Here is a 115,343-nt window from a genome sequence, read left to right on the forward strand (position 1 = left end):
CGAGGGACTTATGGTGATTCTTAATACGGTTGGCGGGGATGTTGAAGCAGGATTAGCTATTTCGGAAATGATTGCATCATTGTCTAAACCAACGGTTTCAATTGTTCTCGGTGGTGGACATTCAATTGGTGTACCAATTGCCGTTTCATGCGATCACTCGTTTATTGCTGAAACAGCTACGATGACCATCCATCCAATCAGATTGACAGGACTTGTGATTGGAGTCCCACAAACATTTGAATACCTTGATAAAATGCAAGAGAGGGTCATCAACTTTGTGAAAAAGCATTCTAATATTTCCGAGGAAACCTTCAAGGAGCTAATGTTTGCAAAAGGGAATCTAACAAGAGATATTGGAACAAATGTAGTTGGTTCAGATGCTGTTGAGTCAGGTTTGATTAATGATGTTGGTGGTCTCGGTCAGGCTATGAAAAAGTTAAATGAACTAATCGACCTTAGAAAGCAGGAAAATGAGGGGATGCTACAATGATTTTATACACAATGATGCCTCAAGAACAGATTTTTCCTGAAGAACAGCAGGAACAATCCGGTCAAATGATGATGAGTTATAAAGGGATTCCTGTTCTTGCCGAACAATTAGATGCAACAAGTTATCAAATTGTACGGGTAATGAGTACAGACCCTTCCCATTATTTAGATGCCGAGTGTACTCCGGGAGCAAAAATTTCCTTTTCATAGAACGAATGTTTGACCATCATCTTAGGCCCTTATGTTATAATAGATTGTAAACCCAACGATAGCAGCCGAGATAGGCTGCTTCTTTTCTTATCTAAATCGGTGGGACGTAAGTTTTTTACACTATTAGCTGTGTTAGATCCTGTTGATTGGGGTGAAGTGCCTGGAGCGGAAATCAACAGCCGATTTTAACAGAGCTATACTATTAAATGAGAACTAGAATGTAAGGTGATCACGTGGCAAAAAAGAAAAAACGACAAACTCAAAAAAGCGACCAACTCAAAACAACTCTGAAATACGAACTTAGTGGGCTCATTCTGCTATCTGTAGCAATTATAGCGATGGCAAACCTAGGTGCTGTCGGCAAAGCGGTCGTGCTATTTTTCCGCTTCTTTATGGGCGAATGGTTCATGCTTAGCTTGATTGGCCTAATCATTTTTAGCTTTTATATCATGTGGAAGCGTCAGATACCATTTCTATTTCAAATTAAACTTTTTGGTACATATTTAATAATCGGCGCAATTCTATTATTAAGCCATGTCAAATTATTTGAGCTTCTTTCGAATGGAGGAAAGTTTGACAATCCAAGTGTAATCGGCAATACATGGGATCTTTTTATGATGGAGGTCAGAGGAGAGACAAGCACGGTTGACCTTGGGGGAGGTATGTTTGGAGCCGTTTTATTTGCCATGTTTTATTATTTATTTGATGCAGCCGGCTCTCAGCTCATCGCCTTCGTAGCAATCGTCATTGGGATCATCTTAATCACGGGGAAAACCTTTGGTGATACAGCCGGCAAAGTGATTAGCGGAATAGGGAACTTTATTAGTAAGCAATGGAAGGAATTTTTAGAGGACCTGAAAAAATGGCAAGAAGATATGGTCCGCAAGAAGGCTGAGAAGCTTGAGGCGAAGAAACTGGCACAGAAGTCCGAGGTTAAGCCTCCTATTGTTGAGAATACAAAAGAGATAGAAGAAGAATCTTTTCAAACAGAACCGCTTATTTCTAGCTTCGCAGAAAGGGCGTACCCTGAGGATCTTCCGCAGGAGGAGGCCAACCCTCACGTAGATCAACAATCGGAAAAAGTGGATCAGAAGGCCCCGACCAAGGATAGTGATAAAGGTCAAGAAGAGATAGACGAGCAAGTTGCAGCACCACCGATTACCTTTACTGAGGTAGAAAACACCTCCTATGAGCTTCCGCCATTGAAATTGCTTACACGTCCTAATAAGACAGACCAAAGTGGTGAATACGAACTGATTCATGCCAATGCGGCAAAATTAGAAAGAACTTTTCAAAGCTTTGGTGTAAAAGCAAAAGTTACTCAAGTACACTTAGGGCCCGCAGTAACGAAATATGAAGTCCACCCAGATGTTGGGGTGAAGGTAAGTCGGATCGTTAGTTTGCACGATGACCTAGCGCTCGCTCTAGCGGCAAAGGATATCCGTATTGAGGCACCGATCCCAGGGAAATCAGCGATTGGGATTGAGGTCCCAAATTCAGAAGTGGCAATGGTTTCATTACGAGAGGTATTAGAAGATAAGCGAAATAATAAGCCTGACTCCAAGTTGCAAATAGCCCTAGGGCGCGATATTACCGGGGAAGCGGTCTTGGCAGAACTGAATAAGATGCCCCATCTTCTTGTTGCAGGAGCCACTGGAAGCGGGAAAAGTGTTTGTATTAACGGGATTATTACAAGCATTCTGATGCGTGCCAAACCTCATGAAGTGAAGCTAATGATGATTGACCCTAAAATGGTCGAATTAAATGTTTATAATGGAGTACCTCATTTACTTGCTCCTGTTGTCACGAATCCAAAAAGGGCGTCTCAAGCCCTGCAAAAAGTGGTAAGTGAAATGGAGCGACGGTATGAATTGTTTTCTCACACGGGGACAAGAAATATTGAAGGTTACAATGATTATATTAAAAGGTCGAACGATGAGGAAGGTGCCAAACAGCCCTTACTCCCTTACATCGTCGTCATTGTAGACGAGTTGGCTGACTTGATGATGGTTGCCTCTTCAGATGTTGAGGACGCCATTACAAGGTTGGCACAAATGGCACGTGCGGCAGGGATTCATTTGATTATCGCTACTCAACGCCCATCCGTTGATGTCATTACTGGTGTAATTAAGGCGAATATTCCTTCCCGAATTGCCTTTGCTGTTTCCTCTGCAACTGATTCTAGAACCATCCTTGATATGGGTGGAGCGGAGAAGCTCTTAGGTAGAGGGGACATGTTGTTTCTACCAGTAGGGGCATCTAAACCGGTCCGCTTGCAAGGTGCTTTTCTCTCAGATGATGAAGTAGAGGAAGTGGTTGATTTTGTTATTGGTCAACAGAAGGCACAATACCAAGAGGAAATGATTCCAGAAGAAATACCGGAGAACACTTCGGATGTTGACGATGACCTCTATCAAGATGCTGTCGACTTAATTGTCGAAATGCAAACAGCGTCTGTTTCCATGCTTCAACGAAGATTTCGAATTGGGTATTCGCGGGCAGCCCGACTTATTGATGAGATGGAACAAAGAGGGGTTGTCGGCCCTTATGAGGGAAGCAAACCGCGTAATGTGCTTATTTCAAAAACAGAAGAAGCAAGTTCTTAATCGAATGCTATACTCTCATAATTTGTTGCTTTCGAAGATTAATTATGACTTATAACAGGTTCAGTTACTACTATCGCAACATTAAAAATGCAGTCAAAATGAGTGCCAATTTGTATATAAAATTGACACTCATTTTTTTATTGTTGTAAAGCCATTTTGGATGGAAGTAGGATAAAAATTTGTTTGGGAAATGCACCCCAAATTGTAGGAGTCCAATGGTTGTTGCCCAACAATTCTACCCTCAAATTTGATAGAAATTTAATCAGCAAAAAATTTTAAATTAAGCGGAGATTTTCCCGTTAACTGGAGAATAGAGCTCAGTTCAGGGTATTTAAGCGGAGAATTTCCCGTTAAGCAAAGGAAATTAACCATTTTCACGTTTTTTTGAGTAAATAGCGGGAATTTTTCCGTCTATTTAAGCTAATTTCAGTGCTATTTCCAAATTAAGAGGAATTTCTCCGCTTATTTATCAAACCATGCATATCTCCTTATCTGGGACTTTTAGGGTCAGCGCTCTTATGGCTTAGAACATGCAGATTATTGAAGGGCGTTAGTTCAACAGACAACCAAAATGGATAGTGTAGTTGTTTGTGTATAAAAACCGTCCATAGAGCTAAAAATACCAAATCATCCTAAAAAAGAGATTTCGCTAGCAATGATTTTACTAGTTAGCCGTGATAAATAATATAAGAAAGAAGTTTGAATAGACGGATTTTCATGAAATTCGTTATTGTCTACTTTTTTCGACAAAAATTACTTGTTTGTCTATTTATTTCTACATTAAAAGATGATATAGTAATCACGATTGGTAGAAATGTAAAACATCAGAGGTCTGATGTCTGGAGAACACGGTTGGAGGAACCCCTATGTCAATCAAGTCAGATAACCGTCACCTATACCTACAAGTGATCGACCGCCTAAAGCAAGATATTCACAATGGAGTTTATAAACAAAAAGAGAAACTTCCATCAGAATTTGATCTTGCAAAAAAACTAGGTGTAAGCAGAGCCACACTACGGGAAGCATTGCGAATTCTTGAAGAGGAAAGCGTCATTATCCGTAGGCATGGGGTTGGAACCTTTGTTCACTCAAGGCCACTGTTTACATCAGGCATCGAGCAGCTTAATAGTGTTACATACATGATTGAGCAAGTGGGGATGAAGCCTGGAACCGTATTTTTAGACACAACTGTATCAGAAGCGACCGAGGAAGATATTCGACGATTTAAATGCACTCCGGAAGATGAAATTCACTTAATCGAAAGGGTAAGAACAGCAGATGGCGAACCAGTTGTTTACTGTATCGATAAATTCCCTTCCGAAATTTTTCCAGAGTCTTTTTCGTATGAAAAGGAGTCTATTTTTCAAATGCTAGAAGAAGAGTCGGATAGGAAGATTGCTTATGCTGTGGCCGAAATTGAGCCGGTTGGCTTTCATGAAAAGATTTCGCCTATTCTCGAGTGTGAACCCGAAACGGCTTTGCTCGTCTTAAAGCAATTGCATTATGATGAAATGGATACTCCAATTTTATATTCGGTCAACTACTTCAAGGCTGATAAGTTTAGTTTTCATGTTTTAAGGAAAAGAATTTGATTTTTCTTTAGACTGAAAGCGTTAGCTTGTTGAAATCTTCCATTTCTACTAAATCCAACAAACAATCCTTAGGGGGTACTGAAGTGAAAAAGCGTAAATTTGGTTTAACGATGTCGTTCTTATTAGCTGCCGGAACAATTCTTGGCGCTTGTGGTGGTGGCGACAATGAAGCCGAAAAAGAAGGTACAACAGACACTGGCGAACAAACCGAAGAAACTTTTAAAGTTGCAATGGTTACAGATGTTGGTGGTATTGATGACAAATCCTTCAACCAATCAGCTTGGAAAGGTATCCAGGAGTTTGGTGAAGCGAACGGTCTTGAAAAAGGTCAAGACGGTTACAACTACTTACAGTCCCAATCTGATGCAGATTATACAACAAACTTAAATTCATTAGCACGTCAAGACTTTGATCTAATTTTCGGTATTGGCTTCATGATGCAAGAATCAATTAATGAGATTGCAGGCCAACAAACAGAAGCTCATTTCGGTATGGTTGATGCTGTTGTCGAAAAAGAGAACGTTGCTAGTATTCTTTTTAAAGAGCAAGAAGCTTCTTTCCTTGCAGGTGTAGCTGCTGGTCTTACAACGGAGTCTAATAAAATTGGCTTCATCGGTGGGATGCAGAGTGATGTAATTGAGCGTTTTGAAGCAGGTTTCCAAGCTGGTGTGAAAGCTGTAAACCCTGATGCTACAATTGATGTTCAATATGCTGAAGCATTTGACAAAGCAGAGATTGGACAATCGATTGCTTCAAGAATGTATTCTTCTGGTGTAGACGTAGTCTTCCATGCTGCTGGTGCAACTGGTAATGGTCTATTCAAGGAAGCTCGTGACCTTAAGGCGAAAGATCCTTCTAAGAACTACTGGGCAATCGGAGTTGACTCTGACCAGGTAGCTGAGGGTGTTGTTGAAATTGATGGAACTGAGCATAACATCATTCTTACTTCTGCATTAAAGCGTGTTGACGTAGCAGTAAATGATCTTTCCACAAAGGCAAAAGAAGGAAACTTCCCTGGTGGAGAAACAACTGTTTACGGCTTAGCTGAAGATGGTGTTGGTTTAGCTGAAATTAATGACGCAGTAACTGTAAAAGCTGATATCGAAACAAAAGTACAAGAGTATTCAGATAAAATTAAGAGTGGAGATCTTGTAGTTCCTGGTACATTAGAGGAACTTGAAACTTTCTCTGCCGAGTAATCAATTTTTGATTAGGATACCTGGCGCCTTATCTTAAGGCGCCGGACCCTATTTATAAATAGTAAAACCCTAACTGAAGGACAGAAAGGTTTCTGTTTTTCATTTAAGGTTTTATAGGTAAGGCCCCTTTTTTAAAATAATCTAAGGTCTGACCTCTTACTACCTGAGTTTTTTCACCTTATTTTGGGGAGTGAAACAAGTGGAAGAATATGTTATTGAAATGCTCAACATTCGTAAAGAGTTTTCGGGCTTCGTTGCAAACGATAACATTACTTTGCAATTGAAAAAAGGAGAGATTCATGCACTACTGGGAGAGAATGGTGCAGGAAAATCAACACTGATGAACGTCCTCTTTGGGCTATACCAACCTGAAGCTGGAGAAATTAAGGTTAAGGGCGAGTCTGTCAACATTACAGACCCGAATGTTGCGAACGACCTAGGAATCGGGATGGTCCATCAGCATTTCATGCTTGTTGATACATTTACTGTAACGGAAAATATTATTCTTGGAAAAGAAACATCCAAGGGTGGCGTAATTGATATCAAAACCGCTGAAGAAGAGGTTCGGAAAATTTCTGAGAGATACGGCTTAGCCGTTGATCCACAAGCGAAGATATCTGATATATCTGTCGGAATGCAGCAACGGGTTGAAATCTTGAAAACGCTTTATCGAGGAGCGGAAATTTTAATCTTTGATGAACCAACGGCCGTACTAACGCCTCAAGAAATCAAGGAATTAATTCAAATTTTAAAAACGCTTATTAATGAGGGAAAATCAATCATCCTAATTACTCATAAATTGAAGGAAATTATGGAAGTATGTGACCGTGTAACGGTTATTCGTAAGGGTAAGGGAATTGGTACAGTTAACGTAAGCGAAACCAATCCGACGGATCTTGCAAGCCTTATGGTCGGTCGCGAAGTTACCTTCAAAACGGAAAAGACAGAAGCAAAGCCAACTTCTGATGTTCTGCTAATCAATGATTTGGTCGTGAAGGATTCTCGAGGAGTTGAAGCTGTTCGAGGACTAAATTTAAATGTTAGAGCCGGTGAGATTGTCGGGATTGCCGGGGTTGACGGGAATGGACAATCCGAATTAATCGAAGCGATTACGGGTCTTCGCAAAGCGGATAAAGGTAGCATTAAACTTAATAATAAAGAGATTTTAAATTTGCCACCAAGGAAGATTACCGAATCTGGGCTTGCGCATATCCCTCAGGACCGTCATAAACACGGACTTGTATTGAATTATTCCGTTGGTGAAAATATGGTGTTACAAACGTACTACCAGAAGCCTTTCTCAAGGTCAGGAATCATGAATTTCAAACAAATCTTTGATAAGGCAAGGTCGCTTATTTCAGAATTCGATGTACGGACACCAAGTGAATTTACTCCTGCAAGAGCTTTATCTGGAGGGAATCAGCAAAAGGCCATTATTGGACGAGAAGTGGACAGAAACCCCGATATTTTAATTGCTGCACAACCAACGCGTGGCCTTGATGTTGGTGCCATTGAATTTATTCACCAACGCTTGATTGATCAGCGCGATAACGGGAAAGCTGTCTTGTTAATTTCGTTTGAATTGGAAGAAATCATGAACGTCAGTGATCGAATTGCTGTTATTTACGAAGGTGAAATCGTCGCAGTCGTTGACCCTAAGGAGACAACTGAGCAAGAGCTAGGATTATTAATGGCTGGCTCAAAACGTCAGGAAGCAGGTGAAGAAACAAATGTCTAGCCGGATGAGAAATATCTTAATCCCAATTATTGCGGTTTTATTGGGTGTCTTGGTTGGAACCATCATCATGATTGTCAGTGGCTATGACGCGGTTGCCGGGTTCCAAGCTCTATGGAATGGTGCTTTCGGCGACATCTATTTTACGGGTGAAGTCGTTCGTCAAGTGACTCCATATATCTTAGCGGGACTTGCAGTTGCTTTTGCTTTTAGAACTGGTTTATTTAACATTGGAGTTGAAGGTCAATTAATCGTCGGTTGGGTTGCTGCGGTTTGGGTAGGGGTATCTTTTGATTTGCCAAAGATTTTCCACTTGCCACTAGCTGTTTTAGCTGCCGCTGTTGCTGGTGCTTTATGGGCCTTTATTCCCGGATATTTAAAAGCGAAATTCCGAGTACATGAAGTAATTGTAACGATTATGCTGAACTACACGGCTTTGCATATTACGAACCATTTTATTCGTACGGTTCTTTCAGATGGCAAGGAACGTTCAGAAAATATTGCTACTACCGCTTCTTTAAGGTCACCATTTTTTGAAGGTCTGACAGAATATTCTCGTATGCATTGGGGAATTTTTATTGCCATTATTTGTGCCATCATTATGTGGTTTATTCTCGAAAAAACAACAAGAGGGTTTGAACTTCGTGCAGTAGGATTTAACGAACATGCTTCTCAGTATGCTGGGATGAATGTGAAACAAAATATTATTTTATCCATGGTCATTTCAGGTACCTTTGCAGGGCTGGCTGGTGCGATGGAAGGTTTAGGAACCTTTGGCTATACTGCGATTAAAGGTGGATTTACAGGTGTAGGATTTGACGGGATCGCGGTTGCCCTACTTGGAGCGAATACAGCTATTGGTGTAGTTCTTGCAGCGATTCTTTTTGGTAGCTTGAAGGTCGGGGCTTTAAATATGCCATTAGAAGCTGGAATTCCTAATGAGCTTGTCGACATTATTATCGCACTCATCATCTTCTTTGTAGCATCAAGTTATATTATTCGCTGGTTCATCGATCGTATTAGCAAAAAGGGGGCGAAATAAGTGGGCTTGATGGATATCTTATTAATCATCATTCCGTCGACTCTTCTGTGGGCATCTCCGCTTATTCTCACTGCATTGGGCGGAATCTTTTCGGAAAGATCCGGTGTAATCAATATTGGTCTAGAAGGTTTAATGGTTATCGGTGCCTTTTCAGCGATTGTTTTTAACCTAAGTACAGCTAGTGTGTTAGGTAACTGGACTCCTTGGGTTGCTCTACTGGTCGCTGCCTTGGCCGGTGCACTGTTCTCAGGGATTCATGCTGTTGCCTCGATTACTTTTAGAGCAGACCATACTGTCTCAGGGGTAGCAATAAACCTTTTGGCGGTGGGAGTCACTCTATTCCTTGTTAAGTTAATTTATGATAAAGGTCAAACTGATATCATTCAAAAAGGCTTCAGTAAAATTGATGTGCCAATCTTAAGCGACATTCCGTTTATTGGACCATTATTCTTTTCAAACACTTACTGGACCTCGTACTTTGCGATTGCCGTCGCAATTATTGCATGGTTCGTTGTGTTCAAAACTCCATTCGGTCTTCGCCTTCGTTCCACTGGTGAACATCCAATGGCAGCAGACACAATGGGGATTAATGTTACGAAAATGAGATACATTGGGGTTCTTCTTTCTGGGGCTCTTGGTGGACTTGGTGGAGCCGTTTATGCTCAATCGATTTCCTCTGATTTTAGTCATGCGACGATTAGTGGTCAAGGCTTTATGGCCCTTGCGGCAATGATCTTTGGTAAGTGGCATCCACTAGGTGCAATGGGAGCTGCGATTTTCTTCGGATTTGCACAAAGTTTAAGTATCATTGGAAACAGCTTGCCATTCCTTGAAAATGTACCGAATGTATACTTGCTAATTGCACCTTATATCTTAACAATCCTTGCATTAACCGGATTTATTGGACGTGCGGACGCACCAAAATCAATCGGAACACATTATATTAAAGGAAGTCGTTAAGAACAAAATAACTCTCGGGCGTATTTGTCCGAGAGTTTTTTGCATGGTACAACAGAGATTTAAAGAGATCTTTCACGTGGGCAATAGGCGTCCCGCTTGTAAATATAAAAATCAGCAAGGTATAGTAAGTATAGGTCAGTATCCAAAGGAAAAGATAGAAATATAACCTTCGTAAGTTTTACATAATAATCAGTATGGCTGAAATTAGAAGGACTGAAAACAGCAGGTAATAAAAAGGAGGAACCTCATGGGAGTGATTTCGGAAAGCACCAAGGATATGAAAGGCTATAAGCTTCATATCGTCAAGACCGATAAATTTAAAACGAATACAATTGTTTGGAAGATGAAGGCCCCATTATCAAAAGAAACGGTAACACGTCGTGCGTTATTACCACATGTATTGCAGAGCAGTACGGCAGGGTACCCAACGACGGCAAAGTTAAGGTCCTATTTGGATGAACTATATGGAGCTAATATGTTTGTAGATGTATCAAAAAAAGGGGAATATCAAGTGATTTCCATGTCTATTGAAATCGCTAATGAGAAGTTTCTGAGTGATTCCACCCCACTACTAGCAAAAGCGCTTGAATTATTGAGTGAACTGCTTCAAAATCCGCTCATGGAAAACGAAGCTTTTGACAGCTCTACCGTTGAGAAAGAGAAACGTACCTTAAAGCAACGGATTCAGTCTGTATATGATGATAAAATGCGTTATTCAAGTTTTAGATTAGTCCAAGAAATGTGCGCAAGCGAGCCATATGCTCTTCCTGTGAATGGAGAACTTGAAGAAGTGGATGCGATCACAGCAAAATCTTTATTTGATTATTACCAACGGGCATTTTCTGAGGACGAATTAGATCTCTACATCATTGGGGATGTGGTGGAGGAGGAAGTTGAATCTACCACTTCAAAATTGTTTCAGTTTGCTGAGCGCACACCGCTTGAAGCCAATACTGTGAACCGTCTAGCGGGGGAAGAAAAGGTAGTCAAAGAAAAGCAAGACGTGAAGCAGGGCAAACTCAACATTGGCTATCGGACAAATGTTAAATATGGAGATCCTGATTATAATGCTTTACAAGTTTTCAATGGAATCTTCGGTGGTTTTTCACATTCAAAGCTTTTTCTAAACGTGCGTGAAAAAAATAGTCTCGCCTATTATGTTGCAAGTAGGTTGGAAAGTCATAAAGGGTTAATGATGGTAATGTCGGGGATAGAATTTGAAAACTTTGATCTCGCGGTAACTATCATAAACGAACAAATGGCAGCGATGAAGTCCGGTGACTTTACTGATGAAGAACTCAAGCAAACAAAAGCTGTTATTCAAAACCAGCTCCTCGAAACGCTTGATACCGCTCGTGGAATGGTTGAGCTTTTATACCATAATGTGGTGTCAAAAGTTGAAGTTCCATTTGATGATTGGGTACAAGGAATGCAAGAGGTGACGAAGGATGAAATTGTCGCAGTCGCAAATAAAGTAAACCTTGATACCATTTACTTTTTAACTGGAATGGAGGCGGCGGAATAATGGAGAAAATTGCATTTGAACAACTGAAAGAAGAACTTTATTATGAAAAATTATCCAACGGGCTTGATGTCTATATTCTCCCGAAAAAGGGATTTAACAAAACGTACGCCACATTCACAACAAAGTATGGATCAATTGACAATCATTTTAAGCCACCAGGCAAAACAGAACATGTAAAAGTGCCTGATGGGATTGCTCACTTTCTAGAACATAAGTTGTTTGAAAAAGAAGATGGCGATGTGTTCCAACAGTTCAGTCGCCAAGGAGCATCAGCGAATGCCTTCACTTCTTTTACGAGAACAGCCTACCTGTTTTCAAGTACTTCGCATGTGGAGGAGAACCTGGAAACGTTAATGGATTTCGTTCAGGAGCCATACTTCACCGAATCGACGGTTGAGAAAGAAAAGGGGATAATCGGTCAAGAAATTACGATGTATGATGATAATCCCGACTGGCGGCTTTACTATGGTGTGATAGAAAATATGTTTAAAAGCCACCCGGTAAAAATAGATATTGCTGGGACGAAGGAATCGATTTCCCATATAACGAAGGATATGCTCTATGAATGCTACAATACGTTCTATCATCCAAGTAATATGTTGCTGTTTGTTGTTGGTGCCGTTGAACCAGAGCAAATCATGAAGCAAATCAAAGATAACCAAGCGAAAAGGGATTATGCTGTTCAACCAGAGATTGACCGCCAGTTTGAAGCGGAAATGGAAGAAGTGGCTGAGAAGAAGCAGGTCCTGAAAATGAATGTGCAAACGCCTAAGTGCATAGTGGGCATTAAAGCCCCACCATCAACAAGGCAAGGACAGGAAATGCTAAAATATGAGCTGTCTCAAAATATTATGCTTGATATTTTGTTCGGAAAAAGTTCTCCAGGTTATACTGAGCTGTATAGTGAAGGGTTAATCGATGATTCGTTCTCCTATGATTTTAGTCAGGAACAAGGCTTCGGTTTTGCCATGGCTGGTGGAGATACAACGGATCCGGATAAGCTTACTGAAAAAATAACGGCGATTTTATTAGAGGGCAAAACAGGCTCTAGTTTTAATGAAGAAAATCTTGGTCGGGCTAGAAAGAAAAAAATCGGTGCCTTTTTAAGAGCAATCAATTCTCCCGAGTATATCGCCAATCAATTTACACGGTATGCGTTTAATGACATGGATCTATTCGAAGTCGTACCGGTGCTTGAAAGCATCACGGTTGAAGACATCAAGGCAGCCGCAGCTAGCTTGATTGATGAGAAGCGGTTTACCGTCTGCCAAGTAGTGCCGAAATAAGAGTAGGAGCGCCGGACAACCGCCGGCGCTCATTTTTGAGGAGAAAAAGATGAAAAAATTTATATTAATTACAGGGGCAAGTGGAGCAATTGGTCAAGCAATCGCACTAAATCTGGCGGCCAAGGGGTATTCATTATATCTTCATTACAACCTTAACCAACAAGCGATGGACAAGCTGCTTAAAAGGCTTGAGCCTTTTAATGGGGAATACATTCCGATTCAGGCGGACTTAGCTGAACCAGATAGTTATCAGCGCGTGGCGTCGCAGATTTTTTCACTAGATGGGATTGTCCATAACGCAGGTCATGCTCTGTATGGTTTACTTCAGGAACTGGATGAAGGGGATGCTGCACGACTGATTCAGGTGTCGATTACCACCCCGCTTTTATTGACAAAAGCATTGCTTCCGAAATTGATTACAAAAAAAGCAGGATCGATCGTCGTGATTTCGTCTATCTGGGGTCAGACAGGTGCTGCTTATGAGGTAGCTTATTCTACAGTGAAAGGCGCTCAAATCGCGTTTGTGAAGTCTCTGAGTAAGGAGTTGGCTCCATCGGGGATACGAGTAAATGGAGTGGCACCAGGGGCTGTTGAAACACCAATGATTTCTGGGTTTTCGCCTGATGAGCTGTCCGCAGTCGAAGCTGAAATACCAATGGGGAGATTAGGAACACCCGAAGATATTGCGAATGGAGTAGAGTACTTAGTTTCTGGTCAATCCAGTTATATAACTGGCCATGTTTTATCCATTAATGGGGGTTGGCATATTTGATTAATGCACTTTTCTCAAACTTTGTTGCTTTCATGAATAAATGGAACTTTATAGCATTGATTTCTTTGGGAAATATTTAAGTTTTAGAAAAGAGCTTTGTAAACTGAATTTTAATCCCACCAGACTGCTTATTCTCCGTTAATATACAATAATCCTGATGAGCAGCTTTGGTTTTTTTGAATCCTTTGTGAACATGCATATTTTTAGGCATTCCTTCGCACAATATGCTTGAACACTTTATAAGGAGGTTCAAACTATGTCTGTATTAGATAACTGGGGACAATGGAAAGATTTCTTAGGTAGCCGTTTGGATCAAGCGCAAAATGAAGGAATGAACAACAGTGTAATCTCCGATGTTGCTTATCAAGTGGGGGATTATCTTGCAAAAAATGTTGATCCAAAGAACGAACAAGAACGCGTTCTTGCTGATCTTTGGTCAGTAGCGGATCAACAAGAGCAACATGCAATCGCCAACCTAATGGTTAAGCTTGTCCAAAACAATGGTGGTAGCAATTAAGAGGCTTTGAAAGAGAAAAGAGAGGCTAAGCCTCTCTTTTTTATATGCGCTTTTCGGAAAATTTTCGATTGTTATTGTTTTCCCCTTTTTCTTTCATCTTCTTCCAAAATCATATATTATAGAAGCTAGATAAACTTGTCAAAACTTGTCTCTAAAACATACACTAAGGTATGCACAGTATTATGAGTGGATTTGGGAGAAATATATAACTTTTGTCTGTGTTAAAGTATATTGTTGATTAAGCGGCAGGCGAAGTACCTGATGCGGAAATCAACAGCCACGTATACGCAGCCAATTATTTGGAGGGTTTTGATGGAGAAGAAAGAGTGGTATTTAGAGTACGAAATCATGATTAACCGTCCGGGTTTGCTAGGGGATATATCTTCCTTGCTTGGAATGCTCGCAATTAATATTGTGACCATTAATGGGATTGACCAGGGAAGACGGGGGCTTTTAATTTTAGCTAAAAATGATGAACAAATCGTGAGACTCGAGTCAATTTTAAATACAATGGACACTATAAGGGTAATTAAGTTACGACAACCAAAACTTCGTGATCGCATGGCTGTTCGTCATGGAAGATATATCGAGCGGGATGCAGATGACAAGAAGACCTTTCGATTTGTTCGCAATGAGCTTGGACTCTTAGTTGATTTTATGGCAGAATTATTTAAGCAGGAAGGCCATAAGCTGATTGGAATTAGAGGGATGCCAAGAGTGGGAAAAACGGAATCGGTTGTGGCTGCAAGTGTTTGTGCGAATAAACGCTGGTTGTTCGTTTCATCCACACTGCTTAAACAAACGATTCGAAATCAATTAATTGAGGATGAGTACAACGCAGATAATTTGTTTATCCTTGATGGAATTGTCTCTACTAGAAGAGCGAGCGAACGCCATTGGCAGCTTGTAGGGGAGATTATGCGTATGCCCGCTATCAAAGTGGTTGAACATCCTGATATCTTTGTTCAAAACACAGAGTACACAATAAACGACTTTGATTATATTATCGAGCTTCGTAATAGTCCGGACGAAGAAATTACTTATGAAATGGTCCAACAGAATCAATTGTTTACTGATTCTGATTTCGGAGGATTCGATTTTTAACGTATTGGAAGGTGTTATCGTGACAGAGCTAGGAGAACGCTTTAAGCAAGAGCGTGAAGCAAAAGGACTAAGTCTTGAACAACTACAGAGTATGACTAAGATTCAGAAGCGCTATCTTGTTGGGATTGAAGAAGGCAATTATTCAATGATGCCGGGTAAGTTTTACGTCAGGGCCTTTATCAAACAATATGCCGAAGCAGTTGGTCTTGATCCGGATGAAATTTTTGAGCAATATAAAAATGAAATACCTACTACATACAATGAAGATTTACCAGAACAGCTTTCCCGTGTTCAATCACGAAAAAGCATATCAGGCAGTACATCAAAAGTATTAGACATTCTTCCTAAGCTCTTGATTGGACTTGTTGTCATTGGAGTCATCGTACTTGTTTGGTACTGGCTTGTACAGAGCGCTGGAGACGAAACACAGGAAAATGTAAATGAAGGAAACAATCCAGTCAATATCGAGGAAACTCCGAATGTGATTGAGGAAGAGAATACGGAAGCCCCAGCTACAGAAGAAGAGAATCCTGAAGCAGGAAATGAAGAGACAGAACAGGAAGAGGTTGTCGAAGAACCTGATACACCTGTTCAGGAGATAACCGTTGCTGAGAATAATGGAAGCCTGACTGTATATGATTTAAACAATGCAGAAGCATTTGAAGTGAAGGTTGTTTCAACAGGCTCAACTTGGGTGAGTGTTAAGAATGGGGCAGGAAAATCTTTCTTTGAGACAACATTACAGAAGGATGCCAGTGAAACCGTTGATCTTTCGAATGAAACTGAAGCTGCTATTCGTATTGGCTTTGTGCCAGCTACAGAGATTTACATTAATGGTGAAAAGCTCGATTACGCTGTTCCTCCGAATGAGCGAACAACACAAAACATTACAATTCGTTATAATAAAAGCGAATAATAGTCATCGAAAGGTGACTATTTTTTCGCTGTTAAAAAATTGGTGGTATAATGAGGGCTGAGTCGGATCCGATTTTACAATGATGAGGTCCTAAATTATTTGTTTTTGGAGGCAAAACCAATGAATATTCCGAATAAAATCACCATTTCTCGTATTTTTCTTATACCTGTCTTTTTAGTGGTGATGCTTTATCCATTTGATTGGGGGAACATGATTCTCTTGGGGGCAGAGATGCCAGTTACCCATTTCGTAGGTGCACTCATCTTTATCTTTGCTTCAACGACAGATTGGGTCGATGGCTATTATGCACGCAAATACAACCTTGTCACGAATTTAGGGAAATTTCTAGATCCCCTTGCCGATAAGTTGCTTGTTGCGTCAGCGCTTATTGTCTTAGTGGACCTTCAGATGGCTGCTTCATGGATTGTCATTATTATTATCTTCAGGGAATTTGCTGTCACAGGTCTTAGAGCCATTCTTGCAGAGGGCGGAGAAGTTGTTGCGGCCAATATGCTTGGGAAAATTAAGACTTGGGCCCAGATTATAGCCATTTCTGCACTGCTCTTGCATAATATTATTTTTGAAATGGTGTCAATCCCCTTTGATGACCTGGCACTATGGGTGGCGATGATCTTTACCGTTTGGTCAGGCTGGGATTATTTTATTAAAAATAAAGCCGTTTTCACGAGTTCAAAATAGGCATCTGCGAGTGATGTACCTAGTTTAGTTATATCTATAAAATGGACAAGGGAAATGAAATGGCTCAGACAATAAGGGGGAAATCAATGAACGCTGAAATTATTGCGGTAGGTTCAGAATTATTGCTTGGGCAAATTAACAACACAAACGCTAGATTTTTGTCAGCGCAATTGGCTAGTGTTGGTGTGAATGTATATTTTCATACAGTGGTAGGGGATAACCCTTCAAGGCTGGAGAAAGTGCTAGAAGTGGCAGGGGAACGCTCTGACTTGATTATTTTAACAGGTGGTCTCGGACCCACAAAGGATGACCTTACAAAAGAAACGATTGCCAAACACATTGGGGTGGACCTTGCACTCGATGAGGTGGCAATGGCGTCAATCGAGGGGTATTTTAAAAGAACCAATCGTGTGATGACAGAAAACAACCGGAAGCAGGCGCTGGTTCTAAAGGGCTCGGAGGTCTTGCCCAATGACCATGGAATGGCACCGGGGATGATGTTCACGAGTGGAAAGCGACACTATATGTTGTTGCCCGGCCCACCAAGTGAAATGGAGCCAATGTTTACTAAATATGGAATACCGGCAATTACAACAAAAATGGGCGAACAAGCGAAAATTGTCTCGCGAGTTCTTCGTTTTTTTGGAATTGGAGAAGCGGCACTTGAAACAAAGCTAGAAGATCTTATTGAGAAGCAAAGCAATCCTACGATTGCACCACTTGCCTCAGAATCGGAAGTAACCGTCCGACTAACAGCTAGGGATCAATCTGAAGAACATGCAATCAAGCTAATTGATGAATTGGAAGCGAAAATTCTTGAGCGGGTCGGCGCTTACTTCTATGGCTATAATGAAACCTCGCTGATTAACGAACTGGCTATGCGATTAAAAGGTCGAGGTTTAACCATTGCTGCTGCAGAAAGCTTGACCGGTGGAATGTTTCAAGAACAGCTAACATCCGTGCCTGGAGCTAGTGCAATATTAAAGGGCGGTGTCGTGTGCTATAGCAATGAAGCAAAAATAAACATCGTAAACGTCCGTAAAGAAACCATTGAAGAGAATGGATCGGTTAGTGCGGCTTGTGCTCAGGAGTTAGCGGAGAATGCAGCTAAGCTTTTTGGGGCAGATCTAGGGATTAGCTTTACGGGGGTTGCAGGACCGGAGGAGCTCGAAGGCCACCCGGCAGGCACGGTGTTTATTGGGATTCATCAAAAAGGGAAACCAACAATCACAGAGAAGCTTCAGCTTGCAGGTACGCGGGAAATCAATCGTATTCGTGCAGTAAAGCATGGTTGCCGACTTTTGATCAATAGTTTGAAAGAATAGAAATAGAGTGTAAAAACCAAGGCCCCGCTTGAGAATAATTGAGCGAGGGCCTATTTGATTTTATAAAATTTCAGCCTTGAAAAGAACAATTCCAACTTACCTTTTTACGTCAACATAATAAAAAATACATTTAAAAATCACTTTTTTAGCGAAACTTACCAATCAAAAATATCGAATGAATGTTCGTTTTTTTGCTCGACAAACAACGAAAAAAAAGGTATAGTATGAGTAGTAATTCGAATAGAAATAAGGTTCGGACCAGAACGTTTGGTAAAGGGAGGAAATAATTAGTGAGTGATCGTAAAGCGGCCTTAGATATGGCATTAAAACAAATAGAAAAGCAATTTGGTAAAGGTTCAATAATGAAGTTAGGTGAACAAACAGACCGTAGAGTATCCACTAGTCCTAGTGGTTCGATTGCGTTGGATGTCGCCCTTGGAATTGGTGGTTATCCACGCGGACGTGTAATTGAAATTTATGGACCTGAAAGTTCTGGTAAAACAACTGTGTCTCTTCATGCAATTGCAGAAGTGCAGGCTTCAGGAGGACAAGCAGCTTTCATCGATGCGGAGCATGCGCTCGATCCAGTCTATGCTCAAAAACTGGGTGTTAACATCGATGAATTATTGCTTTCTCAGCCAGATACTGGTGAGCAAGCATTAGAAATTGCTGAAGCACTTGTACGAAGTGGCGCGGTTGATATTCTAGTTATTGACTCAGTTGCTGCTCTAGTTCCGAAGGCGGAAATTGAAGGAGAAATGGGAGATTCCCATATGGGACTTCAAGCAAGGATGATGTCGCAGGCCCTTCGTAAGCTGTCAGGAGCTATTAACAAATCCAATACAATTGCGATTTTCATCAACCAGATTCGTGAAAAGATTGGTGTTATGTTTGGAAACCCCGAGACAACTCCAGGTGGACGTGCGCTTAAATTCTATTCCAGCGTTCGTCTTGAAGTACGCCGTGCAGAATCCTTAAAGCAAGGCAATGATATTGTCGGGAACAAAACAAAAATTAAAGTAGTTAAAAACAAGGTAGCTCCTCCTTTCAAGGTAGCTGAAGTGGATATTATGTACGGAGAGGGAATCTCTAGAGAAGGAGAAATCATTGATATCGGTGCTGAACTGGATATCGTTCTTAAGAGTGGGTCTTGGTATTCCTATAATAATGAGCGAGTTGGACAGGGACGTGAGAATGCAAAACAGTTCTTGAAAGAAAACCCTGCTATTCGTCTTGAAATTCAACAAAAAATTCGTGACCACTATGGTCTAGATGGCGTAAAGCCCCTTGATAAATCCGAAGAAGATCAGGAAGAAATGGAGCTTTCTTAATTCAGGAAAAAGCAAAGCCGTCTTTGGCTTTGCTTTTTTTGTGTGAGAAATCTGTTTAAAATTGGAAAAGAAACGTGAGCTCATCGCGGACAACCCCTTGACAATAAAAATGGGAAAACATACAATTAACATGTATATTTTTACTTTTACTATTACTAGTAATAAAAACGTTTAAAAGCCTTTGTGCTGTATGTTGACTTGAGAAACAATATACATGCCGACACTTTAAAAAACGTAACAAAAAAGTTCATAGCAAGAGGAGGTGAAATGATGGAATTTTTATTACCGATCATCTCCATTTTGCTTGGCCTAATCGTCGGTGCAGTTGTTGGCTATTTTTATCGAAAATCCGTTGCAGAGGCAAAAATAGCAGGAGCAAGAAATGCGGCAGAACAGATTCTTGAGGATGCGAAGCGGGATGCGGAAGCATTAAAGAAGGAAGCCCTGCTTGAAGCAAAGGATGACATTCATAAGCTACGCACAGAAGCGGAACGTGAAGTGCGTGAGCGTAGAAATGAACTGCAAAAACAAGAAAATCGTTTACTGCAAAAGGAGGAGAATCTTGACCGGAAGGACGAATCGTTAAATAAACGGGAACTTCTTTTGGAGAAGAAAGATGACTCTCTAAACCAAAAACAACAGCATATTGAACAGATGCAAAGCAAAGTGGACGAAATGGTTCGTGTGCAACAAGCCGAGTTAGAACGAATCTCGAGCTTAACGCGTGATGAGGCAAAATCCATCATTTTAGAACGTACTGAACAGGAGCTAGCTCACGACACCGCTGTCATGATCAAAGAGAGCGAAAACAGAGCGAAGGAAGAGTCCGACAAGAAAGCGAAGGAGCTATTGTCCTTAGCGATCCAGCGTTGCGCTGCAGACCATGTTGCTGAAACAACGGTTTCCGTTGTGAATCTTCCAAATGATGAAATGAAGGGCCGTATCATTGGCCGTGAAGGACGGAATATTCGGACGTTAGAAACGCTGACAGGAATCGACTTGATCATCGATGATACACCAGAAGCGGTCATTCTATCCGGTTTCGACCCAATACGCCGTGAAACAGCACGATTAGCACTTGATAAACTTGTCCAGGATGGTCGAATCCACCCAGCAAGAATCGAGGAAATGGTAGAAAAGGCTCGTCGTGAAGTCGATGAACACATTCGTGAAGTTGGCGAACAGACGACGTTTGAAGTGGGTGTACATGGTCTTCACCCAGATTTAATTAAGATTCTTGGACGATTGAAATATCGTACGAGTTACGGCCAGAACGTCCTAAAGCATTCTATGGAGGTTGCACAACTTTCAGGACTGCTTGCTGCTGAATTAGGCGAGGACGAAACGCTTGCAAGGCGTGCAGGTCTATTGCATGACATCGGGAAAGCGATTGACCATGAAGTCGAAGGAAGCCACGTGGAAATTGGTGTTGAACTAGCGACGAAGTATAAAGAACACCCAGTCGTTATTAACAGTATTGCTTCCCACCATGGTGACACTGAACCAACTTCAGTTATTGCTGTTCTTGTGGCTGCTGCTGATGCATTGTCAGCTGCTAGACCGGGAGCGCGTAGTGAGGCACTAGAAAACTATATTCGCCGCTTAGAGAGATTAGAAGAAATTTCTGAATCCTTTGAGGGTGTTGAAAAGTCTTTTGCCATTCAAGCCGGTCGTGAAATACGAATCATGGTTAAACCAGATTTAATTGATGACCTTCAAGCTCATCGCTTAGCGCGTGACATCAGGAAAAATATCGAAGAAGAACTCGATTATCCTGGCCATATCAAGGTTACGGTCATTCGTGAAACAAGGGCTGTTGAATACGCTAAATAAAGCGGTGCTTATGCACCGCTTTTTTAATATGAGTGAACTTAGAATGAACATAGTGCCTTTTAACAAAGAATAAGAGATACAATTTCATATAGACAAAAAAATAGGTTAGGAATGAAACCAAAATGAGAATTTTATTTATCGGCGATGTCGTCGGATCCCCTGGTCGAGACATGGTGAAAGAATACCTTCCCAAGCTTAAAGAAAAGTACCGTCCGACCATCACGATTATAAATGGGGAAAATGCTGCGAGTGGCAAAGGGATTAACGAAAATATCTATCGCCAGTTTTTGGAGTGGGGTGCCCAAGCAGTGACCCTTGGAAATCATGCGTGGGACAAAAAAGAAATCTTTGATTTTATCGACAAAGCGAAATATCTGGTAAGACCAGCGAACTTTCCGGAGGGGACACCAGGTACCGGGATTGTCTATTTAAAAGTCAATCAGGATGAGGTAGCTGTTATCAACTTGCAGGGAAGAACATTCCTTGCACCGCTTGACTGCCCTTTTACTAAAGCAGATGAATTGATAGCTGAGGCACAGAAGCGTACAAACATCATTTTTGTCGATTTTCATGCTGAAGCTACTAGTGAGAAAGAGGCTATGGGTTGGTATCTAGATGGCCGTGTAACCGCTGTGGTTGGGACCCATACCCATGTCCAAACAGCAGATGAGCGAATTCTCCCTGGAGGAACTGCCTATCAATCAGATGTGGGGATGACAGGCCCGTATGATGGAATCTTAGGTATGGATAGGGAAGCGGTTCTAACACGGTTCTTAACCTCGTTACCGACCCGTTTTGAGGTAAGCACAGGAAGCAGAACCCAATTATCTGGCGTAATCATCGATCTCGATAAGAAAACAGGGAAAGCTTCCAAGATTCAACGAGTTCGAATCAATGATGACCAACCATTCTTTGGGTAAGTTCAAACTAAATTTGCAGCTGAAGCAACAATAGCAAATTTTTAAAAGCCTCCTTATTTTTTAAACAGCTCGGTTATATCCCTGGAATTTCCTGAATATAGTATCAGTGGAACAACTTACCCTGAAGTAGTGAATTAGAGGGCATTCAGGTTTTGAGGGATTAAATAAGGAGGAGCTAGGAATGGAGATATTAAAAGTTTCAGCAAAATCTAACCCTAATTCTGTAGCTGGTGCGCTTGCAGGAGTTCTGCGTGAAAGAGGAAATGCAGAAATTCAGGCAATCGGTGCGGGTGCATTGAATCAGGCCGTGAAGGCAGTAGCTATCGCAAGAGGATTTGTAGCGCCTAGCGGAGTAGATCTGATTTGCATCCCGGCATTTACCGATATCCTGATAGATGGAGAGGAACGTACCGCTATAAAACTGATTATCGAACCGAGGTAATGAGGGGGCTAGTATCACGATTGTTAGTGGTAATAGGTCAAACGCACTTATTTATTGCATCCTGTCACGAACAGAATATAATTAAAAAATCCATCTGTCAGAACGAGAGGGCAGATGGACTTTTTTTGTTTAAAACTGTTAAAATATTACATATATTATTATCTTAACATAAGAGAATGCTTATTTTGTACTTTTAGAAGAAAGAGTAAGTTCCTGTAAAATCAAGGGTTTGCAGGCTAAGTCACGAGCATTCTGATTTGATTTATTTAGAGAAAACTAAAAAATAAAAAAATATTCATATTTTGTTCAATATTTAGTCCCAAAGGGTTGCTTTTTTTTCAGCATAGGTCTAGAATTGAAAGCGTTTAGTACCCCTCCAAGTTGTTAAGTTAAAGGAAAGTAAGAGCGTTATTTCTAGTGATTTACTTGGATAAGTGCTAAAATTATTTATGGAATAGATTTACATACTTTTTAACGTAACTAAAGGGGTGTAGGAGATGATCAATCAACTTTCATGGAAAGTTGGAGGACAGCAAGGAGAAGGAATTGAAAGTACCGGGGAAATATTTGCGATAGCTCTAAACCGATTAGGTTATTATTTATATGGCTATCGTCACTTTTCTTCACGTATCAAAGGTGGCCATACGAATAACAAAATTCGAGTGAGTACGACACAGGTTCGTTCCATTTCTGATGATTTGGACATCCTAGTTGCCTTTGACCAAGAGACCATTGATGTGAACTACAAAGAACTTCACGCAAATGGTGTGATTATGGCGGATGCAAAGTTTGGACCAAAGGAACCTGAAGATACTGAAGCTGCATTGTATGCGGTTCCATTTACAGAAATTGCTACAGAACTTGGAACATCTCTGATGAAGAACATGGTTGCGATTGGTGCAACAAGTGCCGTTTTGGATTTGGAAATTCAAGTGTTTGAAGAAGTGGTTCAAGAAATTTTTGGACGTAAAGGCCAACAAGTGGTCGATAAGAATATGGAAGCCATTAAAGCTGGCTATGAATATATGAAAGAACAATTAGGTTCTAAAAATGAAACGATGCAGCTTGAAAAAGCTGATGGACAAAAGCGTTTGTTCATGATTGGAAACGATGCAATCGCTTTAGGAGCGCTTGCTGGTGGATGTCGATTTATGGCAGCATACCCAATTACTCCAGCTTCAGAAATCATGGAATACCTAATTAAGAAATTACCTGCAGTCGGTGGAACGGTTATTCAAACAGAAGATGAAATCGCTGCTGTAACAATGGCAATCGGAGCAAACTACGGTGGTGTACGTACAATCACTGCATCTGCTGGTCCTGGTTTATCTCTTAAAATGGAAGCAATCGGCTTATCAGGGATTACAGAAACTCCATTAGTTATTGTTGATACACAGCGTGGTGGCCCTTCTACAGGTCTTCCAACGAAACAGGAGCAATCAGACTTAATGGCAATGATTTACGGTACGCATGGAGAGATTCCTAAAATTGTTATGGCTCCTAGTACAGTGCAGGAAGCTTTCTATGATACAGCAGAGGCTTTCAATCTAGCAGAAGAGTACCAATGCCCTGTCATTATTTTAACGGATCTACAACTTTCTTTAGGAAAGCAAACAGTAGAACCATTAGATTATGGAAAAGTAGAAGTTCGTCGTGGAAAGCTTCAAACGGGTGAACTACCAGAGCTTGAAAATAAAGGCTATTTTAAACGTTTTGAAGTAACGGAAGATGGCGTTTCTCCTCGTGTGATTCCAGGAATGAAAAATGGAATTCACCATGTTACAGGTGTTGAGCACGAAGAAACAGGGAAACCTTCTGAGTCTGCGGCTAATCGTATTGCACAGATGGATAAGCGTTTCCGTAAGATTAGTAATCTTAAATTTAATACTCCAGTTCACAAGAACGCTCCGCATGAAGAAGCAGATTTGTTGATTATTGGTTTCAACTCAACAAGAGGGGCAATCGAGGAAGCAATGGGCCGATTAGAGCAGGACGGCGTGAAAGTAAACCATGCGCAAATCCGCTTGATTCACCCATTCCCAGTTGATGAGCTACTTCCGCTTGTGAAATCTGCAAAGAAAATTGCAGTAATTGAGAACAATGCGACAGGTCAACTAGCGAATATTCTAAAAATGAATGTCGGTCATGCCGAAAAGGTTAACAAAGTGCTGAAGTATGACGGAAATCCATTTTTGCCGCATGAAATTCATACGAAATGCAAGGAGTTGTTCTAAATGGCCACATTTAAAGACTTTCGAAACAATGTAAAACCTAACTGGTGCCCTGGTTGTGGCGATTTCTCAGTACAGGCAGCGATGCAGCGTGCAGCAGCGAACGTTGGACTTGAGCCTGAGAATTTGGCTGTTGTTTCTGGAATCGGCTGTTCTGGGCGTATCTCAGGATATATTAATTCATACGGATTCCATGGGATCCACGGTCGTTCATTACCAATTGCACAAGGTGTGAAAATGGCAAACCGTGACTTAACGGTTATTGCTTCTGGTGGGGACGGAGATGGATTTGCGATTGGGATGGGACATACCATTCACGCAATCCGCCGTAACATCGATATCACTTACATCGTAATGGATAACCAAATTTACGGCTTAACAAAGGGACAAACATCCCCTCGTTCAGCAGCAGGCTTCAAAACAAAATCAACACCATTAGGATCTATTGAGCAAGCGATTTCTCCAATGGAAATGGCATTAACAGCTGGTGCAACCTTTGTTGCTCAAAGCTTCTCAACAGACCTTAAAGATTTGACTGCTTTGATTGAAGCGGGAATTAACCATAAAGGTTTCTCTCTAATCAACGTTTTCAGTCCATGTGTTACGTATAATAAGGTAAATACGTATGATTGGTTTAAAGAAAATCTTACAAAACTTAGCGATATTGAAGGCTACGATCCATCAAATCGTGAAGATGCGATGCAAACACTAATGAAACATGATGGTCTAGTTACTGGACTTATCTATCAAAATACAGAGCGTAAATCTTATCAAGAATTGATTAATGGGTACTCAGAAACTCCACTTTCTCAAGCTGATCTTTCTCTTGACCAAGAGTATTTTGATAAACTTACAGCTGAATTTATCTAAAGCTAGAAACCCCAACATCTGTTGGGGTTTTTTAATTGCAGGGGATTGATATGGTTTCATTCTCAGTTAGTTTTTACATGGGATATTTTGTGCACTCTTCGAGGTTGTTATTTTGATATAATTAAATACAGTGGGTTTCTCTATAAAGATATCTTACTTGAACGCTAGAACTGTGATATATGATATTGTTTGTCGGTCTTTTAACCGTTATAATTACTTATTGTATGTTTATATCTTTAAAATTATTTTCACTTTAAGAAAGGAGTAAAAAAACATGAATGAAAAACAACGCCTAGAAGGCCAGCACGCTCAAAATGCTAATCCTTCGGACAAAAAATCCGATAAGGATTATAGCAAGTACTTTGAAACGGTTTTTGCGCCACCTTCTTTAAAGGATGCAAAAAAGCGTGGCAAAGAAGAAGTTAAGTACCATAATGATTTCCAAATTTCCGAGGAATTCCGCGGGATGGGAAAAGGTAGAAAGTTTTATATTCGGACCTATGGCTGCCAGATGAACGAACATGATACAGAGGTAATGGCTGGGATCTTTATGGCTTTAGGCTATGAACCAACAGATTCGGTTAATGATGCCAACGTTATCCTTCTAAATACATGTGCAATTCGTGAAAATGCTGAAAATAAGGTATTTGGTGAGCTTGGTCATTTGAAGCATTTGAAAACAGAAAAACCTGACTTGCTCTTAGGTGTATGTGGATGTATGTCCCAGGAAGAATCGGTAGTAAATAAAATCCTCAAGACTTATAACCAAGTAGATATCATTTTTGGAACTCATAATATCCACCGTCTACCAAATATTCTACAAGAAGCCTATATGTCGAAGGAAATGGTTGTTGAGGTATGGTCGAAAGAAGGGGATGTCATTGAAAACCTTCCTAAAGTCCGCCGTGGAAACATCAAAGGCTGGGTCAACATCATGTACGGCTGTGATAAATTCTGTACGTACTGTATCGTTCCGTTTACACGTGGGAAAGAACGTAGTCGCCGTCCAGATGAAATCATTCAGGAAGTACGTGAGCTAGCTGCTCAAGGATATCAAGAAATTACATTGCTTGGACAAAACGTAAATGCTTATGGAAAAGATTTCGAGGACAGTAAGTATGGCCTTGGTGACTTAATGGACGAAATTCGTCACATTGGAATTCCACGTATTCGCTTTACAACAAGTCATCCGCGGGATTTTGATGATCATTTAATTGAGGTGTTAGCTAAAGGCGGCAACTTAATGGATCATATTCATCTTCCGGTTCAATCAGGTTCGACAGATGTCCTGAAAATCATGGCACGTAAATATACGCGTGAGCAGTATCTAGAGCTCGTACGTAAAATTAAAGAAGCCATTCCTAATGTTTCGTTAACAACCGATATTATTGTCGGGTATCCAAATGAAACAGAGGAGCAGTTTGAAGAAACTTTATCATTGTATCGGGAAGTAGGCTTTGAAGCTGCTTATACATTTATCTACTCTCCACGAGAAGGTACACCAGCAGCGAAAATGCAGGATAATGTACCGATGGAGGTTAAAAAAGAGCGTCTTCAACGGTTGAATGCCCTAGTCAATGAGCAATCAGCGAAAGCAATGGAAAAGTACAAAGGTCAAACTTTAGAAGTTCTTGTTGAAGGGGAAAGCAAGAACAACCCTGATGTCCTTGCCGGCTATACGAATAAAAGTAAGCTAGTAAACTTTGTCGGACCAAAAACAGCAATCGGTAAAATTGTGAAAGTGAAGATTACAGATGCGAAGACATGGTCTTTAAATGGGGAAATGGTCGAAGAACTACAATCAGCTGAGGTGAAATAGGATGGCAAAATACAATAAAGACGATATTATCGCTCAAGCGCAACAGCTTGCGAAAATGGTGGCAGAAACAGAAGAAGTGGATTTCTTTAAGCGTGCAGAAGCACAAATTCACAGCAATGAAAAGGTCAGCATGCTGATTTCTTCTATTAAAGGCTTACAAAAGCAAGCCGTTAACTTTCAACATTACGGAAAGCCTGAGGCCCTTAAGAAAACTGAAGATAAAATTGCTAAACTTGAAGCGGAATTAGATGGAATCCCAGTAGTTCAACAGTTTAAAGAATCACAAATTGAAGTCAACGATTTATTGCAAATCATTGCCTCAACAATTTCTAACACCGTGACAGACGAAATTCTTACCTCAACGGGTGGAGACGTCTTACGCGGCCAAACAGGCGCAGAACTAGCTAAAGGCTCAAGCTGCAGCCACTAAATTCTACCAGGTGCCAGGCACCATCCATTTTATGGATGGCGCCTGGCACCTTATTTTTTTGCTTCTTTCTTTGCGCATTACGAACCTTTCGTGGTCATGGGCATATCATGTGGTATGCCTTTGATAATCCTTGGGATTTAGATAAAAAACATCTCGCACACTAGTCTACTGTCCCGCATAGGATGAATTGAAACTGATTGAGGAGGGTTCGCTCGCAATGGGAGAATACAGAGAGATTATTACAAAAGCTGTCGTAGCGAAGGGGCGCAAATTTACACAGTCCAATCATACGATTTGCCCACCACACGATCCAAGTAGTATTCTTGGCTGCTGGGTCATTAACCACAAATATAAGGCGAAAAAGTCCGGAAAAACTGTTGAAGTCAACGGATCTTATGATATCAACGTTTGGTACTCCTTTGATGATAATACAAGAACAGAAGTTGTTACTGAAAAAGTAACATATTGTGATGTTATCAAATTAAAGTACCGTGATCCGGATTGCATCGATGACCATGAGGTTCTAGTTCAGGTTCTTCAACAGCCTAACTGCATCGAAGCAGTCATTTCTCCAAATGGCAATAAAGTTATTGTCCATGTTGAAAGAGAATTTATGACTGAAGTGATTGGTGAAACAAAGGTATGCGTTGCTATCAATCCTGATGGATGCGAAGACTGTGATGATGACGAATGGGGCCTTGATGTTGATGATGAAGAATTCGAGGACTTAAATCCAGATTTCTTACTAGGAACAGAAGAGGAATAGGCTAGAACTAGGAAGTTAGTACTTCCTAGTTTTTTTTTTGTCTTTTTTAAGTAGCATTTTAGGTTAAAAGTCGCCTGTGGTAGATACATATTTGTATTTGCATACAGTTGGTTGGAGTAGTCTTTTTACCACAGATTTTTAAAAAAGGAATTTTAGCTGCTTTCGTTTTTTACAAATAGGGCAGGTATCGGTCCCTTCCCAAGCAGGAAAGTTGGACCCGCAAGTTTGACATTCATTTTTTACAACGGGCTTTTGTTGGAGTTCAGATGGCGTGACCTCTAAAGAAATTGTCATGCCTTTTTCCATACAAACATCCACACAAAGCATACAGCCAGAGCATTTCTCGCTGTTCACTTCAAGGTTCTCATCTTTTAGTGTAAAAACCCCATTAGGACATAGCTTGAAGCAAGTTTCGCAAAGGGTACAACTCGTCTCAAATCCGACTGAATAGAAGGACCAGCCTGGAAACATCCCCGCAAGGTTAAAATGATTTTGATTAAAACGCCATTTTGCCGGGGCAGCGCTTGCTAGAGCATACTTTTTACTATCGTTCGTAACCTTCGAAAAGAAATCACGCCTCGATAGTTTTTTCTCAGCGGAGGACAAAGTGAGTGATGAAGTGATCTTGAAAGACTCCTTTTCCATAAGCGTTAGTTGTATGTTCGCCTCCTCGATGATCAGGCGAGTCTTACTGGCTAACTCATCTTCGGATGGAAGGTAGATAGTGCAAATCCCTTTTTTATATAAATATAGCAGTTCATTGACAGTTGGGAGAGGACCCTCATCAAGGAGCAAAATGCCATCTAATGTTTTTCTCTTAGGGGATTCCCCCATTAAAGCTTGCACAGGACATACGGTGACACATCTTCCACAGCCAGTGCAAAGTTTATGATCAATCGTAAGGGAACCTTTAGCCCCAGTAATGGCTTGGACCTCACAGCTGTCGATGCATACGGTGCAGGTACTAAACGGACTAGTTTTGCGCACGCAAGAATCAGCCGCTTCTAGTTCGTAGCTAAGGCTCTCAAGCCAGTTGATAAAAAGCGACATCTTGTCACCCTCTTACTCTAGTTTTGCTCTAATTTTACCTTGTTTCCCTTCTGGTTAGTGGAGGTTCACAGGATATACATATAGAGTTTAGAAAAGAGTCAAATCTTTGTGAACCATTGTCCATATCTAATCGACAAGCACTCTAGTGACCAGCGCATTTTTTACCAAAACCCACCTTTAAAAATCAATGTCTTAAGCGAGTGGAAAACCGATATTATGATATAATAGATTTTTAGAATTATGTCGAAACAAGATGATTTTGGAGGACATTATGGCAGCTTATACGCCGATGATTATGCAATATTTACAGATAAAGGCAGATTACCAAGATGCCTTTTTATTTTTTCGCCTAGGCGATTTTTATGAAATGTTTTTTGACGATGCGCTTAAAGCATCACAAGAGTTAGAGATTACCTTGACGAGCCGCGAAGGTGGCGGAGAAGAACGGATTCCGATGTGTGGGGTTCCTTATCACTCCGCCCCAGGCTACATTGAACAGCTCATTCAAAAAGGCCACAAGGTGGCGATATGCGAGCAAACAGAAGATCCGAGGGCTGCTAAAGGTGTGGTCAGACGAGAGGTCGTTCAACTCATTACCCCAGGGACAGTGATGGAAGGCCGAGGGTTAAATGAGAAAGAAAATAACTTCATCGCAGCTGTATCTATGTTTGATGATGGTTCTTATGGATTTGCCTCTAGTGATCTTTCAACTGGGGAAAGTAGACTAACTATCCTTTCAGGTAGTTTTGAGGGAGTCTTAAACGAGCTCTCGTTATCAGGAGCAAAGGAAGTCGTCTTAGATTCCTCTACGCCAGAAGACCTGAAAAACAAACTGAAAGAACGGTCAGTGCTCGCGTTTTCTTATGAAAATCAGATTGAAATGAAAGAAAGCTATCAGCATCTTCTGAGTGAACTAGTGGACGATAAGGCCAAGAGCGTCGCTGCAAGATTGTTCAATTATCTTCACAGGACACAAAAACGCAGCCTTGACCATTTGCAACCTGTCCTAGCCTATGAAGTTGAGCAATTTATGAAAATTGACTATTTTTCAAAGCGAAATTTAGAGCTAACCGAAACGATTCGCTCAACCGCTAAAAAAGGCTCCCTTCTATGGTTGTTAGATGAAACTAAAACAGCGATGGGTGGTCGGATGCTGAAACAGTGGATCAATCGTCCATTGTTAAATGTCAAAGGGATTGAACGTCGACAGGCGATTGTCGATTTGTTCATGATGAACTTCTTTGAGCGCCATGAAATTAGGGAAAAGCTTAAGGAAGTCTATGACTTAGAAAGACTAGCAGGACGCGTCGCGTTCGGAAATGTCAATGCTAGGGACCTTGTTCAATTAAAAAAATCGTTATTGCAAATTCCGTTGCTAAAAGAAACACTCGTATCGATGGGCAATGAAGATGCGATTGAACTAGCAGCTAAACTTGATCCATGTGAGGAAGTCACAGATTTACTTGAAACAGCATTAGTTGAAAACCCGCCGCTGTCGATAAAAGAAGGAAATATCATACAAGATGGCTATGATAACCAGCTCGATCAGTATCGTGATGCGAGTCGAAACGGAAAGACTTGGATTGCCAGCCTTGAGCGACAAGAACGAGAAAAGACCGGAATTAAATCGTTGAAAATTGGCTACAACCGTGTGTTTGGCTATTATATCGAAGTGACGAAGGCGAACCTTCATCTTTTAAAAGAAGGGCAATATGACCGGAAGCAAACGTTATCGAATGCGGAACGATTCATCACTCCTGAACTGAAGGAGAAAGAAGATTTAATTTTACAAGCTGAGGAAAAGATTGTTGAACTAGAGTACGAAATTTTCGTTACGATAAGAGAAACCGTGAAGGAATATATTCCGCGGCTACAGACGTTAGCAAAGACAATCAGTGAACTCGATGTGCTAACAAGTTTTGCTGAGTTAAGTGAACAGCGCCGCTACGTCAAACCGGCTTTCACGGATGAACGGAGAATTGTCTTAAAGGACGGCCGTCACCCTGTCGTCGAAAAAGTGATGAATGCGCAAGAATATGTTCCAAATGACTGCTTTATGGACCGAGAGCGAGAGCTTTTGTTAATTACAGGACCAAATATGTCCGGTAAGAGTACCTATATGAGACAAGTGGCCTTAACCGCGATTATGGCGCAGATTGGTTGCTTTGTACCGGCCTCTGAAGCGGTTTTACCAGTATTCGATCAAGTGTTTACGAGAATTGGAGCGGCGGATGACTTAATTTCCGGCCAGAGTACATTTATGGTCGAAATGCTTGAAGCCAATAACGCAATTGCTAATGCAACGGAAAACAGCTTGATACTATTCGATGAAATTGGCCGCGGGACGTCTACCTATGATGGAATGGCCCTCGCCCAAGCAATCATTGAATACATCCATGACCGCATTGGTGCGAAGACTCTCTTCTCCACCCATTACCATGAGTTAACGGCACTAGACGAAAACCTGTCGATGTTGAAAAACGTCCATGTTTCAGCAGTGGAGCAAAACGGGAAAGTGGTTTTCCTTCATAAAATTAAGGAAGGCGCAGCTGATAAAAGTTATGGGATTCATGTCGCCCAGCTTGCGGATCTTCCGCCAGAATTGATTAGCCGAGCGGCAGAAATTCTTGAGACGCTTGAAATGAAGGACGAGCTAGGTGCAGCTAGGGCAACAGTGGGGAATAGCAGAGTAATTCATGAGAGTGGAGCAGACGTAAAAACGGAATCTATGCCGTCGAAGGTTGAAAGTGAAACTAGTGAACAGGAGTCTAATTCGACCGAACCAACTGATTATTCTGCCGGGCAGCTATCGTTCTTTGATGAAGCCCCTGTAAAAGCAAAAGCCGTAGCACCGAATAAAAAAGAAAAACGGGTTTTAGAGAAATTAACAGAACTCGATATTCTTGATATGACGCCATTACAAGCGATGAACGTACTTTATGAGTTGCAACGGAAGTTAAAGTAGCAATAGTGTTTAAAATGAAAATCGTGAGGTGAATCGGATGGGGAAGATCAAACAGCTTGATGATGCATTATCGAATAAAATTGCTGCAGGTGAGGTGGTCGAACGTCCTGCATCCGTTGTAAAGGAGTTAGTGGAAAATGCGATTGACGCCGGTAGCACCGTTGTCGAAATCGATATCGAAGAAGCTGGAATGGCGAAAATCAGAATCACGGACAATGGCGGTGGGATTGATGAAGAGGATGTCCTCATTGCCTTTCAACGACATGCCACAAGCAAAATTAAGGATGAAAATGATCTGTTCCGCATCCGTACCCTCGGCTTTCGCGGGGAAGCTCTGCCGAGTATTGCCTCCGTCTCTCGCCTAGAAATGAAAACATCCACAGGTGAAGCGGCCGGAACCCGGGTCGTCATTGAAGGCGGAAAAGTTCTGACAGTAGAGAAAGCCGATAGCCGCAAAGGGACAGATATCATCGTGAGCGATTTGTTTTTTAACACGCCAGCACGACTTAAATATATGAAAACCATCCACACCGAGCTGGGCAATATTACCGATGTCGTCAACCGGCTCGCGCTTTCGCATCCGGAAGTGTCAATCCGGCTGATCCATAATGAACGGAAACTCCTCTACACAACAGGAAATGGGGATGTAAGACAGGTATTGGCGGCGATTTATGGAATGAATATGGTCAAAAACATGGTGGCCATCTCTGGGGAATCACTTGATTATAAAATCAAGGGCTGGGTGACGATGCCAGAAATCACCCGGGCGTCGCGCAATTATATTTCGACGATGATCAATGGCCGCTTTATTAAAAATTATCCGTTGGCAAAAGCAATTCAGGAAGGCTATCATACCCTTCTTCCGATTGGTCGTTACCCTTTAGTTCTTTTAGATATTCAAATGGACCCGCTATTAGTTGATGTTAATGTTCATCCGTCCAAAATGGAGGTTCGTCTGAGCAAGGAGCAGGAGTTAAATCAGCTTGTGACCGAGACGATTAAAAATACCTTCAAAACAAAAGAGCTGATTCCGGCCGGTTTTACCGCACCGAAAATCGCAAAACCGAAATCAGAACAAACCTTTATGGAATTGGATCATATGCCTGAAAACAGAAACGTTGAACTGCGCGGAGAGGTAGATTCGGCCGGTTTGGAATCACTTTATAAAAGTGGAGCAGTGATGGAGTCGAGAGGTTCACATGAACAGGTAGATTCTCGTACGGAGAAGCTGCAGGCTGAGTCTGGTGGAGAGTCGGTGTCGTCTGGCCCGGCTACTTTCCAACAGGGAGTAGAGGAACAGCCTTATCACCAATTAACTCGCGATCAAGCTGAACCATCTATTCGGCAGCGAGATCAAGTTCAAAAAGGAACAGAGGAATCTTATCCGATCGTTGGGGATGAACATGCTTTTGAAGAGCAAGCTGATTTTAGTAACGGAGATCCTTTTGACACTGCCGATGAACCACAGTTGGAGCAGGAAGCACCGTCAAGGGTTCCACCGCTTTATCCAATTGGACAAATGCATGGAACGTATATTTTAGCTCAAAACGAGAATGGCTTGTACATCATTGATCAACATGCTGCACAGGAACGGATCAAATATGAGTATTTCCGCGAGAAGGTCGGGCAAGTGGCTAGTGAGCTGCAGGAGATGCTTGTGCCACTAACTTTCGAATACTCGCCAGATGAATGCATTCGAATCAATGAGTTTTTACCGGAATTGGAAAAGGTCGGCGTGTTTCTAGAGCCATTTGGTCCAAACAGTTTTATTGTCCGGGCCCACCCGCAATGGTTTCCACGTGGCGAGGAAAAGGAAACAATCGAAGAAATGATTGAGCAACTTTTGTCGATGAAAAAGGTAGACATTAAAAAGCTCCGGGAAGAGGCGGCGATTTTAATGAGCTGCAAAGGATCCATTAAAGCAAATCGCCATTTGCGAAACGACGAGATTCAAGCCTTGTTAGATGAATTGAGACGATCTTCTGACCCGTTTACATGTCCGCATGGACGACCAATCATTGTCCATTATTCAACCTATGAGATGGAAAAAATGTTTAAGCGCGTCATGTAATTGTGACAACATTTTGTTACGATAATTTTCGATTGTGTAATGGATGCGTTTGCTTTATGATTTAGTTAAGTGGTCCTTTGCTTGTTTAATCTATTGAATTTTAGGACGCACAATAAACAAAAGGGAGGGATTGCAATGTTTTCAAACATTGGTATTCCTGGCTTGATCATCATCCTAGTTCTAGCACTTATTATTTTCGGACCAAAGAAGCTTCCGGAGTTAGGTCGTGCGGTGGGACAAACTTTAGGAGAATTTAAGAAGTCCACAAAAGAATTGATGGACGACGAAAAAGAAACAATCAAGGAAATCGCTTCGGAAGATAAAAAGAAAAAATAAACTAACTTAACGATAATAGCGCACCTCTTTATGAGGTGCGCTTTTCTTGTTATCCCGAATTTTATCGGAGATGAGATAGGGATAGCGGGAAATCGAATTTTATGTCCCGCAACTAACCCATAAACTATAACAAATAAAAAAAGCGCACCTAACAAAAGGTGCGCTTTTCCCGCTATTTCGCCACGGGGTGAAGTTTGTTAATGTATTTAAGGGCTTTACCTGTTCCGACTGCAACAGATTCAAGTGGGTTTGGTGCTAGGTGGACAGGGACAGAGATTTCCTTGCTCAACCACTCCTGCATCCCACTTAATAAGGAGCCGCCCCCGGTTAATACGACCCCACGATCAACGATATCACCGCTTAGTTCTGCGGGACAGTCCTCTAGTGTTTTTCTTACTGTTTCTAAAATATGAATCAAGGATTCTTTTAAACAATCTCTAATTTCAAATGAATTTAACGTAATCGTACTTGGTAGTCCGGTGACGAGATCACGGCCGCGCACTTCCATTTCGAGTTTGTCGTGTTCAATGAGTGCGTGTCCAATTTCCATTTTGATTCTTTCAGCAGTTCTCTCACCAATCAAAATATTGTAAGCTTTGCGGACATGGTGAATGATATGTTCATCAAACCGATCGCCACCTATACGTAAAGAATGGCAGGCAACAATGCCACCGTAAGAAATAATCGCGACCTCAGAGGTTCCGCCACCAATGTCAACAACAACGTTGGCAATCGGTTCGTCCACGGGTAAACCAGCACCAATCGCCGCTGCCACAGGCTCCTCGATGATATGCACCTTTTTGGCACCAGCATTTCGAACGGCTTCATGAATCGCCCGGCGCTCGGCACTCGTTGCCCCAGAGGGGGTACAAACGACCACATTCGGCTTCCGAAGAGAAAATCCACCACTCCTCATTGCTTTTTTCATCAGCTGCACCAGCATTTCAGAAGTAATATCGAAATCAGCGATTACCCCGTCCTTTAGAGGGCGGACAGCGATAATTTTTTCAGGAGTCTTTCCAATCATCTCTTTTGCCTCTGTACCAACAGCAACCACCTTTTTGGTTGCTGTATCAATCGCAACCACAGAAGGCTCATTCAAAGCAATGCCTTTATTTTTACTATATACCAATGTATTTGCAGTACCTAAATCAATTCCAATTTCAGCTTGTACAATCATTTATGTCATCACCTTTTACTAGTTTTATGCCTATTACCTTTTAGGAGGCTCCCTATATTCCATTTTTAACATCCTGTTGATTTGAGCTAGGAGTGCCAATCAACAGCCACGTTTATCAACGCTTTTAAAATTGGACATGAATAGGACCCCATAATCTTCTATAAAAACTAACACGAATATGGGGGTAAATTGTCGATTGTTATCAAAACGTTACGTAAATGTAAAAACGATGGGAAATAATACAAATTATTCGGTAGTGTTTGGAAAAAAGATAGGGATAAGGGATTAAGAAGGGCTCAAGCGGGATATAATAATTTGATGTTCAACTGCTTTTCTAAAAACTTTGGGTTAAAATAGTAGATAGGACGCCAATTGGCTAGATGAGGGGCGTAGTTAGGGAATTTTTAGTTAAAAAGGCAGTGTGAGTTGTTTGAAACAGAAGGAAAAGTTATTAGTTTTAATTGGGCCAACTGCTGTTGGCAAAACAAAGTTAAGTATCGACCTAGCAAAACGGTTTAACGGTGAGATCATTAGCGGGGACTCAATGCAAATCTACAAAGGGATGGACATTGGTACCGCTAAAATAACGAGTCAAGAGATGGAGGGAATCCCACATCATTTAATTGACATCAAATCCCCGGAAGAACCTTTCTCGGTGGCGGAGTTTCAAGAACTTGTCCGTGAAAAAATCAGTGAAATTGCTAGTCGAGGAAAATTACCAATGATTGTCGGTGGAACGGGATTGTATATTCAATCGGTCATCTACGATTACCAGTTTTCAGATGCGCCATCAGACAGTGCATTCCGGACGATGCTTGAGAAGATTGCAGAAGAACAAGGCACCGAGGAACTCTATGAAAGATTGAAAAAAGTTGATCCAGATAGTGCGGAGAGAATCCATCCAAATAATGTGCGGCGTGTCATCCGGGCACTTGAGGTTTTTCAATGTACAGGAAAGACGATGACGGAGTACCAGCAAGACCAGCAGCCGGAGCTTTTATACGATACTTGCCTCATTGGGCTAACGATGGAGCGCGAACTGCTGTATAATAGAATTAACCAACGAGTTGACATCATGAAGGAACAGGGACTTGTTGAAGAAGTTAGGTCACTGTTTGACAGTGGTCTACGAGAGTGCCAGTCGATTCAAGCCATCGGTTATAAGGAATTGTACGATTACTTCGAGGATAAGGTCAGTTTTGATACGGCGATAGAGAATTTGAAACAAAATTCACGCCGTTATGCGAAAAGGCAACTTACCTGGTTTCGAAACAAAATGGATGTAGAATGGTTCGAAATGTCAGACGGTCAAAAAAAATTCGCGGAAATTTCCAGCTACATTGAAGGAAAGCTCCAAATTAAAGCGAATACATAATATTAGAGATAAAAAGGAGGATTTGCAATGAAACAAGTTAACATTCAAGACCAGTATTTAAACCAGCTGCGCAAGGATGGGATTAATGTCACTGTCTTCTTATTAAATGGATTCCAATTACGTGGGCAAATTAAAGGCTTTGATAACTTCACGGTCTTATTTGAAACAGAAGGAAAACAGCAGCTTGTCTACAAGCACGCGATCTCCACATTTGCACCACAAAAGAATGTTCAAATCGATCTTGATCCACAGCAATAATATGGAGTGGCGGTCCCTCAGAAATGAGAGATGAAGGATTGCCGGTTAAACATTTTGGGGTAGTTGGGATAGATTTATATGTATAAAGAAGCTCGCAGCTAATGCGGGCTTTTTTGTCGGTTTAAAAGCCTGGAAAAGGCTAAGGCTCCGCCGCGAGGCATAGTGTGGCTGTCCTTTAGCTAAAATCAGTTGCTAAGTGACCAAATAGAATAAAAAATAACTATTTTTAATAAAAGGAGGTCAAAAAAAGCCCATTTTATGAATTTTTTCGCCAACCTGAGGGGTATTTTGGTCCGAAAAGTCGGTTCAGAGGCCTCATATGGGGAGTGAATTCCCTATAAGCTGAATTATATTCCCTCATAGAGATGTTTTATTCCCTCACAGAGACGTTATATTCCTAGTACGGGAATATATATTCCTACTACAAGGAATAAATACTGGGTGGGGTATGGTTGAGTTACTTTCTTAATTTTAATGTAACAGCATACTAAGGTGATTTCCTCCGACCAGCCTGGGAAAATTCCTTTTAATGAATTTTGCTTTAACTGAATACATATAGTTATAGGAGTATTTCCCCCGGGGAATATAGCTTTTATCACAAGTAAGAGCTTCTTCACGCATACCGTCTTTTAGAATAGAGGTGAGAAAGCTTGGAACAACCGTTTCGCATGAATAACAATGGACAAATTAGCATTGTACTCAATGCGCAGAAGCGCAATGCAGCAACGAAGGAATTGCCTAAATCACCGCCAACAGAAGTGAAACCAAAGCCAACTGATCATGAAGCCTTAAAAGAAATTGAAGATGAGCTGGGGACATTGGTTGGAATGGACGAAATGAAACGCATGATAAAAGAAATCTATGCGTGGATTTATGTGAATAAAAAAAGAGAAGAAAAAGGATTGAAGGCCGGTCGTCAAGCTTTACACATGATGTTCAAAGGAAATCCTGGTACAGGAAAGACGACCGTCGCGAGATTAATTGGAAAGCTATTTTTAAAAATGAATGTACTATCTAAAGGGCATTTAATCGAAGCTGAAAGAGCCGATTTAGTTGGAGAATACATTGGTCATACGGCACAAAAAACACGTGATTTAGTCAAGAAAGCTCTTGGTGGAATTTTATTTATTGATGAAGCGTACTCTTTAGGACGTGGTGGAGAAAAGGATTTTGGGAAAGAAGCGATTGATACGCTTGTTAAACATATGGAAGACAAACAACATGAATTTATCTTGATTCTTGCGGGCTATTCACGAGAAATGGATTATTTCTTATCGTTGAATCCAGGTTTGCATTCTAGATTTCCATTAGTCGTTGATTTTCCAGATTATACAATAGATCAATTAATGGATATAGGCAGACGTATGCTAGATGAAAGAGAGTATACATTAAGTCATGAAGCGGAGCGAAAACTGAGGGAGCATCTTGCCTGGGTGAAATCAAGCCTAGGACCAACTGGATTTTCAAATGGCCGCTATATTCGTAATATCATAGAAAAATCCATTCGTGCCCAGGCGATGAGGCTGCTGCTAGACAATCAGTTCGAGCGGCATGAACTTGTCACCCTTCGGAGCAATGATCTTATTTTAAATGAGGGTTGATTGGCATTCTGATAGCACGGAGCGGAGGACGAAAAGGTGTCATTTTCGTCCTCCTTTTCTCGTTTTCTTGATTGGGAGTGAAAATCAACACTCATGATAAAAAAAAGTCACTTGAAAAAATCAATTATCCGATTATATATGGTAGAATTTGTATAAAATAGAGAAGTTTGTACGGATAGTTTGTTGCAAATCAACAAAGGGCCTTCGTCCAGGCAAATGAATAGCAAAATAATGGGAGTATGGTTATGGAGAAAAAAATTGCAATTTTAACAGATATTCATGGCAATAACGCCGCTTTAACAGCAGTGTTAGATGAAATTGATCATGACCTGCAAGTGGAACATATTTATTGTTTAGGGGATTTAGTGGGGATTGGGCATGAAACGAATGAAGTCCTAGAGACATTGTTTTCACGGGAGGATGTGTCATTTGTGCTAGGGAACCATGATGAGGCGATCTTAGACATACTTGCGGGGAAAGAGCCGGAGAGTAAGGGACCGGAAAGAGATCATCATAAATGGATTGCTTCTCGTTTAAATGAGCAGTTAACCGCTCCCCTTCATCAGATTCCTAAACAATTAGAAAGCAATTATAATGGGAAAAAGTTTCTGTTTACGCATTACCATTTGAACGAGGAAAATGAGTTTATGACGGTGGACTATGAACCAACAGCGAAGAAACTGGATGAACATTACAGCAAAACAAACGCTGACGTTGTCTGTTTTGGTCACCATCACGTCGTTCACCATTTTCATTCAAGACAGCGCTTGTATTTTAACCCCGGCGCACTTGGTTGCCAATACAAACCGATTGCCCCCTATGCGATGTTAACGGTTGGGGAATTGGGGAACATCAATATCGATTTGAAAGAAGTTCCGTACAATAACAAAGATTACATGCTAGCCTATTCAAGGCTGCCAATCCCAGCGAAAGACTTTGTTCTGAAAAACTTCTATGGAAATCAACATCTGAATTACCTCTAAAAAATGGATGGTGCCAGGCACCATCCATTTATTTAACATATAGTTATTTTCCTTTTAGTTCATTTCAACTTTGCGGATAGGGAGGCGCCAACCATGAGTATAGGAGTATACGCGGAGGCCGGTGATTACGGCAAACAATGCGTAAAGCTCGATTGGTGACTGGACCCAGTTTATTCCGATTAGTAGCCCTGCTAGGATGGCCCATATCGCGTAAACTTCGGACTTTAATACGAGCGGTTTACGGCCAGCCAATAGATCACGGATCATTCCACCACCACTCCCTGTTAGAACGGCAGCGATAATGACAGCGGCTAATGGATGGTTCATCCCCGTTGCATAAAGTGCTCCTTGGATAGCAAACGCAGATAGACCGATGGCATCCGTGAAATTCCCCCACTTTTGCCAATGTTTTAATAGTTTGCTTGGAAAAAGCAAGATGATGGTAATCGACAAAAGGGCAATTGTGAACAGGAGGCCTTGCTCCCACAAAGCTGAAATCGGAACTCCAATTAACAGGTTCCGGATTGCTCCTCCTCCAAAGGCTGTGACAATTCCCAACATATAAACACCGAAAATATCATACTCTTCTTCCATCGCGACAATGGCGCCACTGATGGCAAAGGCAATTGTACCAATCATGCTGAGAACTTCCCAAGTCATCGCCGATCTCTCCCTTACAAGTCATTTCTAATAAGTTATGTTCCGAACTTTTCCTGCGTTATCTAGGTTCCCTCTCAAGCTTTGTTGCTTTCGAGCCAAATGGAACTTATAGCTATATATGTATCGTTGAAATATAGTTTTAGTTTTATAAAGAAAAGCCTGCAAACCTAATTTAATTGCAACAAATAGCTATTCTACGTTAAAATCTGCTGTTGGATTTTAACACCAATCTTTACGAAAACAGTCTATTTAAAAGAACCATAATGATTTTACCATCTTCAACTTGTTTTTTTAACCAAAATATCTCATAAAAATCAAGAATAAGGTAAAAATTATGGTTCATTGACCTTTTTTGGTATGATGAGATTAAATACATATGAAGAAAGGTGGAATTCGCTTGGAACAGAAAATGGATTCCTCTGAAAAAGCCATTCTCGTTGGCTGTCAGACCCCAGCTTCTGACGACCTCCGATTTCAATATTCAATGGATGAACTGGCTTCTTTAACTGAAACAGCTCAGGGAACGGTCGTTATTTCGGTTGTGCAAAAACGGGACCGCATTCATCCTTCAACCTATATTGGCAAAGGGAAAGTGGAAGAGCTGAAAGCTTTGGTTGCCGAATTAGAAGCGGAGTTAATCATCTTCAACGATGAGCTTTCACCAAGTCAGATACGGAATCTCTCAAGAGATCTTGAAGTTCGGATTATCGACCGAACGCAACTTATCCTTGATATCTTTGCCCGTAGAGCACGCTCCAAGGAAGGGAAGTTGCAAGTGGAACTGGCTCAGCTGCAATACTTGCTCCCTCGATTAATGGGGCAGGGAACAGCGATGTCGCGGTTAGGTGCCGGGATTGGGACAAGAGGTCCAGGGGAAACGAAACTTGAGTCAGACCGACGCCATATTCGCCGGAGAATTGACGATATCAAGGGCCAGCTGGAAGTTATCGTTCAGCATCGTGATCGTTATCGGGAGCGCCGGAAGAAAAATAAGGCTTTCCAAATTGCACTCGTCGGTTATACGAATGCTGGGAAATCCACGCTTTTTAATCGGTTAACTGAAGCGGACTCCTATGAAGAAAATCAACTGTTTGCAACGCTAGATCCGATGACGAGGAAAGTCATTTTGCCAAGCGGATTTACCGTCCTGATGACGGATACGGTTGGATTTATTCAAGACTTACCGACCACCTTGGTTGCAGCATTCCGCTCGACCCTAGAGGAAGTTCGCGAAGCCGACTTACTTTTACATGTCGTCGATATGTCAAATGAGGATTATTTTTCTCATGAGCAAACCGTCACGAAATTGTTAGCAGACTTAGAAGTGAACCAAATTCCGCAAATAACGGTTTATAATAAAAGAGATATCAAACATCCTGATTTCGTACCAGTAGCGAAAACGGAGACCGCTTTTATCAGTGCTCATAATGATGAGGACCGGGATCAACTAAAGCTAAAAATAGAAGAAACGGTCATCGGGATGATGGAAGCATTCCATGTACTTGTTCCTTCTGGTGAAGGGAAGCTACTTTCTCAGTTGAAAAATGAGACCATCTTACGAGAGCTTACTTTTGATGAAGATAAGCAGGGGTATGTTTGTAAAGGTTATGCGTTAAAGGACCATCATGTAACAGGTCAACTTAATAAATATTCAGTGAGATAGGGGAAACAAAGGTATGTTTACGCAATTTACATCTGGGGAAAAGCTTGAAAATCTTGTTCAACAAGTAGAAGAGCAAATTTCAGCGATACATAAAAAAATCGACCAGCGGATTGATGCCAATCAGTTCCGTGTTTTGCAGAGTTTTCAAAAGCACCGTGTCAGTGATTCTCATTTCATGCCATCTACTGGGTACGGTTATGATGACATAGGTCGCGATACATTAGAAAAAATTTACGCGGATGTGTTCGGTGGCGAAGCAGGTTTAGTTAGACCGCAAATTATCTCGGGCACGCATGCAATCTCTATTGCCCTTTTTGGCATTTTGCGACCTGGAGATGAGCTTTTATATATGACAGGGAAGCCTTACGACACCCTCGAAGAGATCGTCGGAATCCGTGGCAGTGGGAATGGGTCACTAAAAGAATACGGCATTTCCTATGATTCTGTTTCATTAACGGAAGCGGGACAAATCGATTGGCAGGCGGTTGAAAAAGCGATTAAGCCAAACACAAAAATGATTGGCATTCAGCGGTCAAAAGGCTATGCAACCCGACCATCCTTTACAGTTGCCGAAATAGGCGAAATGGTTCGGTTTGTCAAAGAAATCAAATCGGATGTAGTCGTCTTCGTTGATAATTGTTATGGTGAGTTTGTGGAAGAGCAGGAACCATGCCATGTCGGTGCCGATTTAATGGCTGGGTCGCTTATAAAAAATCCTGGTGGCGGAATCGCGAAAACAGGTGGTTATCTTGTTGGGAAAGCGGAGTACGTCGAGTCATGTTCCTACCGGATGACTTCACCAGGAATTGGTGCGGAAGCGGGTGCGTCCCTTTATGCGCTCCAGGAAATGTACCAAGGCTTTTTCATGGCACCGCATATTGTTGCCCAAGCATTAAAGGGGGCTGTTTTTACAGCAGCGATGCTTGAAAGATGCGGCATGAATTCGCAGCCAAGTTGGGATGCAGACAGAACCGATTTAATTCAATCTATTCAGTTTGATGATCGTGAGAAAATGGTGGCTTTCTGTCAAGCGATTCAATTTGCTTCTCCAATTAATTCACATGTCACTCCGTACCCGAGCTATATGCCAGGGTATGAAGATGACGTTATCATGGCAGCTGGAACGTTTATTCAAGGCGCAAGTATCGAATTAACGGCCGATGGCCCGACGCGCCCGCCATATGTTGCCTATGTGCAAGGTGGATTAACCTATTCCCACGTTAAAATGGCCGTATGTCTCGCCTTGGATCGGCTAGTGGAAAAAGGATTAGTGAACCTAGCATAGGAATGTAGAAATTATAAAAGTATGGGGCTGGTTATCAAGTGTATAACCAGTCTTAATATAGGTAAAGATAAAGGCAAAATCATTTATCTAAAAATTAATTCAAAAACTATGTTAGATTATCTTACATATAGTTGACATGTTAACTTACATTACATATAATAAAACTATCAATAGGAGAAAGGAGAGAAATCGATGGGCGGAAGCCAGATTCGCCGCAATATGCCACTGTTTTCAATCGGGATCGTCATGCAGTTGACAGATCTTACTGCTAGACAAATCCGATACTATGAAGAACATGGCTTGATTTCTCCAGCAAGAACAGAAGGCAATAAACGTCTTTTTTCCTTAAACGATATTGACAAACTGCTTGAAGTCAAGGATTTAATTGACCAAGGTGTCAATCTTGCTGGCATTAAACAAATCTTCAATGTAAAACAACAACAAGATGATGTACTAACAGATGAAGACAACCAAGAAGCTGAAAAAGTGAGAAAAGACCTTTCCGATGCTGAGCTTCGGAAGCTTCTCCGCAAAGAATTACTCAGAGCTGGAAGGTTTAATCGGGGCCATGGCAACCCGCCAAGACTCCAGTAAAATTATGAAAATATGAAAATAGTAGGAGGAAGATAAGAATGGCAAAGTTTACTAGGGAAGATATCGCTCGTTTATCTCAAGAACAAAATGTAAAGTTCATCCGCTTACAGTTTACTGATATTTTAGGAACAATCAAAAACGTGGAGATTCCAATCAGCCAGCTTGAAAAAGCACTAGATAATAAAATGATGTTTGATGGATCTTCAATTGAAGGTTTCGTTCGTATTGAAGAATCAGATATGTACTTAATTCCAGATTTAGATACTTGGGTTGTCTTCCCTTGGACAGCTGAAAAAGGAAAAGTTGCACGACTTATCTGTGATATTCAGAACCCAGACGGAACGCCATTCCTAGGTGATCCACGTGCAAACCTTAAGCGTGTCTTAAAGGAAATGGAAGAACTAGGCTTCACTGATTTCAACTTAGGGCCTGAGCCAGAATTCTTCTTATTCAAGTTAGATGAAAAAGGCGAGCCAACGCTTGAATTAAACGATAATGGTGGATACTTTGACCTTGCACCAACCGATTTAGGTGAAAACTGCCGTCGTGATATCGTTCTTGAGCTTGAAGAGATGGGCTTTGAAATCGAAGCTTCTCACCACGAGGTAGCGCCAGGACAGCACGAAATCGACTTTAAATATGCTGATGCGATTACAGCTTGTGACAACATCCAAACGTTCAAGTTAGTTGTCAAAACCATCGCACGTAAGCATGGTCTTCATGCAACATTCATGCCGAAACCATTGTTCGGTGTAAACGGTTCTGGAATGCACATGAACCTATCATTGTTTAAGAATGGCGAAAATGCATTCTATGATACAACAGGAGACCTTGAATTGAGTGAAACAGCAAGACAGTTTATTGCAGGTACAATTAAAAATGCTACAGCTTTCACAGCTGTAACAAACCCAACAGTAAACTCTTATAAGCGTCTAGTTCCTGGTTATGAAGCTCCTTGTTATGTTGCATGGTCTGCTCAAAACCGTTCACCATTGATTCGTATCCCAGCATCCCGTGGATTGAGCACGCGTGTTGAGGTACGTAGCGTAGACCCAGCTGCGAACCCATATCTAGCAATGGCTGTTCTTCTACAAGCTGGACTTGACGGTATCAAGAACAAACTGACTCCTCCAGCTCCAGTTGACCGCAACATCTACGTGATGGATAAAGAAGAGCGCGAAGAAGTAGGAATTGTTGATCTTCCTGCAACTCTTGCAGCGGCTCTTGATCAGTTAAAATCTAGCGAAGTCATCCGTGCAGCCCTAGGTGAGCACATCCTTGAGCACTTCGTTGAAGCAAAAGAGATTGAATGGGATATGTTCCGTACGCAAGTGCACCCATGGGAGCGCGAGCAGTACTTGACGATGTATTAAAATAAAATGAAAAAAGCCCTGACACTTTGGTGTTGGGGCTTTTTTGTGCTAGGTCCGGTTCTACACAATTCGGAGATTAACGAGTGGTGTTAATTCGCTGAGTGTTTGTCTATGTGTTCGTGGGAGGAATGGGAAGGAAGCTACCGGTAACATAGGGGGCTTCTATGAGCCCGTGGGAGGTGCAGGAAGGAGGTTACCGGTAACATAGGGGGCTTCTATGAGCCCGTGGGAGGTGCAGGAAGGAGGTTACCGGTAACATAGAGGGCTTCTACGTGCCCGAGAAAGCCACGAAAACCTTGGAAACGGTAACATAAACAACTCTATAGGAGTGAGATGAATATCGACTATACTTCCAAAACATTAAAGAGCTTGTCCCAATCTAGGGACAAGCTCTTTAATGCATATGACGGTAAACGCCAACCACTTTTCCAAGAATGGAAACATTCCGAAGAATAATAGGATCCATCGTAGGGTTCTCAGGTTGTAGGCGAATAAAGTCTTTTTCTTTAAAGAATCGCTTCACAGTTGCTTCATCTTCCTCGGTCATCGCAACGACAATTTCCCCGTTGTTGGCTGTTTGCTGCTGTTTCACGATTACATAATCGCCATCGAGGATACCTGCATCAATCATACTATCTCCCATGACTTCAAGCATAAATACTTGTTCATCGGAAGGGACCAAAGTGTCTGGAAGTGGGAAGTATTCCTCAACATTTTCAATCGCAGTTATTGGTTGACCGGCAGTGACTTTTCCAACAACCGGAACATTTATGACACTATATTTAGGCGTTGGCATATCTGGTTCATTTTCAAGTATTTCAATCGCCCGTGGTTTGGTTGGATCGCGGCGAATCAGCCCTTTGCTTTCTAAGCGAGCTAAATGTCCATGGACAGTCGAGCTGGAAGCAAGTCCAACAGCTTCGCCAATTTCACGAACAGAAGGTGGATAGCCTTTTTTCTTCACTTCATCCTTGATGAAGGCAAGGATGTCTTGTTGCCTTTTTGATAGTTTTGTCATAATCACGCACCTCGTCTTTTTTATCTATTTTGATTATAACACGTATGTTCGTATGGTACAAACATAAGTTCGAACATGTTGTTGACAAGAAACAAATGTTCGCATTATAATAAAATCAATCAAACAAACGAACATATATTCTGATTGAGGTGTACAAAATGAAAAAGATTTGGCAAAATAACTCTTATACCATTTTACTAATCGCAACAAGTTTAATAGTCTCATTGGTGTTCGCAAGTGGACTTAAATCAGGGAATGAAGATTACATAACAATAACAGTTCAATCTGGGGAATCGCTCTGGAAAATTGCAGACGATTTTTCTAATAATCATAATTTAACGAACCATGAATTTGTTGTTTGGGTTGAAAAAGAGAACGGTATTACAGGCGGGAAAATATATGCGGGGGATGAATTGATCATTCCCATCCGTACGCAGCATAATGATGATACACCACAGTATGCAAGTATAGATTGAAATAGGGTGAAAAAATGAAAGCAGTCATATACTGCAGAGTAAGTACAAAGAAAGATACACAAGAATCTTCCCTAGTTAGACAGGAGGAAGAACTCCTGTCACTTGCGAGGAATCAAGGGATGGAAGTCATAAAGGTCATTCGCGAACAGGCAAGTGGCTATGACCTTGAAAGAGACGGAATCCTAGAGTTGTTGGCGACAATCAAAGAAGAAAAGAGTAAAGCAGTTTTGATCCAAGATGAAACACGGTTGGGAAGAGGGAATGCCAAAATTGCTCTCCTTCATTGTATTGTTAAGGAAGGAGCAACTTTATATAGTATTTCGCATAATGGCGAACTTCAACTGTCCGAATCAGACTCTATGGTTCTTCAAATTGTTTCGATGGTAGAAGAGTATCAAAGGAAATTACACAATATTAAAATAAAACGTGGGATGAACCGGGCGATTAAACAAGGATATCGGCCGGAACGAAATTTGAAAAACCAAGGTGAGAACTCTGGACGTGAGCGTAAGGATGCACCAATTACAGAAATCGTTAAACTTAGGGAAAATGGGTTAACCTTTGCGGAAATTGCAGCTACCTTACGGGGATTTGGCTACCAGGTATCAAAGGCGACGGTGCATCGACGATACCAAGAACACATGGAAGCACAAGAAATGCTTGAAGAGGAATAAACTTTTAAGCAAATTTGCCTTTACAAGTGTAGCGAAACGAAACCTTAAAAACAGAACCCAATAGAAATAAAAATAAGAAATCATCAACCCTGAATACTACCAAATCCAGTACTCCATTCTTGTAATAATTTACGTTTTCCCTTAAAATAGCTTCTATGTTAATTTTTTTATAAAGGAGCTTTTTAATGCTTTCTAAAGATAAACTCGCTAGAATTAATGAGTTGGCCAAAAAGGCAAAAACCTCACGTCTATCAGAAGAAGAGGCAAAGGAACAGTCAGCGCTTCGGGCTGAGTATCTGCAAACCTTCCGGTCATCCATGTTAAATACTTTAAAAGGTGTGACCATTGTGGACCCACTTGGCAATGACGTGACACCAAAGAAATTGAAGAACGAAAGAGATAAGAATAATCTCCATTAAAAGCAACCAAAGCCGAGGATACTCATTTCCTCGGCTTTGATTTTTTATTTAATCTATCTCCATTTTGTAAAAAAAGCATTGTAACCCCTTTTAAAGTACATATATAATATAATTTTCGGCAAAATAATGAAAGGTTCGGCAACTTTTTTGAGTTTTTTCGTTACATTTGTTGAATAAAAAAAGGTCTCACTATAATATTAAGGTTGTATGTAGTTTAACTTAGAAAGGATGTATCTAATGTTCGATAAAATTGATACTCTATCCATCGACTCGATCCGTACGTTATCGATTGATGCAATTGAAAAAGCAAATTCTGGGCACCCAGGAATGCCAATGGGTGCTGCACCTATGGCATACACACTTTGGACGCGCTACATGAATCATAATCCAAAAAATCCTGATTGGATGAATCGTGATCGTTTTGTTTTATCAGCAGGACATGGATCAATGTTATTGTATAGCTTGCTTCACTTATCCGGTTATGGTCTTTCCATGGACGAAATTAAGAATTTCCGTCAATGGGGTAGCAAAACTCCAGGACATCCTGAATATGGCCACACGGTCGGGGTAGAAGCAACAACAGGTCCACTAGGACAAGGTGTTGCAATGGCAGTTGGTATGGCAATGGCAGAGCGTCACTTAGCTGCTGTTTATAACAAAGACCAATATGAAATTGTGAATCATTTTACATATAGCATCTGTGGAGATGGCGATTTAATGGAGGGTGTATCTGCTGAAGCAGCTTCACTTGCAGCCCACTTAAAACTTGGTCGTTTAGTTGTTATGTATGATTCTAATGATATTTCCCTTGATGGTGATCTAGATAAATCATTCTCTGAGAGCGTTGAAGATCGTTTCAAAGCATACGGCTGGCAGTATGTACGTGTTGAAGATGGGAACAATCTAGAAGAAATTGCCAAGGCACTTGAAGAAGCGAAGGGTGACCTAGACCGTCCAACACTTATTGAAGTAAAAACAGTAATTGGTTATGGTTCTCCAAATCTATCTGGCAAATCAGATGTTCACGGTGCTCCATTAGGCGCAGATGAGCTTAAGTTAACAAAAGAAGCTTATAAGTGGACGTTCGAAGAAGATTTTCATGTGCCGGACGAAGTGTATCAAAACTTTGAAAAGCAGATTGTTGAAAAAGGGCAATCCACTGAGCAGGAATGGAATGCACTATACAGCAAGTACAAGGCTGAATACCCTGAACTAGCTGCACAACTTGAAGCGGCTATTAAAGGAGAACTTCCTGAAGGATGGGAAAAGGCACTTCCTGTATATGAGGAAGGTAAGAGTCTTGCAAGCCGTGCATCTTCTGGTGAGGCATTAAACGCGGTAGCGCAAGTGGTACCATCTTTCATTGGTGGTTCAGCTGACCTAGCTGGTTCTAACAAGACGATGGTGAAAGGTTCTGGAGACTTCTTCCCAGGTTCTTATGAAGGCCGCAACATCTGGTTCGGTGTCCGCGAATTTGCAATGGGCGCAGCGATGAACGGGATGGCACTTCATGGAGGATTAAAAGTATTCGGTGGTACATTCTTTGTATTCTCTGATTACCTTCGTCCAGCGATTCGTCTTGCAGCGCTTATGGGACTACCTGTCACATATGTGTTTACACATGATAGTATTGCAGTTGGAGAAGATGGCCCGACACATGAGCCAGTTGAACAACTTGCAGCATTGCGTGCAATGCCAAACTTGGGTGTTATTCGTCCAGCTGATGGCAACGAAACAGCTGCAGCTTGGAGAGTGGCTGTTGAATCAACGAATAAGCCAACGGCATTAGTGTTAACTCGCCAAAATCTACCGACAATTAAAGATACTGATAAAAATGCGTACGAGGGCGTTTCGCGTGGGGCGTATATCATTTCACCAGCGGATAATCCTGACGCTCTATTGCTTGCATCAGGTTCAGAAGTTGGCCTTGCGGTGAAAGCTCAAGAAGCACTTGCAGCTGAGGGAATTCAAGTTTCCGTAATCAGTATGCCTTCATGGGATCGTTTCGAGCAACAATCTAAAGAATATAAAGAATCCGTTATTTCAAAATCAGTGAAGAAGCGTCTTGGTATTGAAATGGGAACATCACTAGGCTGGCACCGCTATGTGGGCGATGAAGGGGAAGTCCTCGCAATCGACACATTTGGAGCTTCAGCACCTGGTGAAAAAATCATGCAGGAATATGGCTTCTCTGTTGAAAACGTTGTATCACGTGTGAAAGCACTTCTACAACAATAAACAAAAGCTTATCAATAAGAAAGGAACGGGCCACTGGCTCCGTTCCTTTTTTAGATTTTGTTGATTTTACCACCAATAAGGGTGCGAAGGTGTTGAAACGGAATTCAACATGGTCCTTTACCTAAAAATGCCTCCAAACAGGAGGCTTTAAGGAAAGTTATTTTACTAAAAGAAATTAATTCGAAGTGGGTTTCCCCTTAATCAAGGAATTGCGGTCGTCGGCTTGTGGGGGTTCTTCCATCCAACCGTGCTTAATCATTAGATTTGCTGCATCTTCTGCGAATAAACCAACTTCCGGAATCAATGAAGCATACCTTGCGGCAATATCTCTTCTTGGGCTGGCTGCCATCGCCATTCCATAATTACCAATACCAGCAGCGATCATCGCAGTGACATTAAATAAAATTAATTTATCTGAGAAGACCTTTGTCGTTGAATCGGTTAAGGCTGGATCCCACCCCATCGGAGCAGGAAGGTCTTCTCTTAGTAAATATTCACTAAATATCTCTACATGCTTATGGGCCATGCGTTTTCCTCTCAATAGTAATTGTTTTACATCATCATGTTCTGCAATTTGTGCTAATCCGGTAATCAAGGTTTTACCGATTATATTTGATTGGATATTCAGAAATAAATGCGTTATTTCAGCAGAACTTAGAGACCGTTGATTACCCCAGAACCCAGCTAAGAAGGATTGTTTTTTTACAAAGTCGACCTTGTCAGGAGTGGAGATATAAGGTGGTTTAATGTAGATTCCTTGCTTTAGCATTAAATCTCGGGTTTTATCCTGCAATTTGACTCCTTTATCTAAAACTCGTTTATGAAATTCGATGACATCTGGGCGAGTGGCTAAGCCAAGTGCCGCACTACTTGCAGCCATTGCAAGAATGGACAAATACCGTAAATAGTATAATACAAACGAATCGGAAAATAATTTTGGAGCTCTAGGATTCACATCCTCGTCGGTAAAACCAATCGGAACGGGAAAATGCTCCTTTTTAAAAATGGTTTCCATGATATCTAGGTTTTCTTTGGCTACTTGTAAGGTGTATTCAATGAGCGGACGTACCTCATCATCATCCGTTTTTTCAAGAAAATATTGGTTTACACATATGCCTAAAGTATCATTGATGTATTGGGTCCATAAACACGTCATTTCGGCTGAAGTCAGTCGAATCTTTGATTTATCTTCCATTCAAAAACCTCATTTCCTAAAGCAGTTTTCACTGATTTTAAGTTATGTTTATGATTCCCTATAGTTCTATGGACATGTAAGATTCTATTGTTTGTCTTGCTTTTTTCAATGCATCGTCGCTAGAAATGTTGAAAATAGGACGATCTTATTAAGAATCTTGTGGATTTGACAAAATTAGTGCGTTTTCTCAACACCTTTAGACAACGACAGACGCTCGAATTTTCTATAATGAAATAAAGCTTGTCTATAGAGGAGGACATCCAATGAGGGCCTATCAACTTTATTTAATCAAAGATGAAATTGCTAGCCATTACGTGGGAAAAGAGCGAATGTTTTATCAATTGTTTAAGGATTACAACTCCGCAGAGGGTGAGTTAAAATCGATCATTTCTAAACAAATTGAATATTTGACAAAACCTTTACCTGTCCTTCGGATTCATCAATTATTGTATCAGCAGCTTTCAAAGCATACAGGTTTCCGTGCGGAACAAGGCTCATACCATCTTCGTTCGAATAAGCTGCCTAGCACGGCGACATTAAAGATTGTCAATGAACGGACCCTTTTAGTTGAATCGGACGGAAGTTTAGAAGCGGAAACGGTCTTTTTTGAAGTTTTACGTAAAAGTGAAACCTCTTTCTTGGCTGTCGATATCGATAGTACTCGTTACGGCTGGCTCAAACCTATCAAGGAAAGAAAATTTGTCTAAAGGGGAGAAAAATCCTCCCGTATATTGTATAATTACGATTGGTCGAGTACACTGTATGGTAGACAACATGAAGGAGGAAGAAAGAATATGTGGATGTACGTTCTAGTAGGTATACTAGCTCTTGCTGCTGGTGTAGCACTAGGATTTTTCATTGCTCGTAAGTATATGATGGACTACTTGAAGAAAAATCCGCCAATCAACGAACAAATGCTAAAAGTCATGATGATGCAGATGGGACAAAAACCATCTCAGAAGAAAATTAATCAAATGATGTCAGCTATGAATAAACAGCAAGGCAAGTAATAGAGGACGAGCACTCGTTTTGAGCTGCTTTGGGTTACTTTTTGATAAAAGAATTAATTTCCTTTATTACCGATGTAAAAACCACTTTTCTTTGGAAAACACTAAAGAAAAGTGGTTTTTCACGTTTTTAGGAGAGTTATGGGACAATTGGAAATTTTTAAGTAATCCGCACGAATAAAGTGTACATATTAAAACCATAGGCAAGAACAAACAACTAAGAAAAAGGAGTTTTTCACATGAAAAAAGGTATTTTTCTTTTATTATTTATATCTCTAATCTTATCTGCTTGTGGAACAGCAGAAACTACTGAGGAGCAAGCGACCCCTGAAGGGAACCAAGCCTCACAACCTGAGGAGACCAAGGAAGAAGAGACTCAAAGAACGATAACGGAAGAGGATGAAAAGTTCACTCAGTTACTACTTGAGAGAGATTATGAAACGTTAATTAGAGAAACGATTTCTTTTGATACGGACTCACAAAAGGACTTTTATAATCTAGCTTCCGCCCTAAAGAAAAAGGATGAAATCGAAACAAAGTCTTATGTGGATGAAACCACAAATGAGATGAACTATAGCGATGCCATAAGCGATTATAAAGTCATCTCCCGTTATATAAACAAGGCAGAGTACATTCCAGAAGAGATGAAGGCTGAGTTTGATGAGTTAAAAACTGTAGCAGAAGAGCAAGTCGCTCATTACCAAGCTGAAATGGACAAGCAAAGCCAAGCACAGTAAGTGGTTGTCAGTGAAAAGACCAGCAGTACTCGACGTACCAGTGAATCATCATACATGATAAGATAGGAATAAACCTTTAAGTTTTGGAGTTTTCTAAAGGATGTTGTTTTTCAGAGACCGGTTGATTGGAGCGTAAGGCGCTTGACTCCTGCGGGAGCAGCGGGACAGGTGAGACCCCTTAGGAGCGCAAGCGACGAGGAGGCTCACCGCACGCCCCGCTGTTCGCTGAGCGCCTGGAGCGGAAATCAACCTCTCCTTGTTCAATAGCAACAAAGTTTTGAAAAACATCCATAGGTTTTAATTAAAAGCACCCCAACCCGGGTGCTTTTTCTTGTGGAAGGATTTAATAAAGTTTGTTGATTTTATATAACGTTGACAGGAATGAAACAACATGGCCAGTAAGTAAAAGGAGAATCAACAAAAGATTCAAACACTTAAAATTATTGTAGAAACATTAATCTTTTCTATTTTGTGAACATTTGTTAAAATGAGGAAGCACTGAAGAGACTCGCGGTTGGAGGATATAAAAATGAGAACATTTCTAGATTTAATGTGGTTCTTTAAAGCGGAAAAGAAGGCTTACTTAATTGGAATCAGTATGCTTCTTTTTGTTGCTTTTTTACAGCTCGTTCCGCCTCGGGTGATCGGAATGGTAGTGGATGAGATTGAAACGGGAACCCTGACAAGGGAGGGGCTAATTCAATGGGTCCTCATTCTGGTTGCTGCTGGAGTAGGAATGTATGTGCTTCGCTACTTTTGGAGGATTATGATTTTTGGTTCATCCGTGAAGTTAGCGCGGCTATTAAGAAACCGATTATATGAACATTTTACCAAAATGTCCCCCAATTTTTATCAAAAGCGGCGGACAGGAGATTTAATGGCCCATGCTACCAATGACCTACAAGCCATTCAACAAACCGCAGGCGTAGGGGTCTTGACACTGGTAGATTCCCTCGCTACGGGTGGATTTGTCATCATTGCAATGGCAACGACAATCAGTTGGAAATTAACCTTAATTTGCCTTTTGCCGATGCCGTTAATGGCTATTCTTACCGGTTGGTATGGAAAGATGCTTCATGCACGATTTCATAAGGCTCAGGAAGCATTTTCGACTTTAAATGACAAGTCACAGGAAAGTATCACAGGAATAAAAGTCATTAAAACATTTGGGCAGGAAAAGGAAGATATTGAGGATTTCCGCAAGCAATCTCAGGATGTCGTAAAGAAAAATATATCCGTTGCTAAAATTGATTCATTATTTGACCCGACGATATCGTTAATCGTTGGAATTTCCTTCTTTTTGTCCATTGTATTTGGGTCAAGGTTTGTCATAAATGGGGAGATGACGATAGGTAGCCTTGTTTCGTTTACGACTTACCTAGGATTACTCATTTGGCCGATGCTTGCTTTTGGACATTTGTTTAACGTTGTTGAACGCGGACGTGCTTCACTTGACCGTGTTAATGCGCTACTGGCTGAAAAGGTTGAAATTAAAGACGAGGAAGGAGCCGTTCGTATCGTTCCTCAAGGGGATATCGTCTACAATCTTAAGAACTATGCTTTTCCTGGTGAACAAGAGCCTCAGCTTAAAAATATTCATTTCACCTTACCAAAAGGTTCGACATTGGGGATTGTTGGAAAAACAGGTGCAGGGAAGACATCTCTTCTAAAATTATTAATCCGGGAGTTTGAAGGATACGAAGGCACCGTTTCCATTGGTGGAAGATTACTTAAGGATTATCAGCTTGATAAATTGAGAGAGGCTGTCGGATACGTTCCTCAAGATCATTTCCTATTTTCAGCCACTGTTGCTGAGAACATCGCTTTTGCCAACCCAGAAGCCTCACGTGAACAAGTATATGAGGCTGCTAGAATCGCCCGTATTCACGAGGATATTCTCGACTTTACGGATGGCTATGAAACAGTGGTCGGGGAGCGGGGGGTTTCCTTATCGGGAGGTCAGAAACAGCGGATTTCAATTGCCCGGGCAATTCTTTTGAATCCAGAAATTCTAATCCTCGATGATTCGCTTTCAGCGGTCGATGCGAAGACAGAAGAAGAAATTTTAGAGGCATTAAAGGGAAATAGGGAAGGGAAAACAACGCTTATTACCGCCCACCGTCTTAGTGCCATTGAGCATGCAGATTTAATTCTTGTATTAGAGGATGGCGAAATTGTTGAGCGTGGCACTCATGAGCAGTTAATGGAACATGAGGGCTGGTACAAGGATATGTATTTGCGTCAACAGCTAGAAGAACTTGTTGAGTTAGGGGGGTAGAAGATGGAAGAGAAGATGACAGCGTTGAATTCAAAAGAACAACGGACAGTTTTAAAAAGGTTATTGGCTTATACAAAACCCCACATCAAACCAATCTTGCTAGCGTTTGCATTGCTATTACTCACGACGATTGGGGATGTACTCGGTCCAATCTTAATTAAGATTTTCATTGATGATTATTTAACAGTGGGACACTTTCCATATGAACCCTTGCTCATGCTAGGGATTGCCTATATGGGGATACAAGTGCTGAACGTATTCGTTACTTATTTTCAACTTTATAAATTTCAAGAAGTGGCGCTTAAAATCATTCAGCAGCTCCGCGTGGATGTGTTTTCGAAGGTTCAGTCGCTCGGTTTGAGGTATTTTGACCGAACCCCTGCAGGGTCGATTGTTTCGCGGGTTACAAATGATACCGAAGCGATAAAGGATATGTTCGTGTTTGTGATTGCCACGTTCATTCAGAGCGGGTTTTTGCTTGTAGGGATTCTAACTGCAATGTTCATTCTTAACGTAAAATTGGCCTTATTCTGTTTAATCGTGCTCCCAATTATTTTTATGATCATGGTCATCTACCGCAGACTAAGTTCGAAGTTTTATTTAGATATGCGGGAGCGTCTTAGCCAGTTGAATGCGAAGCTAAGTGAATCGCTACAAGGGATGTCGATTATCCAAGTATTCCGACAGGAAAAGCGTCTTAGAAAGGAATTTGGCGACATCAATGAGAAGCACTATAATGCTGGGATGCGGAATATTAAAGCGGATGGGCTCTTACTACGACCGGCGATTGACCTTGTATATGTTCTCGCTCTCATCATTGTATTAAGTTATTTTGGAATAAGTTCATTTGAAAATCCAATTGAAATTGGTGTGCTCTACGCATTTATTAATTATCTTGATCGTTTCTTTGAACCGGTAAACCAAATTATGCAACGTTTGTCGATGTACCAACAGGCGATTGTTGCCGCATCTAGGGTGTTTAGGCTATTGGATGACAAAGAAATGGCCCCAGAGCAGCCAAATGGGAATGACAACAAGGTAGATGAAGGGAAAATTGAAGTTCGAAACTTGAGCTTTTCTTATGATGGCCAACGGGATGTACTGAAAAATATTGAGTTTACCGCTTTGCCAGGGCAGACAGTCGCTCTAGTTGGTCATACGGGTAGCGGGAAAAGCTCGATTATTAACTTGCTAATGCGCTTTTATGAGTTCAATCGGGGGGAAATCTTGATTGATGGGGTTTCAATAAAGGACTATCCAATGAATGTGCTTCGTGACCGGATGGGTCTCGTTCTGCAGGATCCGTTTCTCTTTTATGGAAGTGTAAAGGATAATATTCGCTTACATAATGAGGGAATAACAGATGAAGAGATTGAAGAAGCGGCGAAGTTTGTTCAGGCGGATAGCTTCATTTCGAAGTTAGAGGATGGCTATGATCATCAGGTCGTGGAGCGAGGCGCAACGTTTTCAAGTGGTCAGCGGCAGTTAATTGCCTTTGCCCGGACGATTGCAACGAACCCTAAGATCCTGATTTTAGACGAAGCGACCGCGAATATAGATACAGAGACAGAGGAAGCGATCCAGACGGCACTTGCCAAGATGCGGGAAGGTCGAACAACCATTGCCATTGCCCATCGACTTTCTACCATCCAGGATGCCAATCTTATTCTGGTCTTGCACCAAGGGGAAATCGTTGAGAGAGGAACACACCAGGAGCTCCTCGCGCTAAAAGGACTTTACCATAAGATGTATCTTTTACAAAATGGTTCGGTTGAACGCTTAGAAGATGTTGTTAGCTAGAAACCTATTAAAAATAGCAAAAAAAAATCAGCTGTTTGCCTCTGGGCTTTCAGCTGTTTTTAATAGGTCTTGCTAGGTTGTGTGTATTGTTGCTGATAGGTATTAATCAAATGATCAAGTTCTTGGCTGTAGCGGATGGCAACCGAGGAGGTAAGGCCATTGGTGGTAGCAACTTCGATGAGTTCGGAGCGTTTCTTTTCAATAAGTCGGACGAGTTCGTTTTTAGACATGAGCGTTCCTTTCTCGGAATAATAGTTTCCTTAATTCTGTAAATCTATTGAAAAATATAGGAGAATTTTTAAGGCACGAAACTTAGTATAATAGAAAATGAATGATAATTCAAAAGGAATTTTTGACGAAATTTGACTGATTCTGGGGTTTTCTGGGTTATATACTCATTTTATCAATATTAATAAATTGTTCACAGGTTAATTCATATCTTTTATGAAGGGGATTTGATAAAATTAGTGAGAATTGAGTTAAACAGGAGATGTTTATGAATGACTGATGTTAACGTTCTGCTTGCATTCGGAGCTGGCTTTTTAAGCTTTATTTCACCATGCTGTCTCCCGCTTTATCCAGCATTTCTATCCTATATCACAGGAATGTCTGTGGGAGAGATTAAAAGTGAAAATGCGATGCTACAAAAGCGGAGTATGCTTCACACACTGTTTTTCCTAGTTGGTTTTTCGATTATTTTTATCGCTCTAGGATTTGCCACTAGTTTTGTGGGCCAAATCTTTAGTCAGTACAATGATGTCATTCGACAGGTTGGCGCGATTTTTATTGTGATTTTTGGTTTGATGGTCATCGGGCTCTTCCAACCAAAATGGTTGATGGCTGACCGCAAATTTGAATTTAAGAACCGTCCTGCTGGTTATATCGGAACCGTTCTAATTGGGATGGCGTTTGCTGCCGGGTGGACTCCTTGTACAGGGCCAATCCTTGCTTCGGTTATATTGCTAGCAGGCTCGAACCCAGGGTCTGGAATGCTTTATATGATTGCCTATATCCTTGGTTTTGCGATTCCATTCTTTATCCTCAGCTTCTTTGTTGGGAAAATGCAATGGATTAGAAAGAACAATGTGAAAATCATGAAAGTCGGCGGATATATCATGATTGTCATGGGGATTGTTCTTTACTTTGATTGGATGACAAGAATTATTGCCTTCCTTTCACCACTGTTTGGTGGCTTTACTGGATTATAATAAGGTTGGTTTTTCGATTTGAACTTTGAGAGGAAAACTTGTTCATTCCTCCTCTCTTAAAAATTACGAGGGATTACTGTATAATGATAGTGTAAACCTATTTTAAAGGATGAATCGTATGGACTATGTTTTGCTCTCAACGATTGCGGCAATTGGGATGGGATCCCTTGCTATGTTTGTTCGGATGAAAGCCGCCAAAAGACCAGCTACAGCGAGGAAAATCATCTTGCCACCCATCTTTATGAGCACTGGGGCGTTGATGTTTATTTTCCCTATGTTTCGTGTAGGGCCTCTTCAAATTATTGAGGCACTAGCAGTGGGGATGCTGTTTTCGATCTTACTGATAAGAACTTCAAAATTTGAGATTCGTGAGCAAGATATCTACTTAAAACGCTCAAAAGCTTTTATCTATATTTTAGTTGGCCTACTTATTGCCCGGTTAATTGCTAAGATGATTTTAAGCAACTCAATTGATGTCGGGGAACTTGGCGGTATGTTCTGGATTCTCGCTTTCGGCATGATCGTTCCATGGCGAATTGCGATGTATGTGGAGTTTAAAAAACTTTACCGTCAGTTGCATGGGGCGGGGAAGCCAACGACCGTGTAATCGTTTATTTGATGTCTAGCAGTATAAAATGACCTGTGGATGGATTTCACGGGTTATTTTTTATTTTAGGGCGGGGCTTTGTTGCTATAAGGGTGATGAAGATGATACCCAGCCAAAAAGGAGTGGGAAACCATCTTCATAGGGCTAACCGTAAAACTTCTTTTAAGAAACCAACTTCAACCCAACAGCTGCACTTAATACCATCGCGATGAACACAAGCCGTTTCCAATCCTTAGATTCACCATAAAACAGCATCCCGATAATGGCTCCTCCAGAAGCGCCAATTCCTGTCCAGATCGCATAGGCCGTTCCCATTGGTAAAGTATCCATTGCAATCGATAAGAAAAAGAAACTTGCACCAAAGGAAACAATTAACAGCAGAAGGGAGCGCCATTTCCTATCCTTGGTATATTGATTCATCATCGCAACCCCGGACATTTCGAATAAACCAGCAATGACTAAAGAAATCCAAGCCATTAAGACTCCACTCCTTCCGCCGCTTTTTCATCGGTTACCATCTTCAACCCAATGACCCCTACTAGTAAAAGAACAATCAGAAGAACCTTTGGCAGGCTAAACGGTACTCCGAAAAAGAGAATGTCGGCAGCCGCCGTGCCAGCTGTTCCTAAGCCGACAAAGACCGCATAGACAGTTCCGACAGGTAGCCTACGGCCGGCGACAATGAGACCGTAAAAACTGACAGCGATGGCAATCACTGTTCCACTCCACTCCAAAATACTATCTGCATGCTTTAATCCAATGACCCAAAATACTTCAAAGACGGCTGCAAGAAAGACCTTGATCCAATCACGATTCATATAGTATCACTTCCTCATTTTTTAGATTGCCCAACATAAGCAAAAAAGCCCGAGAGATCCTGTAGAAACAGATCTCCCGGGCTTTTATCCCTCCGTGGCACAGACAAGCTGTGAGTTTTCTCTCGGACCAGTCCAAACTTGACGGTGTTTGCGGAACCCTAGAAAACATTCAACTTATGCAATTATCGTTCATTATACTAGATGTTTTCGGTTTTTTGAAGGAAAAATGAAAAAGACTGCCGATGCTTGGCAGTCTAAAATAAATGTTCATAGGGTTCAATATTAATCTGGCTATCTGATAATTTCTGTCGTAAAAATTTATGATCACGTTTCGGTGTGGCCAAAATATAGCCGCGAATGACAAGGTCTTGAGTAATCCTCGATACTCTTTCATTAAGCGCGAGCTCCCCAATTTTCCCAGCGATTTTTTGACGGGCGACATCACGGAATAATTCAGGAACTGGGCTCACCAAGTCCTCAAGAAAAGCCTTTTGATCATCAGGCCAAAGGTGGCGCGTCTCATTAACAAAATGTTCTTCCCAATCCATATCCGATTTACCGTCTTCTTTCGGGAGCTTTTTAAGGAACTTCCGGAACATAAAGAAGCCACCAATAGCCATTAAAACGACCATAACTACCGTCCAAAATATGATGAATAAACCAAACCAACCGTCTAACTGAAACTCCATAGATATTCCCCTTTTACCAAACAATCTCGTTAGTTTTATTATAGTATCAGGTTAGTAAATAAGACAAGTGAGGGAAATTATGTCCAATTAGTGAATAGGGTTGAAATAATCTGAGTGTCGAATTATAATAGAGCTTGTCACACTACGGGGCTGGATGGGGTACTGGTGTCCTCCACGGTCTTCAAAACCGCTTGTGACCTGCGTGCCAGGTCAGGTGGGTTCGATTCCCACGCGGTCCCGCCAATTTAATAACACCAAGGGTTCAAGTGAATCCACTACATACCTAGACCAGAGGCGACTCGGTCTTTTTTTTGTTGCTTGGTGCCCTAAAAGGTGCCGGATTTACAGAGGAAAACGACGCTCATCACTATAAACTACAAAAAAACTACTCATGAATCATAAATTAAAATGATCAGTATGTAGGTAGTAATTCCCTTTGTTATACTATTAGTAGTTGAAACTAGTATTGGAGTGAATGAAATGTTGATCGGTCATATAAAAGAAATTGTTCGTCATCCGGTAAAATCTCTCCGTGGAGAAGTTGTAAACACATCTAAAATAATGAATTACGGATTATACGGTGACCGTAGCCATGCTTTTTTTGATGATACAAAAGGGGATTTCTTAACGATAACCCAATTCCAAGAAATGGTTCGATATCAAGCGAGATTTGTGGGCGAAGAATCACTAGACAACTATCCAAAAGTCGAAGTCATCACGCCTGAGGGAAAGGTTTTTGATTGGGACGATCACGAATTAATTGAAGAGTTGGAAACTAAATCGAAGCGAAAAATTTCTACTAAGAAATATACTCCATCACATGTTCCAATTGGACCTATTGCAGTAGAACACATTCTCCTTACAACAGATGCTTCCCTAGAGCATTTAGAAGAATTGTCGGGAAAGAAAGAGGTTGATATTCGACGTTTTCGTCCGAATTTATTCATTTCTTTAATTGATAAAGTTCCATTTCAGGAAGAAGAATGGATTGGTCGACGAATAAAAATCGGAAGTGAAGTAGAAATTGAATTAGTAGGATATTGCCCAAGGTGTATGATTATTACGGTTGATCCTGATGATGCCCAGCGAAATCCAAGTCTACTTAAAACTCTTGTAAAAGAAAGAAAAAGTAATTTTGGTGTTTATGCTTCTGTGATAAAAACAGGTGATATTTGTGTGGATGATGAAGTGATTCTTCTTGATTAGGGTCGATTCTATGGTTCCATTTTTCTAATACAACTTCGTAAACTAGAACCACATGAAGGGGCAAAGGGCTAGATCCTTTGCTCCTTTATGCATTGGACTTGCTAGTAAAATTATGGGAAACCCTTTTGAAAAAGGATACTTTATTTTGCTTTGGTTTATCCTTAAACCTTGATAAGGGAATGTGAAAATAAGAGGACACTCGGCACATGAGGTCCTCTTGTTTGAACTAGGCTCTATTATCAAACATTGTTAATAGCTTTATCTTTGGATTCTAACAACATTTAACTAAATAGGCCTTTTATCGCATCGATTAAGGAAACAAAGAATTGCTTTAATCTCTCTAAAAAGTTTTGGCCTTCTTCAGACTGAAGATATTTTGAAATTTTATCTTTGGCTTGATTTAGTTGATCGCCTACTTGGTTCCAATCAATGTTTAACTCTTTCAGTTTGTTGAAAACGTCCATTAACAGTTGGATTTGTTCATCTGTTAAGGTGAGTCCAAGCTCTTTTGCTGCCTGTAATATAATGTCTCGTAATTCGGCATCGGTTTGAGGGGAATTCTCAGCAATTTTCTCTTTGATTTTAGCAAATAATGCAGAGGCGTTTTCCGCACCGATTTGGTCGCCTAATTTTGCCGTTTGAATCATCTCTTCATTGGCCGCTTGCTTCACATCTTCAGGAATGACATCCCCGGTTGAAACTTCATACGCCTTAATCAACCCTGTTAGAGCTGCCGTACCGGAAACGTTAAACGGTGCGGTTACTTGGATATCGGCGTCTTTAACCCCAGCGGTGATCAGTGCATTTAAATACATTTCATCGGTCACCCAATTGATGTTGTTGGTTGTGACGTCTAATCCGCTTCCTGCTTTGGTATAGGTGATCGCAGAAGAAGAGATGGCTCTTGTTCCGATAGTCGCCTTAGGAAGAAGGTTCCCCAGATATTTATGTTCTTCTTGATTTGAAACGGTAATCACTTGAGTTGTATCTGTTGCTCCTAATTCAGATAAAATTTGTTCCCTTTGTTCATTCGATAAATTCTCTCCAAGTGTTATGATTTTGTCGCCCTCAGCAACGTCAGCGAATGTGACAGAGGCAAGGGAAAGCATCAACACAAGAAGAGGGATAAGCACTGCTGAAAACCTCTTCATCGAAATTCCTCCTGTTGGAATAGATATACAATTTCTTTGATTATTGTACACTCATTTTCTAATTTTAGCTAAAATTTAGCCATTTTATGGGTTGACCGATATTGTTATTTGGATGAAATACATATCTAAAGCTTGGACCAATTCCTCAAATTCTTCGCATACCCACCTAACAGGAACCTGCTTTAAATTTTTGGAAGCAAAAGAACCGTCCCCATTAACCCCCATAAAAAAGGAAGCAGCGACGAATAGTATTCAGTAAGTATCATTTTTTGTATGGGAATAGAAAAATCAAAAGGGTGTTGTTTCATGAATAAATTCCGTGTTTGTTATATTTTGGAGGATAAGGTAAAGACAGAAAACATTGTAAAAAGTTTGAATATAAATGCGGGACAGATTTTTGAAGAGTTGGTTAAGAAGATAGCAACCTCGAAATATTTAAAGATTGAATCGGAGGAAGGGCGGCAGGATCGTCTGGATACCTCTTGTATCCGTTATATTCGTGTGACGGCTTTGAATGAATAGGTTTGAAGATATATAAATTAGAAAAATAGCTATCTAGTAGATTTAGATAGTAAATATTTAACACTGGTAAAGGTAGGAATACATCATCATGACAGGTACGTATCAAACAAGAGAAGAACGTAAGTCTGCCGAACGAGCCAATAAGCAAGCAAAGCAGCGAAACAAAAAAACGCCGAAACTTTTTAAAAAGCTGTTGATTGGATTGTTGATTTTAAGCTTCATTTGCTTATCGGTAGTAGGAATCAGTGCTTTTGCATTTATACAAGATGCTCCTGAACTGGATACTGCAAAATTAGCTGACCCGTTGTCATCAAAGTTTTATGATAAGGATGGTCAATTCGTTCACGAATATGGAACGGAACATCGAACGAAAATTTCGCATGAGCAGATTCCGAAACAACTGGAGGAAGCCATCCTAGCGACAGAAGACAATCGTTTTTATGACCATCAAGGTGTGGATGTATTAAGAACGGCGAAAGCCATTTTTGTGAACGTTACAGGTGAATTCGGTAGTCAGGGTGGTAGTACAATCACTCAGCAGGTAATTAAAAATTCGTTTCTAACTCCCGAGAAAACGATTAAGCGGAAGGTGCAGGAATGGTACCTGGCTTATCAGTTAGAGAAACAATATAGCAAGGAAGAAATTCTTGCTATGTATGTAAATAAAATTAATCTTGGCAATCGTTCTTATGGCGTTGCAGCGGCTGCTGAAAATTATTATAGACTTGATGTAAAAAATCTCAATCAATTAACACTACCACAAGCAGCGATGATAGCGGGTTTAACGCAAAGTCCGAACAATTATGACCCAACTAAATCAGAAAACCACCAGGCAGCAACAGATCGTCGGAATGTAGTTCTCACCTTAATGAATAGGCACGGGTACATTTCAAATAGTGAAATGGAAGCTGCGAAACAAGTCCCGGTGACGGAGGGAATCATAGAGGAAGTAGCGAGCAACGGTATGCCTTATGAAGCCTTTTTAGACGCGGCGGTTAAAGAAGTAGAAACGAAGTTAAAGGATGTTGATATCACCAAAGATGGGTTGAAGATTTACTTAACGCTCGACCCCAAGGCCCAGAAGCTGGCAGATTCGATTCTTGCAGGCGAACTAGTTTCCTATCCGAATGATCGCTTTCAAACAGCGTTTGCTTTTATGGATTCAAAGACAGGTGAAATTAGAGCCATCGGAAGTGGGCGCAATGAATCTAAAACAACGTTTCGTGGGCATAACCTCGCCACGGATTTGAAACGTCAGCCCGGCTCAACATTTAAGCCTATCTTTGACTATGGACCTGCGATTGAATATTTAAAATGGTCCACTTACCATCAAATTGAGGATGCACCTTATCAATATTCTACGGGAGATCCTATCCGTAATGCCTATACGAATTATCGTGGGATGATGTCTATCCGTGAAGCCTTAGTAGAATCAAGAAATATCCCCGCCTTAAAAACACTCGAAAGCGTCGGGTTAGAAAAGGCAAAGGCTTTTTCAGAAGATCTCGGCATCACCTATCCAAATGGGGAAGTGTACGAATCCTATTCAATCGGCAGCAACACCGTTTCGCCGGTTGAATTAGCGGGTGCTTATGGTGCGTTTGCGAATGAAGGGAATTATTATAAGCCTCACTTTGTAGCAAAAGTTGAATTTCCAGATGGAAAAATCATCGACTTTAAGACGAAGCCTGAGCGTGTGATGCAGGACTATACGGCTTATATGGTGACCGATATGCTGCGAGGTGTCTTAAATGCCCCGAACGGTACAGGTAAAACAGCGGCTGTGCCTGGTGCGGATGTTGCAGGGAAAACAGGAACCACCAATTTTGATGAAAAAGTGATTCAAAAATTTGGTTACCCTCAAGATGCCACGAGTGATAGTTGGTTTGCTGGCTATACCACTAATTACACGATGACCGTGTGGACGGGATATGCGCAAAATGGTTCTGGAAACTATCTGACATCGGCCGATACAAAGATTTCGCAGAGTATTTTTAAAACAATGATGCAAGAATACGCCAGTGATAGCGAGCGCTTTGCTCAACCAGACTCTGTTGAAAAAATCCGAAATGAACTGTATATAAAAGGGGTTAAACGGGATATGGTGCCGCCAGCGTTTATACCAAAAAATGAAGGGAAAAAGAATAAGGAGAAAGATAAAGATAAAGGGAGATCGGAAGAAAAGAAGAAGGGAAAAGGAAATTCCGATAAGGGAAAAGGGAGAGGGAATGGAAAGGGCAAAGAGGACGATTAGACCGGTTCAATGAACAAAATGATTTAAGATGATCTCTGTTAGTACAGAGGTCATTTTTTTTGACTAGGATTGATTGTTTTTAGAGAAGTTTTACTTATGAAGAAAACTAGGAAAGATGCAAAATGTGTTTGATTTGTTTTTATGATAGGTACAGTGTTACTTTTATCTAATATAAAAATTGGACATTATTCTAATTTACAAGGAGACCAACTATGTTTTCCCTAAGCATTTTAGATTATTCCCCGATCGATGAAGGTTCCAATGCACATGAGGCATTATGGCAAACAACGGAATTGGCAAAGGATGCTGAAATGCTGGGCTATAAACGATTTTGGGTGTCAGAACACCATAGTGTTCACTCTGTTGCGAACAGTAGTCCTGAATTGTTAATGATGCATTTGGCAACGTCAACAAACAAAATTCGAATTGGTTCCGGTGGGGTCATGCTACCGCATTATAGCAGTTACAAGGTGGCAGAAAACTTCCGGATGATGGAAGCTCTTCATCCCAACCGTATTGATATCGGAATCGGGCGATCGCCTAGCTACCGTATGGTTAACCAAGCCTTAAATGAGGGGAAACAGCCAAGACATTCTTATGAGCAGCAGGTGATTGATTTAAAAAAGTATTTTACTGATAATACCGAAGAGGAACATCGTTTTCAGTCCCTGATTGCAACTCCGCATATCCTAACAAAACCGGAAATGTGGATGCTGGGAACTGGTGAGACAGGTGCTGAGGTTGCAGCCACACAAGGGGCAGGATACGTTTTTGCTCATTTTGCAAAACCGGGAAACGAAGGGGTACGGATTGTAGAAGAATATCGAAGCAAGTTTAAGCCTTCTGCTTTTTTAAATCGACCGAAAACGATCATTTCGGTTTTCGCGGTTGTGGACGAAACAGAAGAGAAAGCCGAAGATTTAGCAAAAGCGTTTGACCTATGGTTATATTTTGTGGAGTCGCCTAACCAGCCTCCTTATTACCCATCCATTCATACAGCTAAAAGTCGCGGATTTAGTTCCGTGGAAGAAGAAAAGGTGAGGCGGAATCGCGAACGAATGATTGTGGGCACACCAAAGCAAGTCAAAGAGAAAATTGAAGCGATCGCAGAAAGATATGAAACAGATGAAATCATGATTGTACCGAATGTATCTGGTATCGAAAATCGAAAGAAAGTTATCTATCTGCTTGCGAAGGAATTTAACTTGGAGAATTAAATTTTGAATTCTCCTAGGCCTTATTTTTTTATTATTAAAGGGAAAAACAAGGGAGTACGTATTCGTTTTCCGTTTGTGAGATTTGACAAAAGGAAAGCTTTACATGTACAATCTCAATATACCCCAACGGGTAATAAAAAGGAGGAAACGAGAATGAATGAGATTACTGTCTATTCAACAAATACTTGACCGTACTGCACAATGATGAAAGAATTCCTTGAGGCTCAAGGATTAGAATACAAAGAAGTAAACGTGCAGTTAGATGCTGAAGCTGCCCGAAAGCTGGTAGAAGAAACAGGACAGATGGGCGTACCGCAGACAAAGGTAAATGGCCAATGGATTTTAGGATTTGATCCTGAAAAGTTGATGGAGTATGTGAAAAAATAGTGCGAAAAAAAAGAGACCTAGGTCTCTTTTTTTCACTTTATTAGTTATAACAACAAAATGTTAGTTAACTGGTTTCCCAGCCTCAATCAATATTTTGTTCCGCCCCATGAAGATGGCTAAGACGATAATCATTACACCGGTTCCAATCAGGAGCCATTCGATCTGGATGATATCGGCGATAGGGCCGAAAATCAGCATGCCAATCGGCATCATCGAAGTGGAAATCATGCCCATGACACCGAACACTCTTCCTAAATAATCCTCTTCGATTTTCTCCTGTAATAGTACGGTTGATGGTGTATTGAACAGCGGAAGCGCCACTCCGAATAGAGCCATGAAAGCTAAATACATCCAAAATGCCGGGGCAATCCCGAGTGCCAATGTACAGACTCCCATAATTAGACTAGCAAGGGTAATGGTCTTAATTTTATTGGGATAGCCTCCCCAGGAAGCGATAATTCCGCCTCCCGCCATCATGCCGATTGAAAAGGCAATTTCGATTGCGGTGAGCCGCCATACATCAGCACCAAAGCTTCGTGTCACCTGCAGAGGGGTCAAAAAGGCGGCAGGAGCCATCAACACAAAGAAGATGGCAAAGAACAAAAAGAATTTCTTCAAAAAGGCATGGTTGCCGACATACTGCAAACCTTGTTTGAAATCATTGAGATAGCTCGTTGCCTGCGCTTCCGTGGCTTTCTTGTGTACCTCAATTTTCAAGAAGGCAAGCAAGGTGACAATCGCGATGATGGCTGTGATGACATCGATGAAAAAGATGATCTCAAGCGAGGTCATCGCCAATAGTGCTGCACTGACCATTGGCGAGACGAACATAATAACGGCTTGAATGCTTCCGTTTATGCCATTTACCTTCGTCAGTTTATCCTTTGGAACGATTTGCGGTAGAATCGCACCGACTGCAGGTGTTTGGATGCCAGTTCCGATGGCACGAATAGCAGCCATTACAAAGAGCAGCCAAATGGCATCAAAGCCCATTAGAAATAAGATGGCAAGGATTAAGGTTGAAAAGGCGATCAGTCCATCAGCTAATAGAATCAGAATTTTTCTGTTGTAACGATCGGCCCAAACCCCTGCAACTGGGGACAAAATAAACGTGGGAATAAACCCACAAATGATATAGAGCGTCATCATCAAACCGGATTCGGTCGTGAGTGTGATATACCACATGATGGCGTATTGAACCAGGGACGAACCAAAAAGGGAAATCGTCTGACTGCTTAAAAAGAGAATGATGTTCTTTACCCAATTCTCCTTGGGTAGGTTACTTACTGTATTCATGGACCAACCACTCATTTCTATGAAGTTTTTATTTTGAAATTGGGTCGATCGATAGACATCTTTTAAAGACAACAAAAAAAGAGGGAAGATTCCTCCCTCTTTTAAAATAACCGACTAATGTAGGTTTCCTTAAAATTAGACAGACCGATCCCGTTGCTCTGGATTTCGCCAGAGCTTCAAAGCTATTAAGTTAGCGAATGAAAGTTGGAAATCGTAATCTCATTGATGCTGTCAAAAGGAAAACCTCCATTTCATTAATAATTAACTAATAATAGCAAAGAATCCGTAGGAATACAATAACGATAGTGGTACACGTTAGTTCTCATATTATGAGTAAGCAGGGGCATAGGCCACATGCGGTAATAAGATAATAAGTCATAGCTACCATATCTCATACATAAAGTTAATATTGGACCAATAAGGTAGCTTTACGTTAACTAGTTAATAACTTTATGACTAACAATGAGGTGAAAAAATGGCAAACGGCAAACATTCGGTGGAACTTCCTGTTTCAATACAAGATATCTGGAATTACATAAGCGATATTGATCGATGGGCGACGACTGTACCTGGCTATGAAAGCCACGAGATTGTCAATGAAAAACAATCAACATGGGCGATTAAAGGGGATATGGGCATCTTGAAGAAAACGGCAAATCTGAAGGTCGAGATCACAGAATGGGTGGAACCAAAAAGGGTAGCATTTCAGTTTAAAAGCCTTTCCGGCGACTTTGTTGGAAACGGGCAGTATGAGGCTGAAGCCATAGATGATAGTCATACTCGGATAACAGGTCATCTCGAAATTGAGCCGGAAGCCACAAGAGGCCCGATGGCGTCCATGCAAAAGACCGTATTAAAAAAGTTCGTTCCGAAGACAACGAAAGATATTACCACTGCAGTAGCCGATGAGATTAAATCATTGAAGTAGACCTGGGGAGTGATTTGTGCCCGGGGGAACCCTAGCTTATAAAAAAAGTCGATTAACTAATCAAATGTAGTTAATCGACTTTTATAAGACCAAAAAGACAAAATCCATTCTATAGAAGAAAGATCTGTAAAATAAAAGGATTTATGCAGGGTCTGACGCTTTTTATTTGCTGAGCACGCACGTGTTCCTCTATTTATCTAATAAAAATAGACTAATAGATGGAACAAAACTAATAATGAGTACGTCAATGATTAAGATAATTAGGAAGGGGATAATCGCCCTAACAATCTTCTCTAATCGTAAGTTTGCGATGTTGGATGCCACGAACAAGTTGAGTCCAACCGGAGGTGTGACAAAACCGATCGCAAGGTTCACAACCATGATGATCCCAAAGTGAACAGGGTCAATTCCAGCTGCAATTACAACAGGAAGTAGGATAGGTGCCAAAATGATGATGGCTGCCGAAGTTTCCAAGAATGTACCGACTATTAACAGAATCACATTAATAATTAATAAAATAATAATCGGGTTTGATGAAATCTCTAGCATTGCATTTGAGATTTGAAGTGGAATTTGTTCTCTTGTTAAAATGAATCCAAAAACAGAAGCGCAAGAGATGATAAACATGATAACAGCAGAAGTAACTGCTGATGAGATGAAGATCTCAGGTAAATCCCTCCACTTTATTTCCCGGTATATAACTAGACCAACAATTAACCCATAGACTACTGCGACAACGGATCCTTCTGTTGGGGTAAATATCCCCCCATATATCCCACCTAAAATGATAACTGGCATTAGAATAGCTAGGATGGCCTTGTTAAATGAAGTGAAAACTTCCCGAATTGAGTTTTTTTCCTCTTTCCCATAGCCACGCTTTCGTGAAATAAAATAAGCAACCAAAATAAGCGAAAAACCAACTAGGATACCAGGTAATACCCCAGCAATGAACAAATCACCAATAGAAGTTCCGGCAATGACCCCAAATAAAATTAACGGTACACTTGGTGGAATCATCACTCCTACCGTTCCACCTGCAGCCTGTATAGCCGTAGCAAAGCCTTTATCGTACCCTTTTTTGGTCATGGCAGGAATAAGAATAGCTCCTACTGCTGCGGTTGTAGCTGCAGCAGATCCAGAAATAGCCGCAAAAAACATACAGGTAACAATCGATACAATCGCTAAGCCTCCATGCATCCTTCCTACGATCGTCATGGCGAAATCTACAAGTCTCCTTGAAATTCCACCCACTTCCATTAACTTCCCTGCTAACACGAAGAAGGGGATCGCCATTAACGTAAAAGAATCAGTCGACGTGAACATCTTTTGGACGACAACCATTAATGGAACGCTGTCTTGAATCATGAGAACAATAACTGAAGCGAGACCAAGTGCTATTGCGACTGGAATATTAATGAAGAAAAGGACAAGTAATAACCCGAATAATAACCAAGCCATTAATTCGTCTCCTCCTTTCTCCACTCAGTAATCACTACAAACAGAAGATTAATTACAAACAGCACACTTGAAATTGGTATGACTGTATAGACTAACCCCATTGGAATCCTTAGAACGGGGGAAGTCTGGGCCATGCTTCGCTCAATGGCTTCAAAACTATTGACAATAACTTGCCAAAAGAAAAAGATGATTAAAATCGTGGTAACAACCTGGAGAACCTTCTTTAAGTTAGCACCCGCTTTATCAAAAAGAATCTCAATACTAGGGTGTGCTTTTATACTCATCCCATAAGCTGCTCCAAGGAATGTGATCCAAACGAGTAAATAACGAGATAGTTCCTCTGTCCAAGCCAATGGTTGTTCTAGGACAAAGCGGAATAGTACTTGTAAAAAAACAACGACTACTAAAAGAAAGAAAAGAATAATAAGTATCCATTTTATGAATAGATTTAATAAGTTTACTAACTTTTTGGCCACCTGATATTCCCCTTATTTAGAAAAAACTTGGATTGTGCAAAGCACTACCCAAGTTTTTTATTTTTATTCGTTTCCGTTTAAAATCGCATCAATGTTTTCTTTTCCAAAATCAGCTTCGTATTTTTCATATACAGACTGAATTGCCTCACGGAAAGGCGCAACATCCACATCTTCAACAACTTTTACCCCATTATCTTTTACGACTTGTAACGAATCTTCGTCAGCTTGGGTACTAAGTTCACGGATTTTGTCTCCAGCTATTTTTGCTTCTTCTTTAAGAACGGATTGATACTCACTAGGAACGGTATCCCAGATGCTTTTACTGAACATGATGATTGCAGGTGAGTAGATATGACCTGTTAATGACATGTGTGTTTGGTTTGCTTCATGAAGCTTATACGTATCTGCAATAATTAGCGGATTTTCCTGTGCATCAACAACTCCTTGTTGAAGGGCTGTTAGTGCTTCATTCCAAGCCATTGGTGTAGGTTGAGCGCCTAATGCCTCAAATGCATCAAGGTGAATTTGATTTTCCTGAGTACGAATTTTCAAGCCCTTTAAGTCCTCAGGTTTTGTAATTTCTTGCTTCCCATTCGTAATATGACGGAAGCCATTTTCAGCCCATGCCAGACCTACAAGACCAGTGCTCTCTAAACCGGTTAATAAATCTTGTCCAATTTGTCCATCAAGCACACTGTAAGCATGTTCTCTCGATTCAAACAAGAACGGTAGATCGACAATTCCAAGTTGTGGATAGAAATTTGCAATTGGAGCTGTGGAGGAAATGGACATATCCGCTGTTCCAAAGGTAAGGGCCTCCGTCAACTCTCTCTCCGCGCCTAATTGATTTAACGGAAAGATTTCAATCGTCACGTTTCCGTTTGTACGCTCCTTAACATTTTCAGCCAAATCTAGCAGTGCAAGGTGATAAGGATGTTCCTCTGTTTGTGAATGTCCTGCCTGAAAGGTAAATGTTTCAGTTTCTTCGGTGTTACCTTCTGAAGATGAATCTTCTTCGTTACTAGATTCTGTACCCCCACATGCTGTTAAAAATAAAGCAGTCATTAAAAATGGTACTATCCAGTAAAATTTACTTTTTTTCATCTAAAGTCCCCCCTATTTATCAGAAAATTTTATAAGATACGATAGATTATAACACTTTTTTTATATTTATCTACCGAATAATCATTATTTTTAGAAAATATTTTATTTTTGGAACGTGCTAGATTATAAGGTACCTCTGTTATAGCAAAATAGAGTTAATTGAGAACGGTATAGACCTTGCTAAATTGAGTTATTTCTCTCTTAAAAACGAAGCAGTTCTGGAGTATCTAAAAAAGTCCATAAAAAATGAAGGCAGAAACGTTCATCAATATTGAACGGCTCTGCCTTTTTGTTTTATCTAAACCTTACTCATTCATCAGCCCTTGCTGAAATGCATAACTAGTTAGTTGCACGCGATTATCTAGATGAAGTTTGCTTAAGATGTTCTTTAAATGGGTTTTTACCGTATGTTCAGAGATAAAAAGAGCTTCGGAGATTTCTCGATTTGATAAACCTTTTGCCACTAATTGCAACACTTCTATTTCACGGGTAGATAAAGGGATTTTCTCTTTGGATCTAGCTTTATTTTGTGGGAACTCCTTTAGGATTTGAAAGGCAATTTCTTTGGACATAGGGACTTCGTCGATGGCGAAGGCTCGTAAATATTCGAACCATGCTTCCGACTGTAGATTTTTTACTAAATAACCTTGTGCGCCTTTTTTTAAAGCATCGAACAAATCCGTGATATCATCAGAGACTGTGATCATCACAATTTTCACGTATGGAAATTTAAGTTTAATTCTTTTTGTTGCTTCGAGTCCGTCCATTACGGGCATTTGAATATCCATCAGAATAATGTCTGGCATTAATTCTTCGGTCAGTTTTAACGCTTCTTCCCCATTTTTTCCTTCGCCAACAATAACAAATTCCTCATATTCTTCTAGGATTTCGCGAATCGCCTCTCTTGCATGGGCGTGATCATCAACAAGCAGTATTCGAAAAGGCTGCATTTATTTGCTCTCCTTTTTGATTTCAATAATGGTTTTATTATCTTCCTTCTTGATTGAAAAATCCCAATCCATATCTCTCGCTCGGTCTTTAATGATTTGCAATCCGTACCCATTGTTGGACGGAATCTTTTCATTTGTGAAGCCAACCCCTTGGTCTTTAATCTGACAAATCCATCCATGAGTGGTTTCTTTTGCATCAATCCATATCTGATTGGTTTTTGCATGTTTAATGACATTCATAACGGCCTCTTTTACACAGGCAAATAACTCTACTTTTTCTTTGGAAGATAATGTCGATTCTTGGATTCCCCAATTTAACTCAACATCCATTAGATGATGCTTTTTAAGCTCTGTTACATACTGATAGATAGTGTCTGTCCAACTAAACGGTTCTTCATTTGGTACGTATTTTAAATTTGTAATCGCTTGTCGTGTATCCTCGTGAACATGTTTTAATGTTTGCTTAAGTTTTTGAAAATCTGCATCCTGCTCGAGTTGATTTCTTCTACCAAATTTATTCATTTTTACAGATAGGAGAAATAAAGATTGAGCAATTCCATCATGGAGTTCTCTTGCCAGTTTCTCTCTCTCAATAAGTGCCGCTTTCCTTGTCTTTTCACTGCGGAGTTCTTCTTGCATTCTCTCTAAAACGGAAAACAAGTGCCGTACAAAGATGAGCGTAACGAAAAATACTAAAACAGGAGAAAGGATATTCCCCATATCCATCGAGAGATAGGGGAGGAGGAATGCATGGCGAATGTACTCCCATAAAGCAATCGTAATCGTTGGAGTAAGTAAAATGAGCCATTTAATTTGTTTATATTTCATACAGCGCCTCTTTCCATAACTGTGTTTCGTTGCATGTTGAATTCGAATTCAACATGGAGTCTGTCTATAAGAAAAATGTGTCTATATTTTAACATCTAGAAACAGATATTTTTTCATTTTGCGATAAAATCACTCTTTCGGGTTATTATTAAAAGTTTTCTTTGGGACTATAATGTGATAGGTAGTACGCACATTACCCATCCAAATTGGCGGTAAAGATGTGCGCTAACTAGATAGATAATAGTAACTCTATTATATAATGAATTATTTTTTTTACATAAGGGTTCTATAGGAGGCGATTCGAACTCAATGAATGTTCTGAAAGTTATATTGGCAACACTTCTAGCCTCTATGGTTTTTTCACCGTCTTTTTTTGAAGCATCAAGTCCTTTGCAAATGAAAATTGATGAAGCACCAGTAGGGGCAATAGTTGAAATAGATGCTGGTGAATATGAGGAAACATTGGTGATTTCTAAGCCAATAACACTAGTAGGAAACGGGGAAGTTCGCATAAAGTCTTGTGAAGCCGAGCCAGTGATTGCAATTAGTGGAGAAGATGTCACGCTTAAAAAGATCACAGTTGAACATTGTGGTTATGAAGAGGAAGACACGGCCATCTATATTACCGGTTCAAACCATAGGATGGAAGAATTGATTATTGAGACACGGCGTTATGGGGTGAAGCTTGACCAGGCGAATGGTGTGACCATCAAAGACAGTGAGATTATTGGCATGAAGCGAGGAAATGGGATTGACTTATGGCAATCGAATCAAAATACGTTTGAAGCCTTGAGAATCGCGAGTGTTTCTGATGGCATCTACCTAGAGCAAAGCAATGAAAACCTTATATATAAGAATAACCTCGAAAATTCACGTTATGGGATGCATTTAATGTACTCAAATGATAATGTTCTTCGTGATAATTTGTCGAGCTCGAACATAACGGGTACAATGCTCATGGAAACAGAGCGGACGACTGTTCATGGCAATGCTTTTCTTGCGAATAAAAATAGTGTGAACGCACAAGGGCTGCTACTATATGAGGCTTATGAAACAGAAGTGATTGAAAATGAGTTTATTTCCAATCGAATCGGTGTTTATATCGAAAAGGCTGGAAATAACCATCTGGAATCCAACAAAATAAGAGATAACTTTATTGGCGTCCAAATGAAAAATGCGAGTGATAATAAAATCACGAGGAATACGTTTGTTGGAAATGTAAATGAAGCTCAAGCCATAGAGAGTTCAAAGAACGAAGTAAATCAAAATTATTGGGATGCGGCTAGTAAGGTGGATGTAGACGGAAATGGAGAGAGCGAAATTAGCTATACAGCTGACCCGTATTTCCTGACGCTGACGACAGATGTACCAGAGTATCAATTATTCTTCCAAGCACCGGGACTGATTTTGCTACAGAATCTGTTGAAAAGTCCGCCGGAACAGCTATTAACCGATTCTGCTCCATTAATGGAGATGACCATGGAAGTTGAAAAAGAAACTTCATCAAGTTTGGGTTTATGGGTGATGAGTATTGTCATGATTGGAGCTAGTTTTAGTCTTTTTATAATTGGGAGGAAACGAAGATGAAACGAAATCGATTTAACTTATTTGGACTGGCAATAATCATATTGCTCCTAGCGGCGTGTGGGAACGATGAAGTTCAGCCGGTAGATATAAATGAAGCAACAGATACTTGTGAAGTGTGCAATATGCAGGTTGCGAACGATCAACATGCGACTCAAATCGTCTTAGAAAACGGCAAATCGATGGTGTTTGACGATGTAGGCTGTATGTACGAGTGGATTAGCAACAATTCAGATGAAAAGAAAACTGCCTTTGTTCGTGATTATCATGACAAAGAATGGATTTTAGTGGACGAAGCTACTTTTGTTTACAATCCATCTGTTAAAACCCCAATGGCTTATAATATGATCTCTTTTAAAGATACAGCGTCCGCTGAAAGCTTTGCTGCAGAAAATGAAGGCAGTACAGTGATGACGGCGAATGAGTTGGCTGACCATAGCTGGGAGCGAAACCAGGAAATGATGGAAAAACATAAAATGGAAGACCATTCTCACTCCCATTCAGAAGAAATGGATGAAAATCATAATGAAGAGTCCGAAAACCATTCCGACTCGCACGAAGCAAATCATGATGATGAATCTCATGAATAAAAATGAGGGTTGGTTCTGTTTTGAGCTGACCCTTTCGTTTTGGGAAAGTACGTACAGAATGTTAGAAAAGAGGAATGAACATGTGGAATATCTGGCGCTCTGAATTGCGCATGACCGTACGACAACGTTCCTATTATTCTTTCTTAGTCTTATGGGTCGTCGTCCTCTCACTATTATTTTTATTGCAAGCAAGTGCTCCTTCGTTAACTGGGTATACGAATATGACAGGGACAGTCGTGAATATTGCTTTGTATATTATTCCACTATTCATGTTAATCATTGGGTCGTTTTCCATCGCGAATGAAATGGAAAACGGACAGTGGCGGTTGTTAACTACTTACCCATTGTTCTCTCTATCATATATCGTAGGGAAAATAGGGGGACAGTTTACGGCCCAAGTGATTGTATTTACCTTCAGTTATGGACTTAGTTTAGCTATCGGGCTACTAAGTGGGAATCAGTTTTCTAGTGAATGGCTGTTATCAATTTACTTCTTTTCTATACAGTTAATTTTCTTCTTTCTGATTATCGGGATAGCTGTTGGCTGTGTCGTATCGACAAGATGGCAGGCGTTATCGATTTCTGTGATGATTTGGTTTTTTCTTATTATGATCTGGCCGACTGCATTAATCGCGATTTTAGGGTTAGTACCTTACACATGGATTGCCCCATTGATGAAGTTTGCCTTATATGTGAATCCTGCTGAATTTATTCGCATGTCCTTTGTTCTCTCACTTGATGCTGGAGCCGTTTTTGGACGAACTTATGATTCGCTGATGACGTTCTTAAATTCACCTTCAGGCGTTCTCATCAATGTTCTATATTTCATTGTATTTTTAACGATCATGTTCTTGTTTTCAATGGGAATGCTCGAATGGAGGAAAAGGCGATGAACGAATTAAAGGTGGATGGGGTTTCACGAGTATATAAGGAAAAGACCGCATTGTATCCTTGTTCTTTTGAAGCAACGGAAGGTACATGTGTGGTTTTATGTGGTGGGAATGGAGCTGGAAAAAGCACCTTGCTACAAATCATTGCTGGTATTCTTAATCCTAATGAAGGGACAACCTCCATCAATGGAAAAGGATTGAAACTTGACCGCGAGAATTATTTAAAAGAGATTGGCTTTATGCCTGATGACTTCCATGCCCAGGAAATGATGACTGTTGAAGAGTTTCTTCGTTTTTATGGTTCTTTACGGAAAGTGAAGAAAGACCGGATCAACGAAGTGATGGAATGGATTGGGCTCAGTAATAAGAAAGCTGAGTTAGTAAAAAGTTTGTCTAAGGGGATGCGGCAACGTCTATTATTTGGACAAGCGATTTTAGCGAAACCCAATGTATTATTATTAGATGAACCGACGAATGGACTGGACCCTTACTGGGTGAATCAGTTTGTGAACATTTTAAATGAGATTAAAAAAAGTGGAACCATTATTGTTTTTTCTACCCATATGATGGATGTAGCTGCCGAAACGGGAGACATCGTTTTGTTTATGAAGCAGGGAAAGGTTATTCAAACCATTAAGAATGAAAACAATATAGAAGATACCACGATGAAATTGATGAAGCTGCATCGACAATAAATGGGTCAGGGAGAAATTCCCTGGCCCATTTGCCTTTTGTTGAGGTGGGAGTGATGTACATTATCGCCATTATGGAGGAAGAAGGTGTTCTAAGTTCAAGAGCTTTGTATGTATATATAATGAGATGACCAAAAGAAGATTGGGTAGGTGAAAACCTTGGATCAGCCATCAGCTAGAAACAACAAAAAAGGTGAGAATAACCAGAAAAATGAACAGTTAGATCAGCATCGCATCGAAAACACTGGTGAAAAGATCACCACAAATGAGGGCCTAAAGGTTGCTAATAATGAAAATACCTTAAAAGCAGGAGACCGGGGACCCGTGCTCATGGAGGATTTTCATTTCTTCCAAAAGCAAATGCACTTTGACACAGAACGAATCCCGGAAAGGGTTGTCCATGCGAGAGGGTTTGGCGTTCATGGTGAATTCGAATCCTATAAATCAATGAAAAAGTATACAAGAGCAGGTTTTTTACAAGAACCCGAAGCAAAGACACCCGTGTTTGCCCGTTTTTCGACTGTGCAAGGAGGGAAAGGATCTAAGGATACAGCGAGGGATATCCGCGGGTTTGCGGTAAAGTTTTATACCGAAGAAGGAAATTATGATTTATTAGGTCTGCAATTTCCTGTATTCGTCGTTCATGATGCTTTTAAGTTTGTGGATTCACAACACGCCCTTAAACCGGAGCCGCATAATGATATGCCAACAGCCTCTGCTGCCCATGATAATTTCTGGGATTTTGTTGCGAATAACCAAGAGTCTGCTCATTTTGTGATGTGGTCGATGTCCGATCGAGCGATTCCGAGAAGTTGGCGAATGATGGAAGGGTTCGGGATCAATATCTTCCGGTTTGTAAATGAAGAGGGAAAATCCCACTTTGTGAGGTTTCATTGGAAGCCTGTCCTTGGTGTTCATTCACTGCTAATGGAGGAAGCGCAAATTATTGGCGGGGTAGACCCTGATTATCATCGGCGAGACATAAGGGAAGCGATTGAACGGGGGGCTTACCCTGAGTTTGAATTAGGCGTGCAGATGATTTCAGAAGAAGATGAATACAAATTTGATTTTGACGTGATTGATCCGACAAAGCTATGGCCTGAGGAACTGGTACCTGTAGAGATTATCGGAAAAATGACGTTGAATCGAAACGTCGATAATTTTTTTGCTGAAACAGAGCAAGTCGCCTTCGATGTAACCAATCTGGTTCCGGGAATCAATTTCAGCAATGATCCGATTTTACAAGGGAGAACATTCACGTATAAAATTACCCAACAACACCGGCTCGGGGGATCAAATTATCCAGATTTGCCAATTAATCGTTCCCTTTGTCCATTTCATAATAATCAGCGAGACAGCTTTAGCAGACATCGAATTGATGTCGATCAAGTAAACTATTACCAGAATTCGATTGCAAATAATACACCAGCACCAACGCCTCCAGAACAAGGGGGATTTGTCCATTATCCCGAGCATGTAGAAGGACCAAAAATCAAGGCAAGTAGTGAGTCCTTCAAAGATTATTTTTCACATGCAAGGCTATTTTGGAATAGCATGTCGGCTATTGAAAAGCAACATATTATTGAGGCGTTTAGCTTTGAGCTAGGGAAAGTTGAAAGCCTGTCGATTCGTCAGCAAGTTGTCGATATGTATGCAAATGTTGATCAAGGAATGGCAAGCATTATTGCAGATAATGTGGGGGTAAATCCACCTACCGGACAGCATGTGGCTGTTACTGCTTCGTCCCCTGCCCTTAGCCAAGAGAACACACCGCATTATCCCCATACTCTACGCGTTGGAGTGCTCATTGGTCATGGCTTTAATGGGCAAGAAGTAAAGAGTGTAATTGAAACACTGAACCAACATGGTGTTTTTGTAGAAATCGTAAGTGATAAGTTTGCTACCCTCACTGGGGCAGACGGCACAGAACTAAAAGTGACGAAAACATTTCTCACCACCCCAGAAGTTCTTTTTGATGCGCTTTACGTCGTTGGTGGCACTTCGAATCATCAAACGGCATTTGACAGGTACGTGGTTGATTTTGTGAATGGAGCATACAAACACTATAAACCGATTGGGATTGCGACAACTGGGGAGGAGTATCTTCGCCCTTCAGAAGAACATCATTTAGCAGGCGTGCTTTTTGCTGCTACCAATCAAAACTTCGGAAGAGAATTTGTTCTGCTATCTCCAAACGGCGTTTTTGGGATCGACAGTAAAATTTTAAAGGAGTGATCATGTTGAATGATGGGTACCTTCCTAAGGGAATGGTTGAAAAAGAGTTTCGCTGGGAATATGTGAATTATGCTCTCTATCATCATCTGAAAAAGCTCAATACCGAAAAGAGATTGCATGAAAGAATTAAGCACCTTCTTCGGTTACAAGAATCACAAATCATGGCGTTCCAACAAATGAGTGCTACTCGTGCTAACCTACTTAGAAATCATCCTAACTATTTCGAACCCCCTCATCATATACCAGATCTTCTTGCTGAGCTTACAAGACGCGAAAACGAGCTACTTAAAGAATATCAAAGCTATCCCATGTTAATATCAAACCAATCTCATGAATCGCAGTATTTAAGGAACCTCATTTCGACGAAAAGAAAGCAAATCAATCAACTCTTGGAATTACAGCAGTACTTTGAATATGAGGTAGAGTCTAATCAGAGACAAGAGTATTTTTTAACGGAAGGATATGAACTTGAAAAAGTAGTCGGAGATCTGACCTTTCCAACCGTTATGACCTTCGATGGAAATGGAAATATGTATTTGGCCGAAGCCGGTTATGCCTATGGTGCCGACCCTGGTGAAGGACGGATTTTAAAAATTGATGCACAAGGGAACAAGGAAGAGATTGTTCGTGGCCTCTCGGTACCAGTAACAGGGATCACTTGGTTTGAAGATAGTCTTTACATTGCTGAGGGAGGGTTTGAAAAAAGTTCCCCTGAGGGATGTGGCACCATCACCAAACTGACAGCGAATGGAGAGAAGCAAGTCATTGTTTCCGGGTTAAAGACCTGTGGTGACCATTTTACTGGGGATATTAAAGTTGGACCGGATAAAAGGTTGTATTTTACGGTTGGCACGGCCACGAATTCAGCAGTCGTTGGTACAGACAATCAATCCTGGCTCAAACGTAATCGACAATTTCATGATACTCCAGCGAGGGATTATGTTGTATATGGAAAAAATTTCATCACAAAGAATCCTTTATCTTCACAAGGTGACATTGCTGAAACGGGCGCTTTTAAGCCTTTTGGAGTGCCAAATGAAGATGGAGAAGTCATAAAGGGAAGCCTTTATGCAAATGGGGTGATTTATTGTTGTGACCTTGACGGAAGTAACTTACATGTGTATGCAGATGGCTTTCGGAACCCCTTTGGATTAACGTTTTCTCCTTTCAACGGAAAGCTATATGTCACGGATAACGGGGCAGACGACAGAGGAAGCCGTCCGATTAAGGGGGATTGGGATAATTTCTGGGAGGTAAAACAAAATGGCTGGTATGGGTGGCCAGACTTTTTTAGTGGGTTACCAGCAAACCGTCCTCATTTTCATGTCGAAGGAAAACCTAAGCCAACCTTTCTCATTAAAAATCACCCAAAACTAGCCGGTCAACCAGTCGTTCGTTTTGAACCGCATTCTTCATCCAACAAGTTCTCTTTCTCGACTAATCAAAATTTTGGATTTGTGGGGGAAGCTTTCGTCGGGCAACTTGGAGGAATGGACGGGAAAAAGGGATTGAAAGTCGTGCGGGTGAATATGGAAACCGGACAAATTCGAGATTTTTATCGGAATGAAAAGGGGCTAGATCTTCAAACAGGTCCGAAAAGACCAGTTGCTGCACTCTTTCATCCTAATGGTGAGGAACTATTTGTTGTCGATTTTGGCTTGATGGGGCCGAGAGAAAAAAGCGCGGGAACAGGGTCGATATGGAGGATCAATAGAAAGTAATTTACAAGACTATTTTCACAGAGTTTTTGAGAAAAGCCTTTTAGAAAGGGAAGAAGGAGGCGGAACTTATCCATGGGGGAAATGATCATAAAAGTGGATATATGCCGATTATTGAGCCTTTAAGAAATGGGCGTAGTGCAACCTTTAAGCTGGTTGTTACAGCGTTATTGGGCTTAGTGGCCGCTTTACTACAATCTGCAGGGGGGATTTTTCCGGGATTTGGAATGCTGATCAGTCCCCTCTCTTCGTTTCCAATGACTATCAGTGTACTGATTGGTCCTTTATATGGATTATTGAGCTATCTTGTAGCCATCTTTCTTTTATTCCTTATACAGCCAGCTGAATTGTTTGTATTTCCATTTACAACTGGTTTAATGAGCATTGGAATCGGATGGGGTCTTTTGTTGTTCAAGAGGAAATATAGTATTACCATCTTTTCAGGTAGCTTTTTAACATTGGGAATTTGTTTGTTATTGTATGGAATTGAATTCCCTGTTTTAGGACCCTTATTACTTGATTTTCAAGTCTGGAATCTCCTCTATATATACTGTTTTTCGTTTATCTATTGCTGGGCGTGGATTGAGCTAGTGATTCGTGTTTTACCAAAATTGGTGAAGCTATTGAGAGGATAAAAGGGTCCAAAGATTGAAAAAATCGCGAAGACAGGTTATTAACAACGAAAAAAGCGTCAGCTTATTGACTGATGCTTTTTGTGTATTTCATTTGTTTTTTTAAATAACTAAACAAAACGACAGTGATACAAATAGCAAAATAACTTATGCTAAACCAGAAATCTGAGGGAAATATCAGCACCAAATAAGCAACGATCGTAATCATTATTTCGCGAACGAGTTCTGTTCTTGGTCCGTTTTGGACATCTTTCTTATATTTCCATCTATATAGATTATATAAAATGCCACCAAGTAAGATTGATAAGGTTAAGGCATAAGCCCAGACGGGATATTCAGTTTTATTGAAAAGTAAAATACATACGAAAACAGAAACTATACTGTATCTTTTCACTCTTTCTTTATGTGATATTTTTTTCAACTCAATCCCCTCCCTTAAAATAGCATAACATGTATTTACATATTGTTTAAAATATTGTGATGTTATTTAGAAAATAAGAGAAAGAAGGCTGGGTCTCAGTGCCCATACTCGTGGAGAATGCTAAAGTATGGGCATTGAATGGAGTTATTTCAGAGGGTGATTAGATAAAATAAAAAACAAAGCACACGTGACTTAAGCTACGTGTGCTTTGTTTGTGTAAGTGGTTTTGATCTAGGTAGAGTTTGAACTACCAGTTGTGAGAGCTTATAGAGACGATACGGTTTCCTTCTGTTCATATTCATCAGGTTCCACTTTGTTATGACGTTCAATTGGTGCACGTTTATGGTAGCGGCCAAGGATGCTCGTCATCATAAAGATGGCAATCGCTGAATATAACACTTGGACAATTCCAAAGACGATAGAAGCCGAAGCAACAATTAAGATATCTGTTAGGAACATCGTCTTCCCTGGGTTAATGCCGTATCGTTTATCAAGGAAAATACAGAGCATATTAAACCCGCCCAGTGAGGAACCTTCTTTAAATAGAAAGATCAAACCGATGCCGATGATTGCTCCACCGATGATTGCTCCCAAAAGAGGATGTGGCAGTTCAAACGTAAACATAAGAGCGAGAGTGTCTGACATCGCAGACATAATACTTACACTGATAAAGCTGCGAATTGTAAAAGCTAGTCCTAATTGAGAGAGCGCCATAAAGTAAAACGGTAAGTTGATGGTGAAGAACAAGATTCCGAATGAAACTCCTGTTAGGTGTTGTAGGACAATTCCTAAGCCAGCCGTTCCACCAATAACTAAATTAGAAGACGTTAAAAACTGAACACCGATGGCAACACATAAACAGGAGAACAGAATCCATGCCCATTTTTGAATCATTTGCATGTTTGTTAACTCCTAAATTCGATTTGACTGTAAACTTTACGTATTTTTATATATTACAATAAAATGGGGGAAATGTGGGGATTAAGCATAAGTTTGATCCGACGGAATCCGGTTGGGCTTTTAAGAAATAGATTCGGATCCATTACATGGGTCGGACACCGAAAACAAATAGATTCGGAATCATTACAGGGGTTGGACCGAAAACAAATAACCTAGATATGAGTCAGGGACAAGTTCTCTGACTCATTTTCTATGCTAGCGTGAGTGCGCAGCCTGTCTCATGACAATTGTCATTTAACATCATGACAAAGTCTACTAATCCAATTCCTTCCATCGTTTTAAAATAAAATTATAAATGTTGGAGGTGTTATGAATGGAACCAAAAATTGTCCTAAGCAATGTAAAGAAGGCATTTAAAAATAAAACGGCAGTAGATACGATCTCCTTTTCGATTCATAAAGGGGAGGTAGTGGCGATTCTTGGAGCAAATGGAGCGGGCAAGACAACAACGATGATGATGATGCTTGGGTTGTTAGAACCCACATCGGGAACCGTTCAGTTATTTGGTAAACATCCAAAAGAAAAATACGTTCGCGAGAGAATTGGTGCCATGCTACAAGAGGTAAGCGTGATAGATGCGTTAAAGGTTCGGGAAGTGATTCAGCTTTTTAGAAGCTACTATACACACCCTTTATCTTTTGAAGAACTAGTCGATTTTACAGGGTTTTCTAAAGATGAACTACAAAAGCGGGCCAATAAACTTTCTGGCGGACAAAAAAGACGGCTCGGTTTTGCGCTTGCGTTAGCTGGGGATCCTGAAGTGTTGTTTTTTGATGAACCGACTGTGGGCTTGGATGTGACATCAAGAAAGATTTTTTGGGACACGGTAAGGGAGTTAAAACAACGTGGGAAAACGGTGCTCTTTACCACTCACTATTTACAAGAGGCAGATGATGTAGCAGAAAGGGTGATTCTCTTTCACGAAGGAAAAATCATAAGCGATGGAACTCCTAAAGAAATCAAGACCAAACTCACCAAACAATCGATTTCATTTACATCGGACTCTACGATAGGGGTTGAAGAGTTAAAAGAGATTCCTCTAGTAACAGGTGTATTTCAAAAGAATGAGCGGACCCATGTTATAACAGAGCATACAGATGAGGTGTTGGGAGCATTATTTGCTCGAAACCTTCCGATACGCAACATTGAAATTGAACGGGGACGCCTAGAAGATGCGTTTGAACAACTAGTAGATAAACGGGAGGTTGTTTAAGATGGATGGAATTACGATGCAATGCAAGATGGAAATATTGAGGATTTTAAGGAATCCCTATTATTTGTTTTGGTCGTTGTTCATGCCTATTGTCTTTTACGTTGTGTTCACGAGAATTTTTAACTCGTCGATTGAGGATGACCAGGTATGGCAGGCTCATTATTTAATGTCAATGACAGCCTTTAGTGTGATGGGTTCTGCCATCATGACTCTCGGGATTCGTCTTGTTGAGGAAAGAACGCAAGGATGGTCCATGTTTATGAGGATCACCCCCTTATCGGATCAAGCTTATTTCTTTGCTAAAATGGTTGCTCAAACACTGATTCATCTCTTTTCGATTGTGATAATTTTTTTAGCAGGGGCTCTGATTAATGGTGTTTCTCTTACAGCGTTCGAGTGGTTGATGTGCGCGGTGTGGATTTTATTCGGTTCCTTGCCTTTTCTTGCGATAGGAACATTGGTGGGAACAATGAAAAGGGTAGACACAGCATCAGGGGTCTCAAATATGATTTATATGGTTCTTGCGCTAGTTGGGGGAATGTGGATGCCGCTTGAAATTATGCCGGATTTTGTCCAAACGATTGGAAAATGGCTTCCGTCTTATCATTTCGGTCATGGTCCTTGGCAAATCGTCCGCGGGGGAACTCCTGAATGGTCTAGCTATCTATTTTTAGTTGGGTACCTCCTCCTATTCATGGTAATATCAGGATATATAAGGAGAAAACAGGAAGCGGCGGTGTAAGCTACATGCTACAAAGGATGAAGGGGTTAAAGATCTTTCCAGCCAGATATGGGTTATTTCCATATGTGTTTTTGATTTATCTTGTGATGCCTGCTTATTATGTCTCAATTGAACAAGGCTGGACACGAATAGCTGGGATTGGGCTGCTGCTATTGTTTTTAGTGACATACCGGCAGCTCTATAACTCTTTTGATAAGAAAGCGTATACGAACTGGCTAGTGGTTCAGGTTGCGATTATTTTAATCCTAGCTATCTTTTATGATCTTTATAATATCTTTTTAGGATTTTTTACAGCTAATTTTATAGGTTGGTATAAAAGTAAGAAGATGTTTTATCGAGCACTAGGATTGTTTATTTTAGCAATTATTACACCAGTAATGATTCATTGGAAGACCTTGCCGATAGAAAGCATCTATTTTAATGCAATATTTATTCTGATCATGTTGATTTCTCCTTTTGGTATTCGGTCAATGAGCAGTCGGATGGAGTTGGAGCAAAAGCTTAATGAAGCCAATGAACAAATCAAAGAGTTGGTAAAACGCGATGAGAGAATGCGAATTGCTCGGGACCTTCATGACACCTTGGGGCATACATTATCGATGATTACGTTGAAGAGTCAACTGGTTCACAAATTGATTAGCAAGGATCTTGAAAAAGCGAAGCTCGAGACGAAAGAGATTGAAAGGTCCTCGCGCTCAGCGCTAAAGCAGGTGAGAGAATTGGTGTCCGACATGCGAGCGATTACTGTGGCGGAGGAGCTGATTGAGACGGAGTCAATTTTACAAACAGCAGGGATCTCGTTTCGTTTCGAAGGGGATTCGAAGCTTGCGGACGTCCCACTGCTTACGCAAAATATCCTCAGCATGTGCCTTAAAGAAGGGGTAACAAATGTGGTCAAACATAGTCAGGCAAATAACTGTGTTGTCCAGGTGGTAAAAAAAGCAGGTGAAATTGAATTAACGGTCCTTGACGACGGGAAGGGACTTGAGGGAACTTCTAGCGAAGGGAACGGCTTGAAAGGAATTAACGAACGTTTAAGGTTAATAGATGGTTTGGTAAAAATCATTTCGCAGAAAGGAACCAAGTTGATTATTACGGTTCCAATCATTGTAAAGGAAAAGAAAGCTGGTGTTGGTTCTTGATTCGAGTCATGATTGCAGAAGATCAGGGGATGCTAAGGGGAGCTTTAGGCTCTTTACTAGATTTTGAGGATGATATTGAGATTGTGGGAGAGGCATCTAACGGGAAGGAAGCCTTGGAGATGCTCCTCTCCCTTCGACCTGATGTATGTTTAATGGATATTGAAATGCCTTTTAAGAGCGGTCTTGAAGTGGCAGAGGAAGCGAAGAACCTGTTTCTGCCATGCAAGATCATCATACTGACCACCTTTGCTCGCCCTGGTTATTTTGAACAAGCGGTGAAAATTGGCGTACATGGCTATATGTTAAAGGACGGATCGATTGATGAACTAGCAGAGTCCATCCGTAGTGTGATGAAAGGGAAGCGTGAATTTGCACCTGAACTGATTTTTGGAAGCATAAAGGTCGATAACCCACTTACCGACCGCGAGAAGGATGTACTAAGATTGGCTTCAGAAGGAAAAACCTCGAAAGAAATTTCAGCAGAATTATTTTTATCGGCTGGTACGATCCGGAATTATATGTCAGAGATTATTAATAAACTTGAAGTGAAGAACCGAACTGAAGCGGTTACCGTGGCGAAGGAAAAAGGGTGGATATAGGCAAGGATTGATCCGTTTGGCAGACAGAAATTACATTTCAGCGACAGTGCTTTTTTTGCTGAGATGTATTCAGGTCTGTTGCATTAAATAAAATAGAAATAGTAAAAGAGCTGTGTATGCTACAGTTCTTTTTTTTCATCATCTTTCTTTCAAGGATTATACGTAAAAAGAGAAGTAATTAAGTTTAAGAAATGATATTTTTTAAGAAGTAAGGACTTCCGTAAGTGGGAGGAGGCTTAATTCGAAGAATCCCTAAAATCCCACCTATTACTTTTGAAAAAGCTGGAGGCAAAAAATGTTACGATCAGAACTTAAGTTAGAAAAAGAAGAAACGAAAATATATCAATATATTGAATCAAAGTACCCTCATTTAGTTGATAAATATGTAAGCTGCGTGTCTAAAGCTCGACTTTTGATTATGGAAAGAATGGTCAATGCGTTGTTAAGAGAAGGCTTTTTTGAAAATGAGCAAATCGAAAGTCAGCTTTCTTCCTCTAATCAGTTAGAATTTCCTGTCAGAAAGGGGATACTGATCATCCCAATTTCTGATCGATATAGTTACAACAGATTCAAGATTGATGAAAATCCGATGTTGATTGAAAATCAATCTCCTACTGAAATTGTCCACCCTGCCTTTTTACTGGAGGTCATGAAGGATGTGAAGGAAGAGCAAGCAGCAACCTTTACGAACTTACATGGACTTCAGGCAGAGCTTTCCGATAGCGTTGCAAATATGGGGCTGGCTCTGTTGTTTCAACAGGTGAGAACCGAAGAGCTACAGAATGTGATTTCAGAAACAGAATCAAAATCAATTTTCGAGCTAGCGGGAGTGCTCGCAGAACAAAATCATCGTTTTGATGAAGCATTGTTTTTTGAACAATTATCTGTGTCAGGGCATTTGCTACATCCATGTACAAAGTCGAAAATTGGTTTAAGCATTGATGAAATCATGGACTATTCAGCTGAATTTGATTCCTCTGTCCCCGTGTATTTTGCTGCTATACATAAGGAAATTGCTTATCATAACCCAAAAATAAAGAGCGAGGATATTCATCAGTTTTGGTTAAAAGAATATCCCGAGCTTGCCAGTGAAATGACGAAAGTATGCTTAGAAAACAATCAAAATTTTGATGACTTTTATATCATTCCAGTTCATCCCTGGCAGAAGGAACATACTATGAGTTCCCTTTATTCAGAAGAAATCGCAAAAGGACAAATTTTGTTCGCTGAGACCTCCGTTCCAGTAAAGCCGACATTGTCGGTTCGCACAGTTTTACCTGAAAAGAAAAATTTTCATATGAAACTGCCAATCAATGTACAAATGACAAGTGCGGTGAGAACCATTTCGCCGAACTCCATTCATAATGGTCCTGAGATTACCTTAATCTTAAATGAGATTTTAAAAAGAGAAGAATCCCTAAATGATACTCTGGCCATCATAGGTGAGGAGATTGGTGTGCGTTTTCAATCAAACGATGCATCTGAACCGAACTTTCGTGATAGGAACAAGAATTTATCTTACCTTATAAGAAAAACGCCAGCTTCATTTTTAGAGGAAAGAGAACATGCTGTAGTGGCCTGCGCCTTGTTTAATCTTTCGCCTGTTACGAATGATCTTTTAGTATATGAAATTTTTGACCAATTTCATTTGCGAAATGCTGAAAATACCTTGCAAGAGAATTTAGTTCTTTTCTTTGAAAAATACATGACTGTTGTCCTTTCTAGTGTGATTCCATTGATGACGAAATACGGAATTGGTTTAGAGGCACATCTGCAAAATACGTTGATTGTATTGCAAGAGTATGAGCCTGTAAAAGTAGTAATTCGTGATTTAGGTGGGGTAAGAATTGACACCAATCGTTTAGAACGGAAGGGGTTTTATGGAAGCTATTTTCCTGGGTCCGCTACGATTAATCCCGATGAAGTCGGAATGCAAAATAAGGTCATTCATACCGTCTTTCAAAGCCACATCGGTGAATTGACCTACTATTTAGCAAAAAAGTATGGAGTTAGCGAACAATATTTCTGGGATCTTGTAAAACAGATTTGCACTGATATATTCGAAGAGTTGGGAAAGGATGAGACGATTCGCGCGAACATAGAAAGTGATCGGGCGGCTATATTAGGAAAGACCGTCCAAACGAAAGCATTAACCCTCATGCGATTAACGGATGATGTGACCGATTATGCTTTTATTGATTTGCCGAATCCGTTATGGTCATAAGGACAGACATCGTATCCCGATTGCTTTTAATAAATAAAATCTTTTCAAATAATTTATGGGCAATGGCATATCGTGCCTTATGTTCTAAATAGGAGGCGATTAGAGTGAATGTTAGTGTGAATAAGGAATGGCTCGTTGACCAATTAGGAAACGGGCAGGTCAAAATTATTGATTGCCGATTTGAATTAGGAAAGCCGAATGAAGGAAAACGCCTGTATCAAGAAAGCCATATTCCTGGTGCTTATTACTTTGATTTAGAAAAACAATTGTCCTCACCGGTATCAACACATGGCGGAAGACATCCGCTTCCAGATATAGATCAACTAAGACTTGAAATTGAAAAGGTGGGAATAGACAATGCTAAAACCGTTGTTGCCTATGATGGTGGGGAAGGTCAGTTTGCCTCTCGCTTTTGGTGGTTGCTTACCTATATGGGACATGAGAATGTATTTGTGTTAAATGAAGGCTTTAAAGGGTGGGAAGAAGCAGGTTATCCAACCACCGAGGATGTTCCTGAACTTGAACCCGCTTCATTTAAAGTCGACCTTCAAGAAGAGATGTTAGCTACGTATGAAGATGTAAAGGAGATTGTCTCAAATAAGAAAAACTCTCCAATCCTAATTGATTCAAGGGATGAGGCACGATACTTAGGAGAGGTTGAACCAATCGATCGGGTTCCTGGGCACATTCCTGGAGCAATTCATAAATTTTGGGCAGGAGGAATCGAACAAGGTTCATTTAAAACTGAGGAAGAACAGGGAAAAAGATTTGCCGAGTTAGCTGAGGATGAACCAATTATTGTTTATTGTGGCTCAGGCGTTACCGCTACACCAAATTATATGGCTTTAAAAATGGCAGGATTCCACAATGTAAAGCTATATGCCGGAAGCTATAGTGATTGGGTCTCATATGAAGAAAATCCAGTAGCAAAAGGAAAAGAAACAAGGTAATTCAACCTTGTCATCGGGTCAGTTCGCCAAAGAAGTAGGGTTACCTATACTGGTGGACTGATCCTTTTTTATGTTGAGCTTCGGTAAAAATCTTCAGGCTTGTGAAAGGGAATACCACTTATTCATAAACATCTTTAAATATAAATAGGCTAAGATATTGGGGTTCATTTGGAGCAGGGAGTTTTTCTTAGGAATGTACCCATGTACTCATCCTTTTGTCCCATTTTTTATACCAACTATTTTCTTGTAAATGTTATGATGGAAAGAGATAACCAATTTTAAGGAGATTAAATATGACGCAGAGTTCGATCACTCGCAACAACGATTAATATCAAAAGGGGTTTCAGCAAATATAGTGATGAAAGAACTAGATTACCAACTGCACAATATAGTAGAAAGTGATAACGATCTTTATCATTATTGTACAGCCATCTATATGTTTATCGATACAACAAAACAGACGATTGAATACATCAATGCTGGTCATCCACCAGCCATTTATCTTGATAAGAACGGAAGACAAAAAGAACTAAAAACGACCGTCCCACCGATTGGTTTATTCAAGGGAATTGATTTTCATTCCTCTACCTTTTCATATACAAAAGGGGCAAGGCTCCTTCTTTATACAGACGGGGTATCAGAACCCCTCGAAGAAAATCGTTTAGGTTCCTTGTTAAAAGATTCTACAACGCTGACCTTAGAGAATGTAAAAGATAAACTATCGAAAACTCTCGAAGAAGATGGAAACAAATGTTATAAAAATGACGACCAGTGCTTTATTTTAATTGATTTAAAATAAAGCTGGTCGGACGCATGATCTAGAAGGCGGAAAGGTAAAAGAAGGCAGGTGAACACATGATGAATCTAGCAAAAATAGAACCCATTTCAATCCCTGCAATCAGAGCAGAAGGTATGGATGCCATTGTCGAGTGGTTCAGTCAGCATAAACAATCCTTCTATTTACTTGGTCGGACTTATCGTCTGAATCAGCAGCAAATAGAAGAGCTATTTTATCGGGCAATCCTAAAAGTCTACAAGGAATTGCCTCGATTTAAAAGTGAAACATCCTTTGAATTGTGGGTTACATCAATTTTTATACATATTTGCCGGGAGCTTTCTAAAGATAAAAATGTACAAGTTTCAGAGGAAAGTCTACCAGTTCCGGATGAGCTTAAACACCTAGATCGATTAAAAGCGACTGAGAGAGAAGTAATGGTACTTAACTTTCTAAAAGGATTCTCCAAGGAGGAAACCGCACAACTTCTCCAACTTCCTGTCGAAAAGGTGAAAGAGCTGTTGTTTGCTGGAATCCAGTCACTTAGAACAGAAATGGGACACGGAGCAAGCTTTCATGGTTGTAAAGAGTACCATAAGGACTATATCGAATACCTAGAAAGAACGATGGACCGCGCGAGAAAGATAGATTTAGAGATACATATTTATCATTGTCCAGACTGTCAGGAGGACCTCGCGACCTTTCAGGATGTTCTGTTAACGATGCAGAATCTTACGGAAAGAATGGAGGAATTCCAAGTTCCCGTTGGCTTCATGGAGAACATCACAGATCGGCTGGCTGAAAAGGAAAAGCATCGCCAACAGAAAAGAAACAAACGTAAAAAGATCGGGTTAATCGGTGTTGGTGTTTTCGCATTTATCCTGGGAATCGGTTTTTTCACAGGGGTGTTTACCAACCTCTACTATGCCTGGACGGAAGATGACCAACAATTGGTTGCCTTTCTACAACATGATCTTGGTGAAAGGTTGAACCTCGAGGCAGAAAGTGATGGAGTAAAAATTAACATCAAGAGTGTGATTGCAGATGATGTTCAGACACTTGTTTTTTATGAAATAGAAGATACAACTGAGGACAATCAATATAGTATGGATTACCATGATGGGATTCTTGTCGAGAATGAATATGAAATCATGGATCTTGCAAACTATCCAAGGTATTCTCCTCCTGACCTTGAATCGGATGTAAATAAGGAAAAAAAGAACGTGTATCATGGAAAAATTAGTTTGCGGCCACTCGTAACGGAAAATGGGACCATTCATCTAAAAATCACAAAGCTACAAAAATTGATTCGTGATGCTACCAATGTTGGAGCTTATGGAATGGAAAATAAAACAGGAGAATGGAGTTTCGAGATCCCTGTTACAAAACAAACTTCCACCGAATATGTCTTAGATGAAGAAACAGAAGTTGAGGGGATTGCGGTTCGCTTTGATAAGCTAAAAATTGCCCCAACGGCAACCATTTTGGAATATGGCATTTCTCATCAGCGATCAGATAAGCGAATGGATTATCTTAATTTTAACCATTTAGAAGTTAATAATAAAAAGGTGAATGTAGATCAGTATGGAAGTTCCTATATGGACTCACAGCGGGACAGGAATTGGACTGCGTTTCAAGCACATTTTGACCCTCTGTTTGGAGAAAAGCCAGAAGAGTTCAATGTTCAATTTGAATCTGCTCACTTATCCTTTGACGATCCAAAAACGGTTGAACTAGAAGCTTCTCAGGAATACCCTCACACGTTTGAATATGCAGGGAGTACCATCTCCATCGACAAGGTGGAAGTAGGACAGCCTACCAAAGTTGTCTTAAGCAATCATGAAATTGAAGACCGTGCCTTTGAGTCGTTTCAGTTCGATATTAGGGGCGAGGATGAGCATGAGATTTATTCGATGGATATGAATGCAGAGGGAGTGCTTGTTGATAAAAATGGAAGAGAATATGATATGAGTCGTGTAAACCCTATCTCGTATGAAGAACTCGAGCAGCCCCGTTATTTTTATACGGTTCAAACAATAGGGTTGCACAGTAACGGCGGAGAAAACGTCATTCCGAAAAGGCTGGAGATTTATGGGTATAGCACAACAAAGTATTTGGATGAGGTTGTGAAGCTTTCGGTGGAGTAACTTTAGAACGGTGGGTTTTGTGTATCTTCTGTTCTTCCGTCTGAGACGTTTATTTGACGAAGGTTGTTAAAGAGCAGGCAAGTCGATGAATATATTTTAGAAAGATAGGTTGGTTGATAAGAGGTAATGAAAGGAAGATTCAATGGAACCAAACAAAGTGAAGCCATTTCTCCTCAAAAATATGACCATCTATTCAGAGACCAACATTATTGACAATGGCTATGTAGTCATTATTGATGGAAAAATCCAGGAAGTTGGATCACTATCAAAATTGGTAGAAGAAGTGAACTACGAAGTGATGGAACTCCCAGCAGGATCCATCTTAATTCCTGGCTTTATCGATGTTCACATTCATGGAGTTAATGGAGCGGATACGATGGATGCAACGCCAGAAGCTTTAATGCGGATGGCCGAGGCATTGCCACGAGAAGGAACAACGAGTTTTCTCGCAACAACCATAACCCAAGAACGAGAAGCGATTGAACGAGCGCTTGTTAATGCAGGCGTGTATATATCTTCGCAACCGCTAACTGGAAAAGCTGAAGTTCTAGGGGTTCACCTTGAAGGTCCTTTTATTAATAAAAAAATGGCAGGGGCCCAGCCAGTCAACCATATTATCAGCCCTGAAACAGCCTTGTTTCAGGAATGGCAAGCCCTATCAAAAAACAACATCAAACTTGTTACATTGGCACCGGAAGTTCCAGGGGCATTGGAGCTCATTTCTTATCTAAATAGCACTGGAGTGATTGCTTCTTTAGGGCATACGGATGCTACCTATAACGAAGTCAAGAGTGCAATCACCAAGGGAGCTAAACAGGTAACGCATCTGTTTAATCAAATGAGGGGGCTACATCATCGAGAGCCGGGAATGGTAGGAGCTGCTTTTCTCTATGATGAGTTAAAGGCTGAATTGATTGTCGATGGCGTTCATGTCACACCAGAAATCGTTAATATAGCTTACCGCCAAAAAGGAAGCAAAGGGTTGCTGTTGATTACCGATTCCATGAGGGCAAAATGCTTGAAAAATGGAAGTTATGATTTAGGTGGGCAGCAGGTGAAGGTGGAAGACGGGAGAGCCGTATTAGAAGATGGCACTCTTGCCGGAAGCATATTAAAGCTAGGTCAAGCGGTTAAAAACATGATGAATTATACGGGGTGTTCACTTGCTGAGACAATAGAAATGGCTGCAGTCAATCCTGCAAAGCAGTTAAACGTCTATGAGCATAAAGGGAGCATCAAGAGAGGGAAGGACGCTGATTTAGTTATTCTCGATCAGAACTATAATGTGTTTATGACATTTTGTCGCGGAGAAATGGCTTATCAAAGGGAGAAGGCAGAATTCAAGGAAGATTAAAGTAGTAAATTAGCACATATATCTATTTATTGATTACTGAGGTAGGGGATAATACAGAATAAAAGGGAAATGATTGGTAGGACAAGCCTGTTCCTAACTAGAAAAACCGCCGTCTGTTTGACGGCGGTTTCTTCTGTAGCTTATTTACCTGTAAGTTGAGCTTTTTTTAGGTCAACACTCTTAAGGTCGAAGCGATCAGCATTCATTACCTTGACCCAAGCCGCGATAAAGTCACGCACAAACTTCTCCTTGTTATCATCTTGAGCATACACTTCTGCAATGGCACGTAGTACCGAGTTTGAACCAAACACTAGGTCCACTCTAGTGGCTGTACGTACAACTTCTCCTGTCTTACGATCACGTCCTTCATATACGCTTTCGTCAACAGGCTTCCACGCTACACCCATGTCTAGAAGATTAACAAAGAAATCGTTCGTAAGTTGGCCTTCACGATCAGTGAATACGCCGTGACTAGTTCCACCATAGTTTGTACCTAGTACACGCATCCCACCAATTAGCGCTGTCATTTCTGGTGCAGTCAGGTTTAAAAGCTGAGCCTTATCGACTAGAAGTTCTTCTGGACTTATACTAAACTGCTTCTTTTGATAGTTGCGGAACCCATCAGCGACAGGCTCTAACACGTCAAAACTTTCTGCATCTGTTTGCTCTTGTGTTGCATCGCCACGTCCAGGAGCAAATGGAACAGTTACATCAAAGCCAGCATCTTGTGCAGCTTTTTCGATTGCGGCACTACCGCCAAGGACGATTAGGTCTGCAATGCTGACTTCTTTATTGAAACCATTCTGAATGCTCTCAAGAACATCAAGCACTTTTGCAAGTTGTTCGGGCTGATTTACTTCCCAATCCTTTTGCGGAGCAAGACGGATGCGGGAACCGTTCGCGCCACCACGATGATCGGAGCCCCGGTACGTACTAGCAGAAGCCCAAGCAGTGGCAACTAGCTCACTGACTGTAAGTTCTGAGTCTAGGATTTTTGCCTTAAGCTCAGCTACGTCTGCATCTGTTAAATCATAATTACCCGCTGGTACAGGATCTTGCCAAGTGAAATCTGTTTCTGGAACTTCTGGACCTAGATATCTAGCTTTCGGACCCATGTCACGGTGCAATAATTTGAACCATGCACGAGCAAAGGCATCTGCAAACTCAGCTGGATTCTGGTGGAAACGACGAGAAATCTTTTCGTACTCCGTATCATAACGCAATGCCATATCAGCCGTGGTCATCATCGTAGGAACTTTAATGGATGAATCTTCTGCATCTGGTGCAAGATCCTTCTCATCTGGATCGACAACATGCCATATATATGCTCCTGCAGGACTCTTAGTCAACCACCATTCATATCCAAACAAAAGGTCAAAATAACCATTATCCCACTGTGTTGGATTAGCAGTCCATGCACCTTCAATACCGCTTGTAATTGTGTCACGACCTTTGCCGGAGCCATAGGAGCTTTGCCATCCTAAGCCTTGTGCTTCAATCGGAGCAGCCTCTGGTTCTGGGCCAACTAGTGAAGCATCTCCTGCACCGTGTGCCTTACCAAAAGTATGACCGCCAGCGATTAGTGCCACGGTTTCTTCATCGTTCATTCCCATCCGACCAAAGGTTTCTCGAATGTCTTTAGCACTTTTAATTGGATCGGGCTTCCCATTTGGACCTTCTGGGTTTACATAAATAAGCCCCATCTGAACGGCAGCGAGTGGATTTTCAAGGTCACGCTCGCCTGTGTAACGATTATCATCTAGCCATTCTGTTTCCGCACCCCAGTAGATGTCTTCTTCTGGATGCCAAATGTCTGCGCGTCCTGCACCAAAGCCTATGATTGGACCTCCCATGTCTTCAATCGCAACATTTCCTGCCATAACAAGTAAATCAGCCCAAGAAATCTTGTTACCATACTTTTGCTTGATTGGCCATAGAAGTCTACGAGCTTTATCAAGGCTAGCGTTATCAGGCCAGCTGTTAAGTGGAGCAAAGCGTTGGTTACCAGTTCCACCACCACCTCGGCCATCACCTGTACGGTATGTACCCGCAGCATGCCAAGACATACGGATAAAGAATGGACCATAATGTCCATAGTCAGCAGGCCACCAATCTTGGCTGTCTGTCATTAGGTCTTTAAGATCTTGCTTAAGTGCATCATAATCTAGTTTTTTAAATTCTTCTGCATAATCAAAGTCTTCTCCCATAGGATTAGATTTTCTGTCATGCTGGTGGAGAATATTTAAGTTTAAAGCATTTGGCCACCAGTCTCGATTTGCCGTTCCACTTGATTTGTTGCTAGTCGCACCTCCGTGAAACGGGCATCCTCCGATGTTACTATTTTCCTTCGCATCCATTTTTCATCTCTCCTTTTGAGTAGGTTTAGTAGTATATATTATGCATCTAGTTAACTTAGAAACTAGAGTGATAATCATTTTTATGTAATTGATTCAATTATATTGTGAATTAAATTGAATGTTGGCATATGCAGAATGAGACCAATTATATTATAGCAACAAGAAAACCCCTCGTTGTCTTGGAAAAAGTACAAAATTATGAAACTTTAAAGGTAAAACAATTACTCGTTGTGACTTTAGTCACTTCGCCCGCGAAACGCTAGATTTTTATGCAAGAGTACTCCATTCTGTTCTGTTGGATTCATGACAAAGAGAAAACATAAATACAATTAGAACAAAATCATCTTATGAGAAATGCCAAAATCCTGATACCCGAACTATTATATTAAGGAGATTAGCTGATTATGATAGATATATGGAAGTTTTGGGACCACCGGCGAAGTAACACTTCACTTCACTGGGTACCGAGCCACTGGCCTCAGAACAATTCGAGCCAATTACCTGGAAGGTGATGCTTCCAGATAATTGGATGGTGCCTGGCACCTAAATGAAACTTTTGCACTTTCTTTTCGTATATAAAGTAATGAATCTTTGAAGGGAGTCTATATGGAATCAATTTTACTATTTTCAGTGATTATCGGGGTGGCTTCTTCACTCATTCTTTTTCCCTTTATACAAACGAAGAATAAGAAGAATGAAGAGAAAGGGGCTAATATCCAATCTGGCTTTCTCTTAGCATGTATCGTTCTCCTTACCGCCGTAGTTTTTGTCTTTTTTTACCTCACGAATCTTGACCGCAATTTTTCCTCTGTTTGGCTTTTAGCACTTGTCGTTACTGCTGCAGGAGCAGTCTTTGCAACTGGGATTGAAAGAATGGTCAAAGGGATTTTATTCTTAGGAACGCTCCTTTTCAGTATCTATTTAGGAACGGCTTTCCTATTTAATGCTGATGAAAAATATGAAGTGGCTAGCATGGCGCAAGAAACGGAAATTGAAGTATTTGATGAAACGAAAACCCCTGCAAGCGTTCCTCCTCAGTTTGCACGTAATAAAATGAAAAAGGCCTTTGGCCAAGTTCCAAATACGAGTTATTATGAGCTTGGAAACTTGCAAATTCAAAAGGTAAACGATGAATACGTTTATATTGCTCCTGTTGAGTTTTCAGGATTTTTCAAGTGGTGGAATGGCGATACTACACCAGGATACTTCACGATTAGTGCCACAGATTCAACGGATAATCCGAAGTTTATGAAAGCAGAAATAACGTATACACCTTCCTCATTTTTTAATAAAAATTTAGAGCGACATATGCGGATGAAATACCCGGAAATCATTTTTTATGGGGAACCTCAATTGGAAATTGATGATGAAGGGAAACCGTTTTACATTCGCTCATACGGGGAGTTTATTTCTGGACGTAATGGTTTTGAAGTAAAAGGAATCGTCCTCGTGGACCCTTCTTCAGGGAAGACGGAAATGTATGCTTTAGCCGACGTTCCTGGATTTATTGATGGGGCTGTTTCCCCAGAAGCTGTTAGCTTACAAAATAGCTATTTTGGTAATTACGCAAATGGATTCTGGAATAGTAAGTTTGGTAAATCTGATGTAAAACTTCCATCTGATGAAGGAACAGAAGCAAATGTGAGTCCGATTTTTGATGAAAACGGAGAGATGCATTATTTTACTGACTTTACCAGTCCGAAAGAAGGCGTCGATTCGATGCTCGGCTACTCCCTTACGAATTCTAGAACAGGGAAAGCAACTTACTTTACTGGTAATTTAGAAGAATCTTATATGGATTCACAAGGTACTCTTCAAATTATCGAAAAGAAGTTCATTGAAAAGAAATGGGATGGCGAAATGCCAATTCTTTATAATTTCTATGGAGAAGCAAGTTGGTTAACTCCAGTTTTAGATGCAAATGGATTCTTACAGAACTATTTTATCGTCTCAGCGGCCAATCCTGAGATTTCCGTGTATGGGAACACGCCAAATGAAGCGTTAAAACTATATAAAACGGCTTTGCAACGTGGTGGTGGAACCGTTGACGGGACTTCAGAAGCAGAAGAAAAACAAGTGAGTGGGAAGGTGGTACGCGTCTACAAAGAAAAAGCAGACAACGCGACGATTGTTTACTTCTTGCTAGATAATGACCAGAGTTACATCATCTCCTCTGAGAACGCCCCTAAGGCGATCTATTTACAGCCAAATGATGAAGTGAATGTAACCTACCTCGATACAGGAGAAGAATTTTTGCCAGCCAAAGCCATTGACATTGAAGAATTAAATTAACAGGAATTAGCAGGTGCCAGGCACCTTCCAGATAATTGGGAGGTGCCTGCGTGCGTTTCACCGTGAAACTTATTGGTAATTAAGTCGTATGTAAATAAATGGAGGGATGGGTATGGGTTTTTTTACAGCAGTCTTGATTATTTTAGTTGTTGTCGTTGCTGATTATTTTCTGTTTGATATGGATAATAAGCGATGGGGATGGATGAAAAATAGTTCAAAGTTCACAAAAACGCTATTTTTCTCAGGTTTTATTATCGCTTCCATTTTGATTTATCTGGGGATGAGTAGCGAATATTTCCTGTAATGTGGCATTTGATAAAGGGAAAGTAGAAAGAAGACTTAATCCGAATGTATTTTCGATAGGATGAAGAGAGTTTATAGTTATCAGTTTACTTAGTGGATTAAACGAAGCGATAATCTCATGTCATCGTTTTTCTTAAGGTATAACGGGTGCCAGGCACCTTCCAGATTCAGTAAGTAACGCTTTACTTCACTGGCGGCCTGACCCCGTTATTATATGATTTAATAATCTGCTTTTACATTAAGAAGCTTGTTGCTCTACTTCGACTCTTTTAATAAAGATGCTAATAATGAACCCAATCACTGCAACCGCAATCGCAAATAGAAAGGCATCTTGAACACCAGAGGTAAAGGCAAGTAGAGGATTGAGTGGATCCGTTACATCGGAAACATTTTTCATAAAGTTCTCAACCCCAGAAGATAAAATAGAAATCGCTACGGCCGTTCCAATCGCACCAGCCACCTGTTGCAAAGTGTTCATAATCGCTGTTCCATCTGGGTACAGTTCACGAGGAAGTTGATTTAAACCATTCGTTTGAGCAGGCATCATAATCATTGAAACACCGACCATCAAAATGATGTGCATTGCAATAAGAAATGCGGCAGATGTTTCTAAGTCAATCGTAGAAAAACCAATTAAAGCCGCCGTTACAAGGACCAATCCTGGAATGACTAACCATTTAGGTCCAAAACGGTCAAATAAGCTACCCATCACAGGAGAAAGCAGTCCATTGATGATTCCACCAGGAAGGAGTAGAAGTCCTGCAGCAAATGTACTTAAAGCGAGAGAAGTCTGTAAGTATAATGGCAACAAAATCATCGAAGATAAGATAATCATCATACAAGTCAGAACCAATAATAGCCCAACAACAAACATTGGGTATTTAAAGGCGCGGAGGTTTAACATCGGCTGTTTCATTCTTGTTTGTCGGAAGCTGAATAAGATTAATGCTAGAACTCCGGCAGATATGGAGATGATCACGATGGGTTCTCCCCAGCCGCCGCCTTCACCCGCACTGCTAAATCCGTACACCACTCCGCCGAAACCAATCGTGGATAGGACGATTGAGAGAAGATCAATCTTAGGTTTCGTTGGTGTGGATACATTTTGCATAAAAATCATACCAAAGATAAGCGCAACTACTAAAAACGGAAGTGACACCCAAAAGATCCAATGCCATGAAAGCGACTGAAGAATAAGACCTGACAGTGTTGGTCCTACGGCAGGCGCAAACATGATGACTAGCCCTAAAAGACCCATCACTTTTCCGCGTTTATAGGGTGGAACAATCAATAAAATCGTATTGAACATAAGTGGGAGCATCAAAGCTGTCCCCATTGCCTGAACAACACGAGCAATCATTAAGAATGCAAAGGAAGGGGCGATGGCTGCGATAAAGGTACCAATAATGGATAACGCGAGTGATACGATAAATAATTGCCTTGTGGTAAACCATTGTAAAATAAGTCCCGAAACAGGGACAAGGATACCTAGGGTTAATAAGTAACCGGTTGTCAGCCATTGAACCGTCGTTTCTCGGATTCCAAAATCCTCGATTAAACTATTTAATGCCATATTTAAAGCTGTCTCACTAAACAAGCCGATAAAGCCGGCGATTAGGAAAGAGACGAGGATCGGGACTACTCTATATTCACCCGTTTTCCCGCCTGTTGTGTTTGACATTTGTGTGTCATGATTCATTGGTTCTTCCTCCTGTTGTCTTTTTACAAAGTATCGTTGGAATTTGCTTAGCAACGACACGCAAAGTATCTCCACTTTTGCGAGTCAATGAAACCGTCGTGGCCCCTTCAAGCAGGACATTAATGGTGATTCCCAACTCTTTTGCCGCTGTTTGCTCGTATCCATGTTGTTCGAGTGTTTCTGCATAAAGAGCTTGCCAATCTTGAAAGGTTTTTTCACATGCGCATCGAAGGGTTTCATGCGTAAATGCTGTCTCTGATGCCAGCAGCCCGACTTTCAACCATTCGATTGAATCCTCCGAATCATAAAAGTTGGCAATGTTGTTGACATGCTGTTGAAAGGCTTCGATGACATCGTCTGAGGAAAGTAAAGCATGTCTCGTTTGTTCAAGAACCCGTTGCTTCACAAGGCGAATCGCTTCTAAAGCAATCTCCTCTTTTCCTTTTGGAAAGTGATAATACAAAGAGCCTTTAGGTGTACCACTCTCCTCAATAATTTGATTGACCCCTGTTCCGTTATATCCCTGTCGCTGAAATAATCGAGTTGCTGTTTCTAGAATCATTTCTCTCGTATCTTTTCTGCTCATTAAAGATCCACCTTTAGTAATTATAGAGATTGGTCTACATAAATATAATCAGGCGATACACCAATGTCAATTACAATGCATTCATGGTGTTATCCCGGTGGGACAAAGGGGTTAGCTCACAACATTGTCCCAAAGCTCTTGATACATGAGTGTGGTTGGTGGTCTAATCCTGTTCTGTTTTTAAAACTTTCCACTTTTATTCTCAGTGAGCCATGTGATAAGATTACTCCTTGTTCATTGATAAAATCTTAGGAGATGGAACAGTTGAAATTGAAATCTTTATTTCAAGATAAATGGGGAGTATTCGGAATCGCCATCATTTGTACATTGCTGTGGGGAAGTGCTTTTCCCGTTTTAAAGTTAAGTAACACGGAATTGCAGATTGCTGCAAATGATCCGGTAGCACAAATCGTCTTTGCAGGGATGCGTTTCTTGCTAGCAGGGCTTATTTTATTAACGTTTCTATTCGTAACGAACCGCAGACAATTGATTGTCAAACGGTCTCATTTGCTGATATTAATCTTATTTGGAACGATTCAAACAGCCGTCCAATATTATTTCTTTTACATCGGGCTATCAAATGTATCCGGAATGCAAGGAGCAATTTTATCTTCAAGTGGGATCTTCCTTGCCGTGATTTTAGCGCATTTTTATTATAAAAATGACCATATGAATTGGAAAAAAAGTGTTGGGATTTTAGCAGGGTTCGCTGGAATTATCATTGCCAATTGGGGCAAAGAATTTCAGTTTGATTTTCAACTAGCTGGAGAAGGCTATATGATTCTAGCGGGTTTGACCAGTGCAGTGGCGACCATCATGACAAAAGAGTTAGCAACAGGGATATCACCTGTTACCTTAACAGGTTGGCAGTTAACCATTGGTGCCACCTTGTTACTCATTATTGGTGTTCCGCAATTAAGTGAAAATGCAATCATCTTTACAGGAGTTGGCTGGGGATTGCTTATTTATGCAGCGTTCCTATCATCCATCGCGTTTGCTCTATGGACAAGTGTTTTAAAGTACAATAAGGCTGGCGAAGTAAGTATTTATAATTTTCTCACACCAGTTTTTGGTACGATTTTGTCGGCATGGCTGGTACCAGGAGAAAGTCTGAACCTAATGGTTATCGCCGCGATCGGATTTGTTGCCTTTGGAATCATTATTATGAATATGAACTATTCTAAAAAACAAATCGCTCCTGCTGGGCCAGTAATAAAGCAAAAAATTAGTTAGAGATACAGGTACCGAAAACTGTCTCTTGGCGGTTTGTGGAACCATGAAACTGGGTGTCAAAGTACACTTAACACTGTGATAAAAGAATAGCATTGTGTAATTGAAGGTAATAAATATACAACATAGGCTTCTGTTTTGAAGTGCAAAATATGAAACGATACACTAATTAGTAGCCCAAATCGCTTATGATTTGGGCTATTTTTATCCAGTAAAAGGGTAGCTTTTTCTGTTGTTAGACTACCATCCCCCTCAATGCTCTGAAATGTTATAATTTTATAAAAACAATGAATTTGTAGGGAGAGGGGATGGTTATCATTACGATACACGATAAGGTGAGTACTGGGTTAGCTGGGTTTGATCAGGCGATTGACATGCTACGCCTTGGTGATAATGTGGTTTGGCAGGTCGATTCTGTTCAAGATTATTTGAAAGTGGTCACTCCTTATGTCGCGCAGGCGAAGCAGGACCAACGCAAGCTTGTGTACATTCGCTTCGGCAACCACGAGCCAATCTTAAACGATGATTCAACTATAAAAGTTTATCAGGTGGATGCGACAAAGGGCTTTGAAAGCTTTGCCTCTGAGGTTCATCACATCATCGAACAGGAAGGCAAGAGAACCTTTTACGTGTTTGATTGTTTAACAGACTTGTTAGAATCTTGGTACTCAGACTTGATGATTGGGAACTTTTTTAAGGTTTCTTGTCCGTTTTTATTTGAACTTGATACGATTGCTTATTTCGCGATTATTCGTAATGCTCATACATACAGTACGATTGCAGGAATCCGTGAAACCACTCAGTTGTTACTTGATTTATATGAAGTCAACGAGAAAATGTATATTCATCCTTTAAAAGCATCGGAACGATATTCGCCAACGATGTTTTTTCCGCACCTTATTAAAGGACCGGAAGCCATCTGCATAAGTGCAAGTTCTGAAATAGCCGAGTTGTTCTCAAGCATTAACCGTGGGGAAGAACGTCTGGATTACTGGAATGTGATTTTTGCGAATGCAAGAGAGGCACTTAACCTAGACCAAGAGCAACAGAATCAAACAAAAAGATTATTAATTTCACTGCTAATTGGTAACGAGTCAAGAATGTCTGAGTTATGTTATCAATATTTTACGCTGAATGATATTTTGAATATCGCTTCAAGGGAAATTGGAACCGGCTTTATTGGAGGAAAGAGCGTCGGAATGTTATTGGCGAGAAAAATCCTAGAAGAGGATGAATCAAACCGATTTCAGCCCTATTTGGAGCCGCATGACTCGTTTTACCTTGGGTCAGATGTCTTTTACACCTATATCGTTCAAAACGGTTGGTGGAAGCTGCGCGTCAAACAGAAAACGGCGGATGGTTATTATCAATTTGCTCAAGAATTAAGAGAGAAACTATTACACGGGAAATTTCCCGATAAAATAAAAGAAAGATTTGTCCAGGTACTCGAATATTTCGGACAATCACCAATTATCGTTCGTTCTAGTTCTTTATTAGAAGATAATTTTGGAAATGCCTTTGCTGGGAAATATGAAAGTGTGTTTTGCGCCAACCAAGGAACACCTGAGGAACGGTATGAAGCCTTTGTGCAGGCAATCCGAACCGTTTACGCGAGTACAATGAATGAGGATGCGTTAACCTACCGGATGAACAGAGGCCTTTTTGAAAAAGATGAGCAAATGGCAATTTTGATCCAGCGTGTTTCTGGAGACCATTATGGCGAATCGTTTTTTCCGCATATCGCTGGGGTAGGAAATTCCTCAAATCTTTATGTATGGGATAAAACCATTGACATGGAGGCAGGGATGCTCCGGCTTGTATTTGGTTTAGGAACACGGGCGGTAGACAGAACGGTCGAGGACTATGCCAAAATCATCTCTCTCGATGACCCTTTACGTAGACCACTGATGGCGATAGAAGATGAAAAGAAATTCTCGCAACACTATGTGGATGTGCTTTCACTTTCGAAGAATAAACATTTGACGAGAAGAGCGGATGATGTTCTTTTAAATGATTTAGGGATAGATAAACAGCTATTTGCTAAAGTAGACGGCGAAACGTTAACCCGAATGAAGGAGCTAAAGATTAACCATTTAAATGTTCCATATATTCTAGACTTTCAACGCTTGCTTAAAGAAACTGAGTTCGCCAGTCTGATGAAAGACATGCTAGCGCGATTATCTTCCATCTATGAGTATCCTGTCGATATTGAATTTACGGGGAATTTTAAAGAGAATCATCCTTTTAAAATTAATCTCCTGCAATGTCGCCCCTTGCAAACAAGGGGGTTAGGGAAGCCAGTTGAAATGCCAAAACAACTGGATAAGGATGATTGCTTCTTTTCTCAGACAGGAAATTTTATGGGTGGCAATGTTCGCTTGCCAATCGATTATGTCGTGTTTGTTGATCCGCAATCTTATATTGAACAAAGTGAACAAGGCAAGTATGCCGTCGCTAGAATGATTGGGAAAATCAATACAGCGTTAAAAGGAAAAAACGTGATGTTAATGGGACCAGGAAGATGGGGAACGACGACTCCTTCCTTAGGAGTACCTGTCCATTTTACAGAGCTAGCGAATATGTCCGTGATTTGTGAGGTAGCATCGAATGACGGCGGACTCATGCCGGAATTGTCTTATGGAAGTCACTTTTTTCAGGACCTAGTGGAAACAGGGATTTTTTATATTGCGATTTATGATGGTCAACAGGATGTTGTTTACCATCCTGAAAAAATCTTGGGGAGAGAGAATTGCTTGTCCACGGTTTTGCCTGAAGGTGCAAAATTGGCAAATACAATCCATATTGCCAAGACCACTGGGATGGAGGTTTTTTCAGATATTGTCACCCAGAACCTTTTGTGTAGATAGTTTGAGTTTTTTCGGAAGGAGGATAGTTTTTTTAAAGGGATACCTTTTTAGGTATTCTTTTTTCATGGGGCTAATCGTTTTCGTGGTACTTTTTTATACATATTATTTTATGCTGAGGTAAAGATAAATAAATGAAACGCATTTCCAATAAATACAGAAAGGAGAATAGACATGAACAAAAAATGGTTTCTGTTGTTAGCTAGTCTCATGTTGTCTGCTTTAATGGTTGCAGGCTGTGGAGCGAATGATGATCCAGCTCCACCAGCAAATGAAAATCAAGAACAGGCACCTTTAGAGGATGATCTACAGGATGCGGAAGAAAATATGGAAGAGCCTTTTGAGGATGCCGAACAGAATATGGAAGGCACCGAGGAAAACATGGAGGAACCATTCGAAGATCCTGACAACGATGGAAACGATGAAATGGATCCAAATCCTGCCGAAGATTAATAACGATTAAAAGCTTTTACAATTTGTAAAGTCCCATAGTATGGGGCTTTTTTTCATGATTTGATGATTAGTAGGCAGTCATGTTAGGAATTTCAGGATTCTTTGATCAGTCCTCCGTGAGCAACGCGTTTCTTTCCTGGGGGGCTGATCCTGTTTTTCTGTTCTTCTTCTAGCAAAAAGTAACATATAACTATTTATTGTTTTGGGGACGTTCTTTTATGATTTTACCAGTAGAAAGAATATTATTAATTTTTTAGTTAATGGAAGCATAAGAACCGTCCCCATGCTTTGTGTTTTGTTGCAAATGCAACAAAGTTGGATTATATTTAATACATCCTATATTTATTGCATTTGCCATAAAATTTGATTTAAGGAGTTAATGATGAAGGAAATTCTTCGTGAAATTGGTATGATTGCAAGAGCTTTAGATTCTATCAGTAATATTGAGTTTAAAGAATACGACCTTACAAAAGGGCAGTATTTGTACCTTGTGCGTATATGTGAAAATCCAGGAATCATTCAAGAAAAGCTAGCTGAGATGATAAAAGTAGATCGAACAACAGCAGCTCGCGCGATAAAAAGACTTGAAATCAATGGATTTATTGAAAAGAAAGAGGATGAACAAAACCATAAAATTAAAAAACTATTTCCAACAGAGAAAGGACAGAACGTTTATCCTTACATAAAAAGAGAAAATGATCATTCCGATAGGGTTGCATTAGAGGGATTTTCTGAACTGGAAGTGGAGACTTTATCTAATCTTCTCTTAAAAGTGAGGAAAAATGTCGAAGTCGACTGGGAATTCGTTAAAAAAGGAAACAAAAGAAATTATTGATGAGAGAAGGAGCGACCTAGCAAAATGACCATTAGTATAAAGAAGTGCACTCTTGAAGATTTATTGATCCTTCAAAAAATAAGTTATGAAACATTTAATGATACATTTAAGGACCAAAACTCCCCCGAAAATATGGACGCCTATATGGAAAGGGCATTCAACTTAGGACAACTAGAAAAAGAGTTAGCCAATTTTTCTTCGGAATTCTTCTTTGTTTATCTTCATAATGAAGTCGCTGGATATTTAAAGGTTAATACCAATGGTGCCCAGTCAGAAGAAATGGGTGATGATTCACTCGAAATTGAGAGGATTTATATAAAGAACATATTTCAGAAACACGGACTTGGGAAACATCTATTACATAAAGCGATGGAATTGGCGATGGAAGGTAATAAGCATAAAATCTGGCTAGGCGTTTGGGAAAAAAATGAAAATGCGATTGCTTTTTATGAAAGAATGGGGTTTGTTCAAACTGGAGCTCATTCATTTTATATGGGGGATGAAGAGCAAACGGACTTTATTATGGAAAAAACACTCATCTGACTTACTCCCCCGGAGCAAGCCCATGTTGGGGTTACAGGCAAATTCTATAACCTTCCAAGTAAATTGGTAAACTTGGATACTATAAAATCCTGAGGGAGTGCAGAGTGGGGGGGGATTTTTCCCCGAACCTAAAAAAAGGCAATAATCCTTTCTCTCCATACTACAAACAACATGCTATAATAACCTAGTTATAAAACTATTTAACCTTATACCTTTTGTGTTAAGGAAGCAGGTGGTCAGATGATAAAGACACAAAAAACTGCATATCGTTGTCCGATGACCTTAACCAATAAGGCAAAGGATAAAATGCGAGAGCTCGGTTTGGATGAGCGATCGTTTTTTTTATTAGAGCAATCGTTTCACATTTATATAGAAAAGTATCCGCAATCGGGAGATGGCCTTGTTTCGGCTGCCTTATTTCTAGACTTGGAGAGAAATGAAAAACTGGCAGCGAAGTTTAATATGTTTGTCATTGTTCTACATTGTTTGGTGAAGCCAGATCGATTGGTTGTAACGAATGTAACGACGAGGCCGGCCCATATTCCGGCGGCGTCTAATTGGCGTGTTCCGGCAAGTTTCAGGTTTGACTTGAATAGTCAAAGCAGCGGACCGTTACCGTATGAGTTACTGAACCTGATTCACAACATGCCGGTTGCCCAGGAAAGCTCCATGTATGTAAAGAAGCGGATTGCGAGCTGGGAGGGCTACCTGAAAATCCAGGAGCAGACTGCGGACATTCCTGACATTACCACTCGTTATTCCGGACTTATTTTTAATGATGATTTCAGCCGGGTGAAAATAACAGGCTGTCGGCTGAATGAAAAGGAATGGAAGTCCCTAAAGGATATGAGTGTCAAGCTTAAGGGAGTAGACAAGGACATCGGCAAAGTGCTGAAAGCGAATCGTTCGGCTTCCACGGTTGAGGTAGAATTGCCTGCGTATATGGAGGATCAGGCTCGTAGGGGTCAGCTTGATGCGCAGCCAAGGGAAGTCGTTTTTAGCAACTTTGCCACCTTAAGTCAGGTAAAAAGACTTCGACAAGGGTTTAAGCAGCTCGAAAACGGTCTGGCTGCGAATCCCGAGCTGGAACGTCTTTTGTTTGAAAACAAGCCGCCTGTCAAAGAGATTAAAAAGCAGGCTAGGCTGCAGTTTCACAATCAGCTGAACGAGTTCCAGAAGGCAGCGGTCACAGGAGCGATGAGTGCGGAAGACTTATACGTCATTCAGGGGCCCCCAGGAACAGGAAAAACAACGGTTATTTCTGAAATCTGCTTGCAAAATGCCAGGGCGGGATTGTGGACTCTTGTCGCGTCGCAGTCGAATTTGGCAGTCGACAATGCTCTCGGCCGGTTATTGGCCAACAAGGATATTCGAATTCTCCGGGTCGGGCGCACGGAAAGCATTGAAGAAGAAGGTAAAAAGTTCATTGAGGAAAATGTCGGGCAGTATTGGAAGGACCATACGCTAAAAGAGGTATCCAGTCAATTTGAAACGCGAAAGCAACGGGAAACTGAAATTGAAACGGAATGGTCTGATAATGAACGGGAACATGATCGACTTCAACAGGAGCTTGTAAGGGTAGAGGCGAAGCTTGAAGCGAAAAAGAAAGCCCAAGAGCAATCTAGCGAAATTCAGTCTATTATTAATAAACTAGAAAAAGATATTCATGATGCACAACAGGAAAGGGACACAGCTCAGCAGCTTTTACAGAAATACGCACAGTCTCTTCGCCTGCTGAGTGACACGATCGAAAAAGACGAAAGCTTCCTCGCTGAAGCCGCTGACGATAAAACCATTCAAAATGAATGGGAAGCTAACCAGCAAGAAATCGAACGTCTGAAAGCTAGTGCAGTCATTCAGGAACTTGAAGACGAAATCCTTGAGCTAAAACAAAGGATCGAACAGACTTCTTCTGCTGAACTTGAGAAATGGAAAGAGGCTGTAACACAGCAGGAAGCTTTAATAGAAAGAACAACTGCGGCCAAAAAACTCGACAGTTTAAAGTGGCTGATTCTTGAACAGAATCTTACTCGGACCTTACAGGTTCAGTCACAAATAGAGAAGCTTAATCATCTTCGCGAGAGAAGTAGCCAGCTGGAAAAGTTAAAGACATATAATGAGAAATTAAATCCTGCGATTTCCTATCTTGAACAGCTTTTGGCCGATCAGTATGAGCAGCTTCGGGAACAATTGAAAACCACGCCTCCCGTATCGACAACGGCTGTCGAGATTGACCAAATTTTAGATAAACTGAGAAGCGAATTAAAAGCAAAGTCCAAAATCCAGCCGGAGAGGCTTGTAGCCTTCCTTAAGGGGCTGTATGGACGAAGGAATTATATTTGGAGAAAAGCGGAGCAATTAAAGCTGAATGATACAGAGAAAAAAATGGCACAGGATGCGCTCCAACATTTGAAAAAAGAACTAATCGTCCAGTTAAATCCTGTCCTAGAAGACCGTAAATTAATGTTTCAGAAGTACCAAAAAGAAGTGGCCGAGCATGGTTCCAGGCTTTCTTTTTTACAAAGCAAGCAAAAGCAATTAATGGAATCAGCAGATCTGATTCCAAATGCGATCGAATTGCTTCATGAGAAAGAAACAAAAGGGTTGGAGCTCCAGAAGATGAAAGAGCAGCTCGAGGAAGCCCAGATGCGGGTTGAAAGAAATCGCCAAAAGCAGGACCAGGAGGCTCAACAGTTAGAGGAAGCAGAGCAGAAGGAAGGACAAATTGAAGATCGTCTATTAGAACTTTCCAAAATGCTTAGAGAAAAACAAGCTGAGTTGGTTCCGCTAAATGAGATCATTGCAACCGAACCTGAACAAGAGCACGAAGAGGTATTAAAGAAGCTGGCGAGTGTTTCTTTTACCCGGGAGTCTTTGAAACAGGAAAAGGAGAAGTTGCCGTTGTTTCAGTCTGTCCAGGGGATGTGGCAGTCCATGCTGGCAGAAGCAAACGATCATGATTTGAATGAAATCAGAAAGCTGTATGTGAAGCATGCGAATGTAATTGGGACCACATGTGTGGCATCGGCCCGTAAAGATTTTATGGATAGCTACCCTGTGTTTGATGTTGTCATTATTGATGAGGTATCTAAAGCAACACCGCCTGAACTTCTTTTGCCGATGCTAAAAGGCAAGAAAGTTATCCTTGTGGGCGACCATCATCAGCTGCCGCCGCTTTTGGGTGATGATACCCTCGAGGAAACTTTGCAGGCTATGGCCGAGGAAAGTGAAGACTTTGAAGGGAAGGCTGAACTGAAGAAGCTGTTGAATGAGTCGCTATTTGAGCGCTTGTTTAAAAACTTGCCACAAACCAATAAAATGATGCTTGCGATTCAATATCGGATGCATGAAAACATAATGGAGACGATTGCGCCATTTTATAGGCAGGAAAACGAACAGCTTCAATGTGGCTTAACCGACTCCGACCGGGATCGCGACCACAAACTGTCATCGCCACACATCAAGCGGAATCATCATCTTCTATGGATGGATATGCCGAATGAGCCTGGATTTTTTGAAGAGAGAATGAAGGGTGGAAAAAGTCTATATAATCCGGCTGAGTTGAAGACGATGGCTGAATTGCTGAAGGAATTGGATGAGGCAACAGCTGAGGCGAAGCAGGCCGGAAGAATGGAAGCCGATGAGAAAAAGAGCATTGGGGTCATCAGTTTCTACGGAGAACAAGTAAAAAGGATTGATCGGATGCTTCAACAGGAATTACGTTTGCCCAACTTAACCATCCGTACTGGGACAGTGGACAGGTTCCAGGGCATGGAGATGGATGTGATATTGCTAAGCATGGTGCGTAATCATGATAATAAGCAGGATGATATCGGCTTTGCCAAGGACTACCGTAGGCTGAATGTCGCATTATCCAGGGCCAGAGAGCTGCTTGTGATGGTCGGTAGCACGAAGATGTTTACCGAGCGGTCGAAAAATCGGGGAGCTAGGGAAATGTATACTCACGTTTTAGAATCTGCGAAAAAACAAGATGGATTGCGGCCCCTAGAAGAGGTGCCTGTACATGGATAAATTGAAAAAGAAATTACGGGCAGATTTACTCAAAAATCCGGCAGTGCAAATCAGGAAATCGGACATCTGGCAAATCCCGGTGATTACTTATTCTGTGGCGTTCCAGCGAGTGAAACGTTCCCAAATGGACATTTTGATGAAAATGATGCTGCTTACATTTGAACAAGCGCAAATCCGCCGCGCAGCCAATTTGTCCGAACTTCTACTAGTAGAGGAGCTGTTCATTGAAGATTTACTGAAAAAAATGCAGCGGATGGGTTTGATTCGACTGGAAGACGGTAGCTACAAACTGACATCCAGAGGGCAACGACAGTTAAAGACAGGAATCATGGAAGAGGAAATGGAAGAAGAGTCGTCAGTGATTTCTTACAGCCCGTTCCACGATGAAATTTGGCCGGAAATGACCGAGGCATTGCCTGAAATGGAAGAAGAACTGCCGCTTTACCGGTATGCCAGCAATCAGAACCTTTTAGATCAAGACCGGATTTTGCCTGTTCTCTCCGAGAGATACGAAGGTGTTGAGGAAGATGGCTTTCAAACAGTAGTGGCTGCGGTTAACCGTTTTGATCAGCAGAAGTTTGAATCCGTCCCATGCCTGGAATTCCGGCTTTACAATAAAGAACAAGATATCTTCTATGCTAGGGTTTGGAATCTATGGCTTGGACGCTGGGACGAGACCCTCGAAAAGCAAATCGAAGACCAAGAACGCTTAGAATGGCGGGCAGTCTAGGGACGGTTCTTCTGCTTCCTTTTGGAAGCAGAAGAACCGTCCCCATGCATAACTAGAATCTTCTTGGAGAAAACTTTAAAAAAACTCTGGGGAGGACAGTCATGAGAGATTACAAAGAAAGACCTGAGGAAAATCAACACAAGGTACGGAACGAAGAGTTAAATGAGGTAACTACCACAGACTCCGGACTTGAATCAGTGGCTGAAGGCTGCGATTATGCGGAGGGAGATAAAGACGACTCTCCGAACTGTGGCGGGTTATAGTGTTTTAGATGTTTTTGTATTCAAAGAACCATTCACATCAGCAAGGAAAACTTGACCAGTGACATTTACCATGTCAAAGGCCAAAAAGTCCGTGATATGAATGGTTCTTTCTTTTCTTTGTAGGGTTTTACGAATTAAAAAACTGCGAAAAGCCGTTATGAACTTTCGGATGATGGATTTTATCGTTTTTGTCAAAATCAACGATTATTAGCTTGCCACCATTATTTAAAATGTCGAACAATTCTTGTAAGATTTTATCGGTATCCGGAATATGAAGAAGGACGAATGACATTAAAACAATGTCCTTTGAGTTCAGTAGTTTTTTAAGTGAAATCTGAATAAAGAAGAAACATGGGGGCGGACCTTGTGCTTCTGCGAGGATCTATGATGGCTGTACAGGATGCGTAGGGCATGTCCCTACGCTTATTTTATTTGGCGAATAACACAATTATTGGGTTGGGGATCATCTTCTTATGGGCGACCAAAAAGTTAAGTTCAAAAAAAGGATGACCAAAAAAGTTCCGTATGTGAAACCTTTGAGTCATCATCTTTAAAAACTAACAGTCCTGAATTTAAATTGGTACAATTTGACCTCTAATCTCACCTGCTGGATTTTGTTCAGTATGAACATTAACATAGGTTAATTCTTTTTCCATGAACTTTAATAATTCATCTATAGTTTCTATACCTACGTCGTTTTCTACAATATCATCATCCGTAATCATTCCAGTCACAACACCTCTTCTAGTCGTGATGCCATTTTGCTCCTCAAGCGTTTCTAGGTCAGCACCAAAAAGAAATACTATGACAGGTCCATTTTCACCACGTTTGCCAAAGTGGATATGTGCTTGAACAAAGTTCCTAATGTTTTCAACTTCTAGTGCAAACTTTATTTTCGTTCTATTTTTATTAGCTGCAAATTTTGCAAAACCAAAAGCATCTGTTTCCACAGGAGGGACTTCATTTTTGCCTCTTAATCTCGCCTTAAAGAATTTTATCATTTCTATCACCTCTCTTTCCTGAATGTAATCCATTCTATGTAAGGCAACTTTTTTTGTATAGGTTGGGTATCTAAGAACACTTATTTAAAATGAAAGATGATTTAATCGACTACTTTTATCAAATGGTGGAATGCGAAGAATTTATGCCGGCTAAAACAATCGTGATTGAACAATTAAATTAAACGTTTTTTGAAGGGGCGTCTATAATAGATCGCCCTCTTCTTAGATATTGACTCCAGAATCATAGGTTAAAATACTATGAAGTTGTAACATTGTTTTATTTACCTGACTTATTCACGGGGCAATCCCGTGATTCAACTGCTGTTTAAATTA

At 40.8% G+C, this 115,343-nt stretch carries 100 protein-coding genes, 1 tRNA gene, 2 pseudogenes and 1 riboswitch (1 of these 104 only partly in view); of the genes and pseudogenes, 80 read left to right on the forward strand and 23 right to left on the reverse strand.

All coding sequences use genetic code 11. The features are described 5' to 3' along the window. The 25 genes from BMX30_RS05705 to BMX30_RS05825 form a co-directional block, all read left to right on the forward strand. Nucleotides 1–490, forward strand: the 3' portion of a protein-coding gene (locus tag BMX30_RS05705; protein WP_425283738.1) for a ClpP family protease. Its footprint begins 239 nt before the window's first position; 490 of the gene's 729 nt are visible here — the last part of the coding sequence; its start codon lies off the left edge, out of view; the stop codon is at nt 488–490. Further along, nucleotides 487–699, forward strand: a complete 213-nt coding sequence (locus BMX30_RS05710; protein ID WP_090742093.1) for a YlzJ-like family protein — start codon at nt 487–489, stop codon at nt 697–699. Before BMX30_RS05705 ends, BMX30_RS05710 begins: the two co-directional genes overlap by 4 nt. Before the next feature lie 233 nt (nt 700–932). Then, a complete protein-coding gene (locus BMX30_RS05715) occupies nt 933–3,305 on the forward strand; it encodes a DNA translocase FtsK (protein WP_090742096.1) in 2,373 nt (790 codons plus the stop codon). 866 nt (nt 3,306–4,171) lie between these two features. Further along, nucleotides 4,172–4,897 (forward strand): GntR family transcriptional regulator, encoded by a 726-nt coding sequence (locus BMX30_RS05720; protein WP_090742099.1) that lies wholly within the window; start codon nt 4,172–4,174, stop codon nt 4,895–4,897. An 83-nt stretch (nt 4,898–4,980) separates the two neighbouring features. Then, nucleotides 4,981–6,096: a BMP family lipoprotein gene (locus BMX30_RS05725; protein WP_090742102.1), complete on the forward strand. Its 1,116-nt coding sequence runs from the start codon at nt 4,981–4,983 to the stop codon at nt 6,094–6,096. Between the two features lie 220 nt (nt 6,097–6,316). Continuing rightward, nucleotides 6,317–7,834: an ABC transporter ATP-binding protein gene (locus BMX30_RS05730; RefSeq protein WP_090742716.1), complete on the forward strand. Its 1,518-nt coding sequence runs from the start codon at nt 6,317–6,319 to the stop codon at nt 7,832–7,834. Then, the gene (locus BMX30_RS05735) at nt 7,827–8,873 is read left to right on the forward strand and encodes an ABC transporter permease (RefSeq protein ID WP_090742104.1); all 1,047 of its coding nucleotides are present in this window, start codon (nt 7,827–7,829) and stop codon (nt 8,871–8,873) included. The genes BMX30_RS05730 and BMX30_RS05735 overlap by 8 nt, the downstream gene beginning before the upstream one ends. A gap of 9 nt (nt 8,874–8,882) precedes the next feature. After that, the gene (locus BMX30_RS05740; RefSeq protein WP_425283739.1) at nt 8,883–9,833 is read left to right on the forward strand and encodes an ABC transporter permease; all 951 of its coding nucleotides are present in this window, start codon (nt 8,883–8,885) and stop codon (nt 9,831–9,833) included. A gap of 247 nt (nt 9,834–10,080) precedes the next feature. Continuing rightward, a complete protein-coding gene (gene yfmF / locus BMX30_RS05745) occupies nt 10,081–11,358 on the forward strand; it encodes an EF-P 5-aminopentanol modification-associated protein YfmF (RefSeq protein ID WP_090742110.1) in 1,278 nt (425 codons plus the stop codon). Continuing rightward, entirely contained in the window at nt 11,358–12,644 is a 1,287-nt protein-coding gene (yfmH, locus tag BMX30_RS05750; protein WP_090742112.1) for an EF-P 5-aminopentanol modification-associated protein YfmH, read from the forward strand. The genes yfmF and yfmH overlap by 1 nt, the downstream gene beginning before the upstream one ends. 49 nt (nt 12,645–12,693) lie before the next feature. Beyond that, on the forward strand, nt 12,694–13,416 hold the full coding sequence (gene ymfI, locus BMX30_RS05755; RefSeq protein ID WP_090742115.1) for an elongation factor P 5-aminopentanone reductase: 723 nt from the start codon (nt 12,694–12,696) through the stop codon (nt 13,414–13,416). Nucleotides 13,417–13,672: 256 nt separating this feature from the next. Beyond that, complete coding sequence (locus BMX30_RS05760) at nt 13,673–13,933, forward strand: DUF3243 domain-containing protein (RefSeq protein WP_090742118.1); 261 nt, start codon at nt 13,673–13,675, stop codon at nt 13,931–13,933. 312 nt (nt 13,934–14,245) lie between these two features. Continuing rightward, nucleotides 14,246–15,037 (forward strand): DUF3388 domain-containing protein, encoded by a 792-nt coding sequence (locus BMX30_RS05765; protein WP_090742120.1) that lies wholly within the window; start codon nt 14,246–14,248, stop codon nt 15,035–15,037. Between the two features lie 19 nt (nt 15,038–15,056). Next, entirely contained in the window at nt 15,057–15,953 is an 897-nt protein-coding gene (locus tag BMX30_RS05770; protein ID WP_090742123.1) for a helix-turn-helix domain-containing protein, read from the forward strand. Between the two features lie 120 nt (nt 15,954–16,073). Then, on the forward strand, nt 16,074–16,652 hold the full coding sequence (gene pgsA / locus BMX30_RS05775) for a CDP-diacylglycerol--glycerol-3-phosphate 3-phosphatidyltransferase (RefSeq protein ID WP_090742126.1): 579 nt from the start codon (nt 16,074–16,076) through the stop codon (nt 16,650–16,652). An 86-nt stretch (nt 16,653–16,738) separates the two neighbouring features. Continuing rightward, a complete protein-coding gene (locus BMX30_RS05780; RefSeq protein ID WP_090742129.1) occupies nt 16,739–17,977 on the forward strand; it encodes a competence/damage-inducible protein A in 1,239 nt (412 codons plus the stop codon). Between the two features lie 290 nt (nt 17,978–18,267). After that, on the forward strand, nt 18,268–19,308 hold the full coding sequence (gene recA / locus BMX30_RS05785; protein ID WP_090742131.1) for a recombinase RecA: 1,041 nt from the start codon (nt 18,268–18,270) through the stop codon (nt 19,306–19,308). A 267-nt stretch (nt 19,309–19,575) separates the two neighbouring features. Then, the gene (rny, locus tag BMX30_RS05790; protein ID WP_170843799.1) at nt 19,576–21,141 is read left to right on the forward strand and encodes a ribonuclease Y; all 1,566 of its coding nucleotides are present in this window, start codon (nt 19,576–19,578) and stop codon (nt 21,139–21,141) included. 122 nt (nt 21,142–21,263) lie between these two features. Further along, nucleotides 21,264–22,061 carry a TIGR00282 family metallophosphoesterase gene (locus tag BMX30_RS05795; RefSeq protein WP_090742136.1) on the forward strand — a complete coding sequence of 266 codons (798 nt, stop codon included), beginning with the start codon at nt 21,264–21,266 and terminating at the stop codon, nt 22,059–22,061. 181 nt (nt 22,062–22,242) lie between these two features. Then, entirely contained in the window at nt 22,243–22,503 is a 261-nt protein-coding gene (gene spoVS / locus BMX30_RS05800) for a stage V sporulation protein SpoVS (RefSeq protein WP_090742139.1), read from the forward strand. A 497-nt stretch (nt 22,504–23,000) separates the two neighbouring features. Then, nucleotides 23,001–24,737, forward strand: a complete 1,737-nt coding sequence (locus tag BMX30_RS05805; RefSeq protein ID WP_090742142.1) for a 2-oxoacid:acceptor oxidoreductase subunit alpha — start codon at nt 23,001–23,003, stop codon at nt 24,735–24,737. Then, complete coding sequence (locus tag BMX30_RS05810) at nt 24,738–25,604, forward strand: 2-oxoacid:ferredoxin oxidoreductase subunit beta (protein WP_090742145.1); 867 nt, start codon at nt 24,738–24,740, stop codon at nt 25,602–25,604. A 274-nt stretch (nt 25,605–25,878) separates the two neighbouring features. Then, the gene (gene miaB, locus BMX30_RS05815) at nt 25,879–27,423 is read left to right on the forward strand and encodes a tRNA (N6-isopentenyl adenosine(37)-C2)-methylthiotransferase MiaB (protein WP_090742148.1); all 1,545 of its coding nucleotides are present in this window, start codon (nt 25,879–25,881) and stop codon (nt 27,421–27,423) included. A 1-nt stretch (nt 27,424) separates the two neighbouring features. Beyond that, nucleotides 27,425–27,853 carry a YlbF/YmcA family competence regulator gene (locus tag BMX30_RS05820; RefSeq protein WP_090742151.1) on the forward strand — a complete coding sequence of 143 codons (429 nt, stop codon included), beginning with the start codon at nt 27,425–27,427 and terminating at the stop codon, nt 27,851–27,853. A 217-nt stretch (nt 27,854–28,070) separates the two neighbouring features. Then, nucleotides 28,071–28,619 (forward strand): outer spore coat protein CotE, encoded by a 549-nt coding sequence (locus BMX30_RS05825; RefSeq protein ID WP_090742154.1) that lies wholly within the window; start codon nt 28,071–28,073, stop codon nt 28,617–28,619. Between the two features lie 138 nt (nt 28,620–28,757). Here BMX30_RS05825 and BMX30_RS05830 read toward each other — a convergent pair whose 3' ends face one another. Continuing rightward, nucleotides 28,758–29,669, reverse strand: a complete 912-nt coding sequence (locus tag BMX30_RS05830) for a 4Fe-4S binding protein (RefSeq protein WP_090742156.1) — start codon at nt 29,667–29,669, stop codon at nt 28,758–28,760. Nucleotides 29,670–29,940: 271 nt separating this feature from the next. On the opposite strand from BMX30_RS05830, the gene mutS reads away from it, so the two are divergent. The 3 genes from mutS to tatA all read left to right on the forward strand — a co-directional run bounded on the left by mutS (nt 29,941) and on the right by tatA (nt 35,041). Next, entirely contained in the window at nt 29,941–32,634 is a 2,694-nt protein-coding gene (mutS, locus tag BMX30_RS05835; RefSeq protein WP_170843800.1) for a DNA mismatch repair protein MutS, read from the forward strand. 37 nt (nt 32,635–32,671) lie between these two features. Continuing rightward, the gene (gene mutL / locus BMX30_RS05840; protein WP_090742159.1) at nt 32,672–34,705 is read left to right on the forward strand and encodes a DNA mismatch repair endonuclease MutL; all 2,034 of its coding nucleotides are present in this window, start codon (nt 32,672–32,674) and stop codon (nt 34,703–34,705) included. 135 nt (nt 34,706–34,840) lie between these two features. Continuing rightward, a complete protein-coding gene (tatA, locus tag BMX30_RS05845) occupies nt 34,841–35,041 on the forward strand; it encodes a twin-arginine translocase TatA/TatE family subunit (protein WP_090742162.1) in 201 nt (66 codons plus the stop codon). A gap of 172 nt (nt 35,042–35,213) precedes the next feature. Here the strand turns inward: tatA and mreBH are convergent, their stop codons facing one another. Next, nucleotides 35,214–36,221: a rod-share determining protein MreBH gene (mreBH, locus tag BMX30_RS05850; RefSeq protein WP_090742164.1), complete on the reverse strand. Its 1,008-nt coding sequence runs from the start codon at nt 36,219–36,221 to the stop codon at nt 35,214–35,216. A 430-nt stretch (nt 36,222–36,651) separates the two neighbouring features. On the opposite strand from mreBH, the gene miaA reads away from it, so the two are divergent. The 4 genes from miaA to BMX30_RS05870 all read left to right on the forward strand — a co-directional run bounded on the left by miaA (nt 36,652) and on the right by BMX30_RS05870 (nt 40,438). After that, the gene (miaA, locus tag BMX30_RS05855) at nt 36,652–37,596 is read left to right on the forward strand and encodes a tRNA (adenosine(37)-N6)-dimethylallyltransferase MiaA (RefSeq protein ID WP_090742167.1); all 945 of its coding nucleotides are present in this window, start codon (nt 36,652–36,654) and stop codon (nt 37,594–37,596) included. Nucleotides 37,597–37,623: 27 nt separating this feature from the next. Next, nucleotides 37,624–37,854: an RNA chaperone Hfq gene (hfq, locus tag BMX30_RS05860; RefSeq protein ID WP_090742169.1), complete on the forward strand. Its 231-nt coding sequence runs from the start codon at nt 37,624–37,626 to the stop codon at nt 37,852–37,854. Between the two features lie 650 nt (nt 37,855–38,504). Next, nucleotides 38,505–39,455 carry a stage V sporulation protein K gene (gene spoVK, locus BMX30_RS05865; RefSeq protein WP_090742172.1) on the forward strand — a complete coding sequence of 317 codons (951 nt, stop codon included), beginning with the start codon at nt 38,505–38,507 and terminating at the stop codon, nt 39,453–39,455. Between the two features lie 245 nt (nt 39,456–39,700). Beyond that, complete coding sequence (locus BMX30_RS05870) at nt 39,701–40,438, forward strand: metallophosphoesterase family protein (protein WP_090742175.1); 738 nt, start codon at nt 39,701–39,703, stop codon at nt 40,436–40,438. Between the two features lie 54 nt (nt 40,439–40,492). Here BMX30_RS05870 and BMX30_RS05875 read toward each other — a convergent pair whose 3' ends face one another. Next, nucleotides 40,493–41,098, reverse strand: a complete 606-nt coding sequence (locus tag BMX30_RS05875) for a trimeric intracellular cation channel family protein (protein ID WP_090742177.1) — start codon at nt 41,096–41,098, stop codon at nt 40,493–40,495. A gap of 397 nt (nt 41,099–41,495) precedes the next feature. On the opposite strand from BMX30_RS05875, the gene hflX reads away from it, so the two are divergent. The 4 genes from hflX to glnA all read left to right on the forward strand — a co-directional run bounded on the left by hflX (nt 41,496) and on the right by glnA (nt 46,013). Further along, nucleotides 41,496–42,761 carry a GTPase HflX gene (gene hflX, locus BMX30_RS05880; RefSeq protein ID WP_090742179.1) on the forward strand — a complete coding sequence of 422 codons (1,266 nt, stop codon included), beginning with the start codon at nt 41,496–41,498 and terminating at the stop codon, nt 42,759–42,761. 13 nt (nt 42,762–42,774) lie between these two features. Beyond that, the gene (locus tag BMX30_RS05885; RefSeq protein ID WP_090742182.1) at nt 42,775–44,046 is read left to right on the forward strand and encodes a methionine gamma-lyase family protein; all 1,272 of its coding nucleotides are present in this window, start codon (nt 42,775–42,777) and stop codon (nt 44,044–44,046) included. 192 nt (nt 44,047–44,238) lie between these two features. After that, nucleotides 44,239–44,640, forward strand: a complete 402-nt coding sequence (locus tag BMX30_RS05890; RefSeq protein WP_090742184.1) for a MerR family transcriptional regulator — start codon at nt 44,239–44,241, stop codon at nt 44,638–44,640. 38 nt (nt 44,641–44,678) lie between these two features. Continuing rightward, entirely contained in the window at nt 44,679–46,013 is a 1,335-nt protein-coding gene (gene glnA / locus BMX30_RS05895; protein WP_090742188.1) for a type I glutamate--ammonia ligase, read from the forward strand. A gap of 394 nt (nt 46,014–46,407) precedes the next feature. Here glnA and lexA read toward each other — a convergent pair whose 3' ends face one another. Continuing rightward, nucleotides 46,408–47,031 (reverse strand): transcriptional repressor LexA, encoded by a 624-nt coding sequence (gene lexA / locus BMX30_RS05900; RefSeq protein ID WP_090742193.1) that lies wholly within the window; start codon nt 47,029–47,031, stop codon nt 46,408–46,410. Nucleotides 47,032–47,189: 158 nt separating this feature from the next. Between lexA and yneA the strand changes: the two genes are divergently transcribed. The 4 genes from yneA to tkt all read left to right on the forward strand — a co-directional run bounded on the left by yneA (nt 47,190) and on the right by tkt (nt 50,838). Continuing rightward, entirely contained in the window at nt 47,190–47,507 is a 318-nt protein-coding gene (gene yneA / locus BMX30_RS05905; RefSeq protein WP_090742196.1) for a cell division suppressor protein YneA, read from the forward strand. Between the two features lie 14 nt (nt 47,508–47,521). Then, nucleotides 47,522–48,181 carry a YneB family resolvase-like protein gene (locus BMX30_RS05910; protein WP_090742199.1) on the forward strand — a complete coding sequence of 220 codons (660 nt, stop codon included), beginning with the start codon at nt 47,522–47,524 and terminating at the stop codon, nt 48,179–48,181. A gap of 185 nt (nt 48,182–48,366) precedes the next feature. Beyond that, a complete protein-coding gene (locus BMX30_RS05915; RefSeq protein ID WP_090742202.1) occupies nt 48,367–48,600 on the forward strand; it encodes a DUF896 domain-containing protein in 234 nt (77 codons plus the stop codon). 237 nt (nt 48,601–48,837) lie between these two features. Continuing rightward, the gene (gene tkt, locus BMX30_RS05920; protein WP_090742205.1) at nt 48,838–50,838 is read left to right on the forward strand and encodes a transketolase; all 2,001 of its coding nucleotides are present in this window, start codon (nt 48,838–48,840) and stop codon (nt 50,836–50,838) included. Between the two features lie 175 nt (nt 50,839–51,013). Here tkt and BMX30_RS05925 read toward each other — a convergent pair whose 3' ends face one another. After that, nucleotides 51,014–52,033 (reverse strand): DUF3231 family protein, encoded by a 1,020-nt coding sequence (locus tag BMX30_RS05925; RefSeq protein WP_090742208.1) that lies wholly within the window; start codon nt 52,031–52,033, stop codon nt 51,014–51,016. A gap of 263 nt (nt 52,034–52,296) precedes the next feature. On the opposite strand from BMX30_RS05925, the gene sirA reads away from it, so the two are divergent. The 5 genes from sirA (at nt 52,297) to BMX30_RS05950 (ending at nt 57,855) form a co-directional block, all read left to right on the forward strand. Next, on the forward strand, nt 52,297–52,740 hold the full coding sequence (sirA, locus tag BMX30_RS05930) for a sporulation inhibitor of replication protein SirA (RefSeq protein WP_090742212.1): 444 nt from the start codon (nt 52,297–52,299) through the stop codon (nt 52,738–52,740). 87 nt (nt 52,741–52,827) lie between these two features. Further along, nucleotides 52,828–53,043, forward strand: coding sequence for a YneF family protein (locus BMX30_RS05935; protein WP_090742215.1), 216 nt, complete (start codon nt 52,828–52,830; stop codon nt 53,041–53,043). A gap of 236 nt (nt 53,044–53,279) precedes the next feature. Further along, nucleotides 53,280–53,777, forward strand: a complete 498-nt coding sequence (locus BMX30_RS05940) for a hypothetical protein (RefSeq protein ID WP_090742218.1) — start codon at nt 53,280–53,282, stop codon at nt 53,775–53,777. 529 nt (nt 53,778–54,306) lie between these two features. Then, a complete protein-coding gene (locus BMX30_RS05945; RefSeq protein ID WP_090742221.1) occupies nt 54,307–56,055 on the forward strand; it encodes an ABC transporter ATP-binding protein in 1,749 nt (582 codons plus the stop codon). Between the two features lie 3 nt (nt 56,056–56,058). Then, nucleotides 56,059–57,855: an ABC transporter ATP-binding protein gene (locus BMX30_RS05950; protein ID WP_170843801.1), complete on the forward strand. Its 1,797-nt coding sequence runs from the start codon at nt 56,059–56,061 to the stop codon at nt 57,853–57,855. 59 nt (nt 57,856–57,914) lie between these two features. Here the strand turns inward: BMX30_RS05950 and BMX30_RS05955 are convergent, their stop codons facing one another. Then, nucleotides 57,915–58,085: an aspartyl-phosphate phosphatase Spo0E family protein gene (locus BMX30_RS05955; RefSeq protein ID WP_090742224.1), complete on the reverse strand. Its 171-nt coding sequence runs from the start codon at nt 58,083–58,085 to the stop codon at nt 57,915–57,917. Between the two features lie 270 nt (nt 58,086–58,355). Here BMX30_RS05955 and BMX30_RS05960 point away from each other — a divergent pair, with 270 nt between their 5' ends. Both BMX30_RS05960 and BMX30_RS05965 read left to right on the forward strand, forming a co-directional pair. Then, on the forward strand, nt 58,356–59,063 hold the full coding sequence (locus BMX30_RS05960; RefSeq protein ID WP_090742227.1) for a cytochrome c biogenesis CcdA family protein: 708 nt from the start codon (nt 58,356–58,358) through the stop codon (nt 59,061–59,063). A 118-nt stretch (nt 59,064–59,181) separates the two neighbouring features. After that, on the forward strand, nt 59,182–59,670 hold the full coding sequence (locus BMX30_RS05965) for a CcdC family protein (RefSeq protein WP_090742229.1): 489 nt from the start codon (nt 59,182–59,184) through the stop codon (nt 59,668–59,670). Nucleotides 59,671–59,832: 162 nt separating this feature from the next. On the opposite strand, the gene BMX30_RS05970 is transcribed toward BMX30_RS05965, so the two are convergent. The 3 genes from BMX30_RS05970 to BMX30_RS05980 form a co-directional block, all read right to left on the reverse strand. After that, a complete protein-coding gene (locus BMX30_RS05970) occupies nt 59,833–60,147 on the reverse strand; it encodes a DMT family transporter (RefSeq protein WP_090742232.1) in 315 nt (104 codons plus the stop codon). Further along, nucleotides 60,147–60,488, reverse strand: coding sequence for a DMT family transporter (locus BMX30_RS05975; RefSeq protein ID WP_090742235.1), 342 nt, complete (start codon nt 60,486–60,488; stop codon nt 60,147–60,149). Before BMX30_RS05975 ends, BMX30_RS05970 begins: the two co-directional genes overlap by 1 nt. A gap of 71 nt (nt 60,489–60,559) precedes the next feature. Continuing rightward, a riboswitch (guanidine-I (ykkC/yxkD leader) is annotated at nt 60,560–60,661 on the reverse strand. 81 nt (nt 60,662–60,742) lie between these two features. Continuing rightward, the gene (locus tag BMX30_RS05980) at nt 60,743–61,177 is read right to left on the reverse strand and encodes a DUF2621 domain-containing protein (protein WP_090742237.1); all 435 of its coding nucleotides are present in this window, start codon (nt 61,175–61,177) and stop codon (nt 60,743–60,745) included. Between the two features lie 146 nt (nt 61,178–61,323). Between BMX30_RS05980 and BMX30_RS23425 the strand changes: the two genes are divergently transcribed. Together BMX30_RS23425 and BMX30_RS05985 are read left to right on the forward strand one after the other, a co-directional pair. Beyond that, nucleotides 61,324–61,420 (forward strand) — tRNA-Sec (locus tag BMX30_RS23425). Nucleotides 61,421–61,657: 237 nt separating this feature from the next. Then, nucleotides 61,658–62,383, forward strand: coding sequence for an MOSC domain-containing protein (locus BMX30_RS05985; RefSeq protein WP_090742239.1), 726 nt, complete (start codon nt 61,658–61,660; stop codon nt 62,381–62,383). Nucleotides 62,384–62,664: 281 nt separating this feature from the next. On the opposite strand, the gene BMX30_RS05990 is transcribed toward BMX30_RS05985, so the two are convergent. Continuing rightward, a complete protein-coding gene (locus BMX30_RS05990) occupies nt 62,665–63,534 on the reverse strand; it encodes a DUF1002 domain-containing protein (protein ID WP_090742242.1) in 870 nt (289 codons plus the stop codon). 306 nt (nt 63,535–63,840) lie between these two features. On the opposite strand from BMX30_RS05990, the gene BMX30_RS05995 reads away from it, so the two are divergent. The 4 genes from BMX30_RS05995 (at nt 63,841) to BMX30_RS06010 (ending at nt 67,914) form a co-directional block, all read left to right on the forward strand. Next, a complete protein-coding gene (locus BMX30_RS05995) occupies nt 63,841–64,056 on the forward strand; it encodes a hypothetical protein (protein ID WP_090742245.1) in 216 nt (71 codons plus the stop codon). Between the two features lie 88 nt (nt 64,057–64,144). Next, nucleotides 64,145–66,310 (forward strand): transglycosylase domain-containing protein, encoded by a 2,166-nt coding sequence (locus BMX30_RS06000; protein ID WP_090742249.1) that lies wholly within the window; start codon nt 64,145–64,147, stop codon nt 66,308–66,310. A 212-nt stretch (nt 66,311–66,522) separates the two neighbouring features. Further along, nucleotides 66,523–67,527 (forward strand): LLM class flavin-dependent oxidoreductase, encoded by a 1,005-nt coding sequence (locus BMX30_RS06005; protein ID WP_090742252.1) that lies wholly within the window; start codon nt 66,523–66,525, stop codon nt 67,525–67,527. Nucleotides 67,528–67,680: 153 nt separating this feature from the next. Continuing rightward, on the forward strand, nt 67,681–67,914 hold the full coding sequence (locus tag BMX30_RS06010; RefSeq protein ID WP_090742725.1) for a glutaredoxin family protein: 234 nt from the start codon (nt 67,681–67,683) through the stop codon (nt 67,912–67,914). Nucleotides 67,915–67,974: 60 nt separating this feature from the next. On the opposite strand, the gene BMX30_RS06015 is transcribed toward BMX30_RS06010, so the two are convergent. Beyond that, entirely contained in the window at nt 67,975–69,210 is a 1,236-nt protein-coding gene (locus tag BMX30_RS06015) for an MFS transporter (protein ID WP_090742728.1), read from the reverse strand. A 475-nt stretch (nt 69,211–69,685) separates the two neighbouring features. Between BMX30_RS06015 and BMX30_RS06020 the strand changes: the two genes are divergently transcribed. Further along, nucleotides 69,686–70,138 carry an SRPBCC family protein gene (locus BMX30_RS06020; protein ID WP_090742254.1) on the forward strand — a complete coding sequence of 151 codons (453 nt, stop codon included), beginning with the start codon at nt 69,686–69,688 and terminating at the stop codon, nt 70,136–70,138. A 189-nt stretch (nt 70,139–70,327) separates the two neighbouring features. Here the strand turns inward: BMX30_RS06020 and BMX30_RS06025 are convergent, their stop codons facing one another. The 5 genes from BMX30_RS06025 to BMX30_RS06045 all read right to left on the reverse strand — a co-directional run bounded on the left by BMX30_RS06025 (nt 70,328) and on the right by BMX30_RS06045 (nt 74,954). After that, entirely contained in the window at nt 70,328–71,596 is a 1,269-nt protein-coding gene (locus BMX30_RS06025) for a TRAP transporter large permease (RefSeq protein ID WP_090742257.1), read from the reverse strand. Beyond that, nucleotides 71,596–72,072, reverse strand: a complete 477-nt coding sequence (locus BMX30_RS06030) for a TRAP transporter small permease (RefSeq protein ID WP_090742260.1) — start codon at nt 72,070–72,072, stop codon at nt 71,596–71,598. Before BMX30_RS06030 ends, BMX30_RS06025 begins: the two co-directional genes overlap by 1 nt. A 63-nt stretch (nt 72,073–72,135) precedes the next feature. Then, entirely contained in the window at nt 72,136–73,176 is a 1,041-nt protein-coding gene (locus BMX30_RS06035; RefSeq protein ID WP_090742263.1) for a TRAP transporter substrate-binding protein, read from the reverse strand. 305 nt (nt 73,177–73,481) lie between these two features. Then, nucleotides 73,482–74,126, reverse strand: a complete 645-nt coding sequence (locus BMX30_RS06040) for a response regulator (protein ID WP_090742266.1) — start codon at nt 74,124–74,126, stop codon at nt 73,482–73,484. After that, entirely contained in the window at nt 74,127–74,954 is an 828-nt protein-coding gene (locus BMX30_RS06045) for a sensor histidine kinase (RefSeq protein WP_090742268.1), read from the reverse strand. Between the two features lie 309 nt (nt 74,955–75,263). Here BMX30_RS06045 and BMX30_RS06050 point away from each other — a divergent pair, with 309 nt between their 5' ends. The 7 genes and pseudogenes from BMX30_RS06050 to BMX30_RS06080 all read left to right on the forward strand — a co-directional run bounded on the left by BMX30_RS06050 (nt 75,264) and on the right by BMX30_RS06080 (nt 83,298). Further along, nucleotides 75,264–76,541 (forward strand): right-handed parallel beta-helix repeat-containing protein, encoded by a 1,278-nt coding sequence (locus BMX30_RS06050; RefSeq protein ID WP_090742271.1) that lies wholly within the window; start codon nt 75,264–75,266, stop codon nt 76,539–76,541. Continuing rightward, complete coding sequence (locus tag BMX30_RS06055; RefSeq protein WP_090742274.1) at nt 76,538–77,128, forward strand: nitrous oxide reductase accessory protein NosL; 591 nt, start codon at nt 76,538–76,540, stop codon at nt 77,126–77,128. The genes BMX30_RS06050 and BMX30_RS06055 overlap by 4 nt, the downstream gene beginning before the upstream one ends. An 80-nt stretch (nt 77,129–77,208) precedes the next feature. Further along, nucleotides 77,209–78,021 (forward strand): ABC transporter permease, encoded by an 813-nt coding sequence (locus BMX30_RS06060; RefSeq protein WP_090742277.1) that lies wholly within the window; start codon nt 77,209–77,211, stop codon nt 78,019–78,021. Beyond that, nucleotides 78,018–78,713, forward strand: coding sequence for an ABC transporter ATP-binding protein (locus BMX30_RS06065; RefSeq protein WP_090742280.1), 696 nt, complete (start codon nt 78,018–78,020; stop codon nt 78,711–78,713). Before BMX30_RS06060 ends, BMX30_RS06065 begins: the two co-directional genes overlap by 4 nt. 156 nt (nt 78,714–78,869) lie before the next feature. After that, nucleotides 78,870–80,929: pseudogene (locus tag BMX30_RS06070) on the forward strand (catalase). 18 nt (nt 80,930–80,947) lie between these two features. Then, complete coding sequence (locus BMX30_RS06075; RefSeq protein ID WP_090742283.1) at nt 80,948–82,666, forward strand: PQQ-dependent sugar dehydrogenase; 1,719 nt, start codon at nt 80,948–80,950, stop codon at nt 82,664–82,666. A 101-nt stretch (nt 82,667–82,767) separates the two neighbouring features. Beyond that, nucleotides 82,768–83,298 (forward strand): hypothetical protein, encoded by a 531-nt coding sequence (locus BMX30_RS06080; protein WP_090742286.1) that lies wholly within the window; start codon nt 82,768–82,770, stop codon nt 83,296–83,298. A gap of 61 nt (nt 83,299–83,359) precedes the next feature. Here the strand turns inward: BMX30_RS06080 and BMX30_RS06085 are convergent, their stop codons facing one another. Further along, nucleotides 83,360–83,716 (reverse strand): hypothetical protein, encoded by a 357-nt coding sequence (locus tag BMX30_RS06085; RefSeq protein ID WP_090742289.1) that lies wholly within the window; start codon nt 83,714–83,716, stop codon nt 83,360–83,362. A gap of 264 nt (nt 83,717–83,980) precedes the next feature. After that, nucleotides 83,981–84,616, reverse strand: coding sequence for a YitT family protein (locus BMX30_RS06090; RefSeq protein ID WP_090742291.1), 636 nt, complete (start codon nt 84,614–84,616; stop codon nt 83,981–83,983). 373 nt (nt 84,617–84,989) lie between these two features. Between BMX30_RS06090 and BMX30_RS06095 the strand changes: the two genes are divergently transcribed. The 9 genes from BMX30_RS06095 (at nt 84,990) to nagA (ending at nt 95,822) form a co-directional block, all read left to right on the forward strand. Beyond that, nucleotides 84,990–85,889 (forward strand): ABC transporter ATP-binding protein, encoded by a 900-nt coding sequence (locus BMX30_RS06095; RefSeq protein ID WP_090742297.1) that lies wholly within the window; start codon nt 84,990–84,992, stop codon nt 85,887–85,889. 1 nt (nt 85,890) lies between these two features. Beyond that, entirely contained in the window at nt 85,891–86,631 is a 741-nt protein-coding gene (locus BMX30_RS06100) for an ABC transporter permease (RefSeq protein WP_090742300.1), read from the forward strand. Between the two features lie 5 nt (nt 86,632–86,636). Then, nucleotides 86,637–87,773 carry a sensor histidine kinase gene (locus BMX30_RS06105; RefSeq protein ID WP_244532506.1) on the forward strand — a complete coding sequence of 379 codons (1,137 nt, stop codon included), beginning with the start codon at nt 86,637–86,639 and terminating at the stop codon, nt 87,771–87,773. Beyond that, a complete protein-coding gene (locus BMX30_RS06110) occupies nt 87,770–88,372 on the forward strand; it encodes a response regulator transcription factor (RefSeq protein WP_090742303.1) in 603 nt (200 codons plus the stop codon). Before BMX30_RS06105 ends, BMX30_RS06110 begins: the two co-directional genes overlap by 4 nt. A gap of 295 nt (nt 88,373–88,667) precedes the next feature. Beyond that, on the forward strand, nt 88,668–90,596 hold the full coding sequence (locus BMX30_RS06115) for an IucA/IucC family protein (protein WP_090742306.1): 1,929 nt from the start codon (nt 88,668–88,670) through the stop codon (nt 90,594–90,596). 104 nt (nt 90,597–90,700) lie between these two features. After that, complete coding sequence (locus BMX30_RS06120) at nt 90,701–91,546, forward strand: sulfurtransferase (RefSeq protein ID WP_090742309.1); 846 nt, start codon at nt 90,701–90,703, stop codon at nt 91,544–91,546. 328 nt (nt 91,547–91,874) lie between these two features. Then, nucleotides 91,875–92,345, forward strand: a complete 471-nt coding sequence (locus BMX30_RS06125; RefSeq protein ID WP_280139940.1) for a PP2C family protein-serine/threonine phosphatase — start codon at nt 91,875–91,877, stop codon at nt 92,343–92,345. A 56-nt stretch (nt 92,346–92,401) separates the two neighbouring features. After that, nucleotides 92,402–94,468, forward strand: coding sequence for a DUF4179 domain-containing protein (locus tag BMX30_RS06130; RefSeq protein ID WP_090742312.1), 2,067 nt, complete (start codon nt 92,402–92,404; stop codon nt 94,466–94,468). Between the two features lie 142 nt (nt 94,469–94,610). Then, nucleotides 94,611–95,822: an N-acetylglucosamine-6-phosphate deacetylase gene (gene nagA, locus BMX30_RS06135; RefSeq protein WP_170843802.1), complete on the forward strand. Its 1,212-nt coding sequence runs from the start codon at nt 94,611–94,613 to the stop codon at nt 95,820–95,822. Nucleotides 95,823–95,962: 140 nt separating this feature from the next. Here nagA and katG read toward each other — a convergent pair whose 3' ends face one another. Further along, a complete protein-coding gene (katG, locus tag BMX30_RS06140) occupies nt 95,963–98,179 on the reverse strand; it encodes a catalase/peroxidase HPI (RefSeq protein WP_090742314.1) in 2,217 nt (738 codons plus the stop codon). 606 nt (nt 98,180–98,785) lie between these two features. Between katG and BMX30_RS06145 the strand changes: the two genes are divergently transcribed. Both BMX30_RS06145 and BMX30_RS06150 read left to right on the forward strand, forming a co-directional pair. Beyond that, complete coding sequence (locus BMX30_RS06145; protein WP_090742318.1) at nt 98,786–100,471, forward strand: hypothetical protein; 1,686 nt, start codon at nt 98,786–98,788, stop codon at nt 100,469–100,471. A gap of 112 nt (nt 100,472–100,583) precedes the next feature. Then, nucleotides 100,584–100,775 carry a hypothetical protein gene (locus tag BMX30_RS06150; protein WP_090742322.1) on the forward strand — a complete coding sequence of 64 codons (192 nt, stop codon included), beginning with the start codon at nt 100,584–100,586 and terminating at the stop codon, nt 100,773–100,775. Nucleotides 100,776–101,012: 237 nt separating this feature from the next. Here the strand turns inward: BMX30_RS06150 and BMX30_RS06155 are convergent, their stop codons facing one another. After that, entirely contained in the window at nt 101,013–102,455 is a 1,443-nt protein-coding gene (locus tag BMX30_RS06155; protein ID WP_090742740.1) for a DHA2 family efflux MFS transporter permease subunit, read from the reverse strand. A gap of 7 nt (nt 102,456–102,462) precedes the next feature. Continuing rightward, on the reverse strand, nt 102,463–103,059 hold the full coding sequence (locus BMX30_RS06160) for a TetR/AcrR family transcriptional regulator (protein ID WP_090742325.1): 597 nt from the start codon (nt 103,057–103,059) through the stop codon (nt 102,463–102,465). Nucleotides 103,060–103,323: 264 nt separating this feature from the next. On the opposite strand from BMX30_RS06160, the gene BMX30_RS06165 reads away from it, so the two are divergent. From BMX30_RS06165 to BMX30_RS23430, 8 genes are all read left to right on the forward strand, one after another. After that, nucleotides 103,324–104,292, forward strand: a complete 969-nt coding sequence (locus BMX30_RS06165) for a DMT family transporter (protein ID WP_244532507.1) — start codon at nt 103,324–103,326, stop codon at nt 104,290–104,292. A 305-nt stretch (nt 104,293–104,597) separates the two neighbouring features. Then, entirely contained in the window at nt 104,598–107,156 is a 2,559-nt protein-coding gene (locus BMX30_RS06170; RefSeq protein ID WP_090742328.1) for a PEP/pyruvate-binding domain-containing protein, read from the forward strand. Between the two features lie 171 nt (nt 107,157–107,327). Continuing rightward, complete coding sequence (locus BMX30_RS06175; RefSeq protein ID WP_090742331.1) at nt 107,328–107,606, forward strand: hypothetical protein; 279 nt, start codon at nt 107,328–107,330, stop codon at nt 107,604–107,606. 382 nt (nt 107,607–107,988) lie between these two features. Beyond that, entirely contained in the window at nt 107,989–108,441 is a 453-nt protein-coding gene (locus BMX30_RS06180; RefSeq protein ID WP_090742334.1) for a MarR family winged helix-turn-helix transcriptional regulator, read from the forward strand. Between the two features lie 24 nt (nt 108,442–108,465). Then, nucleotides 108,466–108,984 (forward strand): spermidine/spermine N(1)-acetyltransferase, encoded by a 519-nt coding sequence (paiA, locus tag BMX30_RS06185; protein ID WP_090742337.1) that lies wholly within the window; start codon nt 108,466–108,468, stop codon nt 108,982–108,984. A 240-nt stretch (nt 108,985–109,224) separates the two neighbouring features. Further along, on the forward strand, nt 109,225–113,016 hold the full coding sequence (locus tag BMX30_RS06190) for a DEAD/DEAH box helicase (RefSeq protein WP_090742341.1): 3,792 nt from the start codon (nt 109,225–109,227) through the stop codon (nt 113,014–113,016). A gap of 109 nt (nt 113,017–113,125) precedes the next feature. After that, complete coding sequence (locus tag BMX30_RS06195; protein ID WP_244532508.1) at nt 113,126–113,746, forward strand: hypothetical protein; 621 nt, start codon at nt 113,126–113,128, stop codon at nt 113,744–113,746. A 101-nt stretch (nt 113,747–113,847) separates the two neighbouring features. Further along, entirely contained in the window at nt 113,848–114,009 is a 162-nt protein-coding gene (locus BMX30_RS23430) for a hypothetical protein (RefSeq protein ID WP_170843803.1), read from the forward strand. A 145-nt stretch (nt 114,010–114,154) separates the two neighbouring features. On the opposite strand, the pseudogene BMX30_RS06200 reads toward BMX30_RS23430, so the two are convergent. Together BMX30_RS06200 and BMX30_RS06205 are read right to left on the reverse strand one after the other, a co-directional pair. After that, a pseudogene (locus BMX30_RS06200) lies at nt 114,155–114,353 on the reverse strand (class I SAM-dependent methyltransferase); the annotation flags it as partial. A gap of 228 nt (nt 114,354–114,581) precedes the next feature. Continuing rightward, nucleotides 114,582–115,010 (reverse strand): CHRD domain-containing protein, encoded by a 429-nt coding sequence (locus BMX30_RS06205; RefSeq protein WP_090742347.1) that lies wholly within the window; start codon nt 115,008–115,010, stop codon nt 114,582–114,584. Nucleotides 115,011–115,343 lie beyond the last annotated feature (333 nt).

Source organism: Mesobacillus persicus (assembly GCF_900109925.1).
Classification (GTDB): domain Bacteria; phylum Bacillota; class Bacilli; order Bacillales; family Cytobacillaceae; genus Mesobacillus_B; species Mesobacillus_B persicus.

Bases quoted from the DNA above. Each gene is read 5' to 3' on its own strand.
- BMX30_RS06055 (WP_090742274.1), top strand. From the start codon at position 76,538: ATGAAACGAAATCGATTTAACTTATTTGGACTGGCAATAATCATATTG.
- BMX30_RS06190 (WP_090742341.1), top strand. From the start codon at position 109,225: ATGATAAAGACACAAAAAACTGCATATCGTTGTCCGATGACCTTAACC.
- BMX30_RS05765 (WP_090742120.1), top strand. From the start codon at position 14,246: ATGGAGAAGAAAGAGTGGTATTTAGAGTACGAAATCATGATTAACCGT.
- BMX30_RS05780 (WP_090742129.1), top strand. From the start codon at position 16,739: ATGAACGCTGAAATTATTGCGGTAGGTTCAGAATTATTGCTTGGGCAA.
- mreBH (WP_090742164.1), bottom strand. From the start codon at position 36,221: ATGATTGTACAAGCTGAAATTGGAATTGATTTAGGTACTGCAAATACA.
- BMX30_RS05795 (WP_090742136.1), top strand. From the start codon at position 21,264: ATGAGAATTTTATTTATCGGCGATGTCGTCGGATCCCCTGGTCGAGAC.
- BMX30_RS05995 (WP_090742245.1), top strand. From the start codon at position 63,841: ATGAATAAATTCCGTGTTTGTTATATTTTGGAGGATAAGGTAAAGACA.
- BMX30_RS05925 (WP_090742208.1), bottom strand. From the start codon at position 52,033: ATGGAAGATAAATCAAAGATTCGACTGACTTCAGCCGAAATGACGTGT.
- rny (WP_170843799.1), top strand. From the start codon at position 19,576: ATGATGGAATTTTTATTACCGATCATCTCCATTTTGCTTGGCCTAATC.
- BMX30_RS06005 (WP_090742252.1), top strand. From the start codon at position 66,523: ATGTTTTCCCTAAGCATTTTAGATTATTCCCCGATCGATGAAGGTTCC.
- BMX30_RS06145 (WP_090742318.1), top strand. From the start codon at position 98,786: ATGGAATCAATTTTACTATTTTCAGTGATTATCGGGGTGGCTTCTTCA.
- BMX30_RS06175 (WP_090742331.1), top strand. From the start codon at position 107,328: ATGAACAAAAAATGGTTTCTGTTGTTAGCTAGTCTCATGTTGTCTGCT.
- nagA (WP_170843802.1), top strand. From the start codon at position 94,611: ATGGAACCAAACAAAGTGAAGCCATTTCTCCTCAAAAATATGACCATC.
- BMX30_RS05915 (WP_090742202.1), top strand. From the start codon at position 48,367: ATGCTTTCTAAAGATAAACTCGCTAGAATTAATGAGTTGGCCAAAAAG.
- BMX30_RS06115 (WP_090742306.1), top strand. From the start codon at position 88,668: ATGTTACGATCAGAACTTAAGTTAGAAAAAGAAGAAACGAAAATATAT.
- BMX30_RS06155 (WP_090742740.1), bottom strand. From the start codon at position 102,455: ATGTCAAACACAACAGGCGGGAAAACGGGTGAATATAGAGTAGTCCCG.
- BMX30_RS05940 (WP_090742218.1), top strand. From the start codon at position 53,280: ATGAAAAAAGGTATTTTTCTTTTATTATTTATATCTCTAATCTTATCT.
- pgsA (WP_090742126.1), top strand. From the start codon at position 16,074: ATGAATATTCCGAATAAAATCACCATTTCTCGTATTTTTCTTATACCT.
- paiA (WP_090742337.1), top strand. From the start codon at position 108,466: ATGACCATTAGTATAAAGAAGTGCACTCTTGAAGATTTATTGATCCTT.
- katG (WP_090742314.1), bottom strand. From the start codon at position 98,179: ATGGATGCGAAGGAAAATAGTAACATCGGAGGATGCCCGTTTCACGGA.
- BMX30_RS06035 (WP_090742263.1), bottom strand. From the start codon at position 73,176: ATGAAAAAAAGTAAATTTTACTGGATAGTACCATTTTTAATGACTGCT.
- BMX30_RS05965 (WP_090742229.1), top strand. From the start codon at position 59,182: ATGGACTATGTTTTGCTCTCAACGATTGCGGCAATTGGGATGGGATCC.
- BMX30_RS05760 (WP_090742118.1), top strand. From the start codon at position 13,673: ATGTCTGTATTAGATAACTGGGGACAATGGAAAGATTTCTTAGGTAGC.
- yfmF (WP_090742110.1), top strand. From the start codon at position 10,081: ATGGGAGTGATTTCGGAAAGCACCAAGGATATGAAAGGCTATAAGCTT.
- mutS (WP_170843800.1), top strand. From the start codon at position 29,941: ATGGCAGCTTATACGCCGATGATTATGCAATATTTACAGATAAAGGCA.
- BMX30_RS06090 (WP_090742291.1), bottom strand. From the start codon at position 84,616: ATGCAAATGATTCAAAAATGGGCATGGATTCTGTTCTCCTGTTTATGT.
- BMX30_RS06065 (WP_090742280.1), top strand. From the start codon at position 78,018: ATGAACGAATTAAAGGTGGATGGGGTTTCACGAGTATATAAGGAAAAG.
- BMX30_RS06050 (WP_090742271.1), top strand. From the start codon at position 75,264: ATGAATGTTCTGAAAGTTATATTGGCAACACTTCTAGCCTCTATGGTT.
- BMX30_RS06100 (WP_090742300.1), top strand. From the start codon at position 85,891: ATGGATGGAATTACGATGCAATGCAAGATGGAAATATTGAGGATTTTA.
- BMX30_RS06205 (WP_090742347.1), bottom strand. From the start codon at position 115,010: ATGATAAAATTCTTTAAGGCGAGATTAAGAGGCAAAAATGAAGTCCCT.
- BMX30_RS06020 (WP_090742254.1), top strand. From the start codon at position 69,686: ATGGCAAACGGCAAACATTCGGTGGAACTTCCTGTTTCAATACAAGAT.
- BMX30_RS05805 (WP_090742142.1), top strand. From the start codon at position 23,001: ATGATCAATCAACTTTCATGGAAAGTTGGAGGACAGCAAGGAGAAGGA.
- BMX30_RS06060 (WP_090742277.1), top strand. From the start codon at position 77,209: ATGTGGAATATCTGGCGCTCTGAATTGCGCATGACCGTACGACAACGT.
- BMX30_RS05870 (WP_090742175.1), top strand. From the start codon at position 39,701: ATGGAGAAAAAAATTGCAATTTTAACAGATATTCATGGCAATAACGCC.
- BMX30_RS05980 (WP_090742237.1), bottom strand. From the start codon at position 61,177: ATGGAGTTTCAGTTAGACGGTTGGTTTGGTTTATTCATCATATTTTGG.
- ymfI (WP_090742115.1), top strand. From the start codon at position 12,694: ATGAAAAAATTTATATTAATTACAGGGGCAAGTGGAGCAATTGGTCAA.
- BMX30_RS05935 (WP_090742215.1), top strand. From the start codon at position 52,828: ATGTGGATGTACGTTCTAGTAGGTATACTAGCTCTTGCTGCTGGTGTA.
- BMX30_RS06105 (WP_244532506.1), top strand. From the start codon at position 86,637: ATGCTACAAAGGATGAAGGGGTTAAAGATCTTTCCAGCCAGATATGGG.
- BMX30_RS05890 (WP_090742184.1), top strand. From the start codon at position 44,239: ATGGGCGGAAGCCAGATTCGCCGCAATATGCCACTGTTTTCAATCGGG.
- BMX30_RS05955 (WP_090742224.1), bottom strand. From the start codon at position 58,085: ATGTCTAAAAACGAACTCGTCCGACTTATTGAAAAGAAACGCTCCGAA.
- BMX30_RS05945 (WP_090742221.1), top strand. From the start codon at position 54,307: ATGAGAACATTTCTAGATTTAATGTGGTTCTTTAAAGCGGAAAAGAAG.
- BMX30_RS06045 (WP_090742268.1), bottom strand. From the start codon at position 74,954: ATGAAATATAAACAAATTAAATGGCTCATTTTACTTACTCCAACGATT.
- BMX30_RS06160 (WP_090742325.1), bottom strand. From the start codon at position 103,059: ATGAGCAGAAAAGATACGAGAGAAATGATTCTAGAAACAGCAACTCGA.
- BMX30_RS05735 (WP_090742104.1), top strand. From the start codon at position 7,827: ATGTCTAGCCGGATGAGAAATATCTTAATCCCAATTATTGCGGTTTTA.
- glnA (WP_090742188.1), top strand. From the start codon at position 44,679: ATGGCAAAGTTTACTAGGGAAGATATCGCTCGTTTATCTCAAGAACAA.
- BMX30_RS05830 (WP_090742156.1), bottom strand. From the start codon at position 29,669: ATGTCGCTTTTTATCAACTGGCTTGAGAGCCTTAGCTACGAACTAGAA.
- BMX30_RS06080 (WP_090742286.1), top strand. From the start codon at position 82,768: ATGCCGATTATTGAGCCTTTAAGAAATGGGCGTAGTGCAACCTTTAAG.
- BMX30_RS05740 (WP_425283739.1), top strand. From the start codon at position 8,883: ATGGATATCTTATTAATCATCATTCCGTCGACTCTTCTGTGGGCATCT.
- BMX30_RS23430 (WP_170843803.1), top strand. From the start codon at position 113,848: ATGAGAGATTACAAAGAAAGACCTGAGGAAAATCAACACAAGGTACGG.
- BMX30_RS05885 (WP_090742182.1), top strand. From the start codon at position 42,775: ATGTTTACGCAATTTACATCTGGGGAAAAGCTTGAAAATCTTGTTCAA.
- tkt (WP_090742205.1), top strand. From the start codon at position 48,838: ATGTTCGATAAAATTGATACTCTATCCATCGACTCGATCCGTACGTTA.
- lexA (WP_090742193.1), bottom strand. From the start codon at position 47,031: ATGACAAAACTATCAAAAAGGCAACAAGACATCCTTGCCTTCATCAAG.
- BMX30_RS05970 (WP_090742232.1), bottom strand. From the start codon at position 60,147: ATGGCTTGGATTTCTTTAGTCATTGCTGGTTTATTCGAAATGTCCGGG.
- BMX30_RS06180 (WP_090742334.1), top strand. From the start codon at position 107,989: ATGAAGGAAATTCTTCGTGAAATTGGTATGATTGCAAGAGCTTTAGAT.
- BMX30_RS06170 (WP_090742328.1), top strand. From the start codon at position 104,598: ATGGTTATCATTACGATACACGATAAGGTGAGTACTGGGTTAGCTGGG.
- BMX30_RS05730 (WP_090742716.1), top strand. From the start codon at position 6,317: ATGCTCAACATTCGTAAAGAGTTTTCGGGCTTCGTTGCAAACGATAAC.
- BMX30_RS05810 (WP_090742145.1), top strand. From the start codon at position 24,738: ATGGCCACATTTAAAGACTTTCGAAACAATGTAAAACCTAACTGGTGC.
- sirA (WP_090742212.1), top strand. From the start codon at position 52,297: ATGAGGGCCTATCAACTTTATTTAATCAAAGATGAAATTGCTAGCCAT.
- BMX30_RS05975 (WP_090742235.1), bottom strand. From the start codon at position 60,488: ATGAATCGTGATTGGATCAAGGTCTTTCTTGCAGCCGTCTTTGAAGTA.
- BMX30_RS06025 (WP_090742257.1), bottom strand. From the start codon at position 71,596: ATGGCTTGGTTATTATTCGGGTTATTACTTGTCCTTTTCTTCATTAAT.
- BMX30_RS05950 (WP_170843801.1), top strand. From the start codon at position 56,059: ATGGAAGAGAAGATGACAGCGTTGAATTCAAAAGAACAACGGACAGTT.
- BMX30_RS05910 (WP_090742199.1), top strand. From the start codon at position 47,522: ATGAAAGCAGTCATATACTGCAGAGTAAGTACAAAGAAAGATACACAA.
- tatA (WP_090742162.1), top strand. From the start codon at position 34,841: ATGTTTTCAAACATTGGTATTCCTGGCTTGATCATCATCCTAGTTCTA.
- yfmH (WP_090742112.1), top strand. From the start codon at position 11,358: ATGGAGAAAATTGCATTTGAACAACTGAAAGAAGAACTTTATTATGAA.
- mutL (WP_090742159.1), top strand. From the start codon at position 32,672: ATGGGGAAGATCAAACAGCTTGATGATGCATTATCGAATAAAATTGCT.
- BMX30_RS05720 (WP_090742099.1), top strand. From the start codon at position 4,172: ATGTCAATCAAGTCAGATAACCGTCACCTATACCTACAAGTGATCGAC.
- BMX30_RS05710 (WP_090742093.1), top strand. From the start codon at position 487: ATGATTTTATACACAATGATGCCTCAAGAACAGATTTTTCCTGAAGAA.
- BMX30_RS06095 (WP_090742297.1), top strand. From the start codon at position 84,990: ATGGAACCAAAAATTGTCCTAAGCAATGTAAAGAAGGCATTTAAAAAT.
- BMX30_RS05875 (WP_090742177.1), bottom strand. From the start codon at position 41,098: ATGACTTGGGAAGTTCTCAGCATGATTGGTACAATTGCCTTTGCCATC.
- spoVS (WP_090742139.1), top strand. From the start codon at position 22,243: ATGGAGATATTAAAAGTTTCAGCAAAATCTAACCCTAATTCTGTAGCT.
- BMX30_RS06040 (WP_090742266.1), bottom strand. From the start codon at position 74,126: ATGCAGCCTTTTCGAATACTGCTTGTTGATGATCACGCCCATGCAAGA.
- miaB (WP_090742148.1), top strand. From the start codon at position 25,879: ATGAATGAAAAACAACGCCTAGAAGGCCAGCACGCTCAAAATGCTAAT.
- BMX30_RS05820 (WP_090742151.1), top strand. From the start codon at position 27,425: ATGGCAAAATACAATAAAGACGATATTATCGCTCAAGCGCAACAGCTT.
- BMX30_RS06075 (WP_090742283.1), top strand. From the start codon at position 80,948: ATGTTGAATGATGGGTACCTTCCTAAGGGAATGGTTGAAAAAGAGTTT.
- BMX30_RS05825 (WP_090742154.1), top strand. From the start codon at position 28,071: ATGGGAGAATACAGAGAGATTATTACAAAAGCTGTCGTAGCGAAGGGG.
- BMX30_RS06015 (WP_090742728.1), bottom strand. From the start codon at position 69,210: ATGAATACAGTAAGTAACCTACCCAAGGAGAATTGGGTAAAGAACATC.
- BMX30_RS05960 (WP_090742227.1), top strand. From the start codon at position 58,356: ATGACTGATGTTAACGTTCTGCTTGCATTCGGAGCTGGCTTTTTAAGC.
- BMX30_RS06150 (WP_090742322.1), top strand. From the start codon at position 100,584: ATGGGTTTTTTTACAGCAGTCTTGATTATTTTAGTTGTTGTCGTTGCT.
- BMX30_RS05990 (WP_090742242.1), bottom strand. From the start codon at position 63,534: ATGAAGAGGTTTTCAGCAGTGCTTATCCCTCTTCTTGTGTTGATGCTT.
- BMX30_RS06000 (WP_090742249.1), top strand. From the start codon at position 64,145: ATGACAGGTACGTATCAAACAAGAGAAGAACGTAAGTCTGCCGAACGA.
- hfq (WP_090742169.1), top strand. From the start codon at position 37,624: ATGAAACAAGTTAACATTCAAGACCAGTATTTAAACCAGCTGCGCAAG.
- BMX30_RS05985 (WP_090742239.1), top strand. From the start codon at position 61,658: ATGTTGATCGGTCATATAAAAGAAATTGTTCGTCATCCGGTAAAATCT.
- BMX30_RS06130 (WP_090742312.1), top strand. From the start codon at position 92,402: ATGATGAATCTAGCAAAAATAGAACCCATTTCAATCCCTGCAATCAGA.
- yneA (WP_090742196.1), top strand. From the start codon at position 47,190: ATGAAAAAGATTTGGCAAAATAACTCTTATACCATTTTACTAATCGCA.